The organism is Anaerovibrio lipolyticus LB2005, from assembly GCF_000621545.1.
Taxonomy (GTDB): Bacteria; Bacillota; Negativicutes; order Selenomonadales; family Selenomonadaceae; genus Anaerovibrio; species Anaerovibrio lipolyticus_A.
This window is the reverse complement of sequence record NZ_JHYA01000006.1, coordinates 57672-173014: the sequence shown is the minus strand read 5'-3', so window position 1 is coordinate 173014 and position 115343 is coordinate 57672. Positions and strand designations below refer to the sequence as shown.

The following is a 115343-nucleotide window of genomic DNA, read 5'->3' as shown; positions in this document are numbered from 1 at the left end:
CGGGAAAAATTAGATAATCAGCAGGACCACCAATATTAAATGTGGTGTGCTTGCTCATTGGTTCATTTATATAAAACTGTTCTGCAGGTAAAATTTTCTTTATGCCATCAACAAATTCCTGATTAATTTCCATTACATCATTTCTCCAATTAGTAAATTTGTTCTTAACAACTTAATTAACCTCTATATTATACTCGTTTCCTGCCGATTTGAAAAGAGTTGATTCCTGTTACTTTATATGGAATATTTCGCTTATGGAAAAATATGAATAATTGGGTTATAATCTACTTTGTGAGTTTATTTTAATTATAGGTGAATTTGTAATGCGTAAAATAATTGTCGGTTTTATTACTTTTCTTTTATTGACACTATGCTTCACAGCATTATGTGTGTTTTTAACAGAAAAAACTGATTTATTTAACTTAAAGAATTTTAAAATAGAGGCCACCTTCACTGAAGAAAACGGCAAAATGACCATGGACTGGACCCGTTATCCATATCCTTGCTTTTATAAGGTGGATGTGTATTCAAAAACCACTGGTAAGGTGCCGAACAGCCCTGAATATCATCGGTTAAAAGAGGAATATACCTTTGAAAATAACTATGATGTTCCTACTACTGCGATACCTACCTACTATAAGATTACCGCCTATGGTATTTTTGGCAAGCTGTCCTCTGATGAAATTTTTGTAGCAAATCCAAACTACAATAATCCAATTAGACCTATTCCAATATATAAATATACTGCAGATAATCCGGCCAGCCCTATTCCATATCTTGTTTGGCACAGCATTCCCGATGGAGTTCTTTATGAGCTGGAGCTTCTTTCTGGTCCACCAGATGAGGAAAATACTATTACCTTATCCAAGACCAACCATCTGATGTCAACCCAGAAGGTTTTTACCAATGGTATTCAAATAGATCTCAGACCTTATCTGAATCAGCCTCGCCTTTTCTGGCGTGTCAGAGCCCTGAATCTTCGAAAGGAGCCTATTGGCGTATTCTCCACCGCTGAGCAGATTATGGTGGATTCATCCAAGCCAATACCAAATAAGCCTCTACTTAATAATTTTGATGTAATGCCAGGCTTTAAACAGCCAATTTATCCTGTATTCCACTGGATACCAATGTTTGGGGCTGACAGATATGAGGTAGAGCTTATGGCACAGCCTCCTGTGGAGGAAAACAACACAGTGGCCACCCCTCATCGTGCCTGGGCAAAAACAGTGACAGACTCCTTTAGTTGTTATGATGAATATCCTAGAAGATATGCCGGGAAATATTACTGGCGTGTACGGGCTGTAAATTTAAAGGGGGAAACCATTGGTGTATTCTCCGATACAGATACCTTTGAGGTTGAAAATCATCTCACCCGTCCGTTTGCAGCAGCCTTTGGCGACAGTATTACTCACGGCGGCGGTGCTGTATCCTTTTCTCCTTGCAGCATGCAATACAGCTATACCACATATCTTGATTTTCCTGCCATTAATATTGGTCGTAGTGGCGATACATCAAAAATGTCACTTGACCGCTTTGACGACGATGTTCTGCCAATTAAACCAGTTAATCTTATAATACTTACGGGCTCAAATTGTCTTAGGGATTCCTATATCACCGCTGAAATGGTAATTGCAGATCTGGAGGGAATTTACCAAAAGTGTGTATCCAACGATATCAGGCCGATTATGCTTACACTGCCGCCAATTAATCCGGCTAATATAATGCTGGCATTCAGAACACCAACGGATCCTAACTGGTATTCCAAAATGGTAAAAATCAATGCCTATATTAAGACTAAACCGTATTACATTGACCTGGAGCCATATTTCTATGATTATACCCACACCTTTATGGATCCGGCCTTTGCCAATGATGGGCTTCATCCTGATATAATGGGCAAAATGATTATGGCAGAAGTTATTAATTCCCACAAGGAAGTATTTAAGCAGTAAGCAAGATTTTTTGATTCATAAATATTTTCAGTAAAAAATACCAGTCATCGAGGCTGTAAACCTTGGTGGCTGGTATTTTGTATTGTGTTTAATTATCTTTCGGATAAGAGGGTTAAGATGGCTTCAAAATCTGAATTCTCTGCCGCAGACCTTATCTTTTGGCAAAGCTCAGCGTCTGAATCCGGAATACGATAGCCTTCTATTTCTGCAAATACAGCCTCTATGCTTTCTGCATCATTGGCTTCAGCGGATGCCTTGACTTCTTCATATACAGTGTCCATCAGCTCTGCATCTGCCTCCGGCATATCATCCTCCGTGTTATCGTTGACATCCTCTTCCACATCATTTGCAGCTTTATTTTCCGCATCATCTTCCGTGAAAACTAAGGATAATGGCTCCTTAAAGCTTCTGTAGGTCGCAATAAAGTCTTTATGATGCTGGTTGATATAGTCAAGATCCCCAGCCTTGCCGGCGTTTTCCAGCAGCTGGGCCTCCTCAGCAATGGCCTCTGCTCCAATAAGCCGGGCAGAGCTCTTCATTGCGTGAACTTTGATTGTGTAGTCATTTATATTACCATCAGTATAGAACCCATCTACAATGCCTGTATCTTCCTCTATGGATTCATAGAAAATCTTCAGCAATGGCATATAATATTCTGAACTGCCGCTGTTTTTTATTCCAACAGCCAAATCAATCCAGTCCTGATCCTTGAGCGGTGCCAATTCGGCAGGAAGATTGTCCTGTTCATCCTCATCATCGGTATCAACATCATCTTCCCCGGAAATTATTAGCTTATCCCCTGGCAGATAAGCCATCAGCATATCCTCCAGCTTGCTAGGATGAATTGGCTTGGTAAGATAATTATCAAAGCCAGCTGCTATGTACTGCTCTCTTGCCCCGGATATGGCATTGGCGGTAAGACATACAGACACGGTGCAGTCATTTAATCCCTCAGCCTGCTCTTTAATCTCATGGAGGGTTTCAATACCATCTTTACCAGGCATCATGTGATCCAGGAAAATCATATCGTACATCTTGCTCTTGGTCATCTGGAGTGCTTCATCACCACTGTCTGCTGTATCAATTTTTATCTTGGTACGCTTCAGAAGACTCTTGAATACTGTCAGATTCATCGAATTATCATCCACTACCAATACATTAGCATCTGGTGCCGTGAACTTCTCCTTATATTTCTTATGCTCCTTTAAAAGCACATTAACGGATGTCCTATAGTCTCCCAATGGCTCCCACTTGCCAACCTTCTGTCGTAAATCGAAGAAGAAGGTGGTACCCACACCATAGGTGCTTTCTACCTGCAAGTAGCTTCCCATCATATCCAGCAGATTTTTGGTAATGGTCATACCAAGGCCAGTGCCTTCGATGTTTCGATTGCGCTTTTCCTCTATGCGCTCAAATTTGGAGAATAGCTTTTCCATATCCTCCGGCTTTATGCCGATACCCGTATCCTTCACCTTCACATGGAGAATGATACTATCAGGGTCGTCTTCACAACGGTCATATCCAACAGAAAAGGTCACACTGCCTGTTTCTGTGTATTTTACCGCATTCGTCAGGATATTTGTGATAACCTGCTTTACACGTACCTCATCGCCAAAAAGCTGCTTCGGTATATTTGAATCAAAATTAACATTAAAGGCCAGTCCTTTATCGTCAGCCCTGTTGTGAATCATGACCACCATATCATTAAGGGTGGATGAAAGATCATAATCCACAGGAATAATATCGATTTTACCAGCCTCAATTTTCGAGAAATCCAAAATATCATTTATCAGTCCCAACAGGGTATTGCCCGAGCTTCGTACATTTTCCGCATAGGACAGAATATTATCATCCTCACATTCACGGAGAATCAGCTCATTCATGCCTAAAACCGCATTAATTGGTGTACGGATTTCATGGGACATATTGGAAAGGAATTCGCTCTTGGCCTGAGAAGCCTGTTCAGCAGCCTCCTTTTCCCGGCGCAGGGATTCCAGACTGGCCCGGCGGTATTCATCTACTCTTTCACTTATAACAAAGGTGTGTAACAAACAGGTTCCCAGCATATAACCAATGGTATACATTGGAAGGAATAAAAATTCCAGCTGAAGGATAAGGGCTATTGCTATAACCAATCCAAACAGGCAAATGGTCCGATGGCGCCTCTTTATAGTTCCTTCCAGCCTTAACATAGCACTAAAGGTGTAAGCAGATGTCAACAGAAACATCACGATCTGGAAAACAAGCTGTGCATATCGTGCTGGACATGCATGATATTCGCCGGCATCATCAAACCAAAACAGCACAGGAGTAGATATGCTGGCAAGAGATGCCAGTGTAATAACTACAAAGAAAATGCGTCCCGTCCAGAGAAGGAACTTTCCAAATTTGTGATCCTCACCTAAATATGTAACCACATACCGCGTCCAAGTGAGTATGCCCGCAGCCATGACAATATAGTATATAACCACATTGGCAAAGAGCAAGTTAAATAAATTCAGCTCACTAAAAACGCCCCACAGCGTATCGGTAATATAATATGCCAAAACAGCATACAGAAATCTCCTGTAAATTTTTACGGCAGGAATATTTTGATTACTTCCCTGCTGAAATAAAATATCATAATTTACAAGCAAAAGAATGAGTATAGCCAGTAGTCCAATTAAAGCCAGATAAAACATAGAGATTACTCCTCTCCATTACTCTGTAATAACGTCCCGTATACTCTCCAGCAAGCTGCTTCTGGTAGTGGATTTTAAAATATAACCATCTGGTTTAAGGGCCATAACCCGTTCAACACCTTCTCTGGTACCCACACCAGTCAGAAAAACAACAGGGATACGTTTAGTGGACTGCTCCTGGCGCAGCATCTGGAAAACCTGTGGTCCATCCACCACCGGCATCTCATAGTCAAGTAAAATTAAATCCACCGGAGTTTTCAGCAAAAAGGTGATGGCATCCATTCCAGTTGTGACACTATATACCTGATAATCATCCTTTATCCATTCTGTAACCATCTTGGAGAAGGATGGATTGTCATCCACAATGAGAATTTTTTTCTTTCCCCCGGTATAAATAGTATTTAAAACAACCTGCTCCAGCTCGTCCATCTTAAGCGGACGGTCCAGCCAGGCAAAATGTTCCAGGCGATGATTATGCTGCATCAGACGCTGACGGTCCTTCTTCTCACCAATCAGCAGCATATTTGTACTGGTATACCATAGCTGTTCCTGAATGTTATCCAGTATCTCCATTTCCTCCTGATCATCGGCAATATCCCCTGGCAGATAGGTAACGAACAACAATGCGGATTCTGCCATTTCCTTGATTTTATCAAATTCACCTACAACAGTTATTACGTTGTAGTCGCACTCCTTGAGCTTACGTTCAACAGCCTTTGCTACTACACTAGGTTTAAATAAAATTAACACAATGCTAAAATCTATATCCATATCTAGGCACCCCCTATATTATTTTCTGCTTTCCTATCAATTCTATGTGTATGACCTTAATTCCTTCTTTATATTAAGTCATTGCTCCCTAATCTGTCAAAGATACTTTTACCAGCCAATGCTGTTAATATTTCTATTTTATTTTCCTGATGGGATAACCTAGTTTGAAATTCTGTTTCCACATTATCCAGTACGATATTCACTGCATTATATATTTTTCCCCGTTCTTCCTCCGGAATATTTGCAACATAAAAAGATAGTCTGCCGTTACAAGTATTCCTTCCTTTTTCCAGACCGAAGAACAGGCGTTGTCTTTCAGCATTAAAATTGCCAAATGCTGCTATCTGTCCAAAGGCATCGGCAACAATTTCATCCAGAGGATGATTTTTCATACCACCAAAAAGGCGCAACGTCTCATAATGGGCACTCTCATGGGCAAGACGAAGCTTTTGGGAGAGTACAAGCCACTCCTCTAACGGAATCCCCATTTTTTCAGGTGAAATATTGCTATAAGGGGCAAAATTCAATAGGATAATACGATGTCTATAAATATTAGTAGCTTTTGTCTGCATTGTAAAAGCATTTACCGTGGCAGGAAGCTCCCTGATATTTTCACGACCATTTAATAATGCATCCATATAAAGAAAATCCCTGTGGCTCCTGGTGGTAATAACTGGAAGCCGGCCCCCCAGGGTTTCAGCAAAGGAAATACGTAAATCTTCCTTATTTTCCCATTGATAATTGGAAACCGGGAGTCCAAAGGCCTCCTTTAAAAAATCGAGTACATATTTTCCCTCTGCCTTTTGCCACATAGCCACATAAGGCTCATCCTCAAGTGGTAATTTGGGTAATTCATTAGGTACATCATAACAATGCTTTAAATAGTTTATATATGCTTCTTCCTGCAAATTCATAATTCATCCTTAGTTTATCTAAAATATAAATAGCTAATATTTATTATCAAAAACAGCCTCCCGAAAATGAGAGGCTGTTTCATTTATCGTAACTTTTTTATACCTTTTAATTAAAGATAGGTATTTACACCATTAGGCTGCAAAATAATGGTATTTACATCATTTACATTAACGTTACGCCAATCCTCGGTTTCACCATTGGTGTAATGAACCTTGAAATCCCAAGTCTCACACAATGCCCAACGATCAAAATCTATAGTAACAGTGGTGCCATTTTCCCAAACGGAGTTACCAAGTACATCTTCATACCACTGATTGCTGATGGTAGGTGAGCAATTTAATACCACGATAGTAGAACCGGTATTATTTACCAGTGCCAACTCCTTTGCATCTGCAGTGGATGAACACATGAAGGTCAAGCCTAAAACCATAACGAAAGCTAACAACAGTTTGTGCAAGTTAAATTTTCTCATAAACAAATTCCTCCTGTTACATAAAATTGATAAAAAACGGAAACAATTATGATACTGTTTTGTATTTACCAGTAACCGCCTCCCCCAGATACCAAACTGCCATATAAGGTAGTTTAAACTTTCTCAGGTAGTTACTTCTACAAAAAACATCAAAATCCTTTTTTAAGTTAACTATTATGTAAATTTAGATTAAAAAGTCTTGCTGATACTAAACTGCAATCTTACACTGTCTGTTTTCTTGCCACCTACATCTCTTTTCAATGGCACACCTAACAGCAGGCTGGCATTAAAGTCATTATTATTCTCCCAAATAACGCCAACACCTGTACTCATAAGAGTATTAGCCCCTGGAATAGCATAACCGCCGTCTACCCAGCCATAATCAAGGAAGGTAAAGCCATGGAGTTTATCCCCATTAATAGGGAAATGGTATTCCAAGCCAAGGGCAAAGCCCTTGTCGCCGCTTATAAAGCTTTCCTCATAGCCTCGTACTGTATTCATACCACCTACATAAAAACGGTTGGTGGTACTCATATACGACTTGTCACCAAATTGACCACTGAATCGGGTAACAAAGGCATGTTTATTGGGTAGTCCCTTACGCCAGTACATATTTATCTGGTAAAGATTTACATTTTCTTTAACACCGTACATATTCGTTTTGTTGGAACGCATCAGACCATATCGATGATAAAATACGGAATCTTTACCATAATTTGTAAAGGCTACATATAAATTGTAGCGGGTGAGTTTGTCGTCCATCCATGGAATCCTTCCATGTCCCAAGGTAGTCTTGGATTTCTGGCTGAGATAGGTAAGACCCAGCTCACAGCGATTTGTATTGGTTACTGCCAATGGGAATCGCAATCCAACACTATAGGCTTTGGCATCGCCCTCAATGCCGAGGGGCTTCAAATCGCCACTTACTACTTCATTCTTATTGCCAGTGTAATCCAAATCCAGCTTTAGGCCACTGGTGCCCAAAGGAGAGGTATAACCAATACTATAGGCATTTGAGCCGGAGCTGTGCAAATAGCTTAGACGCAAGCTGTCACGTCTTCCAGTGACACTGCGCCAGTTATAGAAGAAGCCATAGCGGTAACGGCCACTGGTTTCATAACCGTTATTGTCACTATAAAGGGTAAAATTATGCAGCTTTGGTTCAAAGGCATAGAGAACATAATCTGTAGTCCCTTCCTTTTTACCAGCCTGCATTTTAATTCTGAGAGCCACATCATTGGTACCATTAAAACGCTGCAAGGAGCGGTTCAATGTACCAGTATTGGCAATCTCTCCCTCCTTCAACGGGAACCAGCTTGTTATATAGCCGGTGTTGGTGGATTTGTTGCCCTCCACAGTAACATTGCCTGTACGGCCCTCCACCAGGTTTATATGAACAACCCCCTCATGGATGGTCTGAGGTGGCAAAAAGGCCCGACAGGTCATATATTCTTTCTTGATGTATAAATTATTGATATCATCAATGATTTTATATAAATCTTTAACGGTTATGGATTTGCCTACATAAGGGGAAGTGACATTATCAATTTCTTCCTGTTTTAAAACCATTGAAGGGTCAGTTTCAATTTTTTTCAAATCAAATTTCATTTCAACGTCAGCAGATTGAGGCTCATTTTCCGGCACACCCTCCACCTGTTCGTTGCGAGTGGCTTCATCTTCCTTTATCTGTTCAGCAATGCGCTCACGCTCCATGGCCTCCCTGGCTTGATCCAGCTGCACACCTGGATTAGACGCACCCGGCAAAATGTCCGCAGGAACAGGAGGCTCTGCCTGTACCTCTGATCCGACTAGTGCCAGCATGGCCAAACACGCTGGTAATACTTTCTTCACTCCAATAGAATGAGTAATGTTAGACAACATATTGAATTTTAAACCAATATATCTATTTTTTCGCTTTGCTCTCATATTTCGACCCTTCTTGATTTTTTAAAAAAACATTTCCAACCGTGCCAACACAGATTTCATGCGTCGATGGGATGTAATGGAGCTTCCCCAAAAGTAACTGGCCACCAAGCCTACATTTTTATCTAATGCCCATGATCCGCCGATTTCCCAGCCCCGTTCTCCCCAGTTGGCAATGCCCGTATCGTCATCATACATATCATCAATACTGCTGCTGGCGGGTATTACGGAAGAAATATATCCGTAATTACTGTAAGCCAAATATGCTTTCCACTCTCCCTTCTTACTGGCTTTACGATAGTTGCCATAAGAAAGCTCCACCTCCCAGGAGTAATCCTGCATATTTCCAAAACCTTCAATCACATCCGGGTCCTTGCTGTAATAGGCCTTGGCATAGGCTCCCGTCAGTACACATTTGGGAGAGAAGCGATAACCTAGATTTATGGAACCAATGTTAACGCCAGCTTTGCTTTTGTTATCCATATCAGTGATAAAATTATAAGCCTTGGAGCTTAAATGGTAATAACCCAAACCACCAAAAAAATTTTTATTTGTCTTGTACTGAAGATTTACTCCAAAAATGGTGGCGGGATCACGAGCCATAGCCCGCACTTCCGCTGCCTCCTTGGGCATCCCCATTGCTCTCAGTTCCCTGGAATATCCCATACTGGCACGGTAGGCGCCAGTTTTTGACATATTCAGCCTTCCTCCTAGAAGCAGCACCTTCCAACTTTTACCTGTTTGCACCGTGAATCCAGTAAAAGAGCTTTCCAGGACAATACCATTCTCATTGGTGGAAAGAGGTACTTTACCTAAGCGAATAACAGTGTTTCCATATTTTCCCTCTGCCCATACCCGGTTCAGACGAACTGTTCCTGTAGAATTACGGTTTATATTTATAGACATATCCAAGCGACCATTTACCTTCCAGTGCTTGTTGATTTTGGCAGTAGGCTCCATGCGAAAAGAAAAAGTAGATTTTTCCCTGGTTCTTCTTCCTTCTGTTTTGTCACTTGTAAATAGATAATTCGCTCTCCCCGTCCATTTCACGGCATCGACATTTTTTTTCAGTTCCTTAACCCGTACACCTAAATCTTTCAATTCCTCTTGAAATTCAGCACATAGACGGTCAATCAAATCCTTGTCCCTTATATCAGTTGCACAGGCCATAGCTCTTGCTGTAATTTGTGCCATTTCGTAGCGAGTCATGTTACGGTTTTCTCGGTAACTATTGTCACCGAAGCCTTGAACAATACCATGTGAATGCAATTCATCCAGAACATCGTAGGCCCAATGATCCGCAGGAACATCCCGAAAATGATTGGCTGCCTCTGCTCTGCCAATGGAAAAAAGGCAGAGCAGATATATAACGAACACACTTTTTATGGCAGTCTGAAATTTCATGGCTGTAGTTCCCTCAAATAATGGAGCTCCGCCCTGGCAGCCGCCATTTCCTTACTACGAAGAGGGGCAGCCTGAGCCTGCTTTCCCTATTTACCTGCTCCTGTAAAGTTCAGATTTCATTTCCAAATTGTCTTCATAAGGTTGCGATATGAATTATTAAGGTAGTTTATAATAACCTCAAACATCAGGTAAACGGTTTCACCCTTCAAATCATCGTCAGGAACCACAAGGCAGATGTCCATTAAAAGAGTACCGTTATCATCAAAATAGAATTTAAATGGTTTATACTGCAAATTTTCACCATTAATAAGCTTCAGTAAATCAAGCTGGTTTTCCTCGGTTACTGCCTTTGGAGAAATCTGGACGCGAATGGTCGCAAATACACTATTGTCAATAATAACTGCTGTAGGAAGCTGCTGCCCCTCCACGGAAATATTAGAACGAAATACTACAGTTTCCCTTTCATCGCCCTCTATTTCTTCTACCTGAAAAATCTTGATGTCCTTTTCCTCCAAATATTTTTTGAAATTTTCTGCATTCTTGTTCATTATGCATCCTCCTTATTAATTTAAATATAACTTAGCCCCTTATCTAAAATTTAAATCAGATAAGGGACATAAGTTATATTAATCTGTTACTAAGATTAGTATTCGTTATTCAATTATTATTTCCTGCTTGGAAGCATTTTTTGTAACTATGGAATTCACAATTTCACCACTCACCTCAACCCATTGACGAGGTGCTTTTGGTATAAACATTGACAGTGGAACCTCTTTGTAGTAATGTTCCTTGCGCATTAGATTATTTCGCATCATATCTACTACACTGTAGGTTTCAGTGTATTTATTGCTGCGTAACAGACGCCAGTCATGTGCTTCCACTAAATGTGCGTTGTCGGTAATTATGCCGCCATCTTCAAACAACTGGTATCTTCTTCCCATAGGATACAGTTTACTTGCATCGTTCCAGTAAACAAGCTGTTCACCATCATGGGTTGGAGTACGCCCATAAATAGCCATATTGGTTGCACTGTTGTTCACAGTGAATTTATTGCCTACCAAAGCATCACCAATATCCACAGCCCCCTTATCAACATTTACATAACCATTATTGGTCCACAGCTTGGACACCTTAGTGCCAGTGTTGGAGCTGAGCTTATCAATGGTGAAGGTTTCAACAAGATTCTGACCATCAGGGGTTTGCACTGTCATAGTCAATGGGGTGTTGCTATCTCCCGTATTCTTAACAGTACCAATCTGCACATATTTACCTGCCAGTACAACATCAGTTTCACCATCACCATTAGCTTTGGCCAGAACTGTATTCACTCGAGATGCCTCAGAATTGTCACCAAGAATTATATTAACATGATTGCCCTCGGCGGTATCAAGAATAAGGTCGCCCTTCTTTATGGAGACTAAAAGATCTCCCTGGGCTTTCATAACTCTGGTGTAAATATTCCCCTCTTCTATGGTGGTAATCAAATCACCATCAGAGATCATATCCTTATCAAAGTAAATGTTACCCTTTCCTGTTGTATTGGCATCAGTACTTCCCTTGGCAATGATATTGTCGGTAACGCGAAGATCACCATTTCTTGTTGTAAGCTTAACATTCCTTGCGGAATCCACAAGACCATTATGATCAATGATGATATTCTGCCCTGTGTCTCCAGGAACGTAGCTTTCGGAGCCCGCAGCAAGGGAAATATCACCCTCCTGAGTAGAGGTCTTGCCATAAACGGTAATTGTTCCGGTACCAGTTTCAATATTAATATTCTGGTTGGCAGTTATGGTCTCAACGTCAGCATCATTGTCGCCAACATCAATGTTGCCCTTGATAACAGATACATTAATATTTCCACCAGTGGAGGTTACAGAATTACCGATATAAACATCACCCTCATCTGTTTTGGCATTAACATCGCCGGTGACTACAATATTGTTGTCAAAATACATATTGCCCTTGTTAACAGTATTGACAGTCAGGTTAGTCTTGGCCTTAACGGTATCAGTAATATGGAAATCACCATTGCCACTGGTAATAGTAATACCACCATTGTCAGAAATTACCTGTCCATTTTGGTCAATGATAACACTGCTTGCACCAGCCTGATATTCTGAAGCGTAGGCAGAAACAGTTACATTACCATTTGTGGAGTGGGTAAGTCCCTGAACGCTTATTATACCGTCCTTGGTTTCAAGGTTAATATTATCCTTGGCAGATAAAGCATCATCCGTTGGCCCCTGGCTGCCTATATTTATGGTACCTTGGTCAGTGGTAATGGAGATATTGCCATCAGTTGATTTAACCTTCTTGCCAACTTCAACATTACCCTTGTCCGTGCTCAGCACAATATCATTGGTAACCTCGATATCTGTGCCAAAGCTTAAATTGCCCTGGCCTTCAACCTTGGCCTGCAAGCCGCCCTTTGCTTTTAGATCTTCTGTTATGGAAATATCACCATTGCGGCCCTCAAGGGAAATATTCTTTCCTGCCTCCACAGACCCTTTATCTTTAATGACAAAGTTGCTCTCCGGGGCATTCGGATTATAGGTTTCATTTGCAGCCTTCATGGCCACATCACCGTTTATAGCCTCAGTATGACCATAAACGTAGATGGTGCCCACATTGGTGGACAAGTTAACGTTGTTACCTGCAGTTATGGCTTCAACATCACTGTCATTTATGTTGCCCACAGTAATATCACCATTATGATCTATCAGCTCAGCTTCAATATTGTTGCCTGCATTCAAGGAACCTAACAGTGCAATATCGCCCTTACCGCTTGTCTTTACGGAAATATCCCTGCCAGCCTCAATGGAATTAACATTGTTGCCCAAATCAGCTACTACGATATCAGCATTTTTGGAATAAGCATATACGTCCTTGCCAGCTGAAATACCATCCGTAACAACAATACTTGTATTTGCATTATTATATTCGTCAAAGCCCGTAAGGAGGGTTACACTGCCAGTATCTGCACTTACCTTGCCACCTACTGTCAAGGTCCCGTTCTCAGTGGAAGCTGTTACATTATCCTTGGCTCCAATATTTCCGGTGATATTCAAATCTCCTCCGGAGGTGTTCAGCTTGAGATCCTTTCCGGATGAAATATTGCCCTGGCCAGTGATCTGTTTGCCATCAGCGGTAATATTGCCATTGGTGGTTAACCAGTTGCCAGTAGAAGTGATAGATGTTGCAGCCTCCAATTCAATATTGTTGGTGGCCTCCACAGCACCATTAAGGTTAATGGTATCTGCAGTAACAGTTGCATTGGTCCCTGCCTTCATACCGCCATTGGCAGCTGCAGCTTCATCTGCAGTAAGGGTAATAGCCTTTCCGGCCTCCAGTTTGCCATTGGCAGTAATATTATCAGCATCGGCTGTAATGTTGCCAGTTCTGGCTTTCCAGTCACCAGTAGCTGTAATCTCTGTGCCTTTAACAGTTAAATCCTTGCCCGCAGACACAGCTTTGGTAGTAATATCACCAGTTGCTGTTATACCAACATTATTATTGGCGCTAACTTCACCTGTCAGATTAATGGTAGTTGCTTTAACGGCTACATCAGTACCAGCAGACAATTCCTTGACATCTACAGTATCTGTTGCAGTCAAGGTTACTGCCTTATTAGCAGTCATCTTACCAGTGGCAGATATATTCGTGCCATTTGCATTGATGTTTTCACCTGCATTTACTGTATTCTCCAGTTTTATTTCTGCCGCTTTAACAGTAACATTTGTATCGGCAAAAATACTTCCCTTCGTGTTCACAGTATTATCTGCATTCAGAGTGACTAGCTTGGAAGCCACCAACCGCCCCTCTGTTGTGATATTCTTACCTTCTGCTGTAATATTGCCATTATTGGCTGTCCAGTTGCCGGAAGCATTAATATCTGCTCCCTTTACTGTTAAATTCTTGCCAGCCGTAATTGCCTCAACAGCGGTAACATCTCTGGTTGCAGTGATATCAACGTTATTCGTTGCTCCTACTTCACCTGCCAAATTAATAGTAGTTGCTTTAACGGCCACATCAGTACCAGCAGACAATTCCTTGACATCTACAGTATCTGTTGCAGTCAAGGTTACTGCCTTGTCAGCATTCAGCTTGCCAGTGGCAGATATATTCGTGCCATTTGCATTGATGTTTTCACCAGCATCCACAATATTTTCCAGTCTAATTTCTGCTGCCTTAACAGTAACATCTGTACCGGCAACAACACTTCCCTTCGTATTTACAGTTTCATCTGCAGTGAGAGTGACTAGCTTGGAAGCGGATAGCCCATTTGTGGTGATATTCTTACCAGTTGCCTTAATGTTTTCAGTTGCTTCTATAGCTTCCTCAGACTTAATTGTAGTTGCTATAACCGTTACATCAGTACCAGCTTTTACAGTATCCTTGGTATTCAGAGTTTCATTTGCATTCAAGGTTATTGCCTTGCCAGCAGCCAGCTTACCATTAGCAGTAATATTTACAGCATCTGTCCTGATATTGCCATTTGTGGCTGCCCAGTTGCTTGAAGTAACTTTGCTACCAGTTACAGTAATATTATTACCAGCCGTAATTGCGTTATTAGTGGTAATATCTCCAATTGCAGTGATATCGATATTATTATTGGCATCTACATCTCCTGACAGCTCAACAGTAGCTGCATTTATTGCTACATCAGTACCAGCAACAGCACCACCTTTAATAGCTACATCACCAGTTCCAGTAAAGGTTATTGCCTGTTTAGCACTTAACTTGTCACTAGTTGTAATATCCTTACCAGTGGTCTTTATATTTCCGCCAGCATCTACGGCTTTCTCCAACTCAATGGTAACTGCTTTAACAGTAACATCAGCACCTGCTGTCAGACTTTCCTTGGCATTAACTTTTTCAGTTCCAGTCAGGGTTACTGCCTTATCAGCACTTAACTGACCATTGGTGGTAATATTCTTGCCTTCAGCCGTAATGCTTCCCTTGGTGGCTGTCCAGTTGCCGGAAGCATCAATATCTGCTCCCTTTACAGTTAAATTATTGCCAGCAGTAATGGATTTGGTATTAACATCACCTGTTGCAGTTATTCCAACATTATTGCTGGCTCCAACATCACCTGTCAAAGTAATAGTAGTTGCCTTAACGGCCACATCAGTATCCGCAGACACGTCCTTTACCTCTACATTCTCAGTTGCTGTCAGATTTACTGCTTTGGTGGCAGATAACAAACCATCATTATTGGCAATATTCTTACCTTCTACTGTAATATTGCCATTGCTGGCTGTCCAATTGCCAGATGAATTAATATCTTTTCCGGTCAATGTTATATTATTGCCAGCAGTAATAGCTTTAGCCGTGGAAATTTCACCAGTTGCAGTGACAGCTACATCAGTACCAGCTACTAGAGTTTCATTGGTCGTTACATTCCCACTTGCATTCAAGGTTATGGCCTTAGTAGCAGCCAAATTGCCTTCAGCAGTGATATTCTTGCCTTCAGCAGTAATATTTCCGCCTGCCTCTACAGCCTTATCAAGTTCAATAGTAGTTGCATTAACCGTTACGTCAGTACCGGCATTTACTGCACCCTTGGTATTTACAGCTTCATTTGCATTCAAAGCCACTGCCTTGCCAGCTTCTAGCTTGCCATTAGCAGTAATATTTACAGCATCTTCAGTTATATTGCCATTGGTAGCTGTCCAGGTACTGGAAGTAATTTTATCACCTGTTGCGGTTATATTATTACCAGCGGTAATTGCCTTAGTGGTGGTAATATCTCCAGTTGCGGTTATGCCAATATTGTTAGTGGCTCCGACTTCTCCTGACAGTGTAACAGCAGTTGCATTAATGGATACATCTGTATCAGCAGCTAAGCCATTTGCCTGTACATTCTCCGTTGCAGTCAAATTTACGGCCTTATTAGAAGTCAACTTACCTTCTGTGGTAATATTCTTGCCATCAACATTAATATTTCCACTTGCATCTACGTTTTTCTCCAACTTAATATCACTGGCCTTAACTTTTACATCACCGCCAGAGGTCAGATTTCCCTTGGCATCAACATTTTTATTTGCCAAAAGTGTCAGTTCACCACCCACATTTATTACTTCATTTGTGGTGAGATTACCTTGGCTCTTAACCCATAAATCACCTGTAATACCAGCACTGTCTTCTGTGCCAACAGCACCCAGAGTCATATTGTCAACAGTATTTAAATTAGAGCGCTCTAAGCCAATAAGATAACCGTTTGCACCAGCAACAGATATCTTACCCCCATTATTAAGCAGCCTCAATGCATTATCCTTGGAGCCAATATCACCATCTGAAGCCTTAAGATTGACTTCTTCAGTTCCATTAATATAGCTTTCTGCTGTATCTTCATTTTCAGCTTCCGACATCACAATGCCCTTATCACCACTTAAGGTGATCTTTTTGGCAGCAGCCTTATTGCTTACTGTGATGGTACCAGTTGTATTTAGTACAAAATCCTCCTTCATGTCAATGGCGCCCAGCACGATATTATCAGGGTCATACTTAACGCCCTTCAAATGTGCGCTGTTGCCTGTAGCCTGAATATTGACACTGTTGCCCAGTACATATAATGGACGTTCTGCAGTTCCAAGATCACTGCGGCTGTCACCATTGATGCCATTCAAGTACAGATTTTGGGCATTAATGTATGGAACTACTCCATCTATGGATGTCTTACTACCAACAAGACCATTGCCAGCATAAAGAGTTACGCTATCAGGGGTATATATGCTTCCCACAGATAGAGGATTTAATCCATTGTTTTTAATATAGATATTCTTATTGGAACGGGCACTAAGATCACTGGTTGTTTCACCGATTGCCTGTACGGTGATAGGTTTGTTTTCGGAGCCTATTGCACCTTCGCCACCCTCCAGCAGGATATCCTTGCCGGCAATTACATTGGTGTAGGCCTGGTCTGTCAAAGCATTTTCAATTCCCTCTTTGCCCAAAATTCGAACAAAGCCCTTATCTGCCTGTACTTCGCCAATCTTCAGCACAGAAGCAGCTCCATCATCAGTTGCCTTCCGGCCGGACATTGAAATGTCCTCTGCAGTAGCAGTGGCAGTTACCGTTCCAGTTGCATTAATACCAACTGGGGCTGTGCCAGTCACGCGGAAATAATCCTTTCCGTTCTCGTCCTTTAGGCGGATTACATCTGAAGCATCAGAATTTGCCAAAATCTTCAGATAGTCCACATTGGTCTTGCCACCAGCACTATAGCCGTTTTTAAGCTGGTCAAAAGTAATACTTTGCGGAGTCTCATTACTGCCAATATTTTTACCATATAAAGTGACATTTTTGCCGGATATATTGGCAATCTTATCCCGGCTGTCAGTGGAGCCCACTTCCTTATTAATCATTTCACTGCGCAGAGCATAGAGCAGCTCATCCTGAGTCCACTTATAGGTTGGATTTGCTGCCGCAGCCTTCAGCTTGGCATAGTCACTATTTTCATCTGCAGCCAAATGAGCCAAATAATCATCACTATCAGTATAGTGCTCGTATTCTCTACGCAGGGATTCGTAAGCAAGGCGATAATCCTCTGAATAATTCTCCACCCACTTCTCATTGTAATTATCCGGATATTTAGCCTCCAGGTCATCATGCAAGGCCTTCATTTGCTCATAATCAGCAAAGCTTTCCTTAACATCATGCTCATAATCGGAAACATTCTTTTCCAGTTTACGGATATAGGCGTTATTCCGATCTGGTCCCGCAATAAGGCCGGAATCAATCCACCGCTGGATACGGGCGGAGGTTTCATCACTGGCTTCTTCGCCGGTATATGGCAGGGCATCCTCAAAGCTGCCATGCTCATTGGTCAGTGTTACATCACCAGCCACAGAACGAATGACCCCTATACGCATATCATTATCTTTATTGTTGCCTGTAGTATTCTGCACCAGGAATATATCCTTTTGCGCAGTGGCATTAACGCTGGCACTGAGAGGATCATTATTAAGTGCCTGCTGGCCAGCATGCACCTTCAAAGCCTGGTCATGATTGCCAATACCACCTGACTGGCTGGTAATATCTATACGCTGACCAATAATACCTTCACCAGCAATCTGCTCAATATTGCCGCTGACCTCCAATTTAACGTTATTGTTGCCAGCCATAGGATCACCAGTACCCTTGGCTTCAATAGTGGATATTTCCGTATTACCGGTTACATTAATACCTATGTTCCCATCACGGGTAATAGCACCCAGCTGTACAGCTGTTTCCTTATCAAGGGTTTCAATATTGATGTTAGCAATATCCTTTTGAGCGTTAAGTGAAATTTTATTTCCTAAAATAGATACACCATTATTGGCTTTAAGGGCGCCCTTGTTGGAAGTAATGGCAATGGTACCTTCTGTATTGTTATTACGGATATTTCCATTAAGGGTTATATCTCCTCCGCTCTTAAGGTTGATAGTTCCATTATCCTGACCTATAAATTTAATATCAATAGGTTTATCTGCCTTAATACTGGATACATAAGTCTGACTGGAACCAGTCTTAACATCCCAGTTATAATAGTAATTCTTCCAAAGAACTTTATTTTTTGAGGTTACATTATAATTTAATCTTTGATTTTTAAGCACGACATTGTCTGCTACAATCTTGTAATCCGGACCTGTCCCTTTGGATACGAATATTCCATTCGGCAACGGTTTGGCATCATTAACGGTAACCGTCTTCTTGGCCTTGCCAGTCTCCGATTCAAAGGTGGCAAAATCCAGATGTAAAATACTGGTATCACGATAATAATAATGGGTATTAGTGGTGGATTCAGAACCAACCGTCCAGTTATACCGGCTGTTTGCCTCCGGATTAAAGGTATAGCTGCGGCCAGCTCCGGCAGTATTCAGCTCTCCAGGATTAAATCCAGTGGAGGTGGTAACTCCCTCTGTAGTATATTTCTTGGTAGTAACAACCTCCTTGCCATTGTTATCCAAGGATATGGTTGTTAATGTCACTTCACCATTAATATTATTATTGAGTACCTTACCCAACTGCATGGAAGCATTCGTCTGATTATCAATACTGATATCAGCACCGCCATCTACGGCAAAAATCTTGCCACCAGTGGTGCTGATAATACGGCCAGCAAGATATACTTTACCTCCCTGAGCATCAATATCTTCTGCCAACAGAGTATCATTATCAGGGTCGTAGAAAATCTGGACATTATAAACCAGGGAGCCATCAGCTGCCCGTTCAGCCTCCCAGTCTGTGCCTCCCTCATTTACCATATAGATACGGCGGCCTTCAAAAAGCTTGGATTTGCTAAAGTCCTGATTTTTGGCCGCTGTCTTGGCAGCGTTCAGCTGTTCTTCAGTTATAACTGCTGTGTATTTGCCATAACCACTTTGTAAAATACCATTTACATTGATAGCGTCTGCCGCAATGAATATGGAGCTTCCGGCAATACGTCCGGATTTTGCTGCAGCTCTTTCACTATCCGTTTGGGCTGCAGGGCTATTATATGACAATTCATTATGCTTTTTAGAAGTATAATTATTTAACCAGAAAGCATCTTTAATAGTGTTAATGGCAGCATCATTGGTACTCTTGTACACTTCCTGCGGCGATGAACCAACATTTACCACACCCTTGGTATAGCTCTGGTTTACACTGCCATACTGGGCTGTCAGTCTTATGCTATGACCATCAATACCGGTGGCCTTGGAGCCGGAGCCATTGATGATGATATCGCCGCCAGTTTTATTTTTATTCGTAATGGTTACATCTGTAGTTCCGGCGTTTACATGGCCGGCAATCTCAATGGCACCCACGCCATTAAAGACACTATTAACATAGGTTATATTGCCGTCCTTTGTAACCTTATCGGTCAAGGTAATTCCGGTGAGAGAAGGATTTTCCGAGAGAATATTTACACCACTATTGCCCTCAGTGCCAGACTTCAGCTTACTGTAGGACACATCATATTTTTTATCGCTGTTCAGCTGCTTTATCTGATTCTTGCCATTGGCGTCAGATTTTATTATGTTGTCACGGTAGATGACTCCTTGGCCTTTATCCTTTATGGTAATATCATTTACTACCAGATAGGCATTGGATTTATTTTCCACCTTTACTTCCGGATTAGTCTTGGCAACCACAGAGCCCTTGCCATAGAAGTTGTTGGAATCCACATTAATGGTACCGCCACTGGCTTCTATCAATCCCGGCAAGGCAACGATTGGAATATCATAACCTTCGGTAACAGGCACCTTAATGGTTTTACCATCAACAACCTTTTCTTCCATAAGCCCCAAGGAATTCAGTTTTGCCTCCAAAAGCTGCATTTCAGCCAAATATCCGGCATAAGCGATAGCCGTTTGGCCGTCACCGCCCTTGCCGTCTTCACCATTATAGGCGGAAATCAGCTTGTTCAGCTCATTCCAGCGTTCAGCTAATACATTGGCATAGCTGCCAGTGTACTGCTTCGCTGCCTTTTCCAATTCCGTGTAGTGTCTGCCCTCGTCATCCACTATGGAAATGGTATAGGATGGATTGTTGCCTTTAGCTGTTACATCATGGGTTTCTACAATCTTGGTAGCATCGTTAACATCAGCAATATCATTATGCCCCAGAAGGTCTTTTGGTACCACCTGTCCAGTAATAGTAACATTAATCTTGTCCTGGAAACCGGCCAACAGGGAACCGTCCACCTTGGCATAATTGGTGGATTCATTTACAAACCTATCAACATTTACATTTCCATCACTGGCTGTCTTTACAACAGGTATGGCTTTTCCATCGCCGCCTTCGCCACTATAAATAGTATGATAGCTGGCCTGCTTAAGAATATTTTCCGTACCATTGGCAGCCTTAATGTTAATATTACGCAGAGCTTCCCCTATTGCACCACTCTCAACCTGCACGCTGTTATTACGGCGGTTTTCCACAATCAGATCACGACGCCATCCCAATGGAATAGCAGTATCATTGTGGGCATCTGCTATGGTAAGCTGCTTAACATTGGATTTGCTGCCGTCATTATCAGCCCCGGCATAAAGGTTTATATCCTTATTACTCTTAATGGTTCCCTTAACTTCTACTGCATTGCTGCGATTAATTTTATGCTCGGTGATAGCCGTCGGACCAGCACCGGCGCCACCAGCAACCTTGCCCTCAGCATGGACAGTGCTGTCAATATCGTCGGAGGCAGCCAGGGTTACGCCGGCAACATCATAACTGCCATTGGAAGTCAGAGTTGCCCCTGTTCCTAAGGTAACCTTATTGGCAGATGTGTAATCCGTTCTTGACTGCACCACAATAGACTCCGCTATACCGGCATTTAGGCCTGTAGCGTAGTTCTTCAATACGTCTTTATTTAGTGCCTCATAATCCTGAGTACCAACTGTGGTTACCTTGACGTTGTTACCAATATTAACCTGGGTTCCCTTCTTGATTACATCCTTACTTTCCAGTACGGACATACCCAGAGCATTACCTGCCGTAATATCAAGACGGCTGTTATACTTATTGTTTTTATTAGTATTGATGTTGTTTTCTGCCCCAACATATACCTTGTTGGCGGAAATGTCTGCCCCATTGGCTATGTTAGCTGAGGTGATGCGCCCCTTGTCGCCAATATTCAGTGAAGTATATACGCCGCTGCCCTGAAGCACTCCGCCACTGGCAGAGAAGGTCTGGGTATCCATGGAATCGAACTGCTTGGCATTAACGTAGACATTATCCTGAGCAAACCATTTACCATAAATATTTGCAGTGGCTGAATTATCAAAATAAGTGATAGCCTTGGCATTAGTACCATAGTCCATCAAACCGCCGCCGGAGCCACGTACATAGGAATCCGTATAGGAATTGCCCGTTGCTCCCATTACCAGCTTATTGACATCACCGCCACCTGCAGTTGTACTTACCAGATCCTCAGCCCTGGTGGTGCCTTTTATTCCACCAGCAGCAAACTTAAGTCCGCTTACAGTAACATTGCTGATATCATTTTGACGTGAGGTCATATTGGTGGCATCAATGGTCAAAGTGGCATATCTGGTATTATCTTCATTTTCCAAATTATTCTCATTATTGTTATTGGTATTATTATTAATTGTATAGGAATAATCTTCCTTGCCAATATTGATGGCTGCATTAGTTTTAGTAGTAATATTGGACTCATCACCACTGTACCCAGGCACAGCCATACCAGCCACAGCTACGCTGCGCAGCTTGGAGGTGGCCGTAATTTCGTCCTTTTTACCCACCTGAGCCCCAAAGAATACAGACCCGGCACTAAAGAAGTTGTCGTCTGCCACATTAATCAGGGCACTACTATTAGCCTCTACTGTAGCCTTGGAAGCCATTCCGGTTACTACAGCAGCGGCATGATTATCAATATCTGTTTTCAGCTTCGGAGCATTGGCTGTCTGGAAGGACAGGGCATCTGCCTCGAATAAATAATTTTTCCCCTTTATGTTTATCTGAGAAGTACTGCTATCCTTTACATAGGTACTGTTCCAGCCTGCAGAAGCAAGCCCCGCAGCAATTCCTGTGCTGTTGGCAGTAAAATTACCAGTCTTTATGGCATTAATATTGATTTTGCCATCTGACTTCGTGGTATTGATGCTATAGGTTTTGCTTGCATCAGTATTTTCAATATTAACGGCCACGGCGCTGGTATTGGTAATACCAGTATTAATTGCATTTACCGAAGCTGTGCCAGCTGCCACACCATATACATTAGTATTGGCGGTAATGGCGTTATTGGCATTAATCTTCATATCACTTTCAGTAGTAATATGGGTATTCTTAACATTAATCCCGGTAGTACCACTGGTTTCCACTGTACTGTTAATAGCGTTGGCAGCTATTTTAGTCCCCAAAGTTCCTACAGCACCCTGAGTATAAATACCAGGCTTCTTATCATTGTTGTCCCGCTGTTTATCCACGGTATTGGCTAAAATCTCTACATTTTGGCCATACAAAGTGGCACTGTCAAAATTAACATTGGCAGTATTTTTCACATTGGCAGTAGCATGGGTAACCACAAAGGCTCCAAGGCCCACACTGGCCCCCTTGGCATCCAGATTGAGCCTGTTTTTCTCCGTAGCGTCAATGTGCAACATGCCACCAGCAGCATTAATACTGGAGCCAGTAACAGAAAGATTAGCTCCTGATGCAGTCCCCTTCAAATTGGTATCAATCTTAAAGGCAGTACGTTCTCTTGATTTTTGACGCTCGCTGGCGCTCATTCCCACGAAGCTGCCGGTATTATTCTTGTCCTGGGCATTGGCGGTGCTGATTTTGTCCTGTAATTCCTTATCCGCCGTTATACTTGTATTAATGGAGGTGTTTATATGGTTAACACCGGCTGCCACACCACCAAGGGAAAGGTTAAGCATGCTGGTATCAATATCACGGTCAATCCCCGCATTTAGGCTAACGCCCTTCCTGGCAGAAAGTTCACTTTTATTACTGATATTGATATTTGATTTATCTGCAATTGTTGTAATCGCGCTGTTGACACCTGCACCACCCAAAAGACCGACCTGGGCAGCATTATTGGAATAATCAGCTTTTATGGTGTCAGAGGAACTTACCTTTATTTCTCCCGATTCAATTTTCGCTTTATCAACAGATACGGACACATCAGCGGTATGCTTGTTGTAATTGACTGTTCCATTTAAGCTGGCGCCCAATCCCGCAACGCCACCGGAAAGCAAAGCAGCATTCTGGATAGTGTTGTTACGGGCCTTAACCTCTGCCACAGCATCATCCAGTTGTGAACCATCAGTATCGGATAAGGTACTGTTGGAAACACTGGCCGCAACGACAGTTTTCTGTTCCAAAAGATTTATGCCAAAGCCAGCAGAGACTCCAATACCAGATAAAGAGACTCCGTATGTATCCATATAGATACGGCTTTCGTTTTCAGCCCAGACATTAGCATTTTTTTCATAAGCTAAATTAAGATTATTAACCTTAGCCGAAACACGCATATCAAGGTCATCATGAATCAGGTTTGCATTAAGGGCGGCACCCTGTACAGCCAAACCGCCGGCTACAGCCAAATTGGAAATCCCCTGCTTTGAAAGGGCCTGTAAATCAAAATTATAGGCCCTTACATTGGTGGTTTTTTTGGAATCGCTTTCTGCAAGCACACTGCGGCCCAAAATATTGCTATTCTGGTTACCACCAAAGCCTACATTACCGCCACCGGCAGCCCCCATTTCAAAGGAACCAATATTATTGTAATCCGATGCTTTTACAGATACATTTTTATATTGATCGATATCAGCGCCTTCATTTACAGAGGTATCATTTAAGCTGGTCTTGGTATTGCCGGAAATATAATTTTCGTTAAATGTGCCAGCTACACCACCTATGGCTCCCCCGGCACCGGTAAGTACATCAGCAGCTATGGCATGGGTAGAGCTGCTGTCCACTACCAAACCACTAAGCTTGGAATTTGTGCGGGCAGACTTAAGGAGACTAGGATCAAAGGTGGAACGGCTTACGGAACCGCTGATAATACCATCAGATTGATTATTATCAGCAGACTTCATGCCATTATTTACAGAAATTTTATATTTCTCGAATTCAGCAGGAGTTTCGGAATCACTGGTCCAGGTGACTAATTTACTGTCCTTGACAGCTGCCAGAGTATCCCCGGTGATCTGATTGTTGGCCACAGAAACACCAAACCCGCCGCCGGCACCTCCTGCAATAACACCTGCAATGGAGGAAATAGCATCGTCACTTTGGGCTACAACGCCAATATTATTGCTACTGATTATATTTGTCTTATTCATTTCCGCAGTAGTATTGCCACGGATATTGTTATAGCTGTATGAACCACCAATAGCAAAGGTATTTGCCCCGGCCAAACCAATGCCAATACCCAACAGCTTGGTATTGGAGGTAGAATTAATATCCAGATTATACAAATTGCTGGCTTGTGCCGCAGAAGTGTTCAGATAGTTATAAAATGCCTTAGTGTTCTGGTCCACATCGTTAAAGGAAAGACCTACACCACCGGCCAAAACGCCTGAAAAGGCGGTAGCTAAAGCTGCCCCCGCAGTCTTATTGTTGATATCTGAGGTAGCCTTAATATTCAAAATTGCACTGGAATTAACTTCCTGATTAGCAGCCTTCTTTTCATTTACGGAAGTGTTTTCCATACCGGCATTTACATCTTTATAAACATTGGTACGGGCTACACCTCCCTGAAGATTTACACTGCCCTCAATACCAACACCAACACCTACAGTGGTGGCTCTGGATTTATCGTTGGCTAATACATCCATTTGGGCAGTATTATCCTTTGGAGCATTAATAACGGCGTCCTTAATCAAGGCCTGAGTAGTTTCCCGCTGGTTCTTTTTACCGATATTGGCATAGGCCACACCACCACCGATACCGGCTACACCACCTACAGAGATGTTAAGGCCACCGGCAATTGTAGTCTTGGAGGTTGTATTTTCAGCATTAACCTTCAATCCTTTTACATTGACAATTTCAGTACCCTTCTGTCCTTTGCTGATAATCGCCTCACTGCTGTTGCTTCCTTCGTTTACTGCAACTGCACCATTTAAGTTAAACTTCGAGGCACCAACCCCGGCACCTATTGCAAGGACGTATGTATTATTTTTTGCATTCAAATCAAGGGTACCATCAGAGTCGTTGGCCCCAAATTTAATTTCCCCACCCTTTACATAGACACCGGTGGTATTATTCATATCATTATTGGCAAAGGTCATACCAACACCAACATTGGTGGACGCGTTAAACTGACCGGCCACGCTAACAATGCTGGATTTATTATCCGCTAAGGCACTGACAGCATTTGCCGACAAGCTGCTATCTGTAATGTTCACCTTGTTGTTATTGGTAACGTTGTGCCAGCTTATGCCTCCTGCTCCGCCAAAGTAGTTGGAACCAACGGAAGCACCTGCTGCTGTTCCCACAATCTTCGTCTGATTGGTGGTGGTGGTATAAATCGAAGCTCCCTTTAAGGTTGCTCCAGTGATATCCACTGACAGATTATTCTTGATATCGTCAATACCTACACCTACGCCGGCACCATTTCCACTAAAATTGATACCCGCAGCCACGTTCAGTACCAGACTGCTGCCAGGAATGGTAGTATTGGCATTGTTATCGGTATTTTCTTTTATTTCCTTGTTGTTGTTTTCATCCACAACAGCTTCGTTGTTGATGGTTTTCTTGGCTGCAGTTGCAACGTACTTGTCAGTAATGTTATTAACATCAATGCCGTTGGCTTTCAGCTCTTCCTTTTTGGCATCGGTTTTAGGCTTTTCTATCTCCTTATCATGGGCAATCAAAGACACATCCCCGCTGGCATCTATTTGGGTGCCATTGCGAACAGCTGCCTGAACATTATTATTTATTTCATTGTAGGCCACAGCCCCGTCAAGACCGATGGCTGACTTGCCGCCTCCCTTGCTGCCGGCCACTGCCACGTTAAGATGATTTATGGACTTGGCAGCTTCCATATAGAAGGTATCGATTTTTTTGTATTCTCCGCCACTTATCATGCTGACCAGATTATTGGATAGATCGCTGATGGATACAGAGCCTCCAAGATTGGCAGAAGTACCGTCACTGCCCGTCCAGTTGGCCGCCAGAGCTCCTGCAATCTGCCAGTTACTGGCTGTGGCAGTGTTTGTAATATTAGTCTTGGTTGTACCCTCGAAGCTTTTGTTTACGTCAGTCCCAAGCATCATGGCCCTGACATTATTATTAACGTTGTTATAGGATACGGAACCACTGGCTGTGAGATTGCTGCCACTGCTGGAATTAACAGCCAGGGCCAGACCGCTGGCCACCTCTGTACCAGATTTGTCCGCCGTATTGGAAACACTGCCGGCTCCTTCAATCTGAGTGTTCATTATGAGTGAATCCACGGTTCTGGCAGCATTCACATAGCCCACAGCCCCGCCAATGGCCACAGAAGGACTTTCGTTTTTCTTCAGGGCATTATAAGCCGCTCCCCCGGCAAAGGAGCCAAGGAAGGTGTTATCAGTAGCACTAACGGCCACTTCAGTCAAAGAAGAATTAGCAGCTTCATTTTTCTCAATATTAATTCCATCTACAGTTGCCGCAGTATCGCTGATTCCCTTATTTATAGCGGCGCTTCCCGCTGCAGACAGTCTGAAGCCTCCTTTACCGCCAAGGTTCTTATCGTCAGCCTCTTTATTGCTTTCATTGGAGCCACTGACAGTGTCTGTAAGCTTGCTGCCTTTAAGCCAGTTATCAAATTTATCACGCTTGTTGGCGAGTTTTTGAATAAGGTCGCTTCCCTTATCAAAGAGAGTTCTGTCAGAGCCTGCGGTTCCAGCTATTTCAGCTCCAATACTGTTTATTGTACCGGTAGTTGTAGCAGTTACATCCAATTTAGCGGCCTGCCAAAGGATTTCATCCTCTGCATCAATAGGAGCTTCGAAATCTGTGGCCGCACCAAAGAAATCATCATCCACGGAGCCCAGCTTTTCCGCCAGCTCACGGGCCAATACTGAACGGTTGGTGGTGCGGTTTTCCGCCTTATTTTCTTCCGTGTCATCAGCTTTATCCGTAGCTTTTTTTATACCATCGCCATTATCTGCCACCTGTACAATATTATTGGTATTATAGTCCACATAGTTGACACCAATACCCACAGCACCTACAGCATCCTGTCCACCCAAAGTGAGACCACCGGTAATGGCATTGATGGTGGTATTATTTTCCGTATGGAGGTTTATGGTACCATCATTACTGCCTTCATCCGATCCATCCGGTTTTCCGGTGGCAGTCAGCGTTGCCTCATCATCAATAGACACAATGCTGTTGCCTGTGCCCTTTACAATATTCACCATACCGCCGATATTAAGCGTATCAGCCTTGCCGGAGGAATAGACAATATCCACCTGCTTCATATTGTTGACGCCATTAATATCTATTGCATTGCCTTCAATTATGGTATTTTTGCCCACCATAACCAAGCCGGTTCCGTTTATCTCCTGATGAGCTACACTAGCCCCCATGCCCACTTTGCCAGACTGATCCAGAGTACCATATTCGCCCCCCTTACCGGTAAGGGTAACTGTATAGGTACCAGATTCCGCTTTTATACCGGTATTGCCATCAGCTTTAATGAATTTTTCTTCGCCAATTAAAACGGCGGCATTGTTCTGTAATTCGTTTACTTGCACAGAGCCAGTGGCAGTGAAATTGCCGGAACCATCCTCAGACTGGTTCTTGGACTCAGTGCGAACATGGTAATGGGTATAAGTTGAAGGATGGGTAAGATTAAGGGCATTTTCGGCTGTGCTAATGAGACGCGCCTTAATATCCAGACCCAATTCGCCATCTTCCTTAACCTTATCAATGGCTTCCTTAAGCTTTTCCCAATTGGATAGTGTAGAAGGAATTTTAGTAGGGTCGCTCCAATCGATGGCTTTAACATTTTCATCCCAATTTTCCAAAGCAGCTTTATAGGCATCCTTTATATCCTGTGGAAGATTAGTTATTGCCTCATAGGATTCTTTCACCTGCTTCCAGGCTTCCTTGACATTATACAGCCCTTCAGCAGCCGGGTTATAGTCCATGTGAGCTTGGGCGTTAATGTTTATACTGCCGGAAGCATACAAGGAAGCTACAGGATTTTCACCATTTTCATCAATTTCATCAATTTCATCATTTGCATCGTCATCATTTTCGTTAGACTCTTTAGCATTTGCTATTTTGACAGTGGCATTATTTTTTACATTGTCCACCAGTACGGCAGCATTAATAAGAGCTCCGGTGGTGGCAGCACTGCCATCCGAACTCTTGGCGTGGGTCATGGAGTTAACCACATTCATGTGGAAACCACCGATTTGGTTGCCGTCATCATCTGTGCCGCCAATCATTGTTTCCGCATTTATATTAATATTGCCTTTATTATCACCATTTTCATCATTACCATTAATGGCCTCCAGAGCAGCGTTAATCTCTACGCTACTGCTGTTTTCCTGCTTGAAAATACCCACAGTGGCCCCGGCATCGCCGTATTTTTTCAGCTTGCCTACCAATTCATCCCCATAGTCCACCAATTTATCAAAGAACTTATTCAGGGAGCTTTTCTGGCTGCTATCCAGCGGCTTTAATTCCACAGGCTGAGTATCCCCATCAAATATCTGCCCCGACATTACACCCAAGGTATTGTTTACCGTCATCAGATCCTTAGCGACAGTATTATTGGCACTGACATCAATGGATGAGGCGGAAATATCTTTGTTGATGATAACATTTGCACTGGTCTTGTCATTTACATAGGCCACACCGGCGGATAATACACCGTTTTCCTCATTCATGGCCGAGGAGGCTGTAACCTCCATATCCTCCTGCATACTAGCTGTGGCTTTAAATTCCCCGGCAGTATCAATTTCTTCGTTGACCTTGACATTTGCACTGCTTTCGGAGTTGACAATAGTCACGGCACCATAAACAGACGGAAGCTTAGTGGTAGTATCGCCTTCCTTCCGCTGAACATTCAAACCTTTGGCAGTTGCCAAAATAGTGGTATTGGTATCCGCCGCCAGATTAACACCATCAATTTTTTCCTCGCCATGCTTAAGCTCCAGACCTTTATTTACCGTAACCTCAGAGGTATTCTTTCCCGTTACATTGGTATAGGCTCTGGCCATAACGCTGGCATTCACATCCATGGTCAGATTGGCTGAGGCTTTGGCATCCAAGGATTCAGCATCAATCGTGCCCCCCAGTGAAACGCTGGCTTCATTGGACCGATTGCCAGTGCCTTCCATAATGCCCAACAGGAAAAGGTCTATCCATTGGGTCCATTCAGCAGAGCTAGGTTCCAGTGAATCCGCTAGTTCTTTCCCAGAGGTTTTTTTAATGTAAAGAGCCATAGCTTTACGCAAAACAGCATCTTTTATTATTGACTCACGAATCTTCTTCTGAACTAAATCCTTGGTCCGTTGGTCCTGAAGATATTCAAATATCTGGCCTTCCTTGTAGGAAGTATTGGCATCCGCAGATATTTTTACCGCACTATCAGTAGTTATTTTACCCTTGTTGGTAACAGAAGACGTATTATCAGCGGCAAATAATTCCTTGAGCCACCCTTCTCCCCACTTATCCCAGTTCTTTAACTCGTATTCGTCCTTATCCTTTACCTTGGTAGCCTTTAATGCAGGCAGTTCACTGTCATCTACGTTTTTGAAGCTGGCAGCCTTTAATACAATATCTCCACTACCATCTGTTCTTTGGGAGGCCGTTAAGCCTTGAGGAATCTGCTGGGCAATTTCGCTGTTAACAACATTCTCAAACTGAATATTGCTAATGCTTTTTAGCTGAGCACCATCGTTAATGTCAATAACTCCGGCTCCCAGAACAATCCCACTATGTGTGTTAATATGGCCAGATACTTCAATATTACCTGTAGTAGCAGGCTTGTTATCCTCATCACTGGCCATCAGAGCGGTAATATCATCTATCTTAAATTCTTCTTTGCTCTTGTTCTTATTTTTTTCGCCCTCGAACAACTCATTGAAGGCATCCTTCTGTACCACCATGCCAGTAAAACTGCCAGCATTAATAACCCCCTGAGAGCCCACGACTATTCCGTCAGGGCTGAGGAAATACAAATTGCCATCGATTTTACCGTCTTTGACAGCATTTAATACGCCATTAATATTAACCTCGTTATTAACCATATTTACCAAGGTATTGGCATAATTAGTGCTGTCCTTCATATTGAAGTACATATCAGCCCGGTCACCATTTCCCAGAGAAAAATCCTTAAACCGGTTGACTCCCAGATGATCATCACTGACATACTGGGCATAAATCTTATATAAGTTATCCTCTTTAACAATGGTAGATTTCTGCCCATCTATGGCAGTAATATTAGTTTTAATTTCCGTTTCTGCAGGGGCCTCATCAGCATAGGCAATTCCGGAAGGAAAGACAGAAAGACACCCCAAAGCAAGGCCAAGCACAATTTTACTGGCCAAAATATTGTATGCGTATCTATCCTGTTTATAGTCATGTTCAGCAGCGTGTTTTCTCATCATTTTGCGATATTTTCCTGACTGCGACATGATAATCCCTCCTTGCCTATCGTTCTATCCTTGAAAAGAAAAAAGAACAATTCTCTATAAATAATTCTGCTAAAAACGTCAAATTCCTGCAATTATCCCCAAGGTTTGTTTTTACCACATTCGCCTTAAGGTAACTGCTGCCATAATATCTTTGTCGTGGCTGCCCTTTTGAAAAGCCAAATCACCAGCCAGAGTCCAGCCAGGGGCAAACTCAGCCTCGCCGCCAATAGACATTATGAAATGGGTCTTGTCCTGCTGTCCCCGCAGCTCATAACGCTTGGTATCATTACCAATATAGCCGTAAGTAAACTTTGGATCAGCACCAGTGAAGGCATGCTTTACGCCCAGACGCAAGGCATAACTGCCATTGCTCAGATATCGTTTAAATTCCAAGCCAAGGCCCCCAGCAAAATAGGTATTGGACTGGCTATCTACCCGATGGCCGAAAATGCCGGCTCCACGTTCGGTGTAGCCATCCTGCCACAGCTGGGAAAGCTGTACATTGGCGTAAGGACTGACATGCCAAATCTTCATATTCTTGGCATTTAAATCGTATTTATATTCTCCGCCAAGCTCCAGAATACGGCTGTTATAATCTGCTTTGGCCTGTAAATCCAGGCCAGTCAGCCGACGGGTCAAATCATTGTTTATCCAACCATAATCCAAGTACACATAGCCATTATGAGGCCCATTGCTGTAACCACCATAAAGGCCTACACGGGTATCCTTTACCCCATTATGGGATAAATTGTCCGCAAATGAGAATTGGCCGTAGCTAACGAAGGCACCGGCCCGCCAATGCTTTCCATAGGCACGGTCCCAGCCACCAGCCATGGTAGTTCCCTGATAGTAGCTGCTGCCACTGCCTTCGCCCCAGTTTCTGGCCACCTTGAACCAGAAATCATTGTCCACAGGCTGAGCCAGCTTCATATCCATGGTCAAGGCCTTGTCGCCTTTACCATCATCCAGCTTGGAGGTTGGAATAGCCACCTTAACTTCTTTTGAAGCAAAGGCTTCTGAAAGACGGGCGGAAAGTAAATGACTGGTCATGGTATTGCTTTGGGTCATTACCAGGTTGTTTGGAGCTGGGCTTGATGCAATAGCCGTAAGGGCTGCCTTGGCCTCGCCAGAATCCAAGCTGTATAAATCACGCATCTCATTGATGCGACTATCTCCATTAGTTGACAGATGTAACTGCATATCCGTCATGGCATCATAGGCCTGCTGTTGGGTGCTGTCTATTGGGCCAAGATTATTAGACGCAGACGTCGTTACCTTCAATGTGGTACCATCAATGATGCCAATGGTATTCAGCATACCAGTTGCTGCGTATGGCTTTGTAGTATTGCCTAAAGTACCTTCTATTTCATCTGCCTGTAAAACTTCCATTTGTTCATTTGGCAAGGCATTAGTCACCGATAACATGGAGCCATTTATAGATGCCTTTCCATCCACAATAATCTGGCCATTATCACCGCCGGCAAAGCCTCTAAGCTCGCCATTGGATACCAGATTACCCTTGATATTCATATTGCTGTCTTCGCTATTGGCACCAATGGAACCGTAATTATAGAAATTACCTGTAGTATCGTCTGTAAAATCTGAAGCAAAGTCATCATCAGAAATTTCATTTACGATGAAATTTCCGCCATACAATGCTGCATCCTCCGCTACATTAACACTTACCACTTTAGCTGTACCATTATAGGTCAATGTTCCATTGTTTACATTGACCTTCATATTATCCTCACCGGTAATATCGCCATTGTAGATTAGATTGGTATTAAAATTTAGATTGGTAACTAAATCAGGAATATATTTTGAATAACAATATCCATTTTCTTCAAATTTTTCTTTATATTGAAGCCGCAAAACATCACGATTATCGTTGTCTTCGTCTTCGTCATAGGCTCCTTCATAGGCAGCATCACCAAATTGCTTCCAATCTGATGTAATATTACCGTAAATTTTGGCACCATCATTAATATTTATATTTTTAACGAAGGCGTTTTTACCGATGTAAATGGCATTTTCAGCACCAGAAAGGGTTCCGGAAAGATTATATTTATCCACCATAGGCCCATTCAATTCATCGGCAACAGTATTGAACTCATCGGAATCCATTTTAGTCAGTTTTAGATTTTCAGCCTTAGATATACTGCCATCACCACCTATATCACGAATATAGCGAATATAGGAACCGCGATATTCACCATCAAAGCCCCCTAATAAATTTGAGCCAAAGTCAAACCGTATACCGGTACCACCTTCACCATTAGCTGTAACTGTACCAGCCTGATTCACAGTATGATTGCGACCATAGGCCACCAGAATACCATTTCCTCTATAGCCATCGGCGTGAATTTCTGTATTCTCCGGAATAATGAGAGTATTGTTTACACCATCCACCCGGACACCAGTACCACCATCGCCTACAGTCAGAATATTGGCCGCCTGGGTTATATTATTATCGTAACCATAAATATGTAAGCCGATACCTAACGGAACCTTGCTGAAAGTGTTATTTAAATAGGCTGTACCGTCAGCATTACGGGCAAAGTAGCCCTGGGTATTGATTAATGTTCTGCCATTATTGTAAATGGAACGACCATAATATGCCTTGCGGTCAATATCGTAGCCAATATCATTCATGACGGCCAATTCCGCTTCTAAAAAGGTAGTATAATTCCGGTAGCTACGATGACTCATTATACCAGCAGTTTCAATATGGGAGCCCTCAAAAATGAAATTCCCCTTCTCCTCTTCCCAGCCTTTGACCGGTAAACCACTTACACCATAAAAGGTCCCGCCATCAAGAGCAGCTGTCACATCACTGCCAATAAAGAAGGCATAGCCTTGTCTGCCAGTCAGATTATCACCATTGTCACCTTCTCCATTATCCACGATGAAATAATCAGATTCCTTTACCTCAGGATGGTCTTTCTTTAAATCATTGAAGAACTCACTGGTCATAATTTGCATACCAGGCTTGGCAGGATTCAGATTTTGGTCCACCAAATGACTGGACCAGTTATTTAAGCTATCATCAAATCGTTTGTAATACTCTTTTTTACTATTAACCGGAATGGGTCCACCATTTAAGTTTTCACCATTTTTATCAGTTGTAACATCATTTATAGTAATGCCCAAGGCATGACCCAGTTCGTGACGGAAAATTGCTATATAGTCAACCGCATGTTCGTTTGTAGGTAACACCGTATCCCCGTCTACCCACCATCCATAAATGGCGCCTTCTCGATGAGCCCCCATATACTTACCAATATTTACACTACTATAAGCATAATCACCAGCCGGAAACGGATCTTTTGAGGCAGCTAAATCAAAGGTAATGGGCGTCAGATTACGGATTCCCTGAAATGACTCTGTAATATAGCTTTTATTTTGATATACCATTTTATTTGTAGTTCCATTGGCAGTGAAAAAATTAGAAAGGGCCGAGGCATTTTGAAGATCTTCTTGGGTAGTAACATAAATTTGCCACGGCGTAGAATTTTTCCCCCTGAGGCTAAGCATATCCGTCCAATAATAAAGTGCTTTAAGGCTACCTTTTACCAGTGAATCATCCAGCTCATATTGGGCTGGTGCAATAAAGTAATCACCATCATAACCTAAGCCCTCATCTTTATGCAATATATTAAGCTCTGCTACCGGTATGCCACCATAGTTGACTGTCCAGGTGTCAGCCTCTTCAGCCGCCTCAGTCCATGAGGGTGCACTAATAAGACTGGTAAGAATGGCTGTAACCAGCATTGCTTTCTTACTGTTGGTTATCTTCCTACCCTTAACTCGTTTCATAATACTCCCTCCAATATATATTAACGATTGCGTTTCTTTAGTTAAAGAACATATTCTTTTATTTATTATCGAAATAATAAGAATTCTAATTTACTACTTCACTATACTTATATACGATTGATATTCTATTATCTTACAAACAACTAACTTGAGAATTAAACTTATCTTATCATCGACTGACAGCAACATAAGTAAATGAATATACAAAAAGAGAGCACATCTGCTGATATGCCCTCTTCAAATAGATTTTTAGGTTAATACTGTTATTACTTTCTTATGAATTTTCTAAAATTGTTTTCAACCGTTCCCTGGCTTGCTTTAAGGCTACCCGTACAGAGCTGGGAGCCATGCCTAGGGCTTCGCCGATTTCATTGGATTTCATGTTCATCCAGTAGGTCATTTCCAAAATCTTCTGCTCACGCTCAGACAGCTGCATAATTGCGGCCTTTAGCTCATCATCCTGCTCCTTGTCAACATACTGCTGCTCTGGTGTAGCCTGCTGATCCGCTGGGTCAAAGCCCTCATCCCAGGAAGTATGGGCAGTATAAGCCTTACTTCCGTAGTATTTGTTTACCACATTTTGGGCAATGCGAAAGAGCCAGGTGGAAAAGGCTCCCCGTTCCGGGTCATAATCCCCCAAATGCTCATACATATTGAGAAATGTTTTACTGACAAATTCGTCCGCTAAAGAGCTATCCTTTGTTTTTCCCAATAAATACTGATAAACACGAGGAAAATAATAATCATATAACTCTGTAAATGCTTCTTCATCAGTGATAGCCTGCCTGGCCCGCTGACTCCAATACAACGTGCTGGAAACCATAGCTACTGCTCCCTCAATAAAATCAAATCATTTTCTTTCTGATAGTAAGTATATTTTTCTTCCCCTGACGTTCATAGGATATATTATCCACCTTTTTCTTTACCAGATATATTCCAAGCCCGCCTATTTCCCTGTCCTCCAGGGCAGCATCAATGTCTGGGTCATCCTTTTCCAATGGATTATACGGAACCCCTTCATCGATAAATTTCAGCTCAATTTCCGGTGGTTTACCATACAGCTTACCTTTTATAATTGCCACTGCTTCCTTGTCCTTATATGCATATTCTGCAATATTGACAAATATCTCCTCCACCACCAGCATCAGCTGATTTATTGAACGCTCTGAACAATCGGTGGCACGCGATATTTCGGTAATAAAGGATACAATTTTAGGCAATTCCTCTACTTTTGCCGGAATGACTATTTCTTTTTCCGAGTCCATATCCTCACATCCCTTATAATTTAGAACCAACATGGTAATATCATCAGACTGTTCCACATTTTCTCCCGTTCCCTTTATGTGACTAATTACAGCCTCATTCATGCCTTTAATTATTTCCTCAGGAGCTGTTTCTGTACCCATTTCCCTAAGTACATGCTCCATTCTTTCCTTGGCAAAAAATTCCTGATTTCCATTTAAGGCACCTGTTACACCATCTGTGTAGAGGAATAAAAAGCTATTTTGCTTTAGATGTATTTTATTTTCAGTATTCTTCCAGTTTGCTTTTACGCCCAAAACTGCATTAGTTTTAAAAGAAGGTAAATATGATATTGTTTCTCCATCCATCAAAGCAGGTGGATTATGGCCACAATTTACATAAGTAAACTCTCCTGTTTCAATATTTAATATTCCGGTAAAGACGGATACAAAATAGTTTTCTTTATTGGCGTCAATAATCTGATTATTGGCATAATATAAGGCAGCTTCCAGGGTAACCCCCTTCTTCATTGCGCTTAAAATATTATTTTTAATTACTGTCTTTACTCCAGCCATAAACAAAGCTGCTGGAACTCCCTTATCGGAAACATCGCCTATGGTTACTGCCAAATAATTTTCATCAATTAAGTAATAATCGTAGAAATCTCCCCCCACCTCTTTAGCTGTATACATAGCGGCAGCCAGTGAAAATTCATCTCTTGGTGGTAATGGAGAAGGCAACAGGGATATTTGAATGTTGGTAGCAGCAGAAAGCTCCGCCTCAACACGGGATTTTTCCTTGGCTCTATAGGCAATTTCCTGGGTATAGTGGTTAAGGGCATCGGTCATTTTATTAAAGTTTTCTGCCAGCTGCTCCAGCTCATCACCAGTATGTATCTGAATTTTGTATTGGAAATTTCCCTTGGCTATTTCATCCGCCCCAGCCATCAGGGCATATACAGGCTTGGAAACCCGTGTGGCAATTTTGGCACTGCAATATAAAATAAGGGAAAATAACACCAATGATATGACGATAGTTAAACCGCCCATCAATAAAATAATACGTGCAAAGGAGGTGTAGAAAATATTCATCTGCTCTACCATACGATGTTGGGCAGTTACAGCATCCTTCATTACTTCTTCCTTTGATACGAGGGTCCCCATACACCAGTCAGTATTGTCAATAGGAGCGTAGGATAGGAAATATTCTTCGTTGTCTACAAACACCTTTTCATATCCTGTAAAGCGCTGACGCATCCGCTTTAAGACCTTGTTAGGAGGAAAAAATGACTTTTGGACGGTACTCAAAAGAATTACGCCCTTTTTATTTATAATAAAGCTCTCATGAACCTTTCCCTCTTCTTCCTGAATAAATAAGTTCTTTGGGGAACAGTCCACTCCCAAAACACCAGCTATACCATTTTGATCATAGTACGGCATAACACAGGAAATAATTTTTATTCCCGTTATTGAGGTATATACATCACTAAATACAGGTTCCTGGCTATTTATTCCATCTGTATACCAGCCACGTTTACGGGCATCATAGGTATCACGCCATTCCTCACGGCTGAGTATAGCAACATACCCCTTTTCCTCGGAAGTATCATAATAAATGGTATAGCCATTTTTAGAAGCAACAAAAACATTTACATAATACAATCCCAAGGATTGCATTTGCTCCCCTATATTTGATACCAGCTGAATTTCCTTTTCCAATTCAGGAGTTATCCCCTGGGACTTAAGCTCAGGACTAATTTGAACATACGGTATTCCGCCAGGAAGATTTCCATCGGCAGCATTAGGAAGCTTCTTAAGCTCGTAGTTTTGTGGTGATTTTAATATCTCAGAAACTTCATTGGAAAGGTATTTTACATCCTCTTTTATGGCGTTTACTTCAAATGATACTGTTTCGGACTTTAATTCCACAGACCTGTCCATAGTTTCCTGGGTCTGTTCCTTGGCAAAATCCCTGTTATAATCAGTTACAACGACGGTTACTTCCTCCTTCTTGGCATTAAAAGAATCCCATACCCCGTATAACCCATAAAAAAGGGATGACCCCAAAAACAGGAAGCTCAATAAGCTGCCCAGCAGCATCAGCATAAACAATCTCTTTTTTATGTCCAGCTTCATTGCTTCCATCACCCTTTAACACCGTTATATTTTACGGCCACCATGGTTATATCATCAGACTGCTTTGCTTTACCAACAAATTTAGCAACATCCTGCCTTACGCTGTTTATAGTTTCCTTAGGAGAACTATCTCCCAAGCCTTTCAATATCTCCTCCATACGCTCCTTGGAATACATTTCCTTATTTTCATTCATGGCTTCAGTAACGCCATCAGTATAAAGGAGCAACAGGGAATCCGGCTTCAGCATAATGCTTTGCTGTTTATATTCAATGCCTTCCATAAATCCCATCATAGGACACTTTCCCTTTGGCAGATACAAAAGCTCCTTATCATGGAGAAGAACAGGTGCATTGTGACCAGCATTTACGTAAATCAGTTCACCAGTTGCTGTATTCAGGACACCAGTCCATACAGTAACAAACATACCATCATTACTGAGCTGTGAACACTGATCATTAGCCAATGTAACAGCATTAGCCAATCCATCCTGATAATACAAATTGATACAATTTTTGAGGATAATCCTTGAAACTACCATGAAAATAGCGGAAGGAATCCCCTTATCAGATACATCTGCTATGGTGAAGGCCAAATGGGTATCATCCAAATAGTAGTAATCATAGAAATCTCCACCCACTTCTATGGCAGGCTGCATATCAGCATCAAGAGAAACAATGGATGATGTGATTCCTCCCTCAGGGAGCATACCCTTCTGTATTTTTGTGGCTACATCAAGACCAGCTGTAACTTCAGCCTGTTCCTGGGTTACTCTGGTCAGATCATCCATATATTTATTAAGATCCTTGGTCATGGCATTGAATCTGTCAGCCAAAAGCTCCATTTCGTCGCCGGAGTTAATTGAAAGCTCTTCCGAGAAGTTTCCCTCAGAAATATGTTTTGCGCCTTCTGACAATGTTCTGATAGATTTTGAAAAATGCCCCGCCATAGGACGGCTTACCAAAATGATTGAAATTAATAACAGAATAAATGCAATTAGACTAATTGTGCGAACACCGGAAAATACAAGCTGTAATTCATTTTGTATTTCCTTAAATTCTGATTTCACCAAATATCCAATATAGTCTGCTGGTTCCTGAACCTCATTGTAGGAAATAAGCTCCCCCAAACTCCAGCCCTGTGAACCCACAGGTGCATATACCAAAAAATAAGAGTCCTCATAAATATCAACTACTGTGGAGCCTGTTTCTCCTGCAGTCATATTTTGAGCAGCTTGGGCCAATGATTCAATACCGGAATTGCGCAAATCAAAGTCGGAACGGTCTGTAGCCAAATCCTCCACGGATAAAGAGGAATAAATCACATGGCCTTTGGAATCCAGTAAAAAGCTGATATCACTCTTATCTCTTGTATTGTCTTCCATAGCCGCAGACAAGGTTGATGATGGAATTGAAACGCCCAATACACCGGCTATTCCATCCTTATCCTTATATGGCATGGCAAGAGATAACATAGCTCTGCCACCTGCAGAAGAATATAGAGGAACATATAATGGTGCATCTTTTATTTCAGCCTGCATTACATATTTATACCAGCTTCTATCCCTGGCATCATAGTCTCTGGTCAGAGCCGCTTGGGGCAAATTAACCTTGTCATTATCATTAGGCAAGATATCCATGCGAAGGCTCCAGCCATTCTTGGAACCAATGTAAAAAAACAAAGGCCGGGCCTTTTCCCCCTTACTTAAATTATGCAGGGTAGCATTCAAATCGTTGGCAACCTCAACAGCATATTGAGGTGAATAATCATCTGCTCCCGGCAGATAATACCATTCACCGCTGTACACCGTCTCAGTGCGTGGATCCTTAGGTATAATACTTTTATTTTTGATTGATGAATCTGATATCTGGCTAATTTTATCGGATAGTATTATTAAATTACCCTCCATTTCGCCAATGATCTCATTAATGTGATAAGCCTTTAAGCGAATAATATTTTCCAGCCGTTTGCGGGCCAGCTTCTGAGAATAGTTTACAGCTTCATCGCTTACCCCCTGAGCCATGGTAAAGGCCTGTTTGTCCAAGGTATCATAGGCTGTATTCAGTCCCAAGGTCAATATAGCCCCCAAAAGCAAAGCGGTAATTAACCCGGAAATGCCCATGAGAAGCAATATTTTACGTCTAATATCCAACTTCACAGACATTTCCTCCCCATAAATACTACAGAATGATAATTATCACCATTAAGGCAGCTGTTCAACTGAATTTATCATGGTTACCAGCATATCCATATTGGAGTCTTCAAGAATCTCCTTTACAAATCCATCTGCACCGCAAATGACAAATTCTTTTCCATCTGCCTTGGATTTTTTGGCAAGTCGTAAGAGAACGCGGATACCAGCAGAGGAAATATATTCCAGTCCTGATAAATCCGCCGCCATTTTTGCAGCAGTAGCCATAGTTTCCTCAGCCTTTGAGCCAACATCCTCGGCATTAACTCTGTCCAATCTTCCCTGTAGGAATAAAACTGACCATCCATTTTTTTCTTCTATAGAAATGCTAATATCTTCCACTTTTCTTCCTCCTTAAAGTATCTCAGTACAAAACCCAATCCCCAAAAGTAATCAAGGGACTATATATAACTGAGCCCCTTGTCTAAATATATTTAGGCAAGGGACTGTAGTTATATTAATCTTTTCTTAACTGTTACTATTCGTTATTCAATTGTAATTTCCTGCTTTGAGGCATTTTTTGCATTCTAATTATCCATTAATTTCCGCAACCTTCAGTGCCTTATCTGCTGATAATCCACCTTTTTCTGCCTCAACATAAAGTGGAACATCCATATCCACAGGTACACCCATGGCCTTTTCCAAAGTCACACGGTAAAGATTATATTGGTAAAGGGCATTGGAATAATTTGATCTGGCCTGAGTCAGCTTTTCCTGGGCATCCAGCAAATTAAGCAATATATCTACGCCTTCCTCATAACGGACTTGGGCTATAGTATAGCTTTCCTCAGCTTGCTTCACCGCAGCGGTAGCTTCTTTGATGTTTTTTTCCGCTATTTTCATTCTCTCGTATGCTGAACGTGTTTCCAGGCTAATATTCTTTTTTGTATATTCAGCATTATATTGTGATTGCTGTACCAAGGCATCAGCCTGAGATACATTAGCGGCAGTTACACCATTATCAAAAATATTCCATTTAAAATTTATGACTGCGGATAAACTATCAGTACCTTCCGTACCAAAGGGCTGCTCTCCTGCAATCCCTCTCCCAATACTGCCGGATACCTTTGGCCGATAGCCAGCTTTGGCTATATCTTTATTGGCATCAGCTATTTTTATACCATAATCAGCAGCGATTCCATCAGGACGATGCTCAAGAGCATATTCCTCACATTCCCAAAGCTCTTTAGGATATGGTTCATAGGAAAATACATCTGTAGGCTCCACATTAACATTGTTGGAAAGGCCCATTGCATTAATTAAATCATATTTTGCAATTTCCATATTCCCCAGGGCTGACACCAGATTTTGACGGTTATTGGCCAAACGTACCTCCATCATCAACACATCCGCCTTGGCCACAGCACCCTCTGTGTATTGTTCATTAATCAGCCTTAATTGGCTATTTGACATTTCCACAGCCTCCTTTGCAATTCTGGCCACATCCTTTTGATGTAAAAGATTTGCATAGGCATTAGCTGTTTTATATCGTACTGTCTGTTTTACATTTTCCAGATTCAAATCAGCCTGATTTAGCAAATAGCGATTCTTGTCAATTTGTCCTTCCAGTTGTCCACCAGTATATACAGGAATCGTAAGACTCCAGCTGTTGGAATATGAAGTATTATAAAAATACCTTCCAGTTCGACGAGATCTGTTACGATTGAAATTAGATTCCCAGCCTATAGTTGGACCATCGGACCGCCGAGCAGATGACAGCCCCCATTTGCTGGCTTCCCTTCCCTTTTCTGCTGCATAAATCTGATCATTATTACTCAAGGCAATATCAATGCTTTCAGCCAGGGAAAGGCTCAAATTTTCTTCCGTATTTTCAATAACAGGCTGTGATTCGGCTGCAACCTGCCCTATATTACAGGCAACCAGCATCAAAGCTAAAATAAATGATTTCTTCATAAATGGATTCACCTTCTAAAATCTATGCTATTTGCCTCTTTACAAGATCAGCAAATATACCACCTTTTTCCACGAGCTCATCAAAGGTACCCATTTCCGCCAGACGACCATCATCCATGACAATAATTCGATCGCAGTTCCTTATGGTGGACAAGCGGTGAGCTACAATTATACGTGTGGCCTTTAGCTTATCCAGGCTACGGGTAACAATTGCCTGGGAACGATTATCCAATGCACTGGTGGCTTCATCAAAAATAAGCAAAGAAGGTTTCCCGGCCAGAGCCCGGGCTATAAGAATACGCTGACGCTGGCCACCGGAAATATTGGAGCTGCCCTCGCTGATTACTGTCTGCATTCCCATTGGCATTTCCGCAATATCATCAGCCACGCCTGCTGCCTCAGCGGCATCCCAGGCGTCATCCTGGGTCAGATTTCTTGTACCTACGATGTTTGTAAAGATATCCCCAGTCATAAGCTGGCCATTTTGCAATACTACTCCTAACTGGGAACGAACCGAAGGAAGGGACAGGTCTGCCAGATTTTGTCCATCATAAGAAATGCTCCCCTTTTGTGGTTGTTCAAAGCCCAACAGCAAACGTACCAAGGTGCTTTTTCCACTGCCGGATTTACCTACAATGGCAATATTTTCACCAGCAGCAATAGAAAAACTAACGTTATGAATAACGTCATCTCCCTTTACTTCCGTAGTTCCTCCATTACCATCTGGCACTACCAAGGTATAGGCAAAGGACAGATTTCCCACCTCAAGGGCCCCGGAGAGCTGCCCAGCATCCTGCTTTTCCTCGTTGCTTTCCGGAACCTCATTTAAAATTGGTTTAAGATTTTCAATCTGAGGCTGAATGGCAAAATATTTGCCAATAAGGCCAAGGACTCCGCCTATTACACCATTAAAGCTGCTATAAGCTGAATTAAAGGCGATAAACTGAGCATAAGTAATACCGCTCTTAACAGTCTTACCATCCGGACCCAATTCATTCATACCATACATTGCTATCCAATAAAGAATCATGGTAAGAATAAATGGCTGAATACTGGAAATAATAGTGGTATAGTTATTCTGCCACCGTAGCTTGTAGCCCCATTTCCAATGCTCACCAAAGGTTGAGGCCCAAAGATTATATGCCTGTTCCTCGCCACCCTGCACGCGGAATTTTGCAAGTCCTGCAAAAATCTGTTGTACCATACCAGCAGACTTGTTGCCTGCATCAATGATTTTGCGCTGGAAATACAGTGTGCGGCGCATTACTGCTATAACAAACAGAGAATAAATCAGCCAAACTACAACTGCTGCAGCTGTGAGTTTTATGCTGTAGTAGCACATGAGGAAAATACTCCAAAATGAGAATATAAAGCTCAAAATGGAGCCAACGAATTCGCCGGACGCCAGGCTCTTGGCAACGCCAATTCCTCCCATACGGCTGGCCAATTCACCGACAGTAAAACGACGGAAAAATTTGGTAGGTAGCTGCATAAGACGTCCCCACATGGCAGCCTCTGCCGAAATCTCAATGCGTGTTGATATACGCATTACCGCTATAGATCTGACTATTCCCAAGGCAGCTGTGGTAAAGCTGGTTACCATCAGGGCCTGGGTTACTGTGGCCAGTCCCTGCCTATCTAAAATAGGTATAATATCCTGGAATATGGTTTCAGTAATTATTGGGGTAGCCAATGGAATACAGCCACCAAATAAGCTGCAAATTATTATGGTTCGATAATCAGCTATCCAGCATTGATGGAAAATGAATTTAATTAAATCCCAGAGCTTCAGCTTGCGGGAAGGAAAGCCAGCGTAGCAGGCAAAAGCATCCTTTTCGATATTTTTTGCTACTTCTTCAGTTACTAATATGCCCTCAGGCTTGTGGCGCAATATGGCACGATAAACCTCCGGCTGTTCTGGTATAAGTGCAGCTAATTCTTTTTCTCCTGTATCCGGGGATGTGTAATAGCCTATCATAACCCCTGTGTCCTGCTTATACCAACCCTTAGGAAGGGTTATGAGGCGCATCTGCATATTTCCTTTTTGCATCAGACGGCGTATCAGACCAATATTATCCAATTTTTTGGCATTTTCTTCTGATATGCCTATGGATTCAATTGGCATTTTTAAAGCCTTGCCGACCTGCTGCACCACAAAGGTTGTATCCATAGTTGTTTGTTGGGATGAAGAGGTTTCTGTTTCACCGGCAAAAATATGCTCTTCACCAAGTAGGCTGCGAATACCATTTTCTACCAATATTTTACGGGCCTTTTCCCGCATACTGATACGTCTTGATAATCTGGTATCTTCAGCACCAAACCTCATTCCCAAAAACATAGACAGGACCTCTTCATGGTCCTTCAGCTCTGCAATTACTTGCTCCTGACTGTCCATTTCTTTAAAAACATTGCCTTTAAGCCAGGACTGGAGCATATCATCGCCCTTGTCTGCCTTAAGACGCAACCAGGAGATTTCCATAAGGCGGCCAAACCAGTGCTGAGCTACCCTAGCCAACTCATTGGCTTCAAGCTCATCAAAGGCAATTTCTGATAACTCAGCATCTTCCAAAGCATACAACTGTATACTTATCTCATCAAATTCATCAATGGAAGGAAATATGCACTCTCCCTCCTGAGCATTAATGAGATAATTTTGTCTAAAGGAAAGCTCATCATCTCCATCTTTTGTGGTGGCATAAACCTCCACAATACCGGATATAACCTTTATTAATTTTTTATTGTCATATAACTGGAAGCGTTGGCCAGATAATAGTTTATGTGTTTTTATCATTGGCTTTGCCTCCTTACTGCTCTACAATTTCCATATCTTCCTGCTCACGTTCTTCAATAAGCTGTCTGTACGGTCCATCGTGCTTCATCATTTCGCGATGAACGCCCCTTTCCACAATCTTGCCATTGGAAAGAACAATGATTTCATCACAGTCCCTGATAGTGGAAAGACGATGAGCCACAATAATACAGGTACAACCACGATGACGTATATTTTCCAATACAATTTTCTCTGTAATAGGATCAAGGGCACTGGTGGCTTCATCCAATATCAAAATGGAAGGATTCAAAGCCAAAGCCCGGGCAATTTCAAGACGCTGCCGCTGACCTCCGGAGAAGTTGAGACCGCCCTCTGATACCAAAGCCTCGTAACCACCACTTAGCTTCATTATGTCATCATGTATGCAGGCATCCTTAGCCGCTTGAACAATCTCACTCCTTCGCACAGTATTGTCAAAGAGTGAAATGTTTTCTGCCACTGTACCGCTTATAAGGAAAATATCCTGATCTACTGCAGCCAGTGAGCTAAGTATAACCTTACGTGGCAGCTTTCTGCGTGGCACTCCGTCAAAGGACAGGGTACCCCCCCATTCCTCATAAAGTCCTGTAATCACCTTGGCAATTGTGGATTTACCACTGCCAGAAGCGCCTACTACTGCTATCCATTCTCCAGGATGAGCATGAAGGTTAAAATCTGCAATCAGCGGTTTTTCCAATGGACTATAACCAAAGCTGATGTCTTCCATGCAAAGATCGCCTGAAAGCCTGTCACGAGGATAGGACTGCCGGGCTTCTTCTTCCTCTGTAGGGAAATTCAAGCTGTCAACTTCATAACAACGCACATCATTTAGACGTTGCATCTGCATTTCTGTAGTCTGCAGAGTGGAGCCCAAACCTACCAGGGCGTTTACAGGTGCTGAAAATGAGCCCATCAGGTGCTGAAAAGCCATAAACATACCGGCAGTCATGGCACCCTCCATTATGGAGAAACCACCTATGGTCATAATCAATGCTCCATTAACACCTGATAATAGTGTTGGCAAGATGGTTACTGACAATGACCAAAGGGCTGTTTCCTGAGAGGCAGTCAAAACCTTTGTCTGATAGCCAGCCCATTTTGTAAAGAAATCTGATTCATCACCGTTGGCCTTAATAGTTTCAATCATTCTAAGACCATTCATGGCCACACCATAGGCCTTGCCCGCATCCTGCTGAATACGCATATTCAGATCGGTAAGATGACGACGCATAGCCAAAAACAGTATGATTTCCACAGATATGAAGCACACACCGATAATTGTCAAGGTAACATTATATTGCAGCAGAAGTAACAGATAAAAAAATGCTACAAACAAATCCAATGCTGCGGTAGCCGCCGGCCCGGACAATACACCGGCAATAGACTCATTAAAGGCCACGCGACCTGCTACCTCAGCTGCATACCTTTGATGGAAAAACTGCATTGGCAGCTTCAGCAAATGCCAAAAATATCTGGATGAATCCGACAATGTGAGCTTTCGCTGCCACAAGGTCAATACAACAGCCCTCAACCAAGTTATAATACCAGATACTATGAAGGACAGGGTCATGGCAATACAGAAATTAGTCATCCATTCCGGATGCTTTCTTGTCAAAATATCATCAAGGAAAATTTGGGACATAACCGGGCTGGCCAATCCTGGAATAATTGCGCACAGCTCCAAAATCAGAATAAAGGTCATGGCCCACCGGTCTTCCATTAGTTTATGGAACATATCCTTGTATATGTTGTAGCGGCGACCTTCCTTTTGGAATTTCTCATTTGGAGTAATGTGGAGAGATACCCCCGTATAGGAAGTACGAAATTCCTCCAGAGGAACTGTTCTCCGTCCCATGGCAGGATCATTAAGATAGGCCTTGCCGTTCTTTATTCCTTCTAAGACAACAAAATGATTAAATTCCCAATGTATTATCAAAGGAAATATTTTTTCTGATTCCAATTTTAAAATATCATTGGTGGTCCAACGATAACCATTGGCTTCACAGTTACGGTTTCTTGCTGCCTTTATAACGCAGCTGGCCTTAGAGCCATCGCGATTTACACCACATTCTGCTCTCAGCTTCTCCAGGGGTATCCATAAGCCATAATGGGCGAGAATCATGGCCAGAGCTGCAGCACCACATTCTGTAGCCTCCATCTGAAGTATAGTAGGTACTTTAACCCGTTGGTGACTGCTGGAAAAGAAATCTTTTATTTTTTCCACTAACATATCATCACCTATTTCTCAGCCATTGGCTTAAACGATAAAATACTTTTTCGATAGGGGGACGACGCTCAATAATAATCGTGCCGGTACAGAAGCTTCCAGCAGTTATTGGCTTGTGTTCTCCCACAGAAGAAGTCCACAAATACCCTGATTCAGAGCCAGGATCCTTTACCAAATCGAATATTACTTCCATTACGGCACCCTGCTGTGCCTGAAGAATAGCTTGTACCAGCTGTTCATTATTTAATGTGGACTGCATGGTCTGGGCAGATACAGGATACTGGGAAACAGAACGAACCGTTCCCAAAAGGCTTCCACTTTGGGAAATATCCACACCACCAGGAGCAATCTGAATTGTCTGGCCTGGCTTTACACTTTTACCCTTATTTACAGATACATACATGATGCCGCTTAATTCATTGCGTCCATCATCATTCCGCACTGTAATAATTGGAGAGCCGGTACCAATAACAGCACCCTCCTGCACCATTATTTCATCCACTGTACCACTGCGTGTGGAATAAACATATTCCGTTGTTTCCTTCTGATAACGACGTGAATCAAATTCATGGACCTTGTTTTTAGCGTCACGATTACTGGAAGCCAGTTCAGGATTGTACTGGGCCATACGGGTTGCCGCCGTTTCCTGAGGCAGCTCTATATGGGCTATCATGGCTCCCTTTTTTATTTTTTCTCCGGGATGTACATAAACCTTATCTATCTTGCCTCCGGCTACAGAAGACACCTTTGAAACACCAGAGGAATCCATAATCATGCCTACGCCCTCTGCCTTGACGGTGAAGGAACCAAATATTGACCATATCACAACAGCCACCATCATAACGGCCACTGCAGCAAGGCCCATCCAGCCTATAGGACTGGTTATAGGCAACACAGTATCCAGCTGTTCCGGGGAACGCAGCTTATCCAATGCTTCCTTGCTAAAAATACCTTTATTTTCGCTACCCCATTGTTTTTCAGCCATATTATTCCCCTCCCTCCGGTCTGATATTTACCTTCATTCCATCACTAAGGCCATCTACACTGCCTACGACTACAGCATCGCCTTCTGAAAGGCCTGATAATATCTCTATGTATACTCCATCATCACAACCGCTTTTAATAGAACGCAAATGAACGATGCCGTCTGCATCCACCACATATACCTTGTCATTGGATTTGTCCACCATGGCATCCAATGGCACAGTAAGACAATGATAATCCTTATATGTATACATAGTTACGCCTGTATATGTCATAGGCTCAAGTATTCTGACACGGTTATCTACTTCCCAAACTGTACGTCTGATGGCTGCCGGCTCCGACAATGGAGGTACTATTTCCTTCAGAACGCCAATTATTTCCGTATTACCACCCAAATTGCCTGCACCAAAATCAGTGTCATAGGCCTTGCCCATGGACCAATGATCAGGGAATCTTAAATAAGCCCTATCTCCAACGTTAAAATGATATATTTCACTGTCAGCAAGATTTACCGAAAAATTAAGATAATCAAAGTTGCCTACCAATGCCACAGGAGTTCCGGCCTGCACATAAGAACCTGTCTGCTGATATACAAGAAGTACATCCCCATCAACAGGAGCCTTTACATTTAGCCAATCCTGTTGAACATACAGCTGATTTCTTTGAGCTTCAGCCTCCTGCAAGGCCTCCCTGGCAGCAAGATACTGGGCTTCAGATGCTTCATATTTTTCCTGTGAAGTAGCTTGTTTCTTCATAAGACGCCCTTGACGCTGGTATGCACTATAGGCCTGAGCCAGCTGTGCCTCCGCACGGCTAACTGTGCTGGAAGACTGCTGGATTTTCAGAGGAATTTGTTCATTAATCAATGACACCAGAATATCACCCTTATGTACAGGAGCATTTTTTTCCACCAGCCAGTTAGTAATACGGCCATCCGTAAGTGCTATGGCATCAGCCATATTATCAGAGCTAAAACGTACTGCCGGAAGAGAAACTGTAGGATGTATATCCCTATACTCAGCCTTGGCAGTGGATAGCTGTATAACACGGTTATCCATTCTATTGGCAATCTGGTTTTCGTCGCTATAATTCAGCCAGGCACCATAGCCCACCAAACCAATGGCCAGAACCATAATAACGGCTATACCTATATAAAAATATCTTTTCATATTCTCGTGTCCTTTCTATTTTTAGCAGTATCTCATAATTCAACAATATATATATGAAATAAGGTGATATATCTTTCATCAAAATTAACCTATAATTTTACATTATACTATCTTATCTTATTTTCTACAAAAATAACGTATTTCCTTTAAATAAAAAGCCAGTCAGCAAAAGTTTATTTTTGCTGACTGGCATTATGAACACATAGTATTTTATTTTTTATCCGGTATAATCTGTAGCTCTCCCTTGCCGTTGCTGACTCTCATACCAGGAGCAACGGAGCTGGTTATAAAGCAGTTACCGCTAATAATACACCCATCCCCTATAACCGTTTCCCCTCCAAGGATGGAGGCGTTGGAGTATATAGTAACGTCATTGCCAATAGTAGGATGGCGTCGCCGGCCACGAAGGCTCTGCCCGCCTCTGGTGGACAGGCCACCAAGGGTAACCCCCTGATAGAGCTTTACTCTGTCACCAATAACGGTGGTTTCACCTATTACCACACCCGTTCCATGGTCGATGAAAAAATACTCTCCTATCTGGGCTCCGGGATGGATATCTACCCCTGTACGACTGTGGGCATGCTCTGTCATGATTCGTGGAATCATGGGAACCTCCAGCTTGTACAACACATGGGCTATACGGTTTACCATAATGGCATAAAAGCCAGGATAGGAAAAAATAATCTCGTCAAAGCTGGTAGCCGCCGGGTCTCCGTCATAGCCTGCCTGAATATCCTTCTTTAACAGCTGACGAATCTCCGGAAGGGCATCCACGAATATTCCAACTATGGCCTCGGCGTGGTCCCGTCTCATTTCATCATTTTTGCTGCTATACTCCGGATGCTGCTGAAGGGAGACCATAACCTGATCTGTTAAACACTTAACCACATTGGAAAGTCTGGTACCCATTTCATATTTTAATGAATATGTGCCAGGAGTTTTCTCATTTGCAAAATGTGCTGGAAAAAGAATAGCCACAAGATTATCCAAAATACCGATAATGGCATCCCTGTCCAGCTGCAAATGCTCAAATAGCTTGCTGGCAGAATGGGATTCAACCACATCAGCAAATATATCATTTGTAACACCCTGTATCTTTTCCTCCATTATTGCCATTGACATGAAAAACCTCTCCAAACACTACACTAATTTTTAAACAATCTTGGAACCGTCGTATACTTCGCCGCCTACATCTGGTCCCAGACCATACTTTTCCGCCCACTCTGACTTATATTTTACTGCCTGGGCATGAATGGCCTTAAAACCATTCTCATCCAAGGTCTTCTTTACCTTCGCTGGGCAACCTACTACCAAGGAATTTGGTGGAATAATAGTCCCCTTGGTAACCAACGCACCGGCACCAACAATGGAGCCACGGCCTATTACAGCACCGTCAAGAATGGTGGCACCCATACCAATAAGGCAATAATCCTCAATGGTGCAGGCATGAAGGGTAACGCTGTGTCCAACGGTTACATAATCCCCCACGATACAGGCGTAGTCGTCAGCCACGTGAAGACAGGAATTATCCTGGATATTGCTGTAGCGGCCCACAACAACCTTGTTTACATCACCACGAAGAGTAGCATTTGGCCAAACACTGGCGTATTCCTTTAATTCCACATCACCCACCAAGGTGGCGGTGCTGAAGGAATATGCCTTTTTGTCGATAACCGGATATCTTCCCTCAAACTCATAAATATAATGCTTGGCATCTTGCTCACGAATCTTAATATACTCCATTTTCTTATACCTCATTCATAAAACATAAAACATAAAACACGAACTACAAATTTCTTTTAAGTATACAGCTTTTGTAGGTTTTTATCAATAATTATTCAAACAAAGGTTTACAAGCCGCAGACAGCTTATCCTTCTTAGCCTGTGCCTCTGCCAAATCCATGCCTAATGTTGTAAAGTATGCCTTAATCTTAGGCTCAGTGCCTGAAGGTCTTACCACGATGGTTGCTCCGTCCTCCAATGTATAGATAAGCACGTTAGCAGATGGAAGTCCTGTTTCCTCTGTCTTTTTGTAATCAATGGCCTTGGTTACCTTCAGTCCTGCAAATTCAGCCGGTGGATTGTCACGAAGGCCCTGCATAATGCCAGCCATCTTATCCATTCCGCTGAGGCCTGGGAACTCAAAGCTGTCAATCTTGTTGTAATAACGGCCATACTTGGCATAAATTTCCTCAAGACGTGCCTTTATGCTGGAGCCGATACTTCTGTAGTATGCAGCCATTTCACAGATAAGCATGGAAGCCACAACTGCATCCTTGTCACGAACATAGGAACCGGACAGATAACCATAGCTTTCCTCAAAGCCAAAGATGAAACGCTCCTCCTGACCTGCTTCCTCCAAATGGAGAATCTGGTCACCAATCCACTTAAAGCCAGTGAGTACCTTTCTAAGCTCTACACCGTAATTCTTGGCAACAGCATCTGCCAGTGGTGTGGACACCAAGGACATTACTGCCACTGGGTCCTTTGGCATGGTGCCCTTTTCAATGCGACCAGCACAGATATAATCAAGGAGCAAAACTCCCATCTCATTTCCGGATACCAGCTCGTATGAACCATCTGGACACTTCATGGCAATACCAACACGGTCTGCATCCGGGTCAGTGGCCAGCATAAGATCTGCATCACACTTTTCTGCCAGCTTCAAGCCAGCCTCCAGAGCATCATAAATCTCTGGGTTTGGATAACTGCAGGTGGTAAAGTATCCATTTGGATATTCCTGTTCCGGCACAATGGTGATATCATTGATGCCGATATCCTTCAGCACCTGGGTAACCGGAACCAGACCAGAACCATTTAATGGACTATAAACCAGCTTTAAGCCACTTGTCTTTGCCAAGCCCGGACGAACCTGTCTGGACTCAATGGCATCATAAAAGGCCTTTTTGCAGCTATCATCCACAAAGCGAATAAGGCCATCCTCAACGCCCTGGGCAAAGGACATGGTCTTGGCCCCTGTGAGAACATCAGTCTTTTGTATTTCATCGTATACAATAGCAGCTGCATCATCAGTCATCTGACAGCCGTCAGGACCATACGCCTTATAGCCGTTATATTTGGATGGGTTGTGAGATGCAGTCACCATAATTCCCGCATTGCACTTGTAATATCTGGTAGCAAAGGATAATGCAGGCACCGGCATAGCAGCATCATAAATGCGAACCTTAATACCATTGGCTGCCAATACTCCTGCAGCTGTCTTGGAAAAAACATCACTCTTAAGGCGGGTATCAAAGCTGATGGCTACAGTCTGGCTGCCCCCCTGCTTCTTTACCCAGTTGGCAAGGCCCTGAGTAGCCTGTCTTACAACGTAAATATTCATGCGGTTTGTACCGGCACCCAGTACGCCACGAAGTCCCGCAGTACCAAATTTAAGGGATACAGCGAAGCGATCCTTGATTTCCTCATCATTTCCCTCAACCTTTGCCAATTCAGGATATAAATCGCAATCTTCAAGGTCAAAGGACATCCAACGCTTATATTCATTCTGATACATAACAAAACCCCTCCGTTTTCCAAAAATTATCTTACCCTTTACACTTCGATAATAAACCTTCAAAATCCTTTATTTATCTGGAAAAAAGTTATTTTTCCCCAACTGGGCCGAAATAAGTCAGTGCCAGCATAGTAATATCATCAGACTGTTCTGCATCTCCAACAAAGGCTGCCACAGACTTGCCAATTTCCTCCAAAAGTGATTGAGGTTCATCAGCATTTTTAGAGCAATTAAGCTGAGACAGCAGTCTTTCCTCACCATATAGCTCATCTTTATTATTCATGGCCTCAGTAACGCCATCTGTATACAGGAACAAACTATCACCTGACTTTAGGATAGTGGACTGACTTACATAGGAAATATTCTTTCTGCCTGCCAGAACAAAATTTGATTCAACATCAAGATAACGGAAAGCTCCCTTTTCCTTTTCGTAAATCAACGATGGATTATGCCCACCATTAACGAATTCAAAAAGACCTGTCCTTATATCCAAAATACCAATGAAAGCAGTTACGAACATTCTGGCAGTATTATCCTCCTTTAGCTGGTTATTTGCATGGGTCACAAGATCGGCTAATGTCATATTTTTACCTGTAAGAAGCAAATTCTTTAATATAGTTTTTGATATGGCCATAAACATGGCCGCTCCGACTCCTTTACCAGACACATCCGCAATAGTTACTGCCAGACGGTGTTCATCCACCATATAGAAATCGTAGAAATCGCCTCCCACCTCCTTGGCTGATTCCATAGATGCATACAGGCTAAATTCAGTATGCTCCGGGAATGGTGGGAATTTATGTGGCAATACACCCATTTGTATATCCTGGGCCAGAGTCAGCTCAGTAGCTATGCGCTCCTTTTCTGCTGTCTCAGACACAAGGGTATCCATGTAACCTTCCAGTTCCTCAGTCATAATATTAAAACAATTTGCCAGTTCCTCAATTTCATCTCCGGAATTTATTTTCACACGCTTCTTAAACATATTATTGGCATTATTTTTATCTCCATCCGGTAAGTCTCCATAAGCATTCAATGTACCAATTACAACATGCTTGGTCATATCACGAACACCATCAGTCAACTTTTGAATTGATGCAACAAATTTTCCAGACACCTTTCGTCCGACATGAATAACAAAACAAAGCAGAAGGATAATAGAAAATACCTCAATAATAATTATTAAATCTAACTGTCTCTCCAAATCCTCTATCTTATCATTTGTAAGCTGTTCAATATTTTCCCGATTTTTTTCTACCGGGGCAATTACATCATCCTTGGCAAAGACCGTAGCAAAGCTCCATCCAGTACTTTGAATTGGCGTATAAGCAACAAAGTATTCCTCATCATCTATTACCGCCATTTGGACCCCACTATAGCCCAGACACATTTCCCGGGCAGTATAGGCTAAGCTTTGGCTATTGGATTGACGGATATCGTCCTTCATATCAACTGCCAGCTCCAGTTCATCCCCTGCCTCATAAGCCCTGCTTTGGGATGACAAAACCACCTTTCCCTGATTGTTCAGGGCAAAATAGAAACCCGAATTTGGAAGATATATGTCCTTGGTAATATTTCGAAGCTTTTCCATAGAAACTTCCATGGAAGCAGCACTTTCGTCTCCCATACAAAGGCGAATAATTTTGGCATTGTAAGTGGATATGTATAAAAGCTCCTCTTCCCTTTGTTGAACTAAAAGCTCGGTGCTGTCAAGATAGGAAATATCTCCAAGACGCCGGCCCATTTCCTCCGCCTGATACAGGGCGGAAATAAGGCCGTAAAAAGCGATCATTCCCAGAACCACAATAATCAAAAGATTACTGCCAATAAGAATGCGTATCATCTTATGCAAAATACTATTCTCTTTTTCACCTGACAAATAGCTAAAAATATCTTTCATATCGATGATACTCCATCTAAATAATCTATCATTTTACCCCATGTATTCATGACGGAATTTGATTAAGAAAACGATGGCCACCACTGTAGAAACCACCTCAGCAAAGGTCTGGGAAAACCACAGTCCATCAACACCGAAAAGAAGTGGCAGGCCAAAAATGGCAACGGATTGCAACACAAATGTACGCATAAAAGCTATAGCTGCTGAAACCTTACCATTACCCAATCCAGTAAAGTATGCCGACGCATATTCATTGAAGCCTTGTAATATAAAGGCAAAAGCAAACATCCTAAGGGCATATATTCCCAAAGCACATAACTCAGCATCATAGCCTAAATAGATTTCTGCCACAAATGGGGCAAAGCATTGAGCTGTACCAAACATCACTATACCACAGCCCAAATTAAGCTTAATGCCATTTTTCAACAGGCTCTGCAGCTCCTGATAATTTTGCGCACCTGCATGATAACCCACTACAGAGGCAGCCTCCATAGCCAGTCCATAAAAGATAGCGGCAAAAATACCCTCAACAAAAAGAACCGTTCCGTAGGCAGCAACACCATCTTCACCAATAAATCGCATAAGCTGCATATTGTAAAAGATAAAAATTAATGCAGTGGAAACGTTGGTCACCATTTCTGAGGAACCATTCCCCATGGCCCCCAGCAATGGTCCAATCTCCCAGCCACTCTTAACCAGCCGCAACGGACTGGTATTTTCCCGCATAAAATAGATAAGAGGCAAAATACCGTTAAGACACATACCTATGGCTGTAGCCAGTGCTGCTCCAGTCATGCCCCAGCCAAAAATCACGATAAACAGCCAGTCGAAAAAAATATTTGACAACATGTTTATCAGGGAAAAATACAAGCCAAACTGGGGCTTTTCAGCAGTAATTAATAGGCTTTGAAAGGCATAGCTAAGAATTGCTATTGGCATAAATACTAACAGGACACGACCGTAAGGCAATCCATAGGCCATCATATCCTCTGTAGCCCCTAGCCAACCAGACACTGTAGGTAATGCAAACAAGCCAACAGCTCCAAGAAAAATTCCAGCACCAAAGGCTGCCTTGATAATCATGGTAAAGTAACGGTTGGCCCGATCTCTATCCCCCTTGCCCAACTCGGCGGCAATAAGGGCGCTGCCACCAACTCCGAACATCATCCCCACGGCCATAATCGCCAACAAATATGGATAAATAATATTTATGGCAGCAAAGGCTGTCTTACCAATATAATTGGACACGAAATAGCCATCAATAAGATCATAGGTTGTAGAAACCAGAATCATACCAATGGTGGGCAACGCAAACAAAACAAGTTTGCCACATGTAAAATGATCTGACAGTTTTATATTCATAAATTATCCTCACAACGAACAATCCCTTCCAGTATTTCTACGTAGAGATTGTGGAAATCTTCCATTTGCGTCGGGTCAAACAGCCCCTTTGCATATTCCATTTCAGAATCAAAGCCTCCATCCCCATGCTCATTTTCCAAAAGCTCCAGCTCCAAACGGGCACCGGCAGCGGAAAAATCATTATTAAGTTCAATCAGGGTTGGCTTTAACACATCCAGTTCATCACCATTGATTCCCAGCTGAAGATTTACCTCAATACAATCATTGACAAATGCTTCATAGTTCCCAGCCATAAAATCATAGGAGCTATGGGCAATTCCTTCCGCCACCTGCTCCTTTACTGAAAGAAGGAAGTCAGACATGGATGTATATTCTTCCATCCGGGCAGCCGCCGGTAAATTCTTTATCATCATACCCACGGCATTTTGGGCCTCCACAGCCAAACGATTATTGAAAATCCAGTTTACCATAACATGCTGTTTGCCCGTAAAGCGGGACAGGGTCAAAAGAGCCGCTCCAATGGCCATAACTGAGTGGCTTACACCCCAGAAGCTCTCAGCTTTTTTCACATCATCTGCTGTAAACTCAAGTCTTTTATCCATATCAGCCTGATCGATATGGTCACGATCTACCAGCATCTGGGCCTCCACCGATTCATCAGGCATATTACACCAAACCTCATCTCCATATCGGGACTCAAACCAAGCCCTATCCTCTTCAAAACTCCCCTGCTTCATCCGCTGTATTTCTTCACTGCGAAGGGCAAAGTAATAATCAGGAGGCAGCTCACGATCAAAGTATGCATTTACAATATCCGCCAGCAGCACACCAAGGGAATCACCGTCCATCAACATGTGGTGAATATCCATAAACAGATATCCATGGGACGGCGAACGGAATACCTTCACGCGACACAGACAGGCATCTAATATTTTATCAAATGGCATCACCAATACATCCGGCAGCATTGGTACAGTTTCTTCGTTAATATCCTGAACCTCAATCTCCTCCAAAAGACCTGGCACGTACTGCTGCACCAGCTCCCGGTTCTCGTCAAAACGGAATACCGAGGAAAGGGCAGGATGATTGTTAATTGCCCGATTAACTGCTTTACATAATCGATGAATATTAACCTCATCCGGCTCAAATTGAACAAGAAAATGCATATTGCTCCACATAGTGGCATCTGGACGGAAAAGCTGTACATCCAAGATTTGGGTTTGCAGCGGTGTTAATGCCAATGGCCGTTTCCGGGCCTCCATTTCCCGATCCTCGATACTGCCCATTTTCATGCGTTCAATGGCAATAGCAGCAATTTGTCTAGGGGTACGCTTCTGGAAAATATCTGCGGCAATCAGTCCCGAAATATCTGCGTTGGCCAAAGCCACCATGGCACTAAGTGAATCGCCACCCAAATCAAAGAAATCATCCAAAGCACCCACCTTGTCCTCCGGCAATTTAAGAGCCAAAGCAAAGGCATGGCAAAGAGCCCTTTCCACATCTGTGGCAGGTGGCTCATATTGGGCCCTGAAGGCTGATAAATCCGGCTCTGGCAGTGCTCTCCTGTTCACCTTTCCATTTGGTGTCAACGGCATAGCCTCCAAATGGACAAACAAATTAGGTACCATGTATTCAGGGAGTTTAGCGCCAAGATGGTTCTTAAGGTCATTATCATCCACGTCCTTAACCGCAGTATAATAGCCCACCAGATATTCACCAGTCCCCTTTTTCAGGACAGAAACAGCCCCTGAATTAATGGCAGGATATTCCATCAATACCTTTTCTATTTCATCCAGTTCAATTCGGAAGCCACGCAGCTTTATCTGATTATCAATACGGCCAAATACCCGGATTTTTCCTTCATCGGTCCATGCCGCCAAATCACCGCTACGATATGCCCGTACCCCATCATGGGTAAAGAAGGACGCCGCCGTCTTGTCAGGCAAATTAATATAGCCGCGACCAACCTGCTGACCGCAAATCATCAACTCGCCACGTATGCCAACTGGCAATGGATTGCCAAAGGAATCAGCTATATAAAACTGGGTATTGGCTATAGGCGTACCAACAGTAACCACCTTGCTTTCCACCATTTCCTCGGCGGCACAGCCCATGGTGGCCTCTGTAGGTCCATATACGTTTAAAATCACGCTGTCCTGCCGTAAATCACGTAATTTCTGGTAAAGCCCAGCCGGGAAGGCTTCAGCACCAACATCATAAAAGGTTATCTGCTTCAAGGCTTCCATTGTTTCCGGTATTGCCAAAAGTCCCAACAAATAGGTTGGTGTACAGGTAATACCATTTACCCTATTATCCGAAATCAGCTGTGCCAACTGGCTTGGGGTATGAATTTCCTCCTCGGTGGCAATAACTACAGAACAGCCATTACACAATGGAACGAACTCCTCCACAATGGACACATCGAAGGAGAAGGAAGCCAAAGCTAAGGCAATACGTCCCGGCTTTGTATAATGCATTATTTCCGGAGATTTTTCATTGCAATGAACGTAGTTTGCAATATTTTTATGTTCAATCATTACGCCCTTTGGCTTGCCAGTGGTACCAGATGTATAAATACAATATGCCAAATTATCAGCGCTAACCTCTGGCAGAGTGTTTTCTGTCCTCTCTTGATTAATGAGCCTCTCCAAGGACAAAACCTTACAATGCTCCTGCAGGGCAGACCGCTCAGCCAGCAGCTCCTTTGATGTAAGCAAAATAGGAATACTGCCATCTTCCAGACAAAACTCAATTCGTTCGTCTGGATACTCTGGAATAAATGGCACAAATGCCCCTCCAGCTTTTAATATACCGATTTCAGCCACATAGGTCCAAACCTCACGATCAAAGAGAACACCTACCAGAGTTTCCATAGCCACCCCTTCCTGTAAAAGGGAATAGGCCACCTTGTCCGAAAGCTCATCCAATTCTTTATAGGTCAAGGTCTTCCCAGCAGCAATAACCGCTACTTTATCCGGCGTTTTTTGGGCCTGACGACGAATCTGCTCCTGCACAGGAACAAAATCCATAGCCACATCTGTATCATTAAAGACTGCTAATTTTTTCTCGTCCTCATCTGTAAGAAGGGAAATATCACCAATAAATTCCTCTTTTAAAAGCCCCTCAGCCACAGTGAATAAATCCTGGGCAAACCGCTTCACAAAGGCTGGTGAAAACCGCTCATTACGATATTCAATGGTCATGTTATAACGACCATCGGTAGAAAAGAACTGAATAGAAAAGCACCCAGTTACCATTCCGGTATGGTAATGCTCCAGGAAGTAGGAATCACCGCAAATGAGATTACCACCATCAGCATCACTGTTACCCTGTCCACCGCCCATGTTATCAGTAAACAAATCCCCTTGATAAATGAACTCCACATCCTCATTTACAGGACAATGCTTCAGCACCTCATCAAAGGAATAAATATCGTTACCCATACTGGTGACGATTTGCCGTCCAATATTTTTTAAATAATCAACTACGGAAATATTTTCTGTAAAATCACCATAAACAGGAATTCGTTTTATGAGAGTACCAATAGTTGTATCCATTCCAGCCCGGGCCCGGCCATTATATACACTGGAAAAAGAAACCTGTTTACACGTAAGGTATTTGGACAAAAGTAATGCCATGGCCCCCATGAAGAAGCTGCCTTCGGAAAGCTGGTAACGATTACAAAAGTCCTTAACTCGTTCTGTTGTAATTGTTTCCGGTATATAACGAATATTCTCGCTTACTCCCGGGGTAAGGGTACCCTCCCGATCTCCCGCCAACGATGGCACTTCATCCATTTTAGCAAACAGATTTTGATAATAAGCCTCAGCCTTTTCATGAGCACCGCCCTGCATAAGGGCTTCCTCGTACATCCCCACCTGCTGTATAGTGTAATCCTCCTGTAAAAATTCTATATCACTGGAGGAAGCAAGGGCACGATTCAATTCACTAATAAGCAGACTTAAGGAGGTGGCATCAAAGAAAATAAGATGACTCTTTAAGGCCAAATAACATCTTTCGGGAGTACGATAAACAGCAAAATAAAATAGCAGTTCATCTGTCATAGGTACCACTGGCATAAATTCCTGAATAAACTCAAGGCGTTTATCCTCACTACCGTCTATTACAGGAACCTTAACTAAGGCCTCAGGGACCATATACATGTGGGGAATACCATCCTTCCCCGCCCGAATTATGTATTTCATAGAAGGATGGGCCGCCACAACGTCGTTTACGGCCGTTACCAGCTGCTCAGCCGTCACCCTGGCATCTGCCACCATCAAATAGGATAAGGTGTAAGTGGAATTATTACCACCTGTTAAGCCTTCCAGATAAATACCCATCTGGGTTTTGGTCAAAGGATAAAAATCCCGGTCCATTTGTGGCTTTTCCAGATTATTATTATCAGAATTTTCCTGTATGTAAGCAGCAAGAGCCCGTGGGGTTGGATAAGAGGCCACATCGTTGAAGGACAAGCTGGCATCATCCAGCTTAGCTACCAACATGGCCACAGAAAGAGAGGTTCCACCCATATTAAAGAAATCTGCAAGCACACTGACACGTGGTAACTCCAAAACCTCGGCAAAGGCGGTACAAATTCTTTCCTCCAGCTCATTCTGTGGAGGCTCATATACCTCCTCCTCCACTGGTGGCTCCATATTTTTCAGGGCCAAATAATCCACCTTATTACGTTCATTTCGTGGAAGCTCATCCAAGTGTACAAAATAATCCGGTACCATATATTCTGGCAAAATGGCCTTGACATGATTCCGTAACTCATTGCTTTCCACCTTGTCGCCCATATAATAGCATGCCAATTTGTCGCCACCATGAATCCGCAGGGTAATGCAAGCGGCCTCCTTGACTCCATTGGCCCTTTGTACTGTTAATTCAACTTCACCAAGCTCTACACGGTACCCCCTCAGCTTTACCATGTGATCCTTTCTCCCATGGAACAAAAGGTTTCCCAACTCATCATAGGCCATGTAATCCCCTGTGTGAAACAGGCGACCAGCACCAAATGGATTATCCGTAAACTTGGCAGCCGTTTCCTGTGGCATATTGTTATATCCAAATGCCAGCCAAGGACTTTCCACACAAAGCTCTCCCAGAACTCCAGACTTCTGAATCAGCTCACCATCATCAGATAACAGATATGCCTTGACACCATTGCCAGGTTTTCCCAGCATACGGGAATCCTCCTGAGATATTCTATGAAGAAGAATGGCTGCACATTCACTGGAGCCATATACCTCAAGTATATTGCCATCCATGGTATACTTCGCCTTCGCCTTTTCTCCTCCCAAGACAACGTAATCTAGTGGCAAACGACCATACAGCTCCCTCATTACATAGAACATCTGAGGTGGCAAAAACATACCGGTAATATGGCGCTTTTGAATAATTTTATACAGCATTTCCGCATTCATCCGCTCCGTTGAGCTGGCAATGTACACGCAGCCTCCTACCATGAGCGGAGGATAAAGATCTACAAAGGAGGCAATAAAGGTCATTCCTGCCATACAACAGGTCACATCTTTGTCAGAAAAAACATGGTACCCCTCCACAGTATGGAACCACATGGAAAAAAAGGTCTGCCGATGTACAACACCTTTTGGCTTACCAGTAGAACCGGAAGTAAAGAGAACTAATCCTTCCTTGTCGGCAGCAGATAAATTTATTGTCTCATCTACCTCAAGGGAACTTTCCTCAGCAAATATATCCTCAATTGTCAAAACAGGAATATTAGTGACCTTCTCAGATAAGTGTTTTATTGAAACACAGGCCACGCAGCCTGCATCCTCCAACACCGAATGTACCCTCTCTGCTGGATAATCCTCCTCTAAAGGTACTACTGCACCTCCGGCCCGAAGTATGCCCAATACGGCCGTTAAGTAAACCCGGGTACGAGGCAGCAAAACACCTACGCGCATTCCATTTTCTTTACCTTTAAAACTATCAAGTAAACGAGCAGCTAAAATAGCTGACTTATGATTAAGACAGCCGTATGTATCAGTGCCATAACAGTCCATCACTGCAGCCTTGTCTGGATGTGCTGATGCTTGAGCCAAGAATTCATTCACTAATAATTTCATTTGCTTTTCTCCCATAGGTATAAACAATCAATCTACAATGTTCATAAATTTATTGAAGCCCGTCAATTTGAGAACATCCATAATAAATGGTGATACATTTAATAATTTCATTTCACCACCTGCATCATCCATAATATTCTGAGCCGTAAGTATAACTCTAAGACCAGCTGATGACACATAGGTCAACTCTTTAAGGTCCAGGGTCAAATCATTGACATCTGACAGCTCCTCATCAACAACCTTACTCAAGTCCTTAGCTTCCAGTACCGACAGCTTTCCTATAAGAGTCAAAGTAAGGGCGGACCCATTTTTTTCTTTTTTTATCTCCATAATGCATTCCATCCTTTCAAAATATGTATTTTATTTAATATTTCGTCGCCTTTTCCTCTATTCCTGCAAAAGAAAAAGCAATATACAAACCGAAGTCCGTATATTGCTTATTAATAAATTAATATTTTATTTTTAATACTCGGTTAAGTAATTCATCTGCCAGCTTGTGCTTAGTCATGATTGGAAGCTCTTCAATGGCGCCATTCCTGTACAGCAGCTTAACCACATTTGTGTCGGTATTAAAGCCGGCATCCTTGCGGGACACATCATTGGCCACAATCATATCAAGATTTTTCTTTTCCAGCTTGGCCTTGGCATATTCCAAAAGATTCTGAGTTTCAGCAGCAAAGCCCACCAAAATCTGGCCAGCTCTCTTTTTCTCCCCCAGCTCCTTTAATATATCAGGATTCTTTTCAAGAACAAGGGTCAGCTCCTCATCATTCTTCTTTATCTTTTGGTCGGAAACATTGCGGACACGATAATCCGCCACAGCTGCAGCCTTTATGACCATATCTGCTTCAGAGAAATGCTCCATCACAGCATCACGCATCTCAGCTGCCGATTCCACACCGATAAACTCCACGCCCTCAGGTGGCGTAAGTGCGGAAGGACCAGATACCAAAATAACCTCGGCTCCACGTTTTTTGGCGGCCTCGGCAATAGCATAGCCCATCTTACCGCTGGAACGGTTGCCAATATATCGTACAGGATCAATAGGCTCATAAGTCCCTGCAGCAGTAACCAAAACCTTTATGCCCAGCATATCTGCTGCAAAGGCCATAGTAAAGCGTACAAAATCCAAGATATCAGCCGGTTCAGGCATTCGCCCCACACCGTCTGTGCCACAAGCCAGGTGTCCGGACTCAGGGGGAATAAAATTCCAGCCGCTTTCAATCAAAACATCAATGTTTTTTTGAGTAAGCTGGTTTTCATACATATTGCTGTTCATGGCAGGAGCAAAGAATATAGGTGCCTTGGTGGCCAGCAGGGTGGTGGTCAACATATCGTCAGCCATCCCTATTGCACATTTGGCAATAAAATTAGCAGTGGCAGGAGCCACAATTACCAAATCTGCCAAATTTGCCAAAGCAATATGCTCCACATTATGATTGGTTACTTCGCCCCACATGGTTGTGGTTACAGAATTCCCCGTAATCTCCCTGAACGTCAGGGGCGTAACAAAATTCTGGGCACCCTTGGTCATAATAACATGAACATTGGCACCCGCTTTACGGAGCCTGCTGGCAAGATCCACAGATTTATAAGCTGCTATACCACCAGTAACTCCCAGTATAACATTCTTGTCTTTTAGCATAGTCTATTCCTTATGACAACACAAAATGACGTTACTTGTTAAATCTTATTTAGTAGTATTGCGCAGACGCTTATAAGTAATCTTACCCTCGTAAATTTCCTCCAAAGCATTGGTTACATCTCTGGTGGAGGTGCGCTCAGCAGTCACAGCATGGGAACCATCCATAATATCGCGGGCGCGCTTTGCAGCCAGGGAAACGAGTGTGTAACGGCTGTCAACCTTTGGTAATACCTGATCTAAAGATGGGGTTACAATATCCATTATAAAATCTCCTTCCGGTTCTTTAACTTATCCAAAATTTCAATATTTAAATCAGTGCGATGTCTTTCTGCCTCGATAATATTGGTGATTTCCTCAGCAGCAATATCCACTGTTTTATTAACTACCACATATCTGTACTGACGACCAATCTCAATTTCAGCAATAGCTGAACCAAGGCGTCGCTTCAAGCTTTCATCGTCTTCGGTACCTCGACCGCAAAGGCGGTTTTTCAGCTCCTCCAGAGAAGGAGGTACAAGGAAAATAAACAGCCCATCAGGACATTTTTCCTTTACATTCATGGCCCCCTGGGTATCTATTTCCAAAATAATATCGATGCCCTTGGCCCTCTGCTCCTCTATGTGCTTAAGAGGGGTTCCGTAATAATTGCCATACACATTGGCCCATTCCAGAAGCTCCCCGTTGTTTATCATAGCAACGAATTCTTCCTTGGTGTGGAAGTAATAATTTACACCATCCTGCTCCCCTGGGCGGGCAGCTCTGGTGGTGGCTGATACGGAATAGGCGATATCAGGATTCTTCTTGCGAACTACCTCGCACACTGTTCCCTTGCCTGTCCCGGATGGTCCTGAAATAACAATCAGCAGACCTTTACGCATTAGCTTTTATCCTCCTCGTCAAATCGGTGTGACATGGTATCCGGCTGTACTGCAGACAATATCACATGACCACTGTCCATAATAATAACGGCTCTGGTCCTGCGGCCATAAGTGGCGTCCACAAGCTGCCCCCTGTCCCTGGCTTCCTGCATAACCCGCTTAATAGGAGCAGATTCGGGACTTACCATGGCTATCACCCTATTGGCAGATACGATATTACCAAATCCAATATTTATAAGCTTTATATTCATAAAAAGCCACAACCTTACTCAATGTTCTGAATCTGTTCACGAATCTTCTCGATTTCGCATTTTACATCAACAGCTATCTGGGCGGCACCAGTAGAATTGGCCTTTGAAGCCACAGTGTTGATTTCCCGGTTCATCTCCTGTATTAAGAAATCCAGCTTACGGCCAACTGGCTCGTTGGACTTAATGATGGTTCTGAACTGGTCAAAATGGCTATGGAGGCGAACAACCTCCTCGGTGTAATTCACCTTGTCTGTATATAATGCAGTTTCCTGAATGATGCGATTTTCATCAATATCCTCTTTTGCCAGATACTGCTCCAAAAGGGTCTCCAGCTTCTGGCGATAAGCAGCCACAATCTCAGGAGCCAGCTTCTCCAGCTGGGAAACGTAGTCCTCCAGTGTATCAATACGGGCCAGCAAATCGGCTTGGATATTCTCTCCCTCATGCTCACGCATAGCCACAAGATTTTTCATGGCCTCCTCGACAGCTGAAAGGATAGCAGGACCTGCCTCATCCAGATCATTAGCATCGTCGTCCACCTTCAGTACATCAGGAAAACGGGCAATATCCATGGCAGAATATGGTCTATCAGTACCAATCTGGCTGTTTATATCCTTAAGTGCCTGACTGTAGGCATTAACCAATCCCTTGTCAACTATAATAGAAACAGCCTTTTCACGCAAATCACGGAAGCTGACATTGATATCCAGCTTGCCACGGGAGGCATATTCCTTAATTTTCTTGGTAATATCACCCTCGAAACGGGCCAAGGTGTGATGCATGTGGAAATTTATTTCCAAATACCGCTGATTAACGGTTTTTATTTCAACATGAGCCTTGAAGGAATCATTTTCGAAATCGCCGGCGCCAAAGCCGGTCATACTCTTTATCATTGTATACTCCTAAAAATTAAAATGGTTTCAACCCAGCCTTAAATATCTGCGACCCCGGTAAAGACCTCTTCTGCTGGGCCAGTCATATAGAGATGATTATTGTCAGCCCACTCCACCTGAAGCCTGCCACCATCCAGCTGGATTTCTGCCTTGCGGTCAGCAAGACCGTTTAATACAGCAGCCGTAAGGGTTGCACAGGAACCAGTACCACAGGCCAAGGTCACAGCTGCACCGCGCTCCCAAACCCTCATGCGAAGGTGGGACTTATCCTTTACCTCTACAAATTCAGTATTGGTCTTTCGTGGGAATTTTTCATGGGACTCAAAAAGAGGACCATATTCATAAATTGGGAAGCCCTCTGCGTCCTCAACGAATACCACACAATGAGGATTGCCCATGGATACACAGGTCATCTTGAATTCCTTGTCCTTGACAGTAATGGACTCACTGATAACCCGGTTCATGCCAAAGCCCTGAACTGGAATATTATCCCCCTCAAGAATCGGCTCACCCATGTCCACCTGAACCTGGCTCACACGGCCATTTTTCAAAATCATCTTCGGAACCAGAATCCCTGCACCAGTTTCCACGGTGAATTCCTCTTTGGACACAATACCCTTTTCATAAACATAGCGGGCAAAGCAACGGATACCATTGCCACACATTTCAGCCTCACTGCCATCAGCGTTGATAATACGCATGCAAATATCGGCCTTATCCGAAGGAAGCACCAGCAAAATACCATCGGCACCTATACCATAATGGCGGTCACACAGAGCCTTGGCTGCACCGATATAGTCCAGCTTCGGCTCCTTCAAACAATCAATTAAAACAAAATCATTACCAGTGCCCTGAAGCTTGGTAAAATTAAATTTCATTATCTATTCCTCCCCAACTTACATAGGAGTTTGCAGTCTACACATCAATATATTTTATCATATTTTTTGGTATTGTAAATATATCACAGCATCAAAAGCTGGTTATACACCTGCTCCAGCTCTGCCATATCAAGGCCGCCGTCAAGGGCCTTGATATTTGTTTCCAGACGCTCCTTAAGACGTTTGCTGAAACGCTGGCAAACCTTGTCATAGAGGCCCTGAAGGGCTTCTGTCTCCTGTTTTAAGAGCTTGGCTTTTTCCTGGGCCAGATAATCATCCGCCATCTTGGACAGTATAACCTCCATTTCCTCAGCCATTATCTTGGAGGCACCCTCCTCGAAGAAATCCTTTGGATTCTTGTATATGGAAAGCGGCTTGGAGAAGCTGTCACGGCCCACACCCACAAATGCCTGCTGGAAGTTAAGCTGATTTTCATAGCTGTATTCCTTAACGGACAGGGTAAATTCATTGCTTATCTGGGCAAGGCGCTGATTGATATGCTCCTGAAATTTTAACAGGGAATTTTTGATGTAGTTATCTGTTCTGAGGCTGGTGGCTCTAAGCTCCTGGGCCAAATCAAAGCCAATGCTTTCAAGAAGCTGGTCAAGAGCCTCCTTTAGCTGCTCATTGGAATTGTCCCCGGATTTCAAAGTGGCCGGATTAAAGGACTCACGGAAGAAATCAAGATATCTTAGGAAAACTCTCTGCTTAACATAATAAATAAGCTCGGAGGCCTCCTGCTCAAGTCCCTTAACCAGCTCTGTGTTACTTAAATCTTCAAGTAATTGGCCAATCTCCTGCTGGAACCCCTTTAATTTAGCCAACCGCTTCGACCTTTGAGAACTGTCACTTTTGCTAATATTTATAAGATCACGGATACGCTCCACTGCTTTATCAAATTCCTGACGGGCGGCAGAAAGAGCTATATCATTTAAGTCATTGACAACAAAATTATAAAAGGCATTTTCAAATTCTGTTGGCGTGGTGTTGCCAGCTTCCCTTTCCTCCAGTACCTCCTGAGAAGAAAGAGCAAAGAGCTGAGGCTTTGACACACCATAGGATTTCAGCTGCTTGCGGACATAATTTACCACGTGGTCTGCCTCATCCTGATCCTCTGCCAGGTCAATAGCATTAACTATAAAGAACATTTTATCCAGCTGGAAGGAATCCTTTACGCGGCCCATCTGAATTATAAATTCCCTGTCTGCCTTGCCAAAGGCATGGTTGTAGTAGGTTACATAAAGCACCACATCAGATTGGCGGATAAAGTTAAAGGATATGTTGGTGTGACGGGCGTTAATGGAATCAGCACCCGGGGTATCCACAAGAGTTATGCCCTTGGATGTCAGCGGACAATCGTAATACACCTTAATCCAATCCACAAAGCAGGACTTATCCTCCTGGGCGGCATATTCCCCAAAGCCCTTTAAATCGCTGGCAAATACCTCTCCCAGCTTCCCTTCCACAGCCTCAAAGCCAGATATAAAGGCCCGTAAGAAGGATTTTTCCTTCTGATGTGTGTTGCCCCCCCTATTCATGGCCTCCTTGGCTAAGGCTATCGCATCATGTAAGCTTGCCGGAGACATATTAAATGGCTTAAAGGCCCTTAATAAGTCATCCAGCAGCATTTTCTCTGATTTCAGCTTAATATCTACTGTACCATGAGGATGACCTTCATCCACTGGTAAAATCATATTAATTGCTGCAGTGGTTGGATTTGGGGATACAGGCAATAATCTTTCACCAAGCAAAGAATTGGCAAAGGAAGACTTGCCCGCACTAAAGGCACCAAATAGGGTTACTAAGAAGCCTTTATTATTAAGGCGTTCAGCCCTATCCTGAAGCTCCTGGGCCATCTGCCCTACTCCCGGTATTTTCCCAATAAGCTCAGCACTTTTATGGAGCTTTACAGACATCTCCTTTAATTTTTCAGTACCGGAAGCAGTGAAAATATCAAGGTGCTTAGAGGCTTTACTATTAAGGTCGTGAGGAATTTTTGTGTCTACAATGGCCCTATCACTTATGTCTGCCTTATCCATATCAGCCTTATTTATTAAGGAATCTTTAGAATCTAAAGCTGCTTCCGGGGCTACTATTTCCTCATCTGGTATTTCTACTCGTGAAATTTCAACAATATCTTCCTCGGTTTCCACCATGTCTTCGTGGGAAAGCATATCTCCCAGTTCTTTTGTAAGGCGGGACATTTCAGCATCCAATGAATCCAGTACGCACCACGCCTTATGATATTCCCCCAGCTCTGCCATACGGGAGTTGATAATCTCAATACGCTGAGCTCTATGATTATTTAAAAGCTCAGCAAATGTATTTTTTATATCCCCTGCTTTGCTGCGGGCCACATTTTTTATACCCTCCGCAAAGTTTAAGGTATAGTTCATTACATAGCTGCCGTCCTGAGTGAGCTTTGCCCCAGAGCGCATGGCCTCAGTAAGAAGCCCCTCTGGTGGAAGAATTTCCATGGATTGGATTTTATCCTGCAGCTCCTTGTTATTAACATTATGCTGACGGACAAAATCCAGCAAAAATGTCTTTAAATGCCACTCTATCTGGGTCTTTGCCTTTTCAGAGGCATCCTCAAAGAAAACCTGCTTTCTGCGCTCCATCTCTGCCTCGGTTTTCTTGCCACGACCAAAGAAGCCCACCTTAAAAGAAGGCTGACAGGCCTCCAGATAATCCCTGGCCAAATCCCGGGTAGAGGTTGGCATAAGATAAGCATTATCCAAAATTTTGGCAATTCCCGCCTTATATGTTTCCTCCCAATCCTCATTGAGTATACTCTGCTCACGGGAAAGACTGTCATATTCATTACGCATAAGCTGGTGCTTTTCAGCCGCCATTCCCTCAAGGATTGCCCCAGCTTCCTTTTTCTGTAAATCAAAATCCCTTTCAGTAGCCTTAATATATTCCGTAATAATTCTATTTAAAGAAGCATAAATAGAAGCTTCGAGATTGTCATTGCGGTGAGCAATCTTGTCATCCAAAAGTGCCATCAGCTCCTCATATTGGTTGTGGGCAGCATCAGGATATTTGGCAGAAATAAAATAAACGCCCTTGGCCTTTACCCCCCAGCCTTCAAAGGCCTTATACACAGAATTTTTGAAGGTATCAAAGGACAATTCCTTTTCACGGTGCTTATCTATCTGATTAATAACCAGATATACCTCCTTGCCGGCCTTGGTCAGATCACGGGTAAAGGAGAAATTCAGCTCTGACTGAACGTGATTGTAGTCCATGACATAGAAAATTATATCCGCCAAATGAATAGCATCCTCTGTAACCATACGATGAGCGTCATCAGCAGAATCAATGCCTGGAGTATCCATGATCTCCACACATTCCGGAATATGGAGGTTGGAATAGCTAAGCTCTATACAGGAAACAGCATCGCCATCACGACAATAGCTCTTAACAAGCTCGTAGTCGTAGGGGGCCAGATATTTACGGGGCTTTCCCTTGCTGAAAAACACCCGGGCATAGTCCTCACCCTTATACACCTTTACCAAATTGGCTGAGGTGGGTATAGGGCTGGATGGAAGTATATTATCTCCTAAAAATGAATTTATGAGTCTGGATTTACCAGCAGAAAAATGCCCCGCAAAAGCAATACCATATTTCTTGTCAGTTAGCTTTTGGGCCAGATGGCGTACATGGTTCATATTGCGGGTATGATTTATTTTTTTAAAATATTCATAAGCTGCTGTTAGCTTATTTTCCAATAATTCTTTATTCATAATTGCTCCAATCAGGACGTGGTGATAGGGTCAATATCTATCATTACATTCATATCACGGTGTACTCCCTGGTCACGGAGGAATTGATTTACCGCCTTTAAATCATCGGTTTTTATCAGCATGGAAAATCTGTGAACTCCCTTAAAAACAGGAATCATTGCAGGAGCCGGACCGATAATCTGATGATGCTTGGTATAACCGAATTTATTTAAGAAATTATCCTTTATATTCTGAGCCTGCTGACGGGCCTCTTCCGGCTTTTCGTTATGTACTATCAGCTTAACAATACGACAAAATGGCGGATAGAAGAGACTTTCCCTCAGCTTCATTTCTTCCTCATAAAAGGATTGATAATCCTGCTTTATACCACTTTGTACTGCATTATGCTCCGGTGAATAGCTCTGAACTATAACCTTGCCGGGAATATCTCCACGGCCTGCCCGGCCAGCGGTCTGGGTAATCAGCATAAACACCCTTTCTGCCGCACGAAAATCCGGCATATTAAGCGCCGAATCCGCACTGATAATACCCACTGCTGTAACATTTGGAATATCATGGCCCTTGGCCACCATCTGGGTTCCAAGAAGTATGTCAAATTCCTTATTGCGGAACCGCTCAATAATATTAGTATGACCAAACTTGCCAGTAGTGGTATCCCTATCCATACGAATAACTCTGGCCTGGGGAACCAATGTCCTCAGCTCCTGCTCCAGCTTTTCTGTACCAGAACCAAAATACTTAATATAACGGCTCTCGCATTTTGGACATACATCTGGCACAGGAACTGTAATGTCACAATGATGGCACATAAGCCGCTTATCCTTGTGATATACAAGAGGCATGGTACATTGAGGACACTTAATAACCTCTCCGCAGGAACGACACATCACAAAGGTAGCAAAGCCACGACGGTTCAACATAATGATCATCTGCTCTCCCTTGGAGATGGTGTCTTCAATAAGAAGTCGCAAAGGGTGACTTATAATATTTCGCCTTCCCTTTTTTAGCTCCTGTCGCATATCTACGCAGGCCACCTGTGGAAGTGGTTTATTGCCAATACGATTAGGCAGTTGAAGCATGGTACACTTGCCAATCTGGGCCCTATGATATGTTTCCAATGAAGGAGTGGCACTTCCCAAAAGCAGCGGTGCCCCGTAAATCTCAGCCAGCTTTTCTGCCACTACTCTGGCATGATAGCGTGGAGATTCATCCTGCTTATAGGAATTATCCTGCTCCTCATCCATAATAATCAGTCCGATATCATCAGCTGGAGTAAATAGGGCGGAACGGGCACCAATAATAATACCCGCCTCACCACGACGCACCCGTAAAATGGCATCATTTCGCTCGCTAATAGAAAGACGACTATGAATAACGATTATATCTTCCTCAAAATAGCTCTTAAAGGCCTGTACTACCTGCCCAGTAAGAGCAATCTCCGGTACTAAAACCACAACTCTACGGCCCAAATCCCGTACCTTTTTGGCAGCCTCAATATAGACCTGAGTTTTGCCACTGCCAGTAACCCCATATAAAAGAAATTCTTTATATGTCTTGTCGTTTATGGCTTCTTCCATGGCATCAACAGCTTTATTTTGCTCAATAGTAAGTTCGATTTCTTTATGCTTTAAACCAGGAGCATCGTAGCTGTTGCGGTAAACACGACGCTTTTCCTTTCGAAGAACATCCGCTTCCACCAAAGCCTTTAACGTAGCAGCAGATACCCCCTGCGTCTTAAAAGCTTCACCAGAAAAGATGGCTTCCCCAATCCCTTGCTGATTCATAATTAACTGCAAAGCCTTTTTCTGAGCCGGCTTTCGTGAAAAATCTGAAAGTAACTCATCTGTCAGTAGCCTTGCTGTCACATAAACAGTTTCAAATGCAGCTTTGGCCTTATTATCAGCGTTATAAACTCGTTTGATGGCCTTGTATTGCAGCAGCTTTTCCAGAATATTATCCAGCTCCTCTGCTATTTCTTCGTTACCATCAGCCACCAGCTGGTCCTTTATGTCCTTTTTCTTGGCTACTCCAGATATTTTTACTGCATCATAAACTGCACGATAGGCCTGAACCTGCAAAAGTACATTGTTTTCTTCATTTGGTGCTGCTTCATACGCTACTTGTATATGGACACCACTTTTCCCAGGAATAAAAAGGCGCATCATTTCTCCCACCGAGCAAAGGTAAAAATCAGCCATCCAGCGGGCAGCCTCGATTATCTGGTGGGGAAACCAGGCCTCCTCATCCAGGGTCCCCTTTATTTCCTTTAGTTTAAAATCACCTTTAATGCTGCTTTCATCCACATTTTTTACGGACACAATAAAGCCCTCAATGGATCTGCCACCAAATGGCACAATAACCCTCCAGCCCTCTTTAAGAAAGCCAAGATGATCCGGCACAATGTAGCTATATGCCTGATATATGCTTTTTATAGGAATGTTAATATAAACATCAGCAAGTATCACAATATCAGTCCGTCCTGTATTTTAGTACTGTATTAAAAATGGATATAGATGAAAAAACGGGACCCTGTTGCTAGTCCCGTTTCAATTTATTAAGTGTTCTTATTCTTTAAAAATGAATGCTTTCTACCATTTTATCCGCAGCCTTCTCATAATCCTCGTCGTCGGCCTTGTAGGATATGGTAATGCACCAGTGCTCATCTCCCTTAAAGAAGGAAATGAATCTGGTCTTAATCTTAATGTCATTGCTGGTGCCATCCAAAACAGCTACCTTGGCTGGCTCCCCGGCAACAGTGGTGTTCTCAAGCTGACCGCCAGTTGACTTACGCTTGCTCTTATAGGTCTTTAAAAGGTCCTCGGAGAATTTATTAAGGTCAGGCTTAAATTCTGAAGCTGTAAATTCCTTGTATTTAGCCCGATCATAATGAACACTCATAACAGTTATCTCAAAATCACTATTATGGTCTGCACTGGTACAAATAGTAGTACCATTAGGAAAGGTTTTCGGTGCCATCGGATTTCTAAAGTCAAAGGGCAGGCTCATGGTAAGGGTACTTGCATGGCCATTAACACTGACATCATGAAGCTCTATATTTTTGGAACCACATCCAGCCACCAGAATACTGAGTGCCATAACAGACAATGCGACCACAAAAGTCATCAGCTTCTTAAAATTCATAACAGACATAAAGCTGATGCCCCCTTAATCTAAATCATACTGAAGCATGGACATAACCTTAATGCCATTATTTTCCAGCTTCTGACGACCGCCAAGGGTAGTCAGCTCCACGAAGAATACAGCAGCACCAACCTCGCCGCCAACCTTTTTAATCAACTGTGCCGCAGCTGTGGCGGTACCGCCAGTGGCAAGCAAATCGTCCACAATAAGTACCTTCTGACCAGGCTTAATGGCATCCTTATGCATTTCAATGGTATCACTGCCATATTCCAGATCATAGTCAACACTTACCACCTCAGCAGGCAGCTTGCCTGGCTTGCGAATTGGCACAAAACCGATATTTGTAGCTGCAGAAAGTGCCGCACCATAGATGAAGCCACGGGATTCAAGACCCACAATCATATCGATTTTCTCATCCTTGAGAATGTCCTTCATATAATCCAGGGTCAGACCAAAAGCCTTTGCATCCTTAAGAGTAGTAGTAATATCTACAAACTTGATGCCCTCCTTTGGGAAATTATCCACCAGACGAATATGGTCCTTCACATAGTTTATGTCATTTGCTGTTAAGCTCATCAGAAAAATACTCCTTATAGTTTAATAATTAAATTCACAAACCATTTAATTATAACGCAGTTGTTCAAATTTTTCTACAGTTATTCGAGATATAAGCAGTCCTTGCCCACCTCAATAGCTGTTTCCTTATCCTTAAGCAATTCAATCATCTTAAGAGCAAAGGCAATGGATGTACCAGGACCGCGGCTGGTGATAATATTACCGTCCACAACCACCTCATTGGTGCAGGTCTTACCGCCCTTCATGTGGTCCTCAAAGCCAGGATAGCAGGTGCAACGTTTTCCTTCTACCAGTCCGTTGTCACCCAGAATAGATGGAGATGCACAGATTGCAGCTACCCACTTGCCAGCCTCATTAAACTTTTTCAAAATAGCCACTACTTCCTTGCTGCCTCCGAGATTCAGCATACCATTCATGCCACCAGGCAATACAACAATGCTGTACTCATCAGCGTTTATATCAGCAAGAAGTGCATCTGCTTCAACAGGTATGTTATGTGCTCCCACAACTCTCTTGTCATTATGAATTGATGCAGCAGTTACATTAATGCCGCCACGACGGAGAAAATCAACCTGAGTAATGGCCTCTACTTCTTCAAAACCATTGGCAAATAAAACTAATGCTTTCATATTTGTATCGCTCCTTACGTTAAAATAAAACTACGTTACTTTAATTATACCATAAAGAACCGAGAACCTTGCAAATCAAATTAATAGGTATGTATAATTGTTTCTAGAGTGTTAAAATACATTAAAAAGATTACAGATTAGTTTATATTGGAGTGACAATATGAAAAAGAAATTATCCCTTATACTTTCCATGCTATCCATTATGTTTGGACTGTCCTCACCGGTGGATATGTCCCAAGCCGAAGCAAAGGTTCAAAACACCGTTCAGGGCACCATCCTTTTTGTGCCTCACGATAATCGCCCTACCTCCTGTGAGCAATCCACCGAGGCTTTGGAGCTGGCTGGCTACAATGTTATCATGCCACCAAAGGATATGCTTGGAGGCCTTAGAAATACAGCTGATACACATGAGCTTTGGGGCTGGGTTAATAAAAACATTTCCAAGGCTGATGTGGCTGTAATTTCCACGGACTCCCTTATTTATGGTGGACTGGTAGCCTCCCGCAACCATAACAATAGCGAGGAGGAGCTTCTTTATCGTACAAACAAATTCAAGCAGTTAAAAAAATCAAACAAAAAACTAAAGATATTTGCTTTTGGCTCCCTTATGCGTACCCCCAAAAATGGTGCTGCAGCCGGGGCTGAAGAGCCCGAATATTATCAGAAATATGGTGATAAGATTTTTAAGGTCTCTGCCCTTAATGACCAAAAGGAAACCAGAAAACTGACTGAATTGGAAAAGAAAGAACGCGAAGAACTAATGAATTCCATTCCAAGTGGAGTTTACAAGGACTACTTTGGAAGGCGAACAAAAAATATTAATGTTACCAAAAGCCTTATGAATTTAGCCCAAAATGGAATCTTAAATTTTCTGGTAATTGGCAAAGATGATAATGCTCCGTTCTGTGCCACCCACCAGGAGGCCCGGGAGCTAAATAATTTTGCAAAAAATCAGGGTCTTTCAAGGGACAAATTCATGGTAGCCACCGGTATTGATGAATTTGCCATGCTGCTGCTTGCCAGAGCTGCCAATACTATTGACCATAAGCAATATACTGTTAATGTCCAATACAATACAGGAGTAGGCAAGGATACCATACCAAAGTTCTCAGATGAGAAGCTCTTTAAATCCATTCGTGATGAGCTGACAATGGCAGGAGCAAAGGAAACTAACAAATCAAATGCTGATTTATTCCTGCTGGTAAACACTGATCCCAAGGGTCGCACCACTGATGGTTATCCCGATCCAAATGATCCTGACCCTATGTACAATGATGGCAAGCCACGAAGCGGTACCCAATATTTCCTTGATATGGTAAAGGATAATCTCGCTAAAAAACATAATGTTGCACTGGCAGATGTATGCTTTGCCAACGGAAGTGACAAAGCCCTTATGAACCAGCTTTCCGATAATAAGCTGCTGTTCAGGTTCCGCTCCTATTCCGGCTGGAATACACCAACCAACAGCACTGGCTTTGCTTTGGGACAGGGATTGGTAAATCTAAAAAACAGTCAGGAGGACTGCAACAGAATGCTGGTCAAGCGTTATCTTGATGATTGGGGCTATCAGGCCTATGCAAGAGAAAAGCTGATGCGAAGTCTTCCTAATCATAAATATTACTTTAATCTGGCAGAATACGAAAAATATGCTGAAAATCTGGTAACAAAGGAACTGAGTGAATTTGCCGCTTGGCACCTCAGCGAATATCCAAATGCCACTGATATAAAGGTTACCTTTCCGTGGCATATTACCTTTATAGGGGGTATTACCATAAATGAGAACATTCCTAAAAAAAAATTAATCTTTAATGGTCGCTGGAATATTGAAAATGATCAGGCCACCTGTGGCTACGGGGCTACCTACATTAAAGCCCGCTTTACCGGTACAAGTATTGCCGCAAAAATGGATGACAAAATTTGTTGGTGGCGATATGAGATAGATGGTAAGCCATATAACCGAATAAAATTTAGGAAAGAATTAACTACCCTAGCGGATAATTTGCCAAAGGGTGAGCATGAAATCAAGCTGGTCCGCTCCACAGAAGGTGAAGCAGGACTAAGCATCTTCAAAGGCTTTGTCCTTGATGAAGGAGCCGAGTTTTTGTCTGCGGATGAGCCAAAACGACTAAAGCTGGAATTTGTAGGTGATTCCATTACAGCAGGAGCCTTTAATGACGGTCCCCATGATGTGTTGAACTACCACGATACAGAGAACAACGATATGTCCTACGGCCCACAGCTTGCCAGAATGCTGGATGCAGATTACAGCGTTGTGGCTAAATCCGGGGAAGGCCTCGTGCATAACTACTCTGAGGAATGGCCATACAACCAGGTTCATACTGCTGATCGCTACCCTTGGACCTATTATTCATTTAACTGGAATACCACCCATTTAAACTGGGATTTTTCCAGTAACAAAACTGATGCTGTATTCATCTCTATTGGTGCAAATGATTTTTTATTTGATCCAAAGCCAACAGAAGAGGAATTTATTAAGGGGTATATTCACCTTGTAAATGTCGTTCGTAAAAACAATCCAACAGCAGCTATTATCTGTCTGGATCCTGTACCAACAGTTATTGGCCCTGATGCTGCAAGGTGGACTGAAATGGCCGTAACAAAGCTAAAAAATAATGGTGATAAAGCCCTGTACTATATTCCGCTCAACAAGAACACTCCCCTTCTTGATGATTTTGATTATGTAGGTGACGGTGTTCATCCTACCCAAGATGGTTCCAGAAAAATTGCGGAGTATCTAAAAAACAAGGTTGAAGCAATTCTAAAAAAATAAACTATTATGTCGAGGCAGTGTGTCAGAAAAAAACCATTTGTTTGATTCACTGCCTTACTTATGTTATTCTTTGACTAGATGTGTTGTATGTAATAATATTTGGGAGGTTATTATGGATAAATCAAAAGTATACTTTACCGATTTCCGCGTTCCTGTTGGCACCAGCATTTTAGCCAAGATGAAAAAGCTCTTTATCAAAGCCGGCATTCAGAATATTAACATGGAAAACCAGTTTGTTGCTATAAAAATGCATTTTGGCGAGCTTGGTAATATGGCTTTCCTTCGCCCTAACTATGCCAAGGCAGTTGCTGATTTGGTAAAGGAACAGGGCGGTATTCCGTTCCTTACTGACTGCAATACCCTTTACCCAGGCAGCAGAAAGCACGCCTTAGAGCACATGGACTGTGCTAACATAAACGGCTTTAATACTATTACCACCGGTTGTCAGATTATTATTGGCGACGGTCTTAAAGGTACAGATGATATTGAAGTTCCTGTTAAAAATGGTGAATACTGCAAGACTGCTAAGATTGGCCGTGCCATTATGGATGCTGACGTATTTATTTCCCTGGCTCATTTCAAGGGCCATGAAATGACAGGCTTTGGCGGTGCAGTCAAGAATATCGGTATGGGCTGTGGAAGTCGTGCTGGCAAGATGGAACAGCATTCCTCCGGCAAGGTGGAGGTTAATATGGAAAAGTGCCGTGGTTGTCAGGTTTGTGCCAAGCATTGCGGCTCCAATGCCATTACCTATGAAAACAAGAAGGCCATTATCGACAAGGATATTTGTAAGGGCTGTGGCCGTTGCATAGGTGCTTGTCCATTTGATGCCATCCATAATGACCAGTGGGATGCCGGAGATCTCCTTGACAAGAAGATGGCCGAATACGCTCAGGCTGTTGTTCAGGATAGACCTTGCTTCCATATCAATATGATTATGGACGTATCTCCAAACTGTGACTGTCACGGTGAAAATGATGCACCTATTTTGCCAAATATTGGTATTGCCTGCTCCTTCGACCCTGTAGCTCTTGACCAGGCCTGCGTAGATATTTGTCAGAAGGCTGAGCCTATCCGCAATTCCCAGTTAGGTGACAATATGGCTGACCCACACCACCACGACTACGGTGACCACTGGCTTAACAACAACCCTAATGTTCACTGGAAAGAAACTCTGGAGCATGGAGAAAAAATCGGCATGGGTACCAGAGAGTATGAATTAATCGTAATGAAATAAAGCTCCCAGCGAGGCACTAAACAAAAGAGAAGGCACTGGCTCAACATGGACCAGTGCCTTTTTGATTTCTTTCTATTTGACACCGACCGATTAATCGGTTATTATTAAAAACATGAGAAAACGTGATGATCAGAAAAAGAATTTAATATTGAAAACCACTACTACTCTCATGGCGAAACAAGGAATCAATGGTGTTTCCATGTCCATGATTGCCAAGGATTCGGGAATTCCTCAGGCAACAATTTATGTCTATTTCAGCAGCAAGGAGGAGCTGCTCAAGGAACTGTATAAATATGTTATACAGAAAAACTGCGATTATATCATGAAAGATCTTGATCTTACCGGTGATATAAAAGAATGCTTCCGAAGGTATTATTGGCGTGTAGTTGATTATTTCCGTCATTATCCATCAGAATTTCAGGTGTATGAACAATTCATGTCCTCCATGATGGGCAAATCACTGGTCCTGGATAATGTCACAGATTTGTTTCAGCCTATGTATGCCTTCGTGGAACGGGGTCAACGGGAAGGCATAATAAAGCAGGAGCTTCATCCAATTGTGGTGCTGAGCTATTTCTCTCTCCTGGCCGCCAATATTGAAAAGGGCAAGCTATTTTGGGGAAACAGGGCTGATGATCTGGTTTACCAAATAATTTTTGATACCAGTTGGGATGCTGTTACTATACATAAATAATTCTTTGAAGGGTGTTGTTAATTTAAGATGATGGGAAAGCGTTTATTTTTTATGGACAATCTGAAAATGTTCATTATTAATTTAATGATCGTTTTTCATTTGGGACTCTGCTATATGGCCTATGCACCTGAATGGTGGTATGTCGTGGATACAGAGCATTGTTCATTGTTCCTTACCGGCTTTGTTTGCTGGGTAGATGTTTTTATTATGCCTATAATGTTCTTTGTCAGCGGCTATTTTGGCATAATGACCTTAAATAAGCACGGCGATGGTAAATGGTGGTCCGGTCGCTTTAAGAGAATTATCGTTCCATGGATTGGTGGTACTTTATTATTTGCGGCTCCAGTATCCTATCTTACATTTTTTAGTCGTAATGCTCCTGTAAGCTTTTCTGAATTTTGCAGTAATTGGTTTTTCTTTGACCCTGTAAACGGTGGCTCCGGTGTTTTCTTTTCACATATTCAATACTGGTTTTTAGGTATCCTTACGGTCTTTTACCTTATATTGTTTATATTAACCAAGCTGGACAAGAGTATGCTTGAGCAGTGTGCCCCTTCAAATCCTGGAAAGGTTATGGCCTGGAGCTTATTTATTTTTGTATTCTGCAACGTTGTGGCCATGGATATTATTACAGGCTTTGACGATCTGTGGATTCACCTTAGCTATTTCCTTGTTTTGCAGCCATGCCGTGTTCTTCCTTATGTATGGGCCTTTTTCTTGGGAGTCTATGCCTGGAGACATCAATGGTTCACCGAGGATGGATACAAGCCCTCTGTTGCTAAATGGGTACCTTTATTTGCTGTGATGACCTTTGCATACCCTATGTGGATTCTTATGGGAAGATTTTTTGTTGCCAATGCACTTCAATTTGTCTTTATTAGAGGAATTTTGCAGGCAGCAATGTTTACATCATCCTTTTATGGCCTGCTGGCAATTTTCTGTCGTTTCTTCAACCGCACCAATAAATTCTGGAGCGAAATGGCAGCAAATTCCTATACTATGTACTACTGCCACATGCAGATAGTATTCCCGGTAGCTTATTTCCTGTTGCCACTGGATATTTCCTGGTTCCCTAAATGGATACTAAGCTCCATAATCGGTCTCATAATAGTTTACTGCGTCAGCAAGCTATTATTGTTCCTACCATGCTTTGCCGGCAGCAAAAAAGCAAAGATTTCTTAATTAAATAGCAAGCTAATGGGGAGTTTTTCTTGATTAAAAAAGGGAAAACTCCTCTTTTTGTAGAATAAGCAATTAAATTGTTTTTGAAAATAAAAAAAGCACCTGACAAATGTCAGCTGCAACTTCTATTTAGTGAAGAATATCTCTAAAATTAGAGAATAGACTTCACAAGGGCACGTACTTCACTCATAGCAAGCTCTGGTGCAAAGATGCAAGGAATAGCTGCTGCTACGGTAAATAACCCTACCATTGAAAATAACATATCGATGTTAGTCAATGTTCCCACTCCTTTCGTGGCGATATTCAGTTTTCAACAACTTGTGTGATAGTTTATAACAATTATTGATTAGTGTCAAGTATTATTTTAAAATTTATTTAGTTTTTTGGCGGTGATAGTATGGAAATGAGTTTTGTAACCCCCAATGACATGGTTTTATTAGGGAGATTGGCCTTATCCTGTATATTAGGTGGCCTCATCGGATACGAGCGTGAGTCCAAAAGCAAATCAGCAGGTCTGAGAACCAATATGCTGGTATGTATTGGCTCTTGTCTTATAATGATACTTTCTACTGAAATATATTCCACAGTTGAAGGAAAAACCAATGCAGATCCAGCCAGACTAGCAGCCCAGGTGGTTAGTGGAATAGGTTTTCTGGGTGCCGGTGCAATAATGAAGGAAGGGCTTAATGTCACCGGACTTACCACTGCAGCCTGCTTGTGGGTAGTAGCTGGGGTAGGTCTATCTGTAGGCGCAGGATATTATATTAGTGCCTTCTTTACTTCTGTATTAGTATTCCTGGTACTGGAAGTATTTGCCAAGCTGGATTCCTTCCACAAAATAGATAAAAAGCTAACCGCCAAGGTAATCATAAAAAATAATTCCACCGCTGTCCAAGAAGTGTATGATACCTTAAAGCTTCATAATATTAAGATATGCCAGATAAAAATGAAAAATGCGGAGCATGCCCAGGATGATTCACAGGTTGTGGTTGAAATGGAGCTTATAAATACCAAGAATATTCGGGAGGTAGAGGTAACCCATGCCCTATATGCTCTGGATGGTGTAGAAACTGTAGAGCTTACATAATACAAATAACCAAAAATAAAGGAGGCCGTTTTGGTCTCCTTCTCTTTTTCACAATTTATTCCTATTTTTAAATATGTGACATGGCAAACTGCACTTCTTCGTTTGAAAAGCCTTCTATGGAAAGGCGTTGATTTATTTTATTAGCTGTCCACCCCATTTGTAAATACTGTCTTGCCTTGCCAAGGGCCTGATTATTCCAGTCCGCATATACATTAGTCATAGCGTAAAAGGCCTCTTCTCTTGTAAAGCTCTCATTTGGTGATAAAAGCTGGGTGTAAATTCCCTTCTTGGCGTAATATCCCTGAGACAGATATTCCTTTGCCTTTTCCAAAGCGTTATTGTTCCAGTCAATAGCAGCATGCTCAGACGTATTGGTTGCTTTATCTCTTGGATATCCCATTGACAGAAGATATCTAAAAAAGCCTTTTTTAGATAGGTGTTTCTGAACTGCATATTCTTCCACTGACTGAACTTTTCCCTGAGGCTGTGTTGGCGTATTCACACTTGGTGGCTGAACCCCACCCTGGTTATTTTTAAACCTGGAAATGGCAAGCTGATTTAATTCCGAAAGTACCAAATCCGGATCTGCATTTGCAGTTACATGGGCAAATACATGAATATCACCATCTGCGTCAATACTGCGCTTAATTACTTTATTTTGAACCTTTAAAAAGCTGCTGCTGAAGGTGATAATTTCATCACGGGTCACCACTGAATTTTCCACTTTGGTATTGCTGGCCACAATAACTCCCAATTGTTCAGAAATATTCCGCAGTGCCTCCTTTACAGCATTATCCTCCCCCTGCTGCAATGTTTCGTTGTCACTAAGGGTATATTCTCCCACAGCAATATAGCTTTCCATTTTAGCTTCACTGTTCTGGGGAACAAAAGAAAGGATGGCTGCTGATAGCAACATATTACATATAATCTTTTTACACTTAAACATTTTTAGGCTCCTGTATAGGTCAAATCAAAATCTTCCATGGCTTAATCAGCCTTCTATGACATTATTGTATTAGTATTGAATTATGTATTGCAAGTTAGAATTGGATGAGAATCATATATGAATTGTAATTATCCTCAAAAAATGTTAAAATTTATCAGACGAAAAGAAGGATTTTAAAAATATTTGTCGAACGAATTTAATTGAGGATATATATACGAAAGGATGAGAAATCGTTATGTCTAATACAAAAACAGTAAGCTTTCTCTATGACGATGGGGCCATTGATCTGGAAGTTCCTGCAGAAAGTGCCGTATTGACATCCCGTGTGGATGAGCTAAAAAGCACCCGCTCCGGCAGGGAAATTGTTCACGAAGCTATGATGAATCCTATCGACAGCCCACTTCTTTCAGAGCTTGCTAAGGGTAAGCCTGATTGCTGCATTATCATTTCTGACCACACCCGTCCTGTTCCAAGCCAGGATATTTTACCAGAAATGATTGCTGAGCTGCGCAAGGGGAACCCGGATATAAAGATTAAGTTTTTGGTGGCTACTGGCTTCCACAGACCTACAAATGTGGAAGAATTGCGCAACAAATTGGGTAATGACTTGTATGATGAATTTAAAAATGATATCATAGTACATGATGCACATAACCCTGAATGCAACACCAAGGTTGGTGTACTTCCTTCAGGCCCTGACTGCATCATTGATAAGGTTGCAGCTGAATCCTCCCTGCTTATTGCTGAGGGATTTATTGAGGCCCACTTCTTCGCTGGTTTCTCCGGAGGCCGCAAGAGTGTATTACCTGGTATCTGCGATGCCGTTACTGTTATGGGCAATCATTGCGGTGAGTTTATTGCATCTCCTTATGCCCGCACCGGTATCCTTGAGGGTAATCCACTCCATATAGATATGGTGGCCGCTGCCCGTATGGCTAAGCTGGCCTTTATCTGTAACGTAATTATTGACGAGGACAAGAAAACCGTTGCTGCTTATGCAGGCAACTTCGAAACAGCACATCTGGAGGGTACAGAATTCCTCGCAAAATACTGTGCCGTAAAACCAGCTCCTGCTGATATTGTCATTACAACCAACGGTGGTTATCCACTGGACCAGAACGCATACCAGTGTCCAAAGGGTATGACTGCCGCTGAAGCCTCCATTAATGAAGGCGGTGTCATAATAATGCTGGCCACCTGTAAAGACGGTCACGGCGGTCAGTCTTATTATGACTCTATACACGATGCTGCCACTGCAGACGAATTCTTCCAGAAGTGCGTAAACACTCCTCAGAAGGAAACTCTGCCCGATCAGTGGTGTGCCCAGGTATGGTGCCGTATTTTAAGAAAACACACCGTACTCTTTGTGGCCGCTCCAGAGCAAAAACAGCTTATTGAGGACCTGAAGGCCCACTACTTCCCTACTTTGGAAGAGGCTTATGCTGAGGCTCGCCGCATTAAAGGCGAAAATGCTACTGTAACCTGTATTCCAAACGGAATATCCGTTATAGTTCGCGATTAATTATTGTCGTTCCCTAACATTACATACACATTTTTATCCAACCATGATTATCCAATGATAATCCAAGCAAAAACAGCTGCCATATACCCCCGGCAGCTGTTTTTGTTTACTTATTTATTATTTTTAATGATTATTGTTGTCATAAATTTTATCAAAATAAAATTTTACAAGCTTTTGTGCATATTTCAACACCGGCAAAACAATAGTATTATTTTCGAAATAATACATGTGACGGTTAAAACGTTTATTTACCAGATCATGCAAAAGCTCCAACTGAAACTCCTTTTCTCCCTCACTGGTAACAATATTCCAGAATACATATAGAGTAATATTAAGCTCTTTAATGAAGGTAACGTGATTCATTTCCCTGGATTCATCCTCATCCAGTCCCATACTCACTGCTATTCTAATGGCATCCTCAGTATCACTGGCAGTTGCAGATGGATGCAGATTAAACATCAAACAGTTATTATGGGCAATTGAATTTCTAAGGTTTTTAACCACATTAAGATATACTGTCTCAACATGCTTTTGCTGGTATTTATCAAAATACATGTCATAAAGATCAATAAACTGGGAAAAGGTCTGAACCTCTATAATATTCCAAACGGCAAAATTTCCCCTGTATTTTTCAATAAGACCCTTGGCATATTTGCTTTGATGGCGGGAAAGCTCCTTATCCAGGTATTTACGCTTTTCCATGTATTCATTGACAATATTATAGCCGTTTTCTTTTTTGTTTCTTGCAAGCGCATTAAGAAGCTGAATCTTGGCATAATGCTCCACATCCTGCACAATATTAAACATAACCCGCCGATAATATAAATCAAGCAGGGAAAGCTCCTTCAAATGTGCAAATTCCAAAGCAATATATCTGGTGCCCACACCAGGCTTTTTTATTTTCTCAAAATTCTCAGCATAATGCTTCAGACGAAAATAATAAGTATGTTTTGCCAGATATTCCAATGCCTCCGGCTCTTTTACAATATTAAAGCCGATATTTTTCGACTTCATTTGCTGTATCTGACCTTCAAGATTAAGCTTATTATTAGCCAAAAGGTTTACTCCCTCTTTCCATAAAGTTCTATGTACTTCTTTTCATTTCTTAAAACGCCCCTGACATACATTTCAGTTTCCCTGAAAGGAATGGCGGAAATATCACTAAAATCGTAATCCCAGCCATACTGCTCCATCCACTCCTCCACATTGCCATGACCTGCATTATAAGCTGCCAATGCCAATATCTTATTTCCATGAAAATCTCTCAATAATCGTGAAAGGTACCATGAACCATAATATATGTTAATTTCCGGAGTTTCCAGCCGCTCCTTGGAATAGTCGTTATCATGCATTTCAGAGGCTATCCACTCAGCCGTACTCGGCATAAGCTGCATCAATCCAATTGCCCCCGGTGTAGAAACAGCATTATCTTTAAAATTGCTTTCTGACTTTATTACAGCAGCAACCAAAAATTCATCCACATTATTTTCTTCACTACAAGCCTGGACAATCTGCTGATATTCATAAGGAAACATAAAGGTCCGCTGGACACTCTTCTGCTGCATTACAAAAAAAGCAACAAATGCCATAAGGAGGATAATTATACCTACAGCACAGCTCCAGGTTCTTCTCTGAAATTCCTTTTTCCTGAGTAGATATTCACGGCGACGTTTTAAGCGTTCGTCTTCCCTGTCCATTACTCACCCTCTATCCTTAAATGTTCCAGTTTTTCATCCAACTGACGGCGAAGTCTCTTCCTGTCAGCATTATTATTTATAATTACATCACTTAATTTTTTCTTTTCTTCAAGACTCATTTGGGAATCAATACGCCGGACAGCCTCATCATGATTAAAATCATTGCGGGACATAAGCCTTCTGAGCTGTGTATCACGGCTGACATAAACCAGCCATTTCTCATCTACCAGCTTGTCGTATGACGCCTCGAATAATAGGGGCACATCTAGAAAAATTACCTTTTCCCCTTCATCACCGGCAGCCTTCACCTGAGACATCATCTCATCCTTTATTAAAGGATGAACAAGACTATTTATAGCATCCAGCTCCTTTTTATCACGAAAAACTATATCCGCCACAGCTTGGCGGTTCAAGGATCTGTCTGGATTAATAACCTTACTGCCATAGCGGGCAAAATAAACCTGCCATATTGAGCAATCAGGCTCCGCCAGCTCCCAGGCAATTTTATCGCAATCCACTACAGTATAACCTTGCTGGCGAAGATACTTTGTAACGGTACTCTTACCGCTGGCTATGCCACCTGTTAAACCGATAATCTTCATATTTTAAGCGTTCCTTAAAAATTAAATTTATCCCAAAATTTATTTCAGCTTTTGGCACTTTGGACAATAAACTGTTCCCCTGCCGCCAACCTTTATTTTCTCCATTATAGTACCACATTTTCGGCATGGCTGACCACCACGACCATAAGCATAGAGATTATTCTGATGACTTCCCTTCCCGCCAACGCCGTCACGATAATCACGGAAGGTGGTACCACCGTCATTTATTCCGTCCTCTATAACCTTATTAATACAAGCATGGAGCTTTTTTGCTTCAGCACCAGTTACGGAATCCGGAGTTCTAAGAGGATTTATTCCAGCCAAAAACAGGCACTCATCCACATATATATTCCCAAGTCCGGCAATATAGTTCTGCTTTAACAAAAATGATTTAATTTTCCCCTTTTTCCCGGACAAAACATTTTTAAGGTATTCTATTGTAAAATCATCACTAAGAGGCTCCGGCCCCAGCTCTGCAAGTCCATTAATCATAGACAGCTCATCTTCCCGCATAGCATAAATAGTACCCAGAGTACGGGTATCGGCGAATACGAAACGGGCACCATCATCCAAGTGGAAGATTATACGGGAATGCTTTCTGTCAGAATCATTTGGACCACAATAGCAGGCCTGTCCACTCATTCTGAGATGAATTACAAGGAAAATATCGTTATCAAGCACTAAAATAAGATATTTTCCCCTTCGCTGAAGCTCCCTTATCCTCTGTCCCTTAATACGGGATACAAATTCCTCAGGGGAAGGGTGCTTAATCTGACGGGACAGCAAAAGCTCTACATCATCAATTCTTCTACCTTTAATATGTGGCTCCAATGAACGTTTTATTGTTTCCAGCTCCGGCATTTCAGGCATACTAATCCCCCCCTATCACTTGGCCTCAGCCCAGTTTTTGCCCATGCTAATATCAATGGAAAGCGGAACACTTAAGGAAACTATATTTTCCATAGCATCCTTAAGGATGGATTTTACTGTTTCAAGCTCGGACTCAACCACTTCCAAAACAAGCTCATCGTGAACCTGAAGGAGTATCCTGCTTTTCAGCTTGGCATCCTTAATCATCTTATGGGCTTTAATCATTGCCAGCTTAATAATATCAGCTGCTGTACCTTGAATAGGCGTATTCATGGCCATTCTTTCCGCCAACATACGCTGCATATAATTAGAGCTGTTAATAGATGAAAGCTCACGTCTACGGCCATAGGCTGTCTGAACATACCCCTTGGCATGGGCATCCTCAACCACCTTATCTATAAAGGTCTTAACGCCCTTACATTTTTCAAAATAGCTATCAATATAGCCTGCCGCTTCCTTACGGGTAATGCCCAAATCCTGCGACAAGCCATAATCACTAATACCATAAACAATACCAAAGTTAACTGCCTTGGCGTGACGACGGAGTGTTGGCGTTACCTCCTCCATAGGAATCCCAAATACCTCCGCTGCTGTACGGGCATGAATATCCTCATTATTTTTAAATGCCTTAATAAAATTCTCATCCTGTGACATGTGGGCCAAAACCCTAAGCTCAATCTGGGAATAATCTGCACTAAGGAGATAATCATACCCAGCACCTGGCTCAAACAGCTGACGGATTTTCTTTCCCTCCTCAGTGCGAACAGGAATATTCTGTAAATTAGGATCCGAGCTGCTAAGTCTGCCAGTGGCGGTAACAGTCTGATTAAAGGATGTGTGAACCCGATTGGTTCCGCTATCAATAAGCTGGCTTATGCCGTCAAGATAGGTAGACTTCAGCTTAGTCCAAAGGCGGTAGCTCAATATCTTCTCAATAACAGGATGCTCACCCCGAAGCTGATTAAGCACCTCGGCATTGGTAGAATAACCGGTCTTTGTTTTTTTAATAACTGGAAGACCTAATTTTTCAAAGAGAACCTCCCCCAGCTGTTTTGGAGAATTCACGTTAAAATCCATGCCAGCCAGCTCACGGATTTCCTTATCAAGGTCAGCTATAGTCTTACCTACAGCAACAGACTGCTCATGAAGATTTTTCCGGTTCACATAAATACCATTCTTCTCCATATCAGCCAATACATCCACCAATGGAAGCTCCATATCATTGTAGAGCTTGTCCAGCTCCTTTTCCTCAAGCTGCTGAAGCATATCTTCACTAATACGTTCCAATGCAAAGGCCTGCCATGACACATTATTATATATGTCGGTCCCCTTTTCAGGAGCAGTAAGGGTAGGAGCAAAGGCTGCTGCCAACTCACTCACATCATATTTTGAGCTAACAGGATTCAGGAGATAGCCAATGAGCTCCATATCGTAAACCGTGCCCACCACTTCAACATTGGCATGATAATAATTTTTTAAGCCATGAATATATTTAACCACTGACTCATCTGAAAACAGCACCTTTAAAATCTTCCATAGCTCGTTTTCTGCGGCATTTTTATCAAAAAACAGAGAATCCTGTCCAAAATCCCCCTTGGTTGAAACATCTACAAAATACCGCTTACCATTTACCGCAACACCAAGTCCAGTCAGGGCTACAGAAGGAACCTTACCACTGAAAACAGCAGCAGCACTTATTCTACCAGCCCGAAGACACTCATCCACCAGCTTCTTGGCTGCAGAAGCATCATTTATCACCTGACACTCAGGGAGCCTTTCTTCAGAAGCAGCTTCCACTGCCACCCCTTCAGAAATAAATGGCTGAATTGCCTTCAGCATAGACTTAATATTGTAACGCGTGTAAAAGCGGGTCAGCTCATTACCATCAGTAGTAATTTTAAAGTCTGTATCATCAAATTCCACTGGAACATCTAAACGTATAGTAGCCAGTTTCTTTGATAAAATGGCCATCTGCTGATTCTCACGAATATTTTCCTGCAACTTCTTGCCCGCAATTTCCTCAATATGAAGAAGAACCTCCTCCACACTTCCATAGGCTGCAAGCAGCTTGGAGGCTGTCTTTGGTCCCACTCCCGGAACTCCCGGAATATTATCGGAGGTATCTCCCATAAGCCCCTTCATATCAATGAGCTGAATAGGATCAAGACCGTCATATTCCTCCTGAAAGGCTGAAACATCATAAACCTTAAGCTCAGAAATGCCCTTCTTGGTGAAAAGCACACTTAAGTCAGGCTTCACAAGCTGGAGAGCATCCCTATCCCCGGTAACAACATAGGCCTCACAGCCATTATCCACAGCCTTGTTGGCCAAAGTGCCAATAATATCATCTGCCTCATAACCAGGCAGCTCCACCAGAGAAATTCCCCATGCTTCAGCCATTTCATGCAATAAAGGAATCTGGCTTAAAAGTTCAGGAGGCGTAGGTTTTCTGGTACCCTTATATTCAGCAAACATCTCATTACGGAAGGTCTTTTTCCCCGCATCAAAGGCTATAACCAAATAATCAGGCTTCCATTCAGTCATAAGCTTTACCAGCATATTGGAAAAGCCATAAATCGCATTGGTAAATTCCCCGGACTTTGATTCCAAAAGTGGCAAAGCATAAAATGCCCTATACAAGAGAGAACTTCCATCTAAAATAAAAAATTTCTTTTTCAAACCGATACCCCCATCTATATGCTTCCGCATATAGGCACAAGAAAGCAGAGATATAATATACCTCTGCTTTGTCAAAACAAACTCACTAAAAATTATTTTTTTACAGGATCTATATTTCTATTAAATACGGCAGTTTCATTAACCTTGGTTCCAGTATCACTATTTGTTACTTCCGCAGTCTTTTTAGGTGGATTAGTTGTATACACCATAGAATTACTGGAGTATTTACCGCCATTTATATTAAAAATAGCCTCTGCTTCATCTGCATTGATATAAAGAACATTCTTAAAGTTATTAATAGTAGCAGTGCCATAGGATGTTCTCACCATTCCGGCAGCATTATCAACGTAAACTGGCATATTCAGAGCCTCAGCCATCTGATAAACCGGCAAATAATAGATGCCATCCTTCTGAACAGCCTTCCATTCTAAAGATTTACCATTAACAGTCAAGTTGAAAGGTTTTGCCACGTATGTAGGCTGGCCATCCTCGGCAGCAATCTTATCTTTTATGGCATCATCACTTTCAAAGCATTCCACACCATAACCATGAAGCCATTCATTGATCTGTTCAACAGAAAGTGGCTGACAGTCATAGGCATCTGGGTAAATGTAGTACACCACTGTGCCGTCATTTGATTTTTCCATAACACAGCGATTGTAGAAAACCTCCACAGGAGTGCCTACCTCAACCCGTTCATACAGGTCCTCCACATCATCCTCCAGCATACGGATACACCCCTTGGAGGCGTAGGTACCAATACTGGAAGGGTTATTTGTACCATGAATACCATAATAACCATTAAATCCAATCCAACGATACCCCAGTGGATTAGATGGACCGGAAGTAACCACATTGCTACGGTCAGCAGGATCAACCCAAATAGGATTAACCTCTTTCTCGTTAACTTTATAATAGCCAACAGGAGAACGATTGGTATATCGGCCACAAGCTATAGGATACAGCTTGGTTTTAACGCCCTTCTCAAATAAATAAAGCCCACGATTGGCCAAATTAATCATAATTTTCGTGCCGTCATTAACCTTGGGTATCAATTCCTCTTCATGAAGCTCAACCTGTGCACTAGCCACAGCTGCTGCCTGTTCCCTTGTAACATCGGCCATATTAATATCTATTCCCTCTGGTTCAGCTGCCCAAGCTGTACCAAATGTAAACATTGTTGCTGCACATATCATGCCAGCCAATGTTTTCATTCTAAATGCCATTATATTCATCCCCCGGATAAAATAAATTCCATCTCTAAGTTTATCATGGTGACTTATTTTTTTCAATGTAAAAAACATAAGAAAAAGCCCTTCTCAGATGCTTACTGAAAAGGGCTAAGACAATTTTAGTTATTTTTCATTTGCTCAATACGCTTCTTCTTTTTACGCTTCCAACGGCCATGTTCAATCCTATAAACTACCATAGGAATTATCAAGCTGATAGCACCAAGATAAATCGTCTCCCGAAGCTCCGGCTCCGATGCCACTATAATAATGCAGATAACCTGAGCCCAAATGCCGAAATGTGTGACAAAGGGGAAGAATGGCGTCTTGTAGCGAAGTCTTTCCACAGAATTTCTTGCCTCACAATGCTTACGGAAATTGTACTGGCTCCAACAAATGGAAATCCAGGCAATAGCTCCGGTGAAACCAGACAAGGAAAGGAGATATGTATATGCCATGTCACTGGTATCAAAGCTATAAAGCAATATAATCAGCCAGCAGGTGGCAATGGTAACCACAACAGAATTCTGAGGCATCCCATTTCTATTTAAAGTTGACAGCTTTTTAGGAGCCATGCCAATCTTTGACAATGAATAAAGAGCACGACTGGTACCATAAAGGCCAGAATTTGTACAAGACAAGGCCGCTGTCAGTACAACAAAGCTGAAGAAGGCTGCAAACTTATCCAAGCCATATTCAGACAACGCAACTGCAAATACGCTTTCCTCCAGACTCGCCTTATCCCAAGGCAAAATAGATATCAAAACGGAAATTGGGATAATATAAAGAGCAATAATGCGCCATGTTACATTACGTACTGCCAAAGGAATACTCTCCTCTGGCTTTTCGCATTCACCAGCTGCCAGACCGATGATTTCAGTTCCCTGAAAATTTACTAAAATAATGGTCATGGTTACAATAATAGCCCAATAACCATTTGGGGTAAAACCACCACTGCCTAGCAGCAATGTAGTTCCAAGATAACCCTGATCACCGATTAAGCCAAGTATTATTAGGACACCCACCACAACGAAAGCCATCAAGGCAACAATTTTTATAATTGCCAGCCAAAACTCGCTTTCGCCAAATTTATCCACTTGAAACAGATTAACTAAAGTGACTAGCAGACAAAATAGAACAGCCCACCAAAGCTGACTGACCGCTGGCACGAAATTATTCATTATTATGCCGGCGGCTATCATTTCTGACGGGACATAGGAAACCCATGTGACCCAATATGTCCAGCCTACACCACACGCCCATGTTGGATTAATATACTTTCTGGCATAAGTTACAAAAGAGCCCGCTATGGGTTCAGCTACCGCCAATTCTGCCAGACAAAGCATGACACATAGTACAATGGCTCCTCCCAACAAGTAGGAAACTATTGCAGCCGGTCCTGCTTTTTCCAGAATATAGCCGGTACCAAGGAAATATCCGCTGCCAATTACACCACCTAAGGAAATAAGCTGCAAATGGCGATTCTTCAATCCCCTTTTCATTCCTTTATCTTCCATTGCCTCACTAACACAACCTTTCATTCATCGATATGCACATCATGCAAATATCCTGTTAAATATACCACGTTTATGACCACAATACTATAAAAATTATTTTTTATCTAACAAATCCTCTTTAGCACTATCATCATTGCTGTCATCATATTCATCAGAATCCTCTTTTGAGTTATTATGCTTTTTGTTGTACATAATCATGGCAACCACTGCTACAGCAATCCCCATCATACTTGTTACAGCAGATACATTTTCCGGTGCAAATTCGGATATAAGCCAGAAAACCAGCACCGCTACCAGACAAAATTTTAGGATATTCATAATCATTAGTCCTTTCAGAGAATACTTTACCATTCATATTGTAACACTAAAATGTATACTTTGCAGTTTTTAATCTTATTTTAATCTTTGTTTCATATTCATTTAATTTTTTAATAGTAATATTAATGTACATCATAGGGGAGTGATTTTTTTCCTATGAAGGTTAATCAAGGTTAATGTAACAGACAAACCTCTCCAATTGCTTGTTACACAAAAGTGACCTTGATGTAGATCCCATTATCATTCCTTCTCCGTGCGAAGCCCCTCATCTCCAAGGGGCTTCTTTTATTTTACCTTTTTTCATCATCAATCCTTATTTTTTGCAATTTTATATATTATATATTAGAATTGTATGATGAATTATTGATTTGTAAGGAGTTATCTATGAATAATGAAACCCAACAGCTGGATGATGCTGTAAATAAACTAAACATCGTTCCCGGTACCCGACATTTCTTCTGGGTTCTGTTTAAATCCACCTTTCTGATCAGCGCCTTCACTGTAGGCGGTGGCATGGTAATTATACCACTTCTAAAGAAAAAATATGTGGACGAATATGGCTGGATTAACGACAAGGACACCTTGGATATTACTGCCATCGCCCAGTCACTTCCCGGCGTAATGGCTGTTAATGCCTCCATCATGCTGGGATATAAAATGGCAGGTTTTATGGGAACCTTGGTAACCATACTGGCTACTGTGCTGCCTCCTCTTATTACCATTACAATTATCGCATTCTTTTACGATCTCTTTGCCCACAACTACTATGTACAAATGATTTTAAAGGGTATGCAATGTGGTGCCACTGCTGTCATTATTGATGTGGGACTTAATCTGGTATACAAGCTGTTCAAGAAGAAGCTACTGCTTCCAATACTGATTGCTGCTGGAACATTTATAGCCTCTCTCTGTTTCAATGTAAATCCAATGTACTGTGTCCTGGTGGATGCAATCATTGGACTTATGCTGTTGAGAGACCCTAAATATAATTAAGAGGAGACCGTATAATGAATATATTACTTCTTTTATATTGGGAATTTTGTAAAATTGGCCTTTTCTGCGTTGGTGGTGGCTATGCCTCTCTCCCTTGGATTCAGGCTGCAGTAGTGGATAATTATCACTGGATTACCATGACAGAATTTATTGATATTTTCACCATTTCACAAATGACACCAGGACCTATTGGCATTAATGCAGCTACCTTTGTAGGAACCAAAATTGCGGGAACACCGGGAGCTATTGTGGCAACCCTTGGCTTTGTAACGCCTTCCCTGATTTTATGTCTTTTAATAACCTATCTGATGAAAAAATATGGTGAGCTCAGTGCAATAAAGGGAACCTTAAACGGCCTTCGTCCCGCTGTGGTTGCCCTTATCTGTACTGCAGGCCTTAGCTTTATATGGCTTTCCGTATGGAACACAGAAAGCGTTCCTACAAATTTTGCCGACTTTGATATTAAAGGTATCATTATTTTATTAATTGCCATGATCGCCGTAAAAAAGAAGGTCAGCGTTATAACTCTGCTATTTGGTAGTGGAGTTGCAGGCTTAGTTCTGGGATTACTAATGTAAAAATTAGGCTACTTAAAAATATAGGCTGGTGCAAAAAGTGCATCAGCCTATTTTAATTAATCCAGCTTTAAATTATACAGTTTTTTTGACAGCTCAATCATTTTTGGATCATCAGAGCTATTAAGCCAGGTAATTGTTCCCGGCTTCATGGAAGTATTAATCATATTTCTGGAATACAGCCTTCTTCTTAATTGTCTGGCTGTGCCAGCAGCGCCATCAAATATCTTCACTTTATTATCAAAAAGCTCACTAATTACCTTTCGAACAAAAGGATAATGGGTACAGCCAAGGACTATCCCATCAATTTTCTTGCCCTCCAGCTTGCTGAAATAACCCATAAGGAATTCTCTCAGCTCAGGGGAATCAAGCTCACCACGTTCCACAAACTCAGGAAGTCCAGGCAGTGGCATTTTTATAATCTCAGCTCTGTCCTTCCATGTTTCCATTAATGTGGCAAACTTCTGCTCCCTGAGAGTAGCTTCTGTAGCCAATACCAGCACTGTGCCTCCGGGACAGTTTATTACAGCAGGCTTTAATGCTGGCTCTATGGCAATAATTGGAAGCTGAGGATATTTTTCCCGAAGTCGCTTTCCAGCAGCACTGCTGGCTGTATTACAAGCTATAACAACAGCCTTTACGCCTCTATCCAGCATTTTATCTACCACGTCTGACGTAAGCTCATATATTTCCTGGGTACTTCTGCTGCCGTATGGGGCATTTTTGGAATCTCCGTAAAATATATAGTTTTCATTAGGCATGAGCTTGGTTATTTCCCTCAGAACGCTAATTCCACCCATACCCGAATCCATAATTCCTATAGGAGTTTCGGAATTCATTTTATCAAGAACCTTTCCCACTAATGGTATATTTCAATATAATTTAATATTATACACCTATAAGCCTCCTTGATAAAGGCACGACTATTGATTTACAGAGTTTTCTTGTATAAAATATGAATGGTGAATTGTTTATGAATATTCGTGATGATTTTCTACTTTATAAAAATGACAACATAAACCAAAATGTAAAGCTGTCTGCCAAAAGTAAGCGTAGAATGAGGAAATCCAAAGCTGATAATACCCTAAAATCCTATTCAGCTGACTGGAATGACTTTACTGACTGGTGCGAGGCCCATGAGGTGCCACCTCTACCTTGCACAGCTGAAACCATAGTAAACTATATCAATGATTTGGCAGACCATGCCCATGCCAATACGGTTTCCAGGCGTATTACCGCCATTTCTGAAAACCATATTGCAGCCGGCTTTTATGACAACAATCCAGCCAAGGATGGTATGGTTCGCAATGCCATGCAGGCCATTCGCCGTGAAAAGGGTACCTTCCAACACGGCAAGGCCCCGATACTGATGGAAACCATGTCCCTTTTGGCTGATCTTTTTGATGCAGGCGATTTGGTGTCCATTCGGGATAAGGCGTTACTTTTTCTTGGCTTTGCAGGAGCCTTCAGACGTTCTGAGCTGGTAGCTATACAGCTTAGGGATATCACCTTTTCCCCACAGGGTATGGTTATTTTTATTCCTCAGTCAAAGGGGGACCAGCTGGGACACGGAAGTCAGATTGCCATTCCCTACGCCCCTGATCCACACACCTGTGCCGTAATCGCTGTACAAGATTGGATTGAAGCAGCAAACATAAAGGATGGTCCACTTTTCAGAGGCTTTAAGCGAAACCTTGATCCACGGGAAACGCAGCTTTCCGACAAATCAGTGGCAATTATCGTAAAAAAATACATGGGCATGCTGGGAATGAACCCTGAGGATTTTGCTGGTCATAGCCTACGTCGTGGCTTTGCCACCTCTGCTGCCCAGCATGACCTTGATGCACTCTCCATTATGAGGCAAACCAGGCATAAGTCTGAAAAAATGGTTCACCGATACATTGAGCAAGGAAATCTCTTTAAGGAAAACCCTCTTAATCGTATGTTTGGACCTACACATAGAAAGGATTAATATTTAAATGTCTAAATCACCAAGTAAATTCTTTATGGGAATTGGTATTATGTTAATTTTGTTAGGTGGCTTTGGCTGGGGGTTCACCTATGTTTTTGACCATCGCCCTGCGGATAATCTTTCCGGCTATTGCGATATAGACTTCCAGACAGGTGTGGATATTAACGGAAAGGTTAACACCGCCACCCTCACCATTCAGGACTATCGTTATTCCAGTGCCAATCTGCTGGCCGCCATGACCATGATCTGCGATGACGATACCTACACCATGGAAGCAGCTGTTCGCCAAACTCCCCCAAGCTATTCTGTGGCATTCTATAACGACAAAACCACTTTAAAAAATACCAACAAGCTCTTTGTGGAATTTCCTCCTGAAGCCTTCGACTCCATGCGCAGGGCTGAAGTAATCACCATACAATTTGCTTATGACAATGGTGATAAGATTTCGCTACCACTTAGCGAGCCGGATATGGAATACTGGAAGGATCACCTGAAGGATCAGCGAAAATAATTTAATTATTTTGTATACATGAACAACTTGTCAAAGTTTGATAGACAAGTTGTTTTTTTTGTGTTAAAGTCTTATAGGGTTTTTTTGAACCCACTTTTGCTTATTTACTTAAAGGAGTGTTTTTATTAATGAGTGAGAATCGAGTAATTCAGGTCCATGAGAGGCCACCTATTACAAAAACTATTCCGCTATCTTTACAGCATTTATTTGCTATGTTTGGTTCTACTGTGTTAGTACCAATTCTGTTCAATGTAAATCCTGCAACTGTACTGCTGTTTAACGGTATCGGTACATTGCTTTACTTGATTATATGTAAGGGAAAGATTCCGGCATATCTGGGTTCCAGCTTTGCCTTCATTTCCCCTGTATTTGCAGTATTATCCCAGTTCAACTATGAGGCTGCCCTTGGTGGTTTCATTGCCGTAGGTCTTGTTTTCGTTATTGTGGGCTTAATTGTAAAAGCCGTAGGTACCTCCTGGATAGACTTCATCTTCCCGCCAGCTGCTATGGGCGCCATTGTGGCCGTTATCGGTCTGGAGCTTATGCCAACTGCGGCTAAGATGGCTGGTCTCACCGAGGCAGAGCCTGATATGAACAACATTATCGTGGCTGTAGCAACTCTGGCCATTACACTTTTCTCCCAGATTGTGTTCCGTGGCTTTTTGGGTATTATTCCAATTCTTATTGGTATAATCTGTGGCTACATCATTTCACTGGGCTTTGGCATTGTTGACCTCAGCGGTATTGAAAAGGCACCATGGTTTGCCCTGCCTACCTTCTATACCCCAGAATTCAATCTTACTGCTATTACCATTATTCTTCCGGCTGCTCTGGTTGTTATCGCCGAGCATGTGGGCCATCTTTTCGTAACCAGTAACATTGTAGGCTCTGACCTCACCAAGGATCCTGGACTTGACCGCTCCATCATCGGTAACGGTATCTCCACCATCCTGTCAGGTTTCTTCGGCTCCACCCCTAATACTACCTATGGCGAGAACATCGGTGTATTGGCGATTTCCAAGGTATTCTCCACCTGGGTTATTGGTGGCGCAGCAATCTTTGCTATTATTTTGTCCTGCTTCGGCAAACTGGCCGCTGCAATTCAGAGTATTCCTGTGCCAGTAATGGGCGGTGTTTCCATGCTGCTCTTCGGCGTAATTGCCGCTTCCGGTATCCGTGTTCTGGTAGATGCCAAAATTGACTACAATCAGCCAATTAATTTGATGCTTACTGCTATTGTTCTCGGTATCGGCGTATCTACCGCCAGCATCACCATTGGCTCCACTACCTTGGCCGGTATGTCCCTGGCAACTGTAGTAGCCATTATTCTCAGCATCTGCTTCAATATAATCAAGAAGCTCCGCGGTGAGAACTAAAATGAACATCACTTACGAAGTTAAGGATAATGAAGCCCTGACCCCTGTTTCGGTCAGGGCTTTTCTTAGAAGCAGCTGTGGTGTTTCCCATGGTCTTTGGCGGCGTCTGAAATGGAACGGAACCATTTTAGTTAACGGTGAAAAAGTAAAAGCCACCATGGCAACTGTAAAGGCCGGAGATAAAATCACCTGCATATTGGAGGAAGAATCCTCCATTGTTCCCACAAAGATGCCTTTGGACATTCGCTATGAGGATGATTACCTTATCATTTTAAATAAACCAAATGGTATTCTGGTACATCCCACTGGCGGTGACCATGATAATACTCTGGGAAATGGCTTAAAATATTATTATCAGCTGACAGGACAGGATATTGATTTTCATCCTGTACATAGGCTGGACCGAAATACCACAGGGCTTGTTGTGGTGGCCAAGCTGCCCCAGCTTCAAAGTGCCCTTACCCAGCCGGGCTCCCGTATAAAGGGAAATATGCAAAAGCATAATATTACCCAAAAGTTCTTTCACAGAAGCTATTTTGCCCTTATAAACGGCATACTGCCTCAAAGAGAGGGAATCATCGATTTACCCATTGCCCGTCATCCAGACAGCATTATACAGCGGATATGCTCTCCAGATGGTCAATATGCAGAAACCCATTATGAAACTGTGGCAGTTAATAATGGCAAATCACTTATTAAACTGGAGCTGAAAACCGGGCGGACACATCAGATAAGGGTTCATCTTGCCTCCATTGGTTATCCTCTTTTGGGAGATGATCTTTATGGCGGTAATCATGACGTAATCAACCGTCAGGCCCTCCACGCCTATCATCTGGAGGTATTTAATCCACTAAACGGAGAAACTGTTTCTGTTTATTCAGATATACCCCAGGATATGATTCAGGCCTTTTACAAATAAACTCCATCGAATAAATACCCAAACATAATAAAGCTTTTAAGCAATAAAAGCCTTCATGCACTAAAAAAGGACCAGCCCCACAGGCCGGTCCTAAATTTTTTAGTAAAATATTAACCTATTAAACGTCAATTGCCTTGCCATCAGAACCAAGAACATTTCTGATCTTATGAGCAACGATATCCTGAATATTCTGACGAGCTGGCTTCAAATACTGACGTGGATCAAAATGCTCTGGGTACTTGGCCATGTGCTCACGAATACCAGCAGTCAAAGCAAGACGCATATCAGAATCGATATTAATCTTGCAAACAGCACTACGGGCAGCCTTACGGAGCTGATCCTCAGGAATACCAATAGCATCCTTCAGATTACCACCATAGTGATTAATAATCTCTACATACTTAGGCACAACGGAGGAAGCACCATGAAGCACGATAGGGAAACCTGGCAGACGCTGGGAAATTTCCTCTAAAATATCAAAACGCAGCTCTGGTGGAACAAGCACACCCTGCTCGTTTCTAGTGCACTGCTCTGGTCTAAACTTGAACGCGCCATGACTGGTACCGATAGCGATAGCCAAGGAATCTACACCTGTACGGGATACGAATTCCTCCACATCATCAGGATCAGTATAGGAACCAGTTGTCACATTAACATCATCCTCAATGCCTTCCAACTGACCAAGCTCACCCTCTACCACTACGCCGTGGGCATGAGCATACTCTACAACTTCCTTGGTAATAGCAATATTTGCTTCAAAGGAATGGGCAGAGCCGTCAATCATAACGGATGTGAAGCCACCATCAATACAGGACTTACAGGTCTCAAAATCTGCGCCATGGTCCAAATGAAGGGCAATAGGAACCGTGCTGACCTTCAGGGCAGATTCAACCAGACCGAACAGGTACTCAGCACCAGCATACTTTCTGGCACCAGCAGAAGCCTGCAAAATTACTGGAGACTGAGTTTCTTCAGCAGCAGCTATAATCCCCTGAACAATCTCCATATTGTTTACATTGAAAGCACCAATGGCATAGCCACCCTCGTATGCTCTCTTAAACATCTCTTTGGTATCAACTAATGGCATAAAAAATACCTCCCTCTCTATTTAGATTTCTCTTATTTGGTATTATAGCATACAAGCCCTTTAAATACTAGGTAAATCATCAAACAAATCTACAGATTTGTGGTATTTTTCGCAATAAATACGAAAAAACAATTTTTACTACTTTATTATTTACTGACAATTTTCAATATTTTTCTGAGGAAGGGAATAAATAAATCTGCATGGGTTGGCATTTTTTGACCGTTCCAAAGCAGAAGTAAGATATAAAGCCTTCTTCGCCCTGGTAATCCCCACATAAAACAGTCTTGCCTCCTCATTAAAATAATCCGCATCTATAGCGAATTTACTTGGAAATACACCCTCCTGAAGCCCCGCAAAGAATACCTGCTCAAACTCAAGGCCCTTGGCCTGATGGACTGTTATAATAGGAATCTTTGGGTGTGATGCCAGCATCAGATCGAATTCAGTATTGGAAAGAGATGTCAGATTCAGCAGATTCTTTATACCATCAAGGCAGGACATTTTTTTATCGTCACGCTCCCGCATAAAACGATATAACTGGCGGAGATTTCCCACCTTACTGTTAGACCTGTTAGTGCTATTATTTCGTATATCTTCATTTGTATAGCGTTCCAATATGCCCACTTCCCTGATGACCTTGTTCATCAGATCCTGAGGTCTCATATCATACATATCCCGCTTATATTCATTAATCTTATCTGCGAAGGGAGCAAAAACCTTGGAATATTTGGAAAAGAAACGGCGCCGTTCATCTATACCTTCAACAATATTATTATTTACTGCATATATAAGGATTTCTCCAGTAGCAGATATATCATCAAAAGCATCATGGGTTGACTTATGACTGACTTGAACAAAATCACCTACTGTAGACAGCTTGTGGTTTTCCAGCTTTGGATAAAAACGGCGGAAAATATCCAATGTATCATAATGGGCCTGACACTTCAGACCTTCCAGTCCCAAGCGTTTAAGCTGACTTGCCAAAATAGTCAGGTCATAGCCCACATTGTGTCCCACAATAACGCTATCCTTGGCAAAATCCAAAAATGCCTGAAGTCCCTTTTTAGGATCCGCGCCCTCCCGCTGCAGCTGTTCATCAGTAATATGATGGGTGTTGACGGACTGTCCCACGGACTTAGTTGCTTTTAAGAATAGATTTAGCTTATCCAGCACCTTTCCAGTTCTGTCAATCCTAATAGCCGCAATCTGAATAATTTCATCCCTGGAAGTATCAAGGCCGGTGGATTCCACATCAAATACCACCACATTGCTCCTTTCCAGCTCACGGCGCAGCATTTCAAAGGGTTCATCATATTTAAGAGTAGAAGGATGAACCATATCACTGGGGCGAATCCCTAAAGCCACCGCCTCCTCCGACTGTAGCTTGTCGATGGTTCTGGCACCGATACCCTTGGCGTATTCCTTGGCTACACGACAAATACTGGTATCATCCCATTCATTAATCAGCATATTAAATACAGCCAAAACATCCTTTATTTCCTGCCTGCGAAAGAAATGAAACTCATCCACCAGCATAAATTCAAGGGGAAAATCATCAAATACTCCCTTTTGAAGCATCTGATTTCTATGTCTTGTTTCCATTATCTTTCTGAAGCAATTTGACAGCCGCTTATTATACACATTGGAACGGGTCAAAATACATACCTTGGACAAATCCTGGGGCTTTAGACGCTGAAGGGTGTTATAAATCCAGTCAGCCTCAATATATGTATCCCTAAAGGTGGCATGAACTATTTTCTCCCCTTCATTATCACTCATTGCCAAAGCGTCATCGGGGAAAAAGTTCGTAACCTTATCGGGAAAACGCTTTTTCAAATACTGATATGAGCTATCCAAAAGTATTCTTGTGGAGCGATAATTTTTGTTAAACACAATAAGCCGGGGCTGATACTCGCCATAAAACTTATCGAATATCAGATCCGGCTGAGATCCACGCCACTCATATATAGTCTGGAAGAAGTCACCGCACATGATGACATTATTCTGTCCGAATAAACGCTCCAATACGCTGTACTCCAAGCGGGAAGTATCCTGCACCTCATCAATGCACCAATACTTAAAGTAGGAGCTCCATGCCCTTTGTACTTCAGGATTTTTCAGAAGCTCATAGGCAATATTGATAAGATCGCAAAAATCCATGCCATGGGCCATTCTAAGGGCATTATCATAAGCACAAGCCAGCATACCGCCCCTATTCTGGAATTCCATAATAAGGGCGGTGCATGATTTCCAATTAACACGGCTGGCATCCGAAAATCTTTGTCCGTTTTCCATCAGCAGACGGTCAATAACCCGCTGATAGTCTTCACTGGGCTCATCACTAAAGTAGTCATACTCTCCCCGATACTCCTTCACCAGGGCGATAATCTTCTGTATAGCCCCGGCCCATCCAGTTTGAGCAGCCATATCCGCCATTTCCGGCACGTTTTTGATAATTTCAAGACAGTCCTCCTCATCATAAATAATAGAATCTGCTGAAATACCTATGTCCCTATACTTTGACTCCTGACGGATAATTTCATAACAAAACCCATGGAAGGTCTTGATGGTAACATCATTGGCAGCTTCCCCCACCACATCCATTACCCGTGCCTTCATTTCGCTGCAGGCTTTGTTGGTAAAGGTAAGACAGGCTATTTCTTTTCCCTCAGCCTTCTTTTCTTCTATTATATGGGCAATTCTATAAGCCAGTGTATTAGTTTTTCCAGTGCCTGCCGAAGCAATCAGAAGAATGTTGTTCTCCAGTTCGTTGACCACCTCAAGCTGCTTTTCATTAAGCTGTTCCCGTTGTTTTTCACTTTCCTGCTCTGGCAAAGCTAAAACCTCCAATATAAAATCCTTATTTATATTTAATCACAAACACAAAAGAAAAACAAATGTATGTTTTAAATAAAAAAAGCGACTGAATTTCTGTATCAGTCGCTTAAGGATTTATGATATTTAATTATCTGCTGGCGATAGCCCGACAATGAAGCACTGTACCGGATACTGCATCAACGTGCACCATATAATCTACCTTGTTGGAACTACAAATTACATTATAAATTGGATGGAATTCCACCTGTGCAGGGGTAGACTGGGTATTTGAGTCCTGGGTATTTGCGTCCTGAGCATTCGCATTATTTGCCATCATTCCATAGCCAGGCCCTCTACCAGGCCCAAACTGCTGACCGCCCTGATTTCCATTCATAGGACCCCCCTGGTAACCGGCACCGTAATGACGCCCACCATGATGTGGACCACGATGATACCCATTACCGCCATATCCATAACAATCATTATTATCATTGTCATCACGATTCCAATATGGTCCATGGTCGTTTATATCATGATTAGGGCCATAGCATCTGTCGTTATAAACGCCCTGGCTACCATCAAAATTTCTACCACGGGCCATGAAGTGACCGCCAGGACCGTCACAGAGTATGATTTCCCTCCAGGAAATGCTGGACTCATCTACCCCCATAGCTTCAGCCGCTGCAGCCTTTACACGAGCTTCATCTATTACTTCCACATTATTGGCAGCTAATTTCGTCTCCACGATTTTGCTGTTGGCCTGTGCAACATTATGGAATTGATTGATTTTCTGCTGATGGCCGTACCAGCCAAGTCCACCTAATGCCACAACACATACAACCAACGCAGCCCCTGCCTTCTTCATGGTTTTTTTAGAAATAATTTTGTTATCCATAGTAAATTCCTCCTTGAATTTATCATCTTGTATTTTATGTATCCTTATTGGGTACACCTGAAGTATAAATCCTAAATCTAAACAAAATATAAACAGTACTTTAATATTTTCACAAATACGGATTTTTACTTGTTTATATTTTTGTTAGAATTAAAGCGTATACTATTATTGAAATTAAATACTATTAAGTATAAAGAGGGTGTTTCCATGCGATTACGGGATATTTCCGTGAGAAAGCGTTTACTTATAACTAATTTTATGATGGTGTTTATTCCGTTCTGCGTACTAGTTATTATCAGCAGCAGTCTTATGTTGGGGATGAAGCTGATAAACGGCTCCAACCAGGACAAGATAAATTCTATGTGGCCCGAAAAGGGTCCGGCTCCTTCCATACAGTTTGCCATCAGCTCTATTAAGGTAAAGCTGGAGAACAGCAATGATCCTATGCCCGGTCCAGGTATGGGAAGACACCATCATGGTCGTGGTATGCGCAATGGCATGAATCAAGGTCCCGGACTCAATATGCCCTTTGACACAAATATAGAAAAAGAACTTCACGATTTAGAGCAGCTGGGAATACAAAGTGTATTGACCCAGGACAATAATATAACCTATATATCCCCTGAGGCTGACTCACAGGAAATAATACAAAAGGTAGCCTCACGCAGTAATGGAAGCTCCATTATGCTCTGGGACGATGATATATTTTTATTTAAATATCAGTCCTCTGACCAACGTACCCAAATCTATTCTTATGGAAAGGCACCGCTTATTACGCCGGATGCTCCTCCAAAGCCCAACCCCCTTCTATACTGGGATGATATTATTACTGTAATTATCATTGTAGCTATCATAACCATTATCCTGCTGGGACTATATTTTTCCCGACTGCTGTCTCGACAAATTCTGGAGCCGCTGTCCGCTCTCCGTAAGGCCTCAGCAGAAATCCGTCAGGGGAATCTTGATACACCTATAGATATCCAAACCCAGGATGAATTTGGTGATGCCTGCCGCGACTTTGAGGCCATGCGTCTGGAGCTGAAGGCAGCTCGTGAACAGCAGGAAAAATACGAGGAAAACCGCAAGGAACTCATAGCCGGCATTTCCCACGACCTGTCCACTCCTCTTACATCCATGAAGGGCTATGCCAGCGGCATTCTTGATGGCATTGCCAAAACTCCTGAAAAGCAACGCCACTATGTGGAAATGATACTCCAAGGGGCCACCACCATGGAAAAGCTGGTGGAAAGCCTGTTTTTGTTCTCCAAGCTGGATTTGGGTCGGATACCCTTTAATTTTGAAAATGTTCCCCTTAAGTATTATTTTACCGATTTTTACAATGAGCAAAAGCCTCTTCTGGCTGAAAAAAACATCAATCTCTCCATGGAAATGAATTTATCAAATGAAGACGAGGGACTGGTTTCCATTGATAGAATTCAGTTTCAGCGGGTAATTGATAACCTTATCAGCAACAGCAGTAAATATTCCAACAGGGATAATGTAGATATTAACATTCGCCTTGAAGCCCTCAATGACAGCGTTCGTATTACCTTTGCCGATAATGGCCCGGGAGTACCAACGGAGGATTTGCCAAAGCTATTTGACAGCTTCTATCGCACCGATCAGGCCCGCAGCAATGTAGCCAAGGGAAGTGGCCTTGGACTGGCCATTACCAAACGAATCATTGACGGTATGAATGGAAAAATATGGGCTGAAAACAGGCCAGCTGGAGGTTTGACCATTATAATACAGCTGCCCCAAATAACGCCTTCCTCTTAAAAGGCCAGTGACAGCCATGATGCTAACGGATAAAATATATTTTTTACGAGGAGTGATTACATGAAAAAAATTTTAATTATAGAAGATGATCCAGGAATTGCAGAACTGGAAAGAGATTATCTGGAAGCCAGCGATTTTCAGGTAGATATTGAAGCCGATGGCTCTGCCGGTCTGAATCGTGCGCTTAAGGATGATTATGATTTGCTTATTTTAGATGTTATGTTACCGGGACAGGACGGCTTTCAGATTTGCCGGGAGCTGCGGAAGGAAAAGGAACTGCCTATTCTTATGGTATCAGCCCGTCATGAGGACATTGATAAAATCCGGGCTCTGGGACTTGGTGCCGATGATTACGTAATAAAGCCCTTCAGTCCCAGTGAGCTGGTGGCCCGTGTAAAGGCTCATCTCGCCCGTTATCAACGACTTACCAAGCTGTCTGGTGATTCAACACCAAAGATAAAGACCATTCAAAAAGGAGATCTGGAAATCCAGCCAGATACCCACATGGTATATCACAAGGGCAAAGAAATCACCCTTACCAACAAGGAATTTGAACTACTGTTATTCTTGGCGGAAAATCCTGGTATTGTCTTCAGCAAGGACAAGCTATTTGACCAGATATGGGGTCTTGATGCCATGGGTGACACCGCCACGGTTATGGTGCATATAAACCGTCTCCGTGAAAAGATAGAGCCAAATCCTTCCTCCCCAATTTATATAGAAACAGTATGGGGAGCAGGCTACAGATTCTGCAATAAATAAGCCTTCCCCTTTGGGGAAGGTCCCTCCGCAGGAGGGGGATGAGGTCTTTAACATAAAATATTGACACTAAAAAGCGGCTGCAATCGGATTACCGAATACAACCGCTTTTAAATTTAAATTTTATTATTTAAAGCTATTTTATTAATTCTCAGTCTGAACCATATATTCAGCTTCATCATCGTCCTCAAGATTAGAAGTATCCACATGGCCAACTACCACACTGCTAAGAGCAAACAGGGCCAGGGAGTTTGGAATAACCATGAGGTTATTGAACATATCAGTCAGCTCCCAAACCAGATTGTTTGACAGGCAGGAGCCCATGAATACGAAACAAATAGCAATAACGGAGAAAACCTTTACTGCGGACTTGCCCATGAGGTATTCCACATTAATCTTGGCAAAGAGGTTCCAGCTGAGGATAGTGGAAAATGCGAAGAACAACAGGCTGACAGCGATAAATGCACTACCCAGGGAGCTGCCGAAAAGACTGCTGAAAGCAATCTGAGCCATATTGGTCTTGGAAATCCCCTCTGCCGCTCCATTAGCCAATACGCCGTCACCAGTATAAAGGGTAGTAATTACAACCAAAGCAGTCATGGTAAGAACAACAAAGGTATCAATAAATACACCAACCATAGCAACAACACCCTGATCATGCGGCTTTTCAACATTTGCCAAAGCGTGGGCATGTGGAGTGGAACCCATACCAGCCTCATTGGAGAACAGACCGCGCTTTACACCCTGAGAAATAGCAGTTTTGATTGCCATACCCCAGCTACCACCAATAATGGCATCAGGATTAAATGCATAGTAGAAAATAAGAGAAACAGCCTCCGGCACTCTTTCAAAGTTTGCCAAAAGAATAGCAGCACCACCGATAAGATAGAAAACAGCCATAATAGGAACCAGCTTCTCAGTAATTCTGGCAATACGCTTGGTACCACCGATAAATACGAAGCCAGCCAATAATGCGATTACCAAGCCAATGCCCCAAGCTGGAATACCAAAGGCAGCCTCACTGGTTTCACCAATGGAATTGGACTGAACCATGCAGCCCATGAAGCCCAGTGCCAGGGTGATTGCTACTGCAAAGAATGCTGCCAAAAACTTGCCGAATGCGCCTGGAAAAGCCTTACGAATATAGTAAACAGGACCACCAAGAACTGTGCCATCCTCCTTAACGACACGAGTTGCCTGAGCGAGAACTGCCTCAGCATAGTTGGTTGCCATGCCGAAGAAAGCAATAATCCACATCCAGAAAATAGCACCAGGGCCACCAGTAAGGATTGCACCAGAAGCACCAACCACATTACCAGTACCAACCTGGGCTGCAACCGCAGTTGCCAAAGCCTGGAAGGAGCTCATACCGCTCTTGCCATTTTCACCATGAAGGGAAAAATTGCCAAAGAAACGTCTGAAGCCCTCACCAAGGCAACGAACCTGAACGAAGCGGGTTCTGATGGTATAATACAGGCCCAAACCGATTAACAGAAAGCATAGAATGTAATCTGATAAATAGGTGTTGACCATCTGTACAAGTTCTAATAAGTAGTCCATAATCAAATCCTCCAAAATAAAAAGAGTATCATCCGAAGGACGATACTCCATAAAGACAAAATAAATAAACAAGGCCGCATAACTTCTAGAACATTACTTGGCATGTTACTCATCATCACTGTCTTTTTGCCTGAGAGATTCAGCTTACATATAAAATGTAAACCTTGCACCTTCGGCACCCAATTTAATGGGATTCTCCAGAGTACCCTCCATCACCAGTCTGCTAAGCATTCTGATGACTTCTTCGGATTAATGTAGTTAACATAGAGTAATATACTACTGTTTTATGTTCATGTCAAGGAGATATTTGTATTTGTATTAGCCAATCCCCCTATTTCTCCCATAATCCCTTATTTACCAAGGATTGAAGCATATATGATTATTGCCATATTCTGGCATAATTTGGCATATTTTTGTCACCAAAAGGTATAAAATTCGGTATAAAATTGTTAGAAAAACATCTTTATACCAGGAATTTCACCATATGCCTGAATGTCACGCATTATTTATTCTGTGTACCTCTTCCTTTATGTCGTTATAATTCAAATGGGTATAAATATTTAATGTTACACTTATGCTTGAATGGCCCATAAGATACTGAAGTGCCTTCGGATTTATTCCACTTTTTGCCATATTTGAACAATAAGTATGCCTGCAAATATGAGGAGTAACCTTTGGTATCTGAGAATCCTTGTTAAGTCTATTATATTTCTCAACAATTCTCTTGAAATACTGATTCCACAGATATGCATGTGTTATACTTCTTTCTCTGTTGAAAAATAAAAAACCAGAATATCCATCTACTATAGGTTCTTTAAGTGGAGTTTTTCTTTTTGCAATAAGTGTCCTGAAACATTCCTCAACATCGTCTGTCATCGGTATTACCCTAGTACCATTTTTGGTTTTTGTTTTTTCAATATAGTACCCAACCTTTGAGGTCTTCAATAACTGATGATCTATATTGATTGAATGATCATCAAAATTAATATCATCCATTGTAAGACCACAAAATTCAGAAATACGCATTCCGGTCTTAAAGAGAATGTAGATAACCTCATAATATTTCTTGTAAACTCCATCTACTTTGATAAATTCGAGAAATTTCTTCTCATCATCCTCCGAAAGAGCCTCTCGTTTCAAACTTTCATTAACAATTACATCTTTTAAAGAAAATGAAAACGGATTCTTTCGAATGAAATCATCATCAACTGCAAGCTGAAACGCTGGTCTAAGTACCCCACCAACAACACGAACACTATTATAACTCCTTCCGTCGTCTTCCTGGAGCTTTATCAACCATGTTTTAGCATCAGATTTTTTTACATTTGCAATAATTTTTCTACCAAAAGAATCATTTTCTAACAGAGTAAGAACTGTATGATAACCATTTTGAGTGTTTCGTCTGACCCCCTTCTTGGTTGCAATATACTTTTTTACAAGTTGCAGTACAGTAATATTACTTGCACGCGTATCAATATTATCAAAGATGTCTTTCTGAATCTGTTTTTCTAATTCTCTTAAAGGTTCTGAATCTTTTTTTCCTGCAGGAGTAATATCGGTACTGACGAGTCTCCAACTATAAATTGCTATTTCTTTCCCATTTGGGCCAAGATATTTAAATCTATAGCGCCCGTCAGGCATCTGTATCTCGCCATTATGTAAAATACGACCTTTTTTGTCTCTTCTTTTCTCGCTCACAATAATCTCTCCTTTCATGAAGAAAAGAAGATTGTCTTGAATATTAATTTAATAATATCGTCAGGAAATCTTCTTTTCAAAATGCTATTTTTATATGGCTGTAGTTTCATCAAGATATTTTTCAAACATTACCCTTTTAATTCTGCAATGCGCCCCAATTTCAAGAATAAAATCAGCATTTGGGTTACTACGGATTAAGCCGTAAAGCTTTTTAACGCCGATTCCATAATATGCTGCTGCTTCCTCCATACTGAGAGAATACTTTTCCCATATAGGGATATACGCATTTTTATCTGCCATAAAAAAACACCTCCTATCGTTAAGCCACGAAAGGAGGTAAAAAAGGACGTTTCTATTAATCTTTTTTATAAAATTTGCAAATATATCCATCAGCCCTAAGGTTCAATCCATTTGCCCAGGACGGAACCTCAGCCATTTTCTTGCAAACTGCATCAAGGCTTATGCCGGTATCAGCCTCTATAATTACTTCATCATGGACATGGGCCACTATTCTTAAATTCCTGAGAGTCTTCATTGCGTGCATCAGTAAATCCCTGCTTGTGGCCTGAACAATATTCTCCACAAACTTTGGACCGTAGCTTTCCAGTCTTTCCCATTTCTTTGCTGTACCAATGCCTTCAAAGTTTACTGACTCCCCGCCAAATCTGTTTATTCCTATTTTTGGTTTGACATAGGAGAGAACTCTCCCCGAAGGAAGTTTTATAAACAGCATTCCGCTTCTGCATGTGAAGCTTATACCTTTCACATTTGTAACCGTTTTTTCCTTGATAGCTTTCTTTACTGCGCGGTCAACATCCCACCAAAATCTTACTATATGCGGATTGGCACTTCTCCACGCATTTACCAGGTCAGGAAGCTCATCCTCGTTTAATCCCATATCAATAGCTCCCATTTCCTTCAATGCACCAACTGATCCTCCATAGCCCAGGGCAAGTTCTGCGATTTTACCTTTCTGTCTGAGATGCCCATTCACCCCGTGCTTTTCTACCGGTATCCCAAACATCTGTGAGGCCGAGGCACAATAGATGTCCTCTCCGTCCTCAAAAGCTTCAATTCGCCACTGTTCTCCCGCATACCATGCAATTACCCTTGCTTCGATTGCAGAAAAGTCAGCAACAATAAACACCTTACCGTTACCAGGAATAAAAGCAGTGCGTATCAGCTGTGAAAGGGTATCCGGAATATCCTCATAAAGAATATCCAGTGCTTCGTAATTGCCGCTTCTTACAAGTCCCCGTGCCTCATCCAGATCAGATATATAGTTCTTGGGAAGATTCTGCAGCTGCACAAGCCTTGAACTGAAACGTCCTGTCCTGTTTGCCCCATAAAACATGAACATCCCTCGTACCCTGTGATCGCTGCAGGCCGCATTCTGCATTGCCTGATACTTCTTTACCGATGATCTGGCAATCTTTTGCCTCATTAAAAGTACATCGGCCACATCACTATCAGTCTCCTTTATCAGTTCAGCAACAGCCTTTTTGCCAAGTGTATCTGTTAAAACACCGTTATCCGCAAGCCACGACTTCATCTGTAATACGGAGTTTGGATTATCGAGTCCTGTCTTGCTCTTCAGCATTTCAATCAGCATACTATGAGATTTCCCATCAATTGCGATGGCAATTCTCGCAAATTCCATATCAACAAGTATTCCCCTGTCGTTTATTTCCTGGTCAAGATGGTACTCGTCCCATACATTATCCGGCACGGGAAACTTTGCCAGTCTTGACTGTATCTGCATTTCCGCCTCAACATCCCTTGCATTGTACTCCTTGAAAAGCCTCCACTTTTCCATATCATGCTTCGGAAGGTTTCTTGTTCTTCCACCATTTGACTTTGTGGGCGTGCAAGGCTCACAGAAATACTTTATCAAATCCTTTCCGGCAGCCAGCTTCTGCTTTTCAAGTCCAAGTATTATACCTACTCCTTCCAGGGAAAGCGGAAGCCCCATATAGGCTGACCAGACCATGCTGCATTTCCACTGTTTTGGAGAAAGATATTCACCCGTTTTAAGGCCCAGATATCTTGATAAACAAATACGCTCGAACTGTGCGTTGAAGGCCCACTTTGTGACTTTCTCATCGGTCAGTGCTGCAATTATTTCATCAGGGATCTTTTCACCCAGGGCAAGGTCAATCACCTTGACTTCCCCTCCGTCCACACTGTATCCGAACAGAAGAATTTCAAAATCGGGTGACTCAGCATACGGGTAAACGCCGCTCTTTTTAAGCTTCACCGATGAATAGGTTTCCAGATCAATCTCAAGATTCTTCATTTGATGCCTCCTAAGAAAAGACGGCATGGAATGCCTCCATACCGCCCCATAAACACTTTATTACTCGAGGAAATCATCATCATCTATTGTGGTGAAGTCATCCGCTGCAGACGATCTTCCGCCAAGAGGCTCACCATCACGGACCTTCTGGATGTTCCCAAGACCGCATGCAATCCCCTTGTTCCCGTTGGAATTGAAGGCATAGAAGTTAAGCGATACCCTTGCATAACAGCCTGAATAAACCTCACTGTGATCACTAATACGAGTATTTCTACGGTCAACAATATCAGGCGGGGTATTGCTGTTTGCATTCAAGAAATAATGTCCCTTGTATGCCTCATCATCACGCTCCAGATCACCGTCACGGAGTGGAAGCTTAAGAGCTTTTTTGTTAGGCTTCTTGCCCCCGAATTTCGCAATCCCTTCATCAATTGCTGCATCCACTGCTGCGTTGATTGCATCGATGGTAGTCTTATCATCCTTTGGAATAAGAACAGACACGGAATACTTTGCCGCTCCGCCATTGATTGATACCGGCTCCCAACCGTGAAAGTAAGAGAGTCTTGTGTTCAAACCGGTGATAACTTTTGTTTTGGTGTTAGAATTTGTCATAATTAATTTCCCCCTAAATTTCGTCAAAATCATGTTTTGCATCTGAAATATTCATTGCCGGCCTCTTGTCAGAAACAGGTACAAGAGTCGGCTTTCCCGGTGGCTTGTATATAAGTTCACCGAGGATTTCCTCAAAGTTCTTTTTGCCCATCAGCTTCTGCATTTCGGTCATCGGAATAAGGGACTGACGGTAGATATCAGAGTATCCGTTTTTCCTGGCAGCATCTGCCACCTTTTCCTCATCAATGTACTTTCGAACTGAGCGTCCTTCCACTACCTTGAACCCGTTCCAAACCTTGCCATGATTAACTGCTGCATCCGTTGCATAGGCAGTGATTGCATTGGCCCATCTGGTAAGATCAGGGAGCTTTTCCAAGACCTCCTCAATCTCGGCATCAGTAAGAAGCGGCGGCAGCCTGAAATCCTTCCTGGCAAGATTGAGTTTTTCCTCCGCCCTGGCACGGCATTTTACTGCAGCCCTGCAGAAGGTACACCATTCACCCGGCTGATATTCTCCTTCACCCTTGAAGGCAAGTTCAGCCTTTGGAACAAGCTCGTTCTCAGCCCATTCCTTAAGAGCCTTAGTGCTAATAGTCCAAGTGCTTACATTCTCCCGACGTGGCTGGAAAATTGTCATGGAAACTTCCTTAATATCATAAAGGCTGTCATAGATGGCAAGTGCACCCAATGCATAAAGCTTCATCTGGGGATTGTTCTCAGCTTCTACCAGAACCCCTAAGCCATACTTAAAATCAATAATATGAAGTCTGTCATCCGAAACAATAACACAGTCACCTGTACCGAACCCATCAGGCACATAGCATGAGAAATCAAGTCTCTGCTCAATGAGGATGATAGGGTCGGTGCAGCTTCTCCTTGCCTCCATGTACTGCTCCATAACATACTGCACATACCCGTTCATCCGGCTCTGGTAGTCACCACGCAGGAGACCATCCACATTGAACCTGAAAAACAAATGGCTCTTTTCAGCCGGAAGTAATAGTGCCTGCTGCAGAGCCTGTTCCCATCGAGCAATCCACGGATTAAGCGTGTACATAACAAAATCCAGTGACTGCTGCTCAATATTAGAAAAGCTCGACTTTTCAAGGTCCCCAACCATGTGCGGTGGAACTCTGAAAATTCGAGCTATCTCATTGATTTGAAATTTTCTTGTCTCTAAAAACTGTGCCTCGTTGGGCGGTATGCCCATCTGCTTGTATGTCATTCCTTCTTCAAGCACGGCCACGCTGTGGGCTTTCCTGCCCGTAAACTGTGCCTGCCAGCTTTTTCGAAGCTTATCCGGGTCCTTTACTACTCCCGGATGCTCCAGGATACCTCCCGGGGTTGCACCGTTGGCAAAGAAGGCTGCCCCATATTCCTCGGTAGCTATTGCTATGCCTATTGCATTCTTGGCCATGGTAATTGGACTGTAGCCGATAAGGCCATCAAAGCCAAGGCCGGGGATATGAAGGACATCCTCCCTTGGAAGAACCACCTGCTCAAACTTCTGATTACTCCCAGACTCATCGGCATTGCGTGTATAGGTATAGACAAGCTGCCCCGATGAATCACGGCTTACATCCATCTTGTTTGGAAGAAGTGGATACAGTGCAGTTACCTCTCCCCTGCCATTCCTTATAATCTGGGCATAAGCGTTGCCCCAAAGCAGAAGGTGGCTCATCATTGTCTCCCTGAACACAAAGCTGGTCATTTCAGGATTAGGCTCATCGTGAAGGAGCCTGTAAAGGCAGTGACTATATAGCTTTTCCTTGCTGCCATCAGGTCTGTACTGATACACATGAAGCGGAAGGCTTGCTATTGCCTCTGCCAGTATTCTCACACAGGCATAAACAGCTGTTACCTGCATCGCTGTCCGTTCAGTTACATTCTTGCCCGCTGGGGTTGCTCCCCAAACAAACGGCCAGTGGCTTG

At 42.5% G+C, this 115343-nt stretch carries 72 protein-coding genes and 1 riboswitch (2 of these 73 cut by a window edge); of the genes, 15 read left to right on the top strand and 57 right to left on the bottom strand.

The genetic code is table 11. The annotated features are described in order from the left end of the window. Positions 1 to 133 carry the 5' end (the start) of a UDP-N-acetylmuramate dehydrogenase gene (gene murB, locus T355_RS0107345; protein ID WP_027397192.1) on the bottom strand. Its footprint begins 785 nt before the window's first position, so the window shows 133 of its 918 coding nt (coding positions 1-133); it begins with the start codon at positions 131 to 133; the stop codon falls past the left edge of the window. A gap of 190 nt (positions 134 to 323) precedes the next feature. Between murB and T355_RS0107340 the strand changes: the two genes are divergently transcribed. Beyond that, positions 324 to 1952: an SGNH/GDSL hydrolase family protein gene (locus tag T355_RS0107340; RefSeq protein ID WP_027397191.1), complete on the top strand. Its 1629-nt coding sequence runs from the start codon at positions 324 to 326 to the stop codon at positions 1950 to 1952. Positions 1953 to 2044: 92 nt separating this feature from the next. On the opposite strand, the gene T355_RS13930 is transcribed toward T355_RS0107340, so the two are convergent. From T355_RS13930 to T355_RS0107155, 36 genes are all read right to left on the bottom strand, one after another. Beyond that, complete coding sequence (locus T355_RS13930; protein ID WP_051555457.1) at positions 2045 to 4633, bottom strand: ATP-binding protein; 2589 nt, start codon at positions 4631 to 4633, stop codon at positions 2045 to 2047. An 18-nt stretch (positions 4634 to 4651) separates the two neighbouring features. Then, entirely contained in the window at positions 4652 to 5404 is a 753-nt protein-coding gene (locus T355_RS14770) for a response regulator (RefSeq protein ID WP_051555456.1), read from the bottom strand. 68 nt (positions 5405 to 5472) lie between these two features. Beyond that, positions 5473 to 6318 (bottom strand): DUF7005 family protein, encoded by an 846-nt coding sequence (locus T355_RS14765; RefSeq protein ID WP_027397190.1) that lies wholly within the window; start codon positions 6316 to 6318, stop codon positions 5473 to 5475. A 110-nt stretch (positions 6319 to 6428) separates the two neighbouring features. Further along, positions 6429 to 6791, bottom strand: coding sequence for a hypothetical protein (locus T355_RS13915; protein ID WP_051555455.1), 363 nt, complete (start codon positions 6789 to 6791; stop codon positions 6429 to 6431). A gap of 189 nt (positions 6792 to 6980) precedes the next feature. Then, positions 6981 to 8717, bottom strand: coding sequence for a ShlB/FhaC/HecB family hemolysin secretion/activation protein (locus tag T355_RS0107315; protein ID WP_027397189.1), 1737 nt, complete (start codon positions 8715 to 8717; stop codon positions 6981 to 6983). A 21-nt stretch (positions 8718 to 8738) separates the two neighbouring features. Then, positions 8739 to 10118 carry an S-layer homology domain-containing protein gene (locus T355_RS0107310; RefSeq protein ID WP_027397188.1) on the bottom strand — a complete coding sequence of 460 codons (1380 nt, stop codon included), beginning with the start codon at positions 10116 to 10118 and terminating at the stop codon, positions 8739 to 8741. A gap of 116 nt (positions 10119 to 10234) precedes the next feature. Beyond that, a complete protein-coding gene (locus T355_RS0107305; protein ID WP_027397187.1) occupies positions 10235 to 10666 on the bottom strand; it encodes a hypothetical protein in 432 nt (143 codons plus the stop codon). A 105-nt stretch (positions 10667 to 10771) separates the two neighbouring features. Beyond that, positions 10772 to 31192, bottom strand: a complete 20421-nt coding sequence (locus T355_RS0107300) for a hypothetical protein (RefSeq protein WP_027397186.1) — start codon at positions 31190 to 31192, stop codon at positions 10772 to 10774. Positions 31193 to 31303: 111 nt separating this feature from the next. Further along, complete coding sequence (locus T355_RS0107295) at positions 31304 to 35008, bottom strand: autotransporter domain-containing protein (RefSeq protein ID WP_027397185.1); 3705 nt, start codon at positions 35006 to 35008, stop codon at positions 31304 to 31306. Positions 35009 to 35282: 274 nt separating this feature from the next. Beyond that, the gene (locus tag T355_RS14760) at positions 35283 to 35831 is read right to left on the bottom strand and encodes an RNA polymerase sigma factor (protein WP_027397184.1); all 549 of its coding nucleotides are present in this window, start codon (positions 35829 to 35831) and stop codon (positions 35283 to 35285) included. A 22-nt stretch (positions 35832 to 35853) separates the two neighbouring features. Then, positions 35854 to 38385: a SpoIIE family protein phosphatase gene (locus T355_RS0107285; protein ID WP_197019567.1), complete on the bottom strand. Its 2532-nt coding sequence runs from the start codon at positions 38383 to 38385 to the stop codon at positions 35854 to 35856. Positions 38386 to 38393: 8 nt separating this feature from the next. Further along, positions 38394 to 40541, bottom strand: coding sequence for a SpoIIE family protein phosphatase (locus tag T355_RS14755; RefSeq protein ID WP_051555454.1), 2148 nt, complete (start codon positions 40539 to 40541; stop codon positions 38394 to 38396). 45 nt (positions 40542 to 40586) lie between these two features. After that, positions 40587 to 40916 (bottom strand): STAS domain-containing protein, encoded by a 330-nt coding sequence (locus T355_RS13900; protein WP_051555453.1) that lies wholly within the window; start codon positions 40914 to 40916, stop codon positions 40587 to 40589. Positions 40917 to 41105: 189 nt separating this feature from the next. Next, positions 41106 to 42488 carry a TolC family protein gene (locus T355_RS13895; RefSeq protein ID WP_051555452.1) on the bottom strand — a complete coding sequence of 461 codons (1383 nt, stop codon included), beginning with the start codon at positions 42486 to 42488 and terminating at the stop codon, positions 41106 to 41108. Positions 42489 to 42510: 22 nt separating this feature from the next. Beyond that, on the bottom strand, positions 42511 to 45279 hold the full coding sequence (locus tag T355_RS13890; RefSeq protein ID WP_051555451.1) for an NHLP bacteriocin export ABC transporter permease/ATPase subunit: 2769 nt from the start codon (positions 45277 to 45279) through the stop codon (positions 42511 to 42513). Positions 45280 to 45292: 13 nt separating this feature from the next. Next, positions 45293 to 47521 carry an NHLP family bacteriocin export ABC transporter peptidase/permease/ATPase subunit gene (locus tag T355_RS13885; RefSeq protein WP_197019566.1) on the bottom strand — a complete coding sequence of 743 codons (2229 nt, stop codon included), beginning with the start codon at positions 47519 to 47521 and terminating at the stop codon, positions 45293 to 45295. A 10-nt stretch (positions 47522 to 47531) separates the two neighbouring features. Continuing rightward, positions 47532 to 48509, bottom strand: coding sequence for an HlyD family efflux transporter periplasmic adaptor subunit (locus tag T355_RS0107250; protein ID WP_027397182.1), 978 nt, complete (start codon positions 48507 to 48509; stop codon positions 47532 to 47534). Between the two features lies 1 nt (position 48510). Then, on the bottom strand, positions 48511 to 49677 hold the full coding sequence (locus T355_RS0107245; RefSeq protein WP_027397181.1) for an efflux RND transporter periplasmic adaptor subunit: 1167 nt from the start codon (positions 49675 to 49677) through the stop codon (positions 48511 to 48513). Between the two features lie 210 nt (positions 49678 to 49887). Beyond that, a complete protein-coding gene (locus T355_RS0107240) occupies positions 49888 to 50799 on the bottom strand; it encodes a serine O-acetyltransferase (RefSeq protein WP_231483003.1) in 912 nt (303 codons plus the stop codon). 30 nt (positions 50800 to 50829) lie between these two features. Continuing rightward, positions 50830 to 51420 carry a gamma carbonic anhydrase family protein gene (locus T355_RS0107235; protein ID WP_051555449.1) on the bottom strand — a complete coding sequence of 197 codons (591 nt, stop codon included), beginning with the start codon at positions 51418 to 51420 and terminating at the stop codon, positions 50830 to 50832. Positions 51421 to 51511: 91 nt separating this feature from the next. Further along, a complete protein-coding gene (locus tag T355_RS0107230) occupies positions 51512 to 53194 on the bottom strand; it encodes a phospho-sugar mutase (protein ID WP_027397178.1) in 1683 nt (560 codons plus the stop codon). 88 nt (positions 53195 to 53282) lie between these two features. Beyond that, positions 53283 to 55094: a SpoIIE family protein phosphatase gene (locus T355_RS14750; protein ID WP_051555448.1), complete on the bottom strand. Its 1812-nt coding sequence runs from the start codon at positions 55092 to 55094 to the stop codon at positions 53283 to 53285. A gap of 33 nt (positions 55095 to 55127) precedes the next feature. Further along, a complete protein-coding gene (locus T355_RS0107220) occupies positions 55128 to 56456 on the bottom strand; it encodes an MATE family efflux transporter (protein ID WP_027397177.1) in 1329 nt (442 codons plus the stop codon). Then, positions 56453 to 62551 carry a non-ribosomal peptide synthetase gene (locus T355_RS0107215; protein ID WP_027397176.1) on the bottom strand — a complete coding sequence of 2033 codons (6099 nt, stop codon included), beginning with the start codon at positions 62549 to 62551 and terminating at the stop codon, positions 56453 to 56455. The genes T355_RS0107220 and T355_RS0107215 overlap by 4 nt, the downstream gene beginning before the upstream one ends. Positions 62552 to 62578: 27 nt before the next feature. Next, positions 62579 to 62881 carry an STAS domain-containing protein gene (locus T355_RS0107210; RefSeq protein ID WP_027397175.1) on the bottom strand — a complete coding sequence of 101 codons (303 nt, stop codon included), beginning with the start codon at positions 62879 to 62881 and terminating at the stop codon, positions 62579 to 62581. Between the two features lie 118 nt (positions 62882 to 62999). After that, positions 63000 to 64196, bottom strand: coding sequence for a bifunctional phosphopantothenoylcysteine decarboxylase/phosphopantothenate--cysteine ligase CoaBC (gene coaBC / locus T355_RS0107205; protein WP_027397174.1), 1197 nt, complete (start codon positions 64194 to 64196; stop codon positions 63000 to 63002). A 45-nt stretch (positions 64197 to 64241) separates the two neighbouring features. Beyond that, positions 64242 to 64457, bottom strand: coding sequence for a DNA-directed RNA polymerase subunit omega (gene rpoZ / locus T355_RS0107200; protein ID WP_027397173.1), 216 nt, complete (start codon positions 64455 to 64457; stop codon positions 64242 to 64244). Beyond that, a complete protein-coding gene (gene gmk, locus T355_RS0107195; RefSeq protein ID WP_027397172.1) occupies positions 64457 to 65074 on the bottom strand; it encodes a guanylate kinase in 618 nt (205 codons plus the stop codon). The genes rpoZ and gmk overlap by 1 nt, the downstream gene beginning before the upstream one ends. Further along, positions 65074 to 65325: an extracellular matrix/biofilm regulator RemA gene (gene remA / locus T355_RS0107190; protein WP_027397171.1), complete on the bottom strand. Its 252-nt coding sequence runs from the start codon at positions 65323 to 65325 to the stop codon at positions 65074 to 65076. Before remA ends, gmk begins: the two co-directional genes overlap by 1 nt. A 14-nt stretch (positions 65326 to 65339) precedes the next feature. Next, positions 65340 to 66218, bottom strand: coding sequence for a YicC/YloC family endoribonuclease (locus tag T355_RS0107185; RefSeq protein ID WP_027397170.1), 879 nt, complete (start codon positions 66216 to 66218; stop codon positions 65340 to 65342). 38 nt (positions 66219 to 66256) lie between these two features. Then, the gene (dapF, locus tag T355_RS0107180) at positions 66257 to 67096 is read right to left on the bottom strand and encodes a diaminopimelate epimerase (RefSeq protein ID WP_027397169.1); all 840 of its coding nucleotides are present in this window, start codon (positions 67094 to 67096) and stop codon (positions 66257 to 66259) included. 83 nt (positions 67097 to 67179) lie between these two features. Then, a complete protein-coding gene (locus T355_RS0107175; RefSeq protein ID WP_037329984.1) occupies positions 67180 to 70845 on the bottom strand; it encodes a dynamin family protein in 3666 nt (1221 codons plus the stop codon). Between the two features lie 11 nt (positions 70846 to 70856). Beyond that, the gene (gene priA, locus T355_RS0107170; RefSeq protein ID WP_027397167.1) at positions 70857 to 73310 is read right to left on the bottom strand and encodes a replication restart helicase PriA; all 2454 of its coding nucleotides are present in this window, start codon (positions 73308 to 73310) and stop codon (positions 70857 to 70859) included. A 106-nt stretch (positions 73311 to 73416) separates the two neighbouring features. After that, on the bottom strand, positions 73417 to 73995 hold the full coding sequence (locus T355_RS0107165) for a hypothetical protein (protein ID WP_027397166.1): 579 nt from the start codon (positions 73993 to 73995) through the stop codon (positions 73417 to 73419). A gap of 15 nt (positions 73996 to 74010) precedes the next feature. Continuing rightward, the gene (gene apt / locus T355_RS0107160; protein ID WP_037329983.1) at positions 74011 to 74562 is read right to left on the bottom strand and encodes an adenine phosphoribosyltransferase; all 552 of its coding nucleotides are present in this window, start codon (positions 74560 to 74562) and stop codon (positions 74011 to 74013) included. 80 nt (positions 74563 to 74642) lie between these two features. Beyond that, positions 74643 to 75191, bottom strand: a complete 549-nt coding sequence (locus T355_RS0107155) for a DJ-1 family glyoxalase III (protein ID WP_027397164.1) — start codon at positions 75189 to 75191, stop codon at positions 74643 to 74645. 160 nt (positions 75192 to 75351) lie between these two features. Between T355_RS0107155 and T355_RS14745 the strand changes: the two genes are divergently transcribed. The 4 genes from T355_RS14745 to T355_RS0107135 all read left to right on the top strand — a co-directional run bounded on the left by T355_RS14745 (position 75352) and on the right by T355_RS0107135 (position 81095). Then, on the top strand, positions 75352 to 77982 hold the full coding sequence (locus T355_RS14745) for a DUF4127 family protein (RefSeq protein ID WP_051555447.1): 2631 nt from the start codon (positions 75352 to 75354) through the stop codon (positions 77980 to 77982). Between the two features lie 112 nt (positions 77983 to 78094). Then, entirely contained in the window at positions 78095 to 79219 is a 1125-nt protein-coding gene (locus T355_RS0107145; protein ID WP_027397163.1) for a DUF362 domain-containing protein, read from the top strand. Positions 79220 to 79331: 112 nt separating this feature from the next. Beyond that, the gene (locus T355_RS0107140; RefSeq protein WP_071997182.1) at positions 79332 to 79913 is read left to right on the top strand and encodes a TetR/AcrR family transcriptional regulator; all 582 of its coding nucleotides are present in this window, start codon (positions 79332 to 79334) and stop codon (positions 79911 to 79913) included. A gap of 27 nt (positions 79914 to 79940) precedes the next feature. Next, complete coding sequence (locus T355_RS0107135) at positions 79941 to 81095, top strand: acyltransferase family protein (protein ID WP_027397161.1); 1155 nt, start codon at positions 79941 to 79943, stop codon at positions 81093 to 81095. 151 nt (positions 81096 to 81246) lie between these two features. On the opposite strand, the gene T355_RS15545 is transcribed toward T355_RS0107135, so the two are convergent. Beyond that, positions 81247 to 81372: a hypothetical protein gene (locus T355_RS15545; protein WP_269318788.1), complete on the bottom strand. Its 126-nt coding sequence runs from the start codon at positions 81370 to 81372 to the stop codon at positions 81247 to 81249. Between the two features lie 120 nt (positions 81373 to 81492). On the opposite strand from T355_RS15545, the gene T355_RS0107125 reads away from it, so the two are divergent. Beyond that, entirely contained in the window at positions 81493 to 82182 is a 690-nt protein-coding gene (locus tag T355_RS0107125) for an MgtC/SapB family protein (protein WP_419670097.1), read from the top strand. Positions 82183 to 82249: 67 nt separating this feature from the next. On the opposite strand, the gene T355_RS14740 is transcribed toward T355_RS0107125, so the two are convergent. Beyond that, a complete protein-coding gene (locus tag T355_RS14740) occupies positions 82250 to 83128 on the bottom strand; it encodes an Ltp family lipoprotein (RefSeq protein ID WP_051555446.1) in 879 nt (292 codons plus the stop codon). A gap of 235 nt (positions 83129 to 83363) precedes the next feature. On the opposite strand from T355_RS14740, the gene larA reads away from it, so the two are divergent. Continuing rightward, positions 83364 to 84650 (top strand): nickel-dependent lactate racemase, encoded by a 1287-nt coding sequence (gene larA, locus T355_RS0107115; protein ID WP_037329982.1) that lies wholly within the window; start codon positions 83364 to 83366, stop codon positions 84648 to 84650. Positions 84651 to 84773: 123 nt separating this feature from the next. Here the strand turns inward: larA and T355_RS0107110 are convergent, their stop codons facing one another. The 8 genes from T355_RS0107110 to T355_RS0107075 all read right to left on the bottom strand — a co-directional run bounded on the left by T355_RS0107110 (position 84774) and on the right by T355_RS0107075 (position 93562). Next, entirely contained in the window at positions 84774 to 85706 is a 933-nt protein-coding gene (locus T355_RS0107110; RefSeq protein WP_027397158.1) for an Abi family protein, read from the bottom strand. 5 nt (positions 85707 to 85711) lie between these two features. Further along, positions 85712 to 86347, bottom strand: a complete 636-nt coding sequence (locus tag T355_RS0107105) for a lytic transglycosylase domain-containing protein (RefSeq protein WP_051555445.1) — start codon at positions 86345 to 86347, stop codon at positions 85712 to 85714. Then, entirely contained in the window at positions 86347 to 86949 is a 603-nt protein-coding gene (gene coaE, locus T355_RS0107100) for a dephospho-CoA kinase (protein ID WP_027397156.1), read from the bottom strand. Before coaE ends, T355_RS0107105 begins: the two co-directional genes overlap by 1 nt. Before the next feature lie 39 nt (positions 86950 to 86988). Continuing rightward, positions 86989 to 87819, bottom strand: a complete 831-nt coding sequence (mutM, locus tag T355_RS0107095; RefSeq protein ID WP_027397155.1) for a bifunctional DNA-formamidopyrimidine glycosylase/DNA-(apurinic or apyrimidinic site) lyase — start codon at positions 87817 to 87819, stop codon at positions 86989 to 86991. A gap of 15 nt (positions 87820 to 87834) precedes the next feature. Continuing rightward, the gene (gene polA / locus T355_RS0107090) at positions 87835 to 90528 is read right to left on the bottom strand and encodes a DNA polymerase I (RefSeq protein WP_051555458.1); all 2694 of its coding nucleotides are present in this window, start codon (positions 90526 to 90528) and stop codon (positions 87835 to 87837) included. Between the two features lie 62 nt (positions 90529 to 90590). After that, on the bottom strand, positions 90591 to 91724 hold the full coding sequence (locus T355_RS13865; RefSeq protein WP_197019565.1) for a L,D-transpeptidase: 1134 nt from the start codon (positions 91722 to 91724) through the stop codon (positions 90591 to 90593). A 125-nt stretch (positions 91725 to 91849) separates the two neighbouring features. Then, complete coding sequence (locus T355_RS0107080) at positions 91850 to 93229, bottom strand: amino acid permease (RefSeq protein ID WP_027397153.1); 1380 nt, start codon at positions 93227 to 93229, stop codon at positions 91850 to 91852. Between the two features lie 108 nt (positions 93230 to 93337). Then, positions 93338 to 93562 (bottom strand): hypothetical protein, encoded by a 225-nt coding sequence (locus T355_RS0107075; RefSeq protein ID WP_027397152.1) that lies wholly within the window; start codon positions 93560 to 93562, stop codon positions 93338 to 93340. Between the two features lie 384 nt (positions 93563 to 93946). On the opposite strand from T355_RS0107075, the gene T355_RS0107070 reads away from it, so the two are divergent. Together T355_RS0107070 and T355_RS0107065 are read left to right on the top strand one after the other, a co-directional pair. Continuing rightward, positions 93947 to 94555: a chromate transporter gene (locus T355_RS0107070; protein WP_081777635.1), complete on the top strand. Its 609-nt coding sequence runs from the start codon at positions 93947 to 93949 to the stop codon at positions 94553 to 94555. Positions 94556 to 94569: 14 nt separating this feature from the next. Further along, a complete protein-coding gene (locus T355_RS0107065) occupies positions 94570 to 95133 on the top strand; it encodes a chromate transporter (RefSeq protein ID WP_027397150.1) in 564 nt (187 codons plus the stop codon). Between the two features lie 56 nt (positions 95134 to 95189). Here the strand turns inward: T355_RS0107065 and murI are convergent, their stop codons facing one another. Beyond that, positions 95190 to 95969 (bottom strand): glutamate racemase, encoded by a 780-nt coding sequence (murI, locus tag T355_RS0107060; RefSeq protein ID WP_027397149.1) that lies wholly within the window; start codon positions 95967 to 95969, stop codon positions 95190 to 95192. A gap of 134 nt (positions 95970 to 96103) precedes the next feature. On the opposite strand from murI, the gene T355_RS0107055 reads away from it, so the two are divergent. From T355_RS0107055 to T355_RS0107040, 4 genes are all read left to right on the top strand, one after another. Then, positions 96104 to 97102, top strand: coding sequence for a site-specific integrase (locus T355_RS0107055; RefSeq protein WP_027397148.1), 999 nt, complete (start codon positions 96104 to 96106; stop codon positions 97100 to 97102). Between the two features lie 7 nt (positions 97103 to 97109). Next, positions 97110 to 97613, top strand: coding sequence for a hypothetical protein (locus T355_RS0107050; RefSeq protein ID WP_027397147.1), 504 nt, complete (start codon positions 97110 to 97112; stop codon positions 97611 to 97613). A 128-nt stretch (positions 97614 to 97741) separates the two neighbouring features. After that, positions 97742 to 98989 (top strand): uracil permease, encoded by a 1248-nt coding sequence (gene uraA / locus T355_RS0107045; RefSeq protein ID WP_027397146.1) that lies wholly within the window; start codon positions 97742 to 97744, stop codon positions 98987 to 98989. 1 nt (position 98990) lies between these two features. Next, positions 98991 to 99908 carry an RluA family pseudouridine synthase gene (locus tag T355_RS0107040; RefSeq protein WP_037329981.1) on the top strand — a complete coding sequence of 306 codons (918 nt, stop codon included), beginning with the start codon at positions 98991 to 98993 and terminating at the stop codon, positions 99906 to 99908. Between the two features lie 118 nt (positions 99909 to 100026). Here T355_RS0107040 and fba read toward each other — a convergent pair whose 3' ends face one another. From fba to T355_RS0107025, 3 genes are all read right to left on the bottom strand, one after another. Then, a complete protein-coding gene (fba, locus tag T355_RS0107035; RefSeq protein WP_027397144.1) occupies positions 100027 to 100995 on the bottom strand; it encodes a class II fructose-1,6-bisphosphate aldolase in 969 nt (322 codons plus the stop codon). A 150-nt stretch (positions 100996 to 101145) separates the two neighbouring features. Next, positions 101146 to 103830 (bottom strand): 3'-5' exonuclease, encoded by a 2685-nt coding sequence (locus tag T355_RS0107030; protein ID WP_027397143.1) that lies wholly within the window; start codon positions 103828 to 103830, stop codon positions 101146 to 101148. A gap of 130 nt (positions 103831 to 103960) precedes the next feature. Beyond that, on the bottom strand, positions 103961 to 104707 hold the full coding sequence (locus T355_RS0107025; RefSeq protein ID WP_027397142.1) for a hypothetical protein: 747 nt from the start codon (positions 104705 to 104707) through the stop codon (positions 103961 to 103963). 207 nt (positions 104708 to 104914) lie between these two features. On the opposite strand from T355_RS0107025, the gene T355_RS0107020 reads away from it, so the two are divergent. Continuing rightward, on the top strand, positions 104915 to 106486 hold the full coding sequence (locus tag T355_RS0107020; protein WP_027397141.1) for a sensor histidine kinase: 1572 nt from the start codon (positions 104915 to 104917) through the stop codon (positions 106484 to 106486). Positions 106487 to 106546: 60 nt separating this feature from the next. Continuing rightward, a complete protein-coding gene (locus T355_RS0107015; protein WP_027397140.1) occupies positions 106547 to 107248 on the top strand; it encodes a response regulator transcription factor in 702 nt (233 codons plus the stop codon). Between the two features lie 141 nt (positions 107249 to 107389). Here the strand turns inward: T355_RS0107015 and T355_RS13860 are convergent, their stop codons facing one another. From T355_RS13860 to T355_RS15540, 6 genes are all read right to left on the bottom strand, one after another. After that, the gene (locus tag T355_RS13860; RefSeq protein WP_037329995.1) at positions 107390 to 108805 is read right to left on the bottom strand and encodes an alanine/glycine:cation symporter family protein; all 1416 of its coding nucleotides are present in this window, start codon (positions 108803 to 108805) and stop codon (positions 107390 to 107392) included. A 108-nt stretch (positions 108806 to 108913) separates the two neighbouring features. After that, a riboswitch (glycine riboswitch) is annotated at positions 108914 to 109016 on the bottom strand. A 284-nt stretch (positions 109017 to 109300) separates the two neighbouring features. Further along, the gene (locus T355_RS0107000) at positions 109301 to 110503 is read right to left on the bottom strand and encodes a tyrosine-type recombinase/integrase (protein WP_027397139.1); all 1203 of its coding nucleotides are present in this window, start codon (positions 110501 to 110503) and stop codon (positions 109301 to 109303) included. A 90-nt stretch (positions 110504 to 110593) separates the two neighbouring features. Further along, a complete protein-coding gene (locus T355_RS0106995) occupies positions 110594 to 110803 on the bottom strand; it encodes an excisionase (RefSeq protein WP_027397138.1) in 210 nt (69 codons plus the stop codon). Between the two features lie 55 nt (positions 110804 to 110858). Continuing rightward, the gene (locus T355_RS0106990; protein ID WP_027397137.1) at positions 110859 to 112799 is read right to left on the bottom strand and encodes a DNA polymerase; all 1941 of its coding nucleotides are present in this window, start codon (positions 112797 to 112799) and stop codon (positions 110859 to 110861) included. 60 nt (positions 112800 to 112859) lie between these two features. Beyond that, positions 112860 to 113411 (bottom strand): DUF2815 family protein, encoded by a 552-nt coding sequence (locus T355_RS0106985; protein WP_027397136.1) that lies wholly within the window; start codon positions 113409 to 113411, stop codon positions 112860 to 112862. A gap of 13 nt (positions 113412 to 113424) precedes the next feature. After that, on the bottom strand, positions 113425 to 115343 hold the 3' portion of the coding sequence (locus T355_RS15540; RefSeq protein ID WP_071997181.1) for a phage portal protein. The gene runs 55 nt beyond the window's last position; only the last 1919 of its 1974 coding nucleotides appear in the window; its start codon lies beyond the right edge, outside the window — the gene reads right to left on this strand; it ends in the stop codon at positions 113425 to 113427.

Bases quoted from the DNA above. Each gene is read 5' to 3' on its own strand.
- T355_RS13890 (WP_051555451.1), bottom strand. From the start codon at position 45,279: ATGATAAAAACACATAAACTATTATCTGGCCAACGCTTCCAGTTATAT.
- T355_RS0107145 (WP_027397163.1), top strand. From the start codon at position 78,095: ATGGATAAATCAAAAGTATACTTTACCGATTTCCGCGTTCCTGTTGGC.
- T355_RS0107125 (WP_419670097.1), top strand. From the start codon at position 81,493: ATGGAAATGAGTTTTGTAACCCCCAATGACATGGTTTTATTAGGGAGA.
- T355_RS13915 (WP_051555455.1), bottom strand. From the start codon at position 6,791: ATGAGAAAATTTAACTTGCACAAACTGTTGTTAGCTTTCGTTATGGTT.
- T355_RS0107015 (WP_027397140.1), top strand. From the start codon at position 106,547: ATGAAAAAAATTTTAATTATAGAAGATGATCCAGGAATTGCAGAACTG.
- T355_RS14745 (WP_051555447.1), top strand. From the start codon at position 75,352: ATGAAAAAGAAATTATCCCTTATACTTTCCATGCTATCCATTATGTTT.
- T355_RS0107025 (WP_027397142.1), bottom strand. From the start codon at position 104,707: ATGGATAACAAAATTATTTCTAAAAAAACCATGAAGAAGGCAGGGGCT.
- T355_RS0107215 (WP_027397176.1), bottom strand. From the start codon at position 62,551: ATGAAATTATTAGTGAATGAATTCTTGGCTCAAGCATCAGCACATCCA.
- T355_RS14760 (WP_027397184.1), bottom strand. From the start codon at position 35,831: ATGGTTTCCAGCACGTTGTATTGGAGTCAGCGGGCCAGGCAGGCTATC.
- T355_RS0107295 (WP_027397185.1), bottom strand. From the start codon at position 35,008: ATGAAACGAGTTAAGGGTAGGAAGATAACCAACAGTAAGAAAGCAATG.
- T355_RS0107245 (WP_027397181.1), bottom strand. From the start codon at position 49,677: ATGAAAAGATATTTTTATATAGGTATAGCCGTTATTATGGTTCTGGCC.
- T355_RS0106990 (WP_027397137.1), bottom strand. From the start codon at position 112,799: ATGAAGAATCTTGAGATTGATCTGGAAACCTATTCATCGGTGAAGCTT.
- coaE (WP_027397156.1), bottom strand. From the start codon at position 86,949: ATGAAGATTATCGGTTTAACAGGTGGCATAGCCAGCGGTAAGAGTACC.
- T355_RS13895 (WP_051555452.1), bottom strand. From the start codon at position 42,488: ATGAAGAAATCATTTATTTTAGCTTTGATGCTGGTTGCCTGTAATATA.
- remA (WP_027397171.1), bottom strand. From the start codon at position 65,325: ATGAATATAAAGCTTATAAATATTGGATTTGGTAATATCGTATCTGCC.
- T355_RS0107220 (WP_027397177.1), bottom strand. From the start codon at position 56,456: ATGAATATAAAACTGTCAGATCATTTTACATGTGGCAAACTTGTTTTG.
- T355_RS13860 (WP_037329995.1), bottom strand. From the start codon at position 108,805: ATGGACTACTTATTAGAACTTGTACAGATGGTCAACACCTATTTATCA.
- T355_RS0107070 (WP_081777635.1), top strand. From the start codon at position 93,947: ATGAATAATGAAACCCAACAGCTGGATGATGCTGTAAATAAACTAAAC.
- murI (WP_027397149.1), bottom strand. From the start codon at position 95,969: ATGAATTCCGAAACTCCTATAGGAATTATGGATTCGGGTATGGGTGGA.
- T355_RS14770 (WP_051555456.1), bottom strand. From the start codon at position 5,404: ATGGATATAGATTTTAGCATTGTGTTAATTTTATTTAAACCTAGTGTA.
- T355_RS14765 (WP_027397190.1), bottom strand. From the start codon at position 6,318: ATGAATTTGCAGGAAGAAGCATATATAAACTATTTAAAGCATTGTTAT.
- T355_RS0107175 (WP_037329984.1), bottom strand. From the start codon at position 70,845: ATGAATAAAGAATTATTGGAAAATAAGCTAACAGCAGCTTATGAATAT.
- T355_RS0107140 (WP_071997182.1), top strand. From the start codon at position 79,332: ATGAGAAAACGTGATGATCAGAAAAAGAATTTAATATTGAAAACCACT.
- T355_RS0107165 (WP_027397166.1), bottom strand. From the start codon at position 73,995: ATGTCTGTTATGAATTTTAAGAAGCTGATGACTTTTGTGGTCGCATTG.
- T355_RS14740 (WP_051555446.1), bottom strand. From the start codon at position 83,128: ATGTTTAAGTGTAAAAAGATTATATGTAATATGTTGCTATCAGCAGCC.
- uraA (WP_027397146.1), top strand. From the start codon at position 97,742: ATGAGTGAGAATCGAGTAATTCAGGTCCATGAGAGGCCACCTATTACA.
- T355_RS0107305 (WP_027397187.1), bottom strand. From the start codon at position 10,666: ATGAACAAGAATGCAGAAAATTTCAAAAAATATTTGGAGGAAAAGGAC.
- T355_RS0107300 (WP_027397186.1), bottom strand. From the start codon at position 31,192: ATGTCGCAGTCAGGAAAATATCGCAAAATGATGAGAAAACACGCTGCT.
- rpoZ (WP_027397173.1), bottom strand. From the start codon at position 64,457: ATGGATATTGTAACCCCATCTTTAGATCAGGTATTACCAAAGGTTGAC.
- dapF (WP_027397169.1), bottom strand. From the start codon at position 67,096: ATGAAATTTAATTTTACCAAGCTTCAGGGCACTGGTAATGATTTTGTT.
- T355_RS13930 (WP_051555457.1), bottom strand. From the start codon at position 4,633: ATGTTTTATCTGGCTTTAATTGGACTACTGGCTATACTCATTCTTTTG.
- coaBC (WP_027397174.1), bottom strand. From the start codon at position 64,196: ATGCTAAAAGACAAGAATGTTATACTGGGAGTTACTGGTGGTATAGCA.
- T355_RS14750 (WP_051555448.1), bottom strand. From the start codon at position 55,094: ATGAAAGATATTTTTAGCTATTTGTCAGGTGAAAAAGAGAATAGTATT.
- polA (WP_051555458.1), bottom strand. From the start codon at position 90,528: ATGCGGAAGCATATAGATGGGGGTATCGGTTTGAAAAAGAAATTTTTT.
- T355_RS0107185 (WP_027397170.1), bottom strand. From the start codon at position 66,218: ATGATAAAGAGTATGACCGGCTTTGGCGCCGGCGATTTCGAAAATGAT.
- T355_RS0107210 (WP_027397175.1), bottom strand. From the start codon at position 62,881: ATGGAGATAAAAAAAGAAAAAAATGGGTCCGCCCTTACTTTGACTCTT.
- T355_RS0107240 (WP_231483003.1), bottom strand. From the start codon at position 50,799: ATGTCAATGGCAATAATGGAGGAAAAGATACAGGGTGTTACAAATGAT.
- T355_RS0107135 (WP_027397161.1), top strand. From the start codon at position 79,941: ATGATGGGAAAGCGTTTATTTTTTATGGACAATCTGAAAATGTTCATT.
- T355_RS0107310 (WP_027397188.1), bottom strand. From the start codon at position 10,118: ATGAAATTTCAGACTGCCATAAAAAGTGTGTTCGTTATATATCTGCTC.
- larA (WP_037329982.1), top strand. From the start codon at position 83,364: ATGTCTAATACAAAAACAGTAAGCTTTCTCTATGACGATGGGGCCATT.
- T355_RS0107155 (WP_027397164.1), bottom strand. From the start codon at position 75,191: ATGAAAGCATTAGTTTTATTTGCCAATGGTTTTGAAGAAGTAGAGGCC.
- fba (WP_027397144.1), bottom strand. From the start codon at position 100,995: ATGCCATTAGTTGATACCAAAGAGATGTTTAAGAGAGCATACGAGGGT.
- T355_RS0107065 (WP_027397150.1), top strand. From the start codon at position 94,570: ATGAATATATTACTTCTTTTATATTGGGAATTTTGTAAAATTGGCCTT.
- T355_RS0107315 (WP_027397189.1), bottom strand. From the start codon at position 8,717: ATGAGAGCAAAGCGAAAAAATAGATATATTGGTTTAAAATTCAATATG.
- T355_RS0107040 (WP_037329981.1), top strand. From the start codon at position 98,991: ATGAACATCACTTACGAAGTTAAGGATAATGAAGCCCTGACCCCTGTT.
- T355_RS0107020 (WP_027397141.1), top strand. From the start codon at position 104,915: ATGCGATTACGGGATATTTCCGTGAGAAAGCGTTTACTTATAACTAAT.
- T355_RS0107050 (WP_027397147.1), top strand. From the start codon at position 97,110: ATGTCTAAATCACCAAGTAAATTCTTTATGGGAATTGGTATTATGTTA.
- T355_RS0107250 (WP_027397182.1), bottom strand. From the start codon at position 48,509: ATGGCTGAAAAACAATGGGGTAGCGAAAATAAAGGTATTTTTAGCAAG.
- T355_RS0107340 (WP_027397191.1), top strand. From the start codon at position 324: ATGCGTAAAATAATTGTCGGTTTTATTACTTTTCTTTTATTGACACTA.
- T355_RS0107235 (WP_051555449.1), bottom strand. From the start codon at position 51,420: ATGGAGTATATTAAGATTCGTGAGCAAGATGCCAAGCATTATATTTAT.
- T355_RS0107105 (WP_051555445.1), bottom strand. From the start codon at position 86,347: ATGGACAGGGAAGACGAACGCTTAAAACGTCGCCGTGAATATCTACTC.
- T355_RS0107230 (WP_027397178.1), bottom strand. From the start codon at position 53,194: ATGTATCAGAATGAATATAAGCGTTGGATGTCCTTTGACCTTGAAGAT.
- gmk (WP_027397172.1), bottom strand. From the start codon at position 65,074: ATGCGTAAAGGTCTGCTGATTGTTATTTCAGGACCATCCGGGACAGGC.
- T355_RS0106985 (WP_027397136.1), bottom strand. From the start codon at position 113,411: ATGACAAATTCTAACACCAAAACAAAAGTTATCACCGGTTTGAACACA.
- mutM (WP_027397155.1), bottom strand. From the start codon at position 87,819: ATGCCTGAAATGCCGGAGCTGGAAACAATAAAACGTTCATTGGAGCCA.
- apt (WP_037329983.1), bottom strand. From the start codon at position 74,562: ATGAGCTTAACAGCAAATGACATAAACTATGTGAAGGACCATATTCGT.
- T355_RS13865 (WP_197019565.1), bottom strand. From the start codon at position 91,724: ATGGCATTTAGAATGAAAACATTGGCTGGCATGATATGTGCAGCAACA.
- T355_RS0107055 (WP_027397148.1), top strand. From the start codon at position 96,104: ATGAATATTCGTGATGATTTTCTACTTTATAAAAATGACAACATAAAC.
- T355_RS0107285 (WP_197019567.1), bottom strand. From the start codon at position 38,385: ATGAAGCTGGACATAAAAAAGAGATTGTTTATGCTGATGCTGCTGGGC.
- T355_RS0107080 (WP_027397153.1), bottom strand. From the start codon at position 93,229: ATGAAAAGGGGATTGAAGAATCGCCATTTGCAGCTTATTTCCTTAGGT.
- T355_RS0106995 (WP_027397138.1), bottom strand. From the start codon at position 110,803: ATGGCAGATAAAAATGCGTATATCCCTATATGGGAAAAGTATTCTCTC.
- T355_RS0107075 (WP_027397152.1), bottom strand. From the start codon at position 93,562: ATGAATATCCTAAAATTTTGTCTGGTAGCGGTGCTGGTTTTCTGGCTT.